Annotated in this window: 75 protein-coding genes, 3 tRNA genes and 1 pseudogene (1 of these 79 only partly in view); 32 read left to right on the top strand and 47 right to left on the bottom strand. The window is 60.8% G+C overall.

The annotated features are described in order from the left end of the window. The 7 genes from AB5Y81_RS13150 to AB5Y81_RS13120 all read right to left on the bottom strand — a co-directional run. On the bottom strand, positions 1–1,745 hold a 1,745-nt coding region (locus AB5Y81_RS13150; RefSeq protein WP_368146685.1), incomplete at its 3' end, for a retention module-containing protein. Positions 1,746–2,010: 265 nt separating this feature from the next. Then, complete coding sequence (locus AB5Y81_RS13145; RefSeq protein ID WP_279484158.1) at positions 2,011–3,936, bottom strand: LapD/MoxY N-terminal periplasmic domain-containing protein; 1,926 nt, start codon at positions 3,934–3,936, stop codon at positions 2,011–2,013. A 3-nt stretch (positions 3,937–3,939) separates the two neighbouring features. Beyond that, positions 3,940–4,662, bottom strand: coding sequence for a transglutaminase-like cysteine peptidase (locus AB5Y81_RS13140; protein ID WP_017766671.1), 723 nt, complete (start codon positions 4,660–4,662; stop codon positions 3,940–3,942). A 158-nt stretch (positions 4,663–4,820) separates the two neighbouring features. Then, positions 4,821–6,149, bottom strand: a complete 1,329-nt coding sequence (locus AB5Y81_RS13135) for a TolC family outer membrane protein (protein WP_017780771.1) — start codon at positions 6,147–6,149, stop codon at positions 4,821–4,823. A gap of 35 nt (positions 6,150–6,184) precedes the next feature. Next, entirely contained in the window at positions 6,185–7,603 is a 1,419-nt protein-coding gene (locus AB5Y81_RS13130) for an HlyD family type I secretion periplasmic adaptor subunit (protein ID WP_005302548.1), read from the bottom strand. Further along, positions 7,596–9,740 carry a type I secretion system permease/ATPase gene (locus AB5Y81_RS13125; RefSeq protein WP_279484157.1) on the bottom strand — a complete coding sequence of 715 codons (2,145 nt, stop codon included), beginning with the start codon at positions 9,738–9,740 and terminating at the stop codon, positions 7,596–7,598. The genes AB5Y81_RS13130 and AB5Y81_RS13125 overlap by 8 nt, the downstream gene beginning before the upstream one ends. A 404-nt stretch (positions 9,741–10,144) precedes the next feature. Further along, the gene (locus AB5Y81_RS13120; protein WP_043171943.1) at positions 10,145–11,080 is read right to left on the bottom strand and encodes a TIGR01212 family radical SAM protein; all 936 of its coding nucleotides are present in this window, start codon (positions 11,078–11,080) and stop codon (positions 10,145–10,147) included. Positions 11,081–11,692: 612 nt separating this feature from the next. Here AB5Y81_RS13120 and gltB point away from each other — a divergent pair. Then, on the top strand, positions 11,693–16,150 hold the full coding sequence (gltB, locus tag AB5Y81_RS13115) for a glutamate synthase large subunit (protein WP_268037120.1): 4,458 nt from the start codon (positions 11,693–11,695) through the stop codon (positions 16,148–16,150). 12 nt (positions 16,151–16,162) lie between these two features. Then, positions 16,163–17,578 carry an FAD-dependent oxidoreductase gene (locus tag AB5Y81_RS13110; RefSeq protein ID WP_368146682.1) on the top strand — a complete coding sequence of 472 codons (1,416 nt, stop codon included), beginning with the start codon at positions 16,163–16,165 and terminating at the stop codon, positions 17,576–17,578. A gap of 221 nt (positions 17,579–17,799) precedes the next feature. Here AB5Y81_RS13110 and AB5Y81_RS13105 read toward each other — a convergent pair whose 3' ends face one another. The 3 genes from AB5Y81_RS13105 to soxR form a co-directional block, all read right to left on the bottom strand. Next, a complete protein-coding gene (locus AB5Y81_RS13105) occupies positions 17,800–18,210 on the bottom strand; it encodes a nuclear transport factor 2 family protein (protein WP_017766677.1) in 411 nt (136 codons plus the stop codon). Positions 18,211–18,220: 10 nt separating this feature from the next. Beyond that, positions 18,221–18,799 carry an O-methyltransferase gene (locus AB5Y81_RS13100; RefSeq protein WP_279484155.1) on the bottom strand — a complete coding sequence of 193 codons (579 nt, stop codon included), beginning with the start codon at positions 18,797–18,799 and terminating at the stop codon, positions 18,221–18,223. A 68-nt stretch (positions 18,800–18,867) separates the two neighbouring features. Beyond that, a complete protein-coding gene (gene soxR / locus AB5Y81_RS13095) occupies positions 18,868–19,338 on the bottom strand; it encodes a redox-sensitive transcriptional activator SoxR (RefSeq protein ID WP_005302563.1) in 471 nt (156 codons plus the stop codon). A gap of 66 nt (positions 19,339–19,404) precedes the next feature. Between soxR and AB5Y81_RS13090 the strand changes: the two genes are divergently transcribed. Then, positions 19,405–20,403 (top strand): questin oxidase family protein, encoded by a 999-nt coding sequence (locus tag AB5Y81_RS13090; RefSeq protein WP_279484154.1) that lies wholly within the window; start codon positions 19,405–19,407, stop codon positions 20,401–20,403. Between the two features lie 29 nt (positions 20,404–20,432). On the opposite strand, the gene AB5Y81_RS13085 is transcribed toward AB5Y81_RS13090, so the two are convergent. The 7 genes from AB5Y81_RS13085 to AB5Y81_RS13055 form a co-directional block, all read right to left on the bottom strand. Then, on the bottom strand, positions 20,433–20,867 hold the full coding sequence (locus AB5Y81_RS13085) for a hypothetical protein (RefSeq protein WP_017783095.1): 435 nt from the start codon (positions 20,865–20,867) through the stop codon (positions 20,433–20,435). Between the two features lie 64 nt (positions 20,868–20,931). Continuing rightward, positions 20,932–21,975: a M35 family metallo-endopeptidase gene (locus AB5Y81_RS13080; RefSeq protein ID WP_024943437.1), complete on the bottom strand. Its 1,044-nt coding sequence runs from the start codon at positions 21,973–21,975 to the stop codon at positions 20,932–20,934. Positions 21,976–22,232: 257 nt separating this feature from the next. Next, a complete protein-coding gene (locus tag AB5Y81_RS13075) occupies positions 22,233–22,880 on the bottom strand; it encodes a DUF2913 family protein (protein ID WP_017780762.1) in 648 nt (215 codons plus the stop codon). A 95-nt stretch (positions 22,881–22,975) separates the two neighbouring features. Beyond that, the gene (locus tag AB5Y81_RS13070) at positions 22,976–24,271 is read right to left on the bottom strand and encodes a DEAD/DEAH box helicase (protein ID WP_005302574.1); all 1,296 of its coding nucleotides are present in this window, start codon (positions 24,269–24,271) and stop codon (positions 22,976–22,978) included. A gap of 227 nt (positions 24,272–24,498) precedes the next feature. Continuing rightward, positions 24,499–25,032, bottom strand: coding sequence for a spermidine N1-acetyltransferase (gene speG / locus AB5Y81_RS13065; protein WP_279484153.1), 534 nt, complete (start codon positions 25,030–25,032; stop codon positions 24,499–24,501). A 98-nt stretch (positions 25,033–25,130) separates the two neighbouring features. Further along, a complete protein-coding gene (locus AB5Y81_RS13060) occupies positions 25,131–25,781 on the bottom strand; it encodes a DedA family protein (RefSeq protein WP_010633561.1) in 651 nt (216 codons plus the stop codon). Positions 25,782–25,999: 218 nt separating this feature from the next. Further along, on the bottom strand, positions 26,000–27,583 hold the full coding sequence (locus tag AB5Y81_RS13055; protein WP_279484152.1) for a CHASE4 domain-containing protein: 1,584 nt from the start codon (positions 27,581–27,583) through the stop codon (positions 26,000–26,002). 222 nt (positions 27,584–27,805) lie between these two features. On the opposite strand from AB5Y81_RS13055, the gene AB5Y81_RS13050 reads away from it, so the two are divergent. Next, the gene (locus tag AB5Y81_RS13050) at positions 27,806–28,768 is read left to right on the top strand and encodes an autotransporter domain-containing protein (RefSeq protein WP_010633558.1); all 963 of its coding nucleotides are present in this window, start codon (positions 27,806–27,808) and stop codon (positions 28,766–28,768) included. A gap of 111 nt (positions 28,769–28,879) precedes the next feature. Beyond that, on the top strand, positions 28,880–29,878 hold the full coding sequence (locus tag AB5Y81_RS13045) for a DUF1176 domain-containing protein (RefSeq protein ID WP_279484151.1): 999 nt from the start codon (positions 28,880–28,882) through the stop codon (positions 29,876–29,878). Between the two features lie 40 nt (positions 29,879–29,918). Here AB5Y81_RS13045 and AB5Y81_RS13040 read toward each other — a convergent pair whose 3' ends face one another. Then, positions 29,919–31,091 carry a DUF1615 domain-containing protein gene (locus AB5Y81_RS13040; protein WP_368146680.1) on the bottom strand — a complete coding sequence of 391 codons (1,173 nt, stop codon included), beginning with the start codon at positions 31,089–31,091 and terminating at the stop codon, positions 29,919–29,921. 235 nt (positions 31,092–31,326) lie between these two features. Between AB5Y81_RS13040 and AB5Y81_RS13035 the strand changes: the two genes are divergently transcribed. Beyond that, a complete protein-coding gene (locus tag AB5Y81_RS13035) occupies positions 31,327–32,355 on the top strand; it encodes a sterol desaturase family protein (RefSeq protein ID WP_279484149.1) in 1,029 nt (342 codons plus the stop codon). A gap of 65 nt (positions 32,356–32,420) precedes the next feature. Here AB5Y81_RS13035 and leuA read toward each other — a convergent pair whose 3' ends face one another. The 4 genes from leuA to dapB all read right to left on the bottom strand — a co-directional run bounded on the left by leuA (position 32,421) and on the right by dapB (position 40,451). Further along, on the bottom strand, positions 32,421–34,079 hold the full coding sequence (gene leuA / locus AB5Y81_RS13030) for a 2-isopropylmalate synthase (RefSeq protein ID WP_279484148.1): 1,659 nt from the start codon (positions 34,077–34,079) through the stop codon (positions 32,421–32,423). 481 nt (positions 34,080–34,560) lie between these two features. Then, the gene (gene carB, locus AB5Y81_RS13025; protein ID WP_279484147.1) at positions 34,561–37,797 is read right to left on the bottom strand and encodes a carbamoyl-phosphate synthase large subunit; all 3,237 of its coding nucleotides are present in this window, start codon (positions 37,795–37,797) and stop codon (positions 34,561–34,563) included. 16 nt (positions 37,798–37,813) lie between these two features. Next, on the bottom strand, positions 37,814–38,950 hold the full coding sequence (gene carA / locus AB5Y81_RS13020) for a glutamine-hydrolyzing carbamoyl-phosphate synthase small subunit (protein ID WP_117403064.1): 1,137 nt from the start codon (positions 38,948–38,950) through the stop codon (positions 37,814–37,816). Between the two features lie 688 nt (positions 38,951–39,638). Continuing rightward, on the bottom strand, positions 39,639–40,451 hold the full coding sequence (gene dapB, locus AB5Y81_RS13015; RefSeq protein ID WP_017766694.1) for a 4-hydroxy-tetrahydrodipicolinate reductase: 813 nt from the start codon (positions 40,449–40,451) through the stop codon (positions 39,639–39,641). 310 nt (positions 40,452–40,761) lie between these two features. Between dapB and AB5Y81_RS13010 the strand changes: the two genes are divergently transcribed. The 4 genes from AB5Y81_RS13010 (at position 40,762) to serA (ending at position 45,255) form a co-directional block, all read left to right on the top strand. After that, on the top strand, positions 40,762–42,096 hold the full coding sequence (locus AB5Y81_RS13010) for a Na+/H+ antiporter NhaC family protein (protein WP_005302609.1): 1,335 nt from the start codon (positions 40,762–40,764) through the stop codon (positions 42,094–42,096). A 128-nt stretch (positions 42,097–42,224) separates the two neighbouring features. Beyond that, positions 42,225–42,824: a 5-formyltetrahydrofolate cyclo-ligase gene (locus AB5Y81_RS13005; RefSeq protein WP_279484146.1), complete on the top strand. Its 600-nt coding sequence runs from the start codon at positions 42,225–42,227 to the stop codon at positions 42,822–42,824. Between the two features lie 184 nt (positions 42,825–43,008). Next, on the top strand, positions 43,009–43,662 hold the full coding sequence (gene rpiA / locus AB5Y81_RS13000) for a ribose-5-phosphate isomerase RpiA (RefSeq protein ID WP_017766696.1): 654 nt from the start codon (positions 43,009–43,011) through the stop codon (positions 43,660–43,662). A 360-nt stretch (positions 43,663–44,022) separates the two neighbouring features. Next, a complete protein-coding gene (gene serA, locus AB5Y81_RS12995) occupies positions 44,023–45,255 on the top strand; it encodes a phosphoglycerate dehydrogenase (RefSeq protein ID WP_005302616.1) in 1,233 nt (410 codons plus the stop codon). A gap of 207 nt (positions 45,256–45,462) precedes the next feature. Here the strand turns inward: serA and AB5Y81_RS12990 are convergent, their stop codons facing one another. Next, complete coding sequence (locus tag AB5Y81_RS12990) at positions 45,463–45,843, bottom strand: diacylglycerol kinase (protein WP_005302618.1); 381 nt, start codon at positions 45,841–45,843, stop codon at positions 45,463–45,465. A gap of 156 nt (positions 45,844–45,999) precedes the next feature. Between AB5Y81_RS12990 and AB5Y81_RS12985 the strand changes: the two genes are divergently transcribed. Beyond that, positions 46,000–47,061, top strand: coding sequence for a 3-deoxy-7-phosphoheptulonate synthase (locus AB5Y81_RS12985; protein WP_017766699.1), 1,062 nt, complete (start codon positions 46,000–46,002; stop codon positions 47,059–47,061). A gap of 79 nt (positions 47,062–47,140) precedes the next feature. On the opposite strand, the gene AB5Y81_RS12980 is transcribed toward AB5Y81_RS12985, so the two are convergent. The 3 genes from AB5Y81_RS12980 to AB5Y81_RS12970 form a co-directional block, all read right to left on the bottom strand. Then, a complete protein-coding gene (locus AB5Y81_RS12980) occupies positions 47,141–47,926 on the bottom strand; it encodes an ATP-binding cassette domain-containing protein (RefSeq protein WP_211049889.1) in 786 nt (261 codons plus the stop codon). After that, a complete protein-coding gene (gene btuC / locus AB5Y81_RS12975) occupies positions 47,913–48,920 on the bottom strand; it encodes a vitamin B12 ABC transporter permease BtuC (RefSeq protein ID WP_242763491.1) in 1,008 nt (335 codons plus the stop codon). The genes AB5Y81_RS12980 and btuC overlap by 14 nt, the downstream gene beginning before the upstream one ends. Before the next feature lie 99 nt (positions 48,921–49,019). Next, positions 49,020–49,751 (bottom strand): ABC transporter substrate-binding protein, encoded by a 732-nt coding sequence (locus AB5Y81_RS12970; protein WP_024942579.1) that lies wholly within the window; start codon positions 49,749–49,751, stop codon positions 49,020–49,022. 113 nt (positions 49,752–49,864) lie between these two features. Between AB5Y81_RS12970 and AB5Y81_RS12965 the strand changes: the two genes are divergently transcribed. From AB5Y81_RS12965 to AB5Y81_RS12950, 4 genes are all read left to right on the top strand, one after another. Continuing rightward, the gene (locus tag AB5Y81_RS12965; RefSeq protein WP_005302630.1) at positions 49,865–50,221 is read left to right on the top strand and encodes a DMT family protein; all 357 of its coding nucleotides are present in this window, start codon (positions 49,865–49,867) and stop codon (positions 50,219–50,221) included. Between the two features lie 59 nt (positions 50,222–50,280). Continuing rightward, entirely contained in the window at positions 50,281–51,420 is a 1,140-nt protein-coding gene (gene tapW, locus AB5Y81_RS12960) for a type IVa pilus ATPase TapW (protein ID WP_026141098.1), read from the top strand. 258 nt (positions 51,421–51,678) lie between these two features. Next, positions 51,679–52,950, top strand: coding sequence for a glucose-1-phosphate adenylyltransferase (gene glgC, locus AB5Y81_RS12955; RefSeq protein WP_252600990.1), 1,272 nt, complete (start codon positions 51,679–51,681; stop codon positions 52,948–52,950). A gap of 135 nt (positions 52,951–53,085) precedes the next feature. Further along, on the top strand, positions 53,086–53,565 hold the full coding sequence (locus tag AB5Y81_RS12950) for a WbuC family cupin fold metalloprotein (protein ID WP_279484145.1): 480 nt from the start codon (positions 53,086–53,088) through the stop codon (positions 53,563–53,565). A 111-nt stretch (positions 53,566–53,676) separates the two neighbouring features. On the opposite strand, the gene AB5Y81_RS12945 is transcribed toward AB5Y81_RS12950, so the two are convergent. From AB5Y81_RS12945 to AB5Y81_RS12935, 3 genes are read right to left on the bottom strand one after another with little or no spacing between them, the layout of a single operon-like run. Continuing rightward, positions 53,677–53,919 carry a FeoC-like transcriptional regulator gene (locus AB5Y81_RS12945; RefSeq protein WP_279484144.1) on the bottom strand — a complete coding sequence of 81 codons (243 nt, stop codon included), beginning with the start codon at positions 53,917–53,919 and terminating at the stop codon, positions 53,677–53,679. Then, positions 53,916–56,189: a Fe(2+) transporter permease subunit FeoB gene (gene feoB / locus AB5Y81_RS12940; protein ID WP_279484143.1), complete on the bottom strand. Its 2,274-nt coding sequence runs from the start codon at positions 56,187–56,189 to the stop codon at positions 53,916–53,918. The genes AB5Y81_RS12945 and feoB overlap by 4 nt, the downstream gene beginning before the upstream one ends. 55 nt (positions 56,190–56,244) lie before the next feature. Next, entirely contained in the window at positions 56,245–56,472 is a 228-nt protein-coding gene (locus AB5Y81_RS12935; protein ID WP_005302641.1) for a FeoA family protein, read from the bottom strand. A 120-nt stretch (positions 56,473–56,592) separates the two neighbouring features. Here AB5Y81_RS12935 and AB5Y81_RS12930 point away from each other — a divergent pair, with 120 nt between their 5' ends. The 7 genes from AB5Y81_RS12930 to AB5Y81_RS12900 all read left to right on the top strand — a co-directional run bounded on the left by AB5Y81_RS12930 (position 56,593) and on the right by AB5Y81_RS12900 (position 62,007). After that, positions 56,593–56,922, top strand: a complete 330-nt coding sequence (locus tag AB5Y81_RS12930) for a stress response translation initiation inhibitor YciH (protein ID WP_279484142.1) — start codon at positions 56,593–56,595, stop codon at positions 56,920–56,922. Positions 56,923–57,178: 256 nt separating this feature from the next. Then, positions 57,179–57,736, top strand: coding sequence for a TMEM165/GDT1 family protein (locus AB5Y81_RS12925; RefSeq protein WP_010633534.1), 558 nt, complete (start codon positions 57,179–57,181; stop codon positions 57,734–57,736). Positions 57,737–57,938: 202 nt separating this feature from the next. Then, complete coding sequence (locus AB5Y81_RS12920; protein ID WP_279484141.1) at positions 57,939–58,877, top strand: DUF2157 domain-containing protein; 939 nt, start codon at positions 57,939–57,941, stop codon at positions 58,875–58,877. Continuing rightward, entirely contained in the window at positions 58,870–59,877 is a 1,008-nt protein-coding gene (locus AB5Y81_RS12915; protein WP_279484140.1) for a DUF4401 domain-containing protein, read from the top strand. Before AB5Y81_RS12920 ends, AB5Y81_RS12915 begins: the two co-directional genes overlap by 8 nt. Continuing rightward, positions 59,874–60,371 carry a GDYXXLXY domain-containing protein gene (locus tag AB5Y81_RS12910; RefSeq protein ID WP_279484139.1) on the top strand — a complete coding sequence of 166 codons (498 nt, stop codon included), beginning with the start codon at positions 59,874–59,876 and terminating at the stop codon, positions 60,369–60,371. The genes AB5Y81_RS12915 and AB5Y81_RS12910 overlap by 4 nt, the downstream gene beginning before the upstream one ends. 72 nt (positions 60,372–60,443) lie before the next feature. Next, positions 60,444–61,184 carry an ABC transporter substrate-binding protein gene (locus AB5Y81_RS12905; RefSeq protein ID WP_208201297.1) on the top strand — a complete coding sequence of 247 codons (741 nt, stop codon included), beginning with the start codon at positions 60,444–60,446 and terminating at the stop codon, positions 61,182–61,184. Positions 61,185–61,260: 76 nt separating this feature from the next. Then, positions 61,261–62,007 (top strand): ABC transporter substrate-binding protein, encoded by a 747-nt coding sequence (locus tag AB5Y81_RS12900; protein ID WP_005302657.1) that lies wholly within the window; start codon positions 61,261–61,263, stop codon positions 62,005–62,007. Positions 62,008–62,067: 60 nt separating this feature from the next. Here AB5Y81_RS12900 and AB5Y81_RS12895 read toward each other — a convergent pair whose 3' ends face one another. Continuing rightward, a complete protein-coding gene (locus AB5Y81_RS12895) occupies positions 62,068–63,081 on the bottom strand; it encodes a diguanylate cyclase (RefSeq protein ID WP_041207215.1) in 1,014 nt (337 codons plus the stop codon). A 1,617-nt stretch (positions 63,082–64,698) separates the two neighbouring features. On the opposite strand from AB5Y81_RS12895, the gene AB5Y81_RS12890 reads away from it, so the two are divergent. Both AB5Y81_RS12890 and AB5Y81_RS12885 read left to right on the top strand, forming a co-directional pair. Then, positions 64,699–65,877 carry an SIR2 family protein gene (locus AB5Y81_RS12890; RefSeq protein WP_279484138.1) on the top strand — a complete coding sequence of 393 codons (1,179 nt, stop codon included), beginning with the start codon at positions 64,699–64,701 and terminating at the stop codon, positions 65,875–65,877. 3 nt (positions 65,878–65,880) lie between these two features. Then, positions 65,881–67,716 carry an ATP-binding protein gene (locus tag AB5Y81_RS12885; protein WP_279484137.1) on the top strand — a complete coding sequence of 612 codons (1,836 nt, stop codon included), beginning with the start codon at positions 65,881–65,883 and terminating at the stop codon, positions 67,714–67,716. A 759-nt stretch (positions 67,717–68,475) separates the two neighbouring features. Here AB5Y81_RS12885 and cysS read toward each other — a convergent pair. Continuing rightward, positions 68,476–69,852, bottom strand: coding sequence for a cysteine--tRNA ligase (gene cysS, locus AB5Y81_RS12880; RefSeq protein ID WP_201882370.1), 1,377 nt, complete (start codon positions 69,850–69,852; stop codon positions 68,476–68,478). A gap of 190 nt (positions 69,853–70,042) precedes the next feature. Between cysS and AB5Y81_RS12875 the strand changes: the two genes are divergently transcribed. The 3 genes from AB5Y81_RS12875 to lpxH are packed head-to-tail and all read left to right on the top strand — an operon-like array spanning position 70,043 to position 71,947. Then, positions 70,043–70,540 (top strand): peptidylprolyl isomerase, encoded by a 498-nt coding sequence (locus AB5Y81_RS12875; RefSeq protein ID WP_005302674.1) that lies wholly within the window; start codon positions 70,043–70,045, stop codon positions 70,538–70,540. Then, on the top strand, positions 70,530–71,225 hold the full coding sequence (locus tag AB5Y81_RS12870) for a DUF4269 domain-containing protein (protein ID WP_201882371.1): 696 nt from the start codon (positions 70,530–70,532) through the stop codon (positions 71,223–71,225). The genes AB5Y81_RS12875 and AB5Y81_RS12870 overlap by 11 nt, the downstream gene beginning before the upstream one ends. Continuing rightward, positions 71,222–71,947: a UDP-2,3-diacylglucosamine diphosphatase gene (lpxH, locus tag AB5Y81_RS12865; RefSeq protein ID WP_017778663.1), complete on the top strand. Its 726-nt coding sequence runs from the start codon at positions 71,222–71,224 to the stop codon at positions 71,945–71,947. Before AB5Y81_RS12870 ends, lpxH begins: the two co-directional genes overlap by 4 nt. A gap of 76 nt (positions 71,948–72,023) precedes the next feature. Here lpxH and nrfD read toward each other — a convergent pair whose 3' ends face one another. The 4 genes from nrfD to AB5Y81_RS12845 all read right to left on the bottom strand — a co-directional run bounded on the left by nrfD (position 72,024) and on the right by AB5Y81_RS12845 (position 75,054). Then, positions 72,024–72,977 carry a cytochrome c nitrite reductase subunit NrfD gene (gene nrfD, locus AB5Y81_RS12860; RefSeq protein ID WP_201882372.1) on the bottom strand — a complete coding sequence of 318 codons (954 nt, stop codon included), beginning with the start codon at positions 72,975–72,977 and terminating at the stop codon, positions 72,024–72,026. Positions 72,978–73,025: 48 nt separating this feature from the next. Next, complete coding sequence (locus tag AB5Y81_RS12855) at positions 73,026–73,694, bottom strand: 4Fe-4S dicluster domain-containing protein (protein ID WP_011706569.1); 669 nt, start codon at positions 73,692–73,694, stop codon at positions 73,026–73,028. Then, the gene (nrfB, locus tag AB5Y81_RS12850) at positions 73,691–74,305 is read right to left on the bottom strand and encodes a cytochrome c nitrite reductase pentaheme subunit (RefSeq protein ID WP_201882373.1); all 615 of its coding nucleotides are present in this window, start codon (positions 74,303–74,305) and stop codon (positions 73,691–73,693) included. The genes AB5Y81_RS12855 and nrfB overlap by 4 nt, the downstream gene beginning before the upstream one ends. A gap of 149 nt (positions 74,306–74,454) precedes the next feature. After that, entirely contained in the window at positions 74,455–75,054 is a 600-nt protein-coding gene (locus AB5Y81_RS12845) for a c-type cytochrome (RefSeq protein ID WP_226008718.1), read from the bottom strand. Positions 75,055–75,313: 259 nt separating this feature from the next. Between AB5Y81_RS12845 and AB5Y81_RS12840 the strand changes: the two genes are divergently transcribed. Genes AB5Y81_RS12840 through AB5Y81_RS12830 form a run of 3 tightly spaced genes read left to right on the top strand, consistent with a single transcriptional unit; the run spans position 75,314 to position 80,459 of the window. Next, positions 75,314–77,428: an OmcA/MtrC family decaheme c-type cytochrome gene (locus tag AB5Y81_RS12840; protein WP_201882374.1), complete on the top strand. Its 2,115-nt coding sequence runs from the start codon at positions 75,314–75,316 to the stop codon at positions 77,426–77,428. Positions 77,429–77,484: 56 nt separating this feature from the next. Beyond that, on the top strand, positions 77,485–78,456 hold the full coding sequence (locus tag AB5Y81_RS12835) for a DmsE family decaheme c-type cytochrome (RefSeq protein WP_201882376.1): 972 nt from the start codon (positions 77,485–77,487) through the stop codon (positions 78,454–78,456). A gap of 11 nt (positions 78,457–78,467) precedes the next feature. Then, positions 78,468–80,459 (top strand): MtrB/PioB family decaheme-associated outer membrane protein, encoded by a 1,992-nt coding sequence (locus AB5Y81_RS12830; RefSeq protein ID WP_279484136.1) that lies wholly within the window; start codon positions 78,468–78,470, stop codon positions 80,457–80,459. Positions 80,460–80,747: 288 nt separating this feature from the next. On the opposite strand, the gene AB5Y81_RS12825 is transcribed toward AB5Y81_RS12830, so the two are convergent. Beyond that, positions 80,748–81,110 (bottom strand): hypothetical protein, encoded by a 363-nt coding sequence (locus tag AB5Y81_RS12825; protein WP_279484135.1) that lies wholly within the window; start codon positions 81,108–81,110, stop codon positions 80,748–80,750. Between the two features lie 108 nt (positions 81,111–81,218). On the opposite strand from AB5Y81_RS12825, the pseudogene AB5Y81_RS12820 reads away from it, so the two are divergent. After that, positions 81,219–81,528, top strand: a pseudogene (locus tag AB5Y81_RS12820) (hypothetical protein); the annotation flags it as partial. A 25-nt stretch (positions 81,529–81,553) separates the two neighbouring features. On the opposite strand, the gene AB5Y81_RS12815 reads toward AB5Y81_RS12820, so the two are convergent. Next, entirely contained in the window at positions 81,554–82,087 is a 534-nt protein-coding gene (locus AB5Y81_RS12815; RefSeq protein ID WP_095592432.1) for a hypothetical protein, read from the bottom strand. A 340-nt stretch (positions 82,088–82,427) separates the two neighbouring features. On the opposite strand from AB5Y81_RS12815, the gene AB5Y81_RS12810 reads away from it, so the two are divergent. Then, positions 82,428–83,228 carry a hypothetical protein gene (locus tag AB5Y81_RS12810; RefSeq protein WP_147323350.1) on the top strand — a complete coding sequence of 267 codons (801 nt, stop codon included), beginning with the start codon at positions 82,428–82,430 and terminating at the stop codon, positions 83,226–83,228. A gap of 189 nt (positions 83,229–83,417) precedes the next feature. Here AB5Y81_RS12810 and AB5Y81_RS12805 read toward each other — a convergent pair. The 10 genes from AB5Y81_RS12805 to msbA form a co-directional block, all read right to left on the bottom strand. Beyond that, positions 83,418–83,504: transfer RNA gene (locus AB5Y81_RS12805), tRNA-Leu, on the bottom strand. Positions 83,505–83,545: 41 nt separating this feature from the next. Continuing rightward, positions 83,546–83,619, bottom strand: a tRNA-Cys gene (locus AB5Y81_RS12800). Between the two features lie 34 nt (positions 83,620–83,653). After that, positions 83,654–83,729: transfer RNA gene (locus AB5Y81_RS12795), tRNA-Gly, on the bottom strand. A gap of 179 nt (positions 83,730–83,908) precedes the next feature. Further along, positions 83,909–84,463, bottom strand: a complete 555-nt coding sequence (gene pgsA / locus AB5Y81_RS12790) for a CDP-diacylglycerol--glycerol-3-phosphate 3-phosphatidyltransferase (protein ID WP_010633516.1) — start codon at positions 84,461–84,463, stop codon at positions 83,909–83,911. Positions 84,464–84,765: 302 nt separating this feature from the next. Further along, positions 84,766–86,616, bottom strand: coding sequence for an excinuclease ABC subunit UvrC (uvrC, locus tag AB5Y81_RS12785; RefSeq protein ID WP_126881514.1), 1,851 nt, complete (start codon positions 86,614–86,616; stop codon positions 84,766–84,768). A gap of 188 nt (positions 86,617–86,804) precedes the next feature. Continuing rightward, positions 86,805–87,449, bottom strand: coding sequence for a UvrY/SirA/GacA family response regulator transcription factor (uvrY, locus tag AB5Y81_RS12780; protein ID WP_005302696.1), 645 nt, complete (start codon positions 87,447–87,449; stop codon positions 86,805–86,807). 212 nt (positions 87,450–87,661) lie between these two features. Beyond that, positions 87,662–88,414, bottom strand: a complete 753-nt coding sequence (kdsB, locus tag AB5Y81_RS12775; RefSeq protein ID WP_010633514.1) for a 3-deoxy-manno-octulosonate cytidylyltransferase — start codon at positions 88,412–88,414, stop codon at positions 87,662–87,664. After that, positions 88,411–88,599: a Trm112 family protein gene (locus tag AB5Y81_RS12770; protein ID WP_005302702.1), complete on the bottom strand. Its 189-nt coding sequence runs from the start codon at positions 88,597–88,599 to the stop codon at positions 88,411–88,413. The genes kdsB and AB5Y81_RS12770 overlap by 4 nt, the downstream gene beginning before the upstream one ends. Positions 88,600–88,722: 123 nt before the next feature. Beyond that, entirely contained in the window at positions 88,723–89,724 is a 1,002-nt protein-coding gene (lpxK, locus tag AB5Y81_RS12765; protein WP_279484134.1) for a tetraacyldisaccharide 4'-kinase, read from the bottom strand. Continuing rightward, positions 89,724–89,774 carry the final stretch of a lipid A ABC transporter ATP-binding protein/permease MsbA gene (gene msbA, locus AB5Y81_RS12760; protein ID WP_005302704.1) on the bottom strand. 1,719 nt of this gene lie beyond the right edge of the window, so only the last 51 of its 1,770 coding nucleotides appear in the window; its start codon lies beyond the right edge, outside the window; the stop codon is at positions 89,724–89,726. The genes lpxK and msbA overlap by 1 nt, the downstream gene beginning before the upstream one ends.

Here is an 89,774-nt window from a genome sequence, read left to right as displayed (position 1 = left end):
GCCGGGTTGAACTGGGCCTGCACGTCGGCCGCGCTCAGGCTGGCACTGGCCACCCCGTCGCCGCCCACCCCGCCCAGGCTGACCAGGCTCTCGTCGACGGAGACAGTCCCCAGCCCTTCCGTATTGGAGCTCAGGGTAACACTGGGAACATCATCCAGAATGACGACATCCAGACTGCCATTGGCCGTGTCACCATCCGGATCGACCAGCACAACATTGAAACTCTCCACCAGTGATGCATCGTTAGCTGGTTGAGTGTGTGTCTCGCTGTCGTTCAGCGTATAGCTGTAACTCACGCTCCCCGTTCCAGTTGCAGGGTTGTAATTGATCCCAGTAACAGTCAACTGATTGCCCAACGGGCTGGCGATGGTTTGCGGGAACGAAGTGATGGTTTGTCCATTGGTGATCAGTGCAACACCACCCAGGGTCAAGCTCTGGACACCATCGGCCGCATTGAAGGTAAAAATACCGCTCTGGGTCAAGGCTGCTGCATTGGGATTACTGCCATCTGCCAAAGAGGCTTCATTGAGCGTCAGCTCTCCCCCTTCCACCTGCAAACCAGCCAGTTCGACCGGTTCATCAACCGGCGTGATAGTGATGGTCAAAGTGGATTGGACGGTATCTACACCATCGGTGACGGTGTAGCTGACGGCGGGAACGGGACCATCATAATTGGGAGCCGGCGTGAACTGATAGCTACCATCCGCATTGATCAGCAGAGTACCGATCCCTGCCAGGCTGACAGGTGTACCCAAGGTGGCATTGGCAACCCCACCCCAGCTAAATCCAGACACGGAAGCCGCCTGCGGACCATCATTGTCGATGGTGTTGGCAAGCAGATTGCCCGATACGGCTACATCTTCCGTCACCACCACACTCTCTCCCTCATCGGCGAGATCATTGATGGGGGTGATCGTCAACTCCAAGGTGGATTGCACCGTGTCGGTGCCATCAGTCACGGTATATATCACTGGTGGAACGGCGCCATCGTAGTTGGGGGCCGGTGTGAATGTGAAGCTGCCATCCGTATTGACGATGAGCGTGCCTACCCCATCGATGGTCACGCTGGTACCGGCAGCTATATTGGCATTGTCCCCCCAGGTGAAGATCAGTACTGACGCAGCCTGCGGCCCATCGGTATTCACCGTGTTATCCAGCAGATTACCATTCAGAGATCCGTCTTCAGCAACGGTCAGTTGCTCTCCCTGATCCGTCAGCTCATTGACCAGCAAGGGCTCCGCTATCTGCTGGGTATCCACCACCGGCTCAGCTTGGTAGGTAGTGTCAAACCCGGCGGCGGCGATAGTGGCATCGCCAATCCTGTCGATGGTTACAAAACCACCGTTACCGCTGGCTCCAGCAACCCCACCGATCCCACCGCCACCACCTGCAGCCGGAGCACCACCCGCAGCTGACGCTTCAAAGTTTTGCGTCGGGTCAACCCCTTGCAAAATCGACTTTTGCAAGGCGGCTATATCAGGAGAGGCCGCATTTCCGGCATCCGGAGCCGGTGGCTGGCCGGTAGCAGGCGCATCATGGGCAGGAGCATCCGGTGTGGCAGCCGCCGGTGAATCATCGTAGGGCGCCAATAACAATTTGGCATCATCTGCAATGTTGAGCTTTGCCCCGGGTTGCAGGATCTCTCCTTTTTGCAGAGGGCGGCTGCTTCCATCAGCCAGCACGATTTGCACATTGCCTTCAACTGCAGAAACCACAACGGTTTTGTCGATAATTTGGGTACGCATGTCCATTGCTCCAACGTGACGGATCTCGATGTCTACACCATAGATGTCCGTGCTTCTTGCATCCGTTGCAAAAATGTATGGAATTCGTGTCAAAACTGGGGAGGGGAAATGTACGAAATCGAATGTTCTTTTTTATATCGTCAAATCAATCAGTTGCTCGATACCAAATGAAGCCATCTAGTCTAATTAAACTGAGAATAAGCATGCTTATTAATTTTTCGAATAAAAAAGGGCCCTTGTGGGCCCCTGAAATACTTGGTCATGCTCACGGCAACGGAAATGCCGGGTGTACAAAGCCCTGGTAACCATCGATATGAAGCTTTGAGAGCAACTCGACCTGGTGTTGATCTTCCACTCTGGTCGCAATAGTTATAACGCCGGCATTGTGGGCGGCACGACATACCGCAGCCAAGAAGGAAGTATCAGCCCCAGGCTCCATGACCTGGCTGGTATAGCCGTGGTCAACCTTGACATAGGAAGGCGCAAGCTCCTCCAGATACCCCAGTGACTGGAAGTGGCGTCCATAATGATCCACCCCCCACTGAAAGTCATGCTCTTGCAAAGCATGAACCAGGGCTGTCACATGCTCCTTGTGCTTCATGATGGCGGCTTCTGGGATCTCGAACAGCAAGCGATCTTTCAATCCGGCATTGTCGCTCAGATAACCGGTCAGCCAAGTACGGAATTCATCTGAACAGAGCGAGCCGGCCGTAATATTGACCGCCAGGACCAAGTCTGGTTGCTGTTGCAACAATGAAACTGACGCATCCAGTATCGCCTGGTCAAACTCACCGCCCAGCTTGAACTGCTCGATGGCAGGCAGGAACTGGCCTGCGAAATAATCGGTACCATCGCGAGAGATGGAGGCAAACAGCTCTGCATGCATGCGCAGACCATTATCAAATCGGCAGGCTGGCTGCGCCTTGAAACGCCACAAATGCCGTGCAATCGCATCCTGAACCAGATCACGCCAGGCCAGGCGTCCCATCAACCCCTGATCTGTGCCCCCTTCCATCACCACGGCACCACGACGTTCATTGCGGGCCCTGCCCAGCGCATTGTCAGCCTTGGTCAGCAGAGCCGACAAATCATCGTTGCCATCACGGCCAGCAATACCAATGACGGACAAGGCTCCGCCCTCGCCCATGGGATTCACCACCAGATCGGCGATACGACTGTTGATCACTTCTGCCAAATCCTTCAATTGGGAAAGGTCATCAGTCGGACACAACAAGGCATATTCCGTTGCCGAGATCCGCGCCACAGCAGAGCCATCCCACCCTTTAAGTTGTTCTTTCAAGGCCTGGGCTATCGACTTGACCATGTTGTCACGCGCAGCAAATCCCTCTTCGCGGTACAGATCGTCCAGCATGTCGACGGCAACCAACATGACCCCCCCTTGACCGGCCTCTGCAATCCAGGCATTGACCTGACCCACGAAATAAGCCCGGTTGCCCAAGCCGGAGACGGCGTCCACGTAGACCCGCTCCCGCAGTTTTTCTGCCTCATCGGCCTGTTCTTTGAACTGCACGGCCAACTTGCTGGAGAGGGTATTGATGGCCTGGACCACCTGCTTCAATTCATGGGTCTTGGGCTCGGGAATGGCATGGCCAAAGTGATGCAACTCTATCTCGACGGCCTGCTCACAAATCTGCTTGAGCGGCTTGAGCAGGTAGTTGAGTGCTCGCATGAGCAAGATGGTGGTGATGAGAAAACCTATCAGGAACCAGCTGGCAAGCTCACTCATTCCACGCCACAACTCGTAATAGGCCTGGCCGGGATGACCAACGACCTTCAATTTACCCAGTTGCAGCCAGCCCGACGTCAGGATCGACTCATTGGATACCTCGGGAAACAACCCAAGATTGATGAACCATTGGGGAACACCTTGAATGTTATTGGTATTTTCCTGCTCGATGACATCCTTGGAAGCCAGCAAGTCCAGACGGACCAGACGATAATATCCCCCGTCAAATATCGCCTGAATGACGGACTCAGCCCCCACCTTGTCACCATTTTCCAAATAAGGGGTCAGTGCCAGCCCCAGAGATGTGGCTGTATTGATGACGGTGGTTTCCTGCTGTTGGGCCAGATAGGTACGAGTCGAGTTGAATTGCACCCAATAGGTAGCTGCAAACAACAACCCGAACAGGATCAACATGGTTGCCAATAATTGTCTGTAGAGCGTCATAGGTTAATCATCCAAATTCAACACAGGCTGAGCCAATCGCCCCGACGTCATGCGATTGCGTAAATCATTCCATAATCCCAGGCGTGAGGACTGTCCAGCCAGTTCCCCTTGACCACGCGCCTTCATCAACCACAAGTGACTACCGTTAAAGCTGTATATCGGCACCAGATCCCTACGTTGACTGGCAGGCCGGATCGACCCTATCAAATTATCCAAAATGACGGGCACCGCAGACGGTGTTTCATAGTAAGCGACGACCATATGAAACTGGTTGTAATCCAATGCCTTGACATAGACCATCCGCATCTTCTCATCCGGAACACCCAGCTCCAGCAGGGTAAAGTATTTTGAAATGCTGAAGTCTTCACAATCGCCACCAGCCGCTCCCAAAAACTCCAGCGGGGTTGCCCAGTAGTCTTTTTTTCGCCACAACTTGATGTCGTCGATAAACCGCATCTGGTTGAAAAACTGGTTAACCTTCTCCAGTTTCTGACGGTCGGTCAGGCCGGCAGCCCGATTTTGCATTACCAGCGTGCGCCAGGTGGTGACCCGTTTGCCGGCTCTGACGCCGTAGGTCTCCTGAGCCCGTTGTACCAGTTTGAGATCTTCAGGGGTAAGAGGCTGGCTGGCGGAGAGCAGTAGCGGCAGAGATATCAGCAGCAGCCAAAGTGACCAGCGTAACCAGCGAGCGCGCAGCAACTGGGTCAAACCGGAGGTTGACGCCATGCCGATACTGCTTGCTCTATCCCATCCGGTCACATGCATCTTCGACAGATCCAATGGTACTCACTGCATTGGCCAGAGATGGCCGTCAGAGACAAGGGATGGCGGCAGCCCGGCTGCAACCATCCCTTTCACTCGCATCAAACCTGATGCGCACTCCATTACTGTTTGGCTTGCCAATCGGCCGGCTGCTTCACATTGAATGCGTTGAGCAGGCTGCCAGTGGCATTGAGGATCCGATAATCCGCCAGCAGGGAGTCATACTCGGCTGTAATGTAGCTGCGGCGCGCTTCAAACAGTTCGTTTTCGGTGTTCAATACGTCCAACAAGGTACGTTGACCGAGACCAAACTGCTTCTTGTACGCCTGCACAGTGTCATAGCTTGCATCCACGTGTTCTTTCAGGAAGGTCTTCTGTTTAGCCAGAGACTCTTTTGCGTTCCAGGCCAGGCGGGTTCCTTCCTCTACCTGACGGAAGGCATTCATGTGAATATCCTTGGCCTGGGAATAGAGTGCGGAAGTGGCCTTGCTCTGGGCCAGATCGGAACCACCGCGGAACAAGTTGTAGCGCATCCGAACCATGGCGGTCAGGTCATCGTTGCGCCCCTTGACGGCATCGATATCCTCATTCCAGTTTTGATCCACTTCAAAGGTGACGTTGGGATAAAAACCGGATTTGGAACCCTCATGCTGGTACTTGGCGGCTTCGATATCCTGCAGGGAGGAGAGCAGCGTCGGGTGAACTTCGGTTGCCGTCTTCAGTGCAGCATCCAGGCTGCTAGGAATGAGCTGAGCATCCGGAACCGGCTGTACCAAATCTTTTGGCATCTCGTTGACCACCCGGATGAACTCACTTTCGGCATCGCGATAGTTGTTCTCGGCGGCAGCCTGGTTGGCATAGGCTCTGGCTACCCGACCATCGATCTGGGTCTGGTCAGCGGTTGAACCCAACCCCGAATCGGTCCGCTTGCTGATGTCGCTGCGGATCTGTTCGTGGGTTTCCAGGTTCTGCTTGGACAGCTCCAGGATCTCCTGCTGGCGCAGCATGTTGAGGTAGACCTCGGCCACCCGCAGTGCCGTGTTCTCCGCCTCGGAGATCATGGCCAGGCGCTGGGCATTGGCTTCGGCATCGGTACGAGCCACGTTGCTGCTGACGTTGAAGCCGTCGAACAACATCTGGCGCAGGCTGATACCGGCTTCTTTACGGGTCATGGAGTCATCGATGGTGGTCGAGTTTGCGCCGGCCGCACGGGTGGTCGGGCTGTCAGTCTTCTCGTAGCCGACACCGCCACGCAGATCGATGGTGGGGTAGTAACCCCCTTTGGCCCCGTCATGCTGATACAGTCGCGCCTGATAGAGATCAAAAGCTTCCTTGATTTTGGGATGGGTAGCCAATGACTGTGCCACTGACTCCTCCAGTGTTTGTGCCTGGCTTAGGCCCGGGAACAGCACGACGCCACTTACTAACATGGCAACAATCGTCTTCTTCATGGTATCTCCAGTCATGTTGTTTTTAGATTGTTGGCTTATCGTTCTCTCAGTGCCGACTGCTTTGCCCGTAATATCGGCTTAAGCAAATAGTCTAGGACACTTTTTTTACCAGTAATAATATCTGTACTGGCTAACATACCGGGGATGATGGGAAGTGCGTTAAGCTCATCGCCCAAGTAACTCTTCTCGGTGCGTACTCGAACCAGGTAGAAGGAATTGCCATCTTCATCCTGAATTGAGTCGGCACTTATCTGCTCAACCTTGCCATGCAATCCACCATAAATGGTGAAGTCATAGGCAGTGATCTTGACCACGGCTTCCAGCCCCGGTCGCAGGAATGCGATATCTTTCGGCGACACTTTGGCTTCGACCAGCAGGGTGTCTTCCAGCGGTACTATCTCCATCAGATCCATGCCGGGCTGGACGACGCCACCCAGGGTATTGATCTTGAGCTTCTTGATAGTGCCTTTGAGCGGGGCGATGACGCTGGTGCGATCCACCCGGTCACGCAATCCTACCTGCCCCTCGGACAACTGGCTCAGTTTGCCCTGCCGCTCATTGAGTTCGGTTTGCGAATCGGCCCGAAACTTCAGCGCAATATCGTTGCGCTTGGAAATGGTTTCCCGCAATACGGAGTCAAGCTTGGGGATCAGCAGCCTATTGCTCTCAAGCTCCCCCTGCATCTCGTTGACCTGGCGCTCCAGCTTGATCAACTCAACCTGGGGCACGATCCCCTCTTTGGCCAGGGGACGGCTGATATTGAGCTCCTGGCGCGCCAGATCCACACTGCGTGCCACCGTCCTTATCTTGGCATTGAGCTCTATGGTCTCCTGCTCTTTCTGCTCGATCTGCTGACCCAGAATATAGAGCTGGTTGCTCAGGTTGTTGAGGCGCTCATTCTGCACCGACTTTTCCCGTGTCGCATATTCGGCAAACACGTTCTCATAACCGTCCGGAAAAACGATGGGCTGCTTTTCAACCACCACCTGTTCACGCCAACCCAGATTGGGGCCGGTCTTGACCACCACGCTCTGGATCTCCGCCCGCAATCTGGCGATGTCCCCCTTGAGGGTCACCAGCTCCTGCTCGCGCTCCCGAAAGTCGGAACGGAAACGGGTATCATCGATGCGCAGCAGTGGCTGCCCTTTCTCGACGATATCCCCTTCCTTCACGAAGATCTCCTTGACGATCCCCCCCTCCAGGTTCTGGATCACCTGCAGTTGACGTGACGGGATCACCTTGCCCTGGCCGACGGTCACCTCATCAAGCTCGGCCCAAGCCGCCCAGATGATGGCACTCATGAAAAACAGGAAGCAGGCCCACAGCAGGGCACGTGCCCGCGTCGGGGTACTCAGCAGGACGGCGGCCGCACCGTCATCCACAAACTCAAGGTGTTCCGGAGCCGGCAACACAGTATCGGAAGGCGCCTTCTTAAACAGGCCAAACTTAGCCATTGGAGGCCTCCTGTACGCGCACCTTGCCCTCTTTCAGCTGTTGCAACACCATTGCCTTCGGACCATCGGCCACCACCTGGCCCTGCTCGATCACGATGACCCGTGAGGCTACGTCAAGCATGGTGGTTTTGTGGGTGATGACGATCAGGGTCGTTTCCGGCCCAAGTCTGGCCAGCTCATGCTTGACCTGCATCTCCGACTGGTTATCCATGTTGGAGGTCGGTTCGTCCATCACCAGTATGGGGGGATCATTGAGCAAGGCCCGGGCCAGCAAGATGGCCTGACGCTGGCCACCGGAGAGCTGACGCCCCCCTTCCCCTATCTGTCTATCCAGCCCATTGGGATCCCGGTTGGTGAAGTTGGTCACACCGGCCCGCTTGGCAGCCCGCATGACTCGTACATCATCCACCAGCGGATTGCCCAGCATGATGTTGTCGCGTACCGAGCCAAAAAACAGGGTCACATCCTGTGGCACACAGCCTATATTGCGGCGGATCACCGAGGCCGGCAGCTGATCGAGTTCAAAACCATCGAGCCGTACCGAGCCGTCGGTGGGCCGATAGAGGCCCATCAAAATCTTCTCGAGCGTCGTCTTGCCCGCCCCGATCCGGCCAATGATGGCCACCTTCTCACCCGGCTCGATGCGCAGGTTGATATTGTGCAGGGTGCTGGTTTCCATCCCGGGATACTTGAACGACACCTTGTCAAACTCGATCCGACCGGAGATCACAGGATGGTGGATGTACTGCTTGCCCTCCTCCTGCTCGCCCGGCGTGATCATGATCTTCTCCAGGATTTCCAATGCGGACTTGGCCTGGTTGTAGCGGGTCGAGAGAACCGACAGCTGTACCATGGGCGCGATGGCGCGGCTCGACAGCATGACGGCGGCAATCATGCCCCCCATGGTGACCAGTCCTTCCGAGATCTGGTAAACCCCGACAATCACCAGTGCCACCGTCACCACCTGCTGGATGTAGCTGGCCAGCGATGACATGGAGTTGGTGATGCGGCGGGTCTGTACGCCCCAGGTCGAAATGTGGGATACGGCCTGCTCCCAGCGGTGCTGGAACATGCTCTCGGCACCAAAGATCTTCACGGTTTCGAGGCCCGAGATGCTCTCGATAAGGTTGGCGTTTTTCTGGGAAGCCAGCCGTGAGCCCTCTTCAATGGACTGCTTGAGCGGCGCCTGGATATAGAAGCTGTAAATGATGAGGATCACCATGGCCACGATGGGCACCACCACCATGACGCCGGCAAAGATCCAGATGATGAACAGGAAGAAGATGGCAAAGGGCAGATCGATGAGGGTCGATACCGTCGCGGAAGTGAAAAACTCCCGCACCGATTCAAACTCCTGCAGATGCTTGGCAAAGGCACCGGTCGATGCAGGGCGCGACTCCATCCGCATGCCCATCACCTTGGCAAAGATCTTGGCAGACAGCAGCACATCGGACTTTTTGCCGGCGATGTCGATGAAGTAGCTGCGCAGCTGGCGCATCACGAAGTCGAAGGTGAACACCACCATGGCGCCGACCGCCAGCACCCAGAGCGAATCAAACGCCAGGTTTGGCACTATCTTGTCGTAGACGTTCATGGTGAACAGAGGGCTCGCGACGGCAAACAGGTTGATGAGGATGGAGGCGACCAGCACATCCCGATAGATGCCGCGAGATTCGAGCAGGGTGCTCCAGAACCAGTGACCATCGCGGGTCTCCAGCACCTTGGGTGAACGCTCATCGAACTTGAACTGCTTTTTGACAAAAAACAGCCGCCCCAGATACTCATCACCCAGTTGAGATGCACTCAGCCACTGGGCCGCATCCCCCGCCTGAGGAAAGATCACCTTGCCCTGGGTTCTGTCTTCGTTCCACTCCAGCAGAATGCAGGCGCCGCCGTTGCGCATCTGCAGCACGCAGGGCAGCAACAGGGGGGAGATCTCGTCGAGAGACTGGATGACTTCCCGGGCGGACAAGCCGCCCCGCTCGGCGGCACGGCCGAACAGATTGGGCGTCAGCAGACCGGATACCAGCGGCAGGCCGGTGGTGAGAGCGTCCTTGCTGTTGGGTACCCCATAAAAGCGGGTCAGAAAGACCAGGCACTCCAACAACTCGTCAATACGGTTAGTTTCTGCTTGCATAGCATCCTGTCACTGCATGATTGGGCCGGCTGTCTCGCCATACCGATATTCAAGCCTCACGGGCGTTGTTGGCGCAGACATGCCCGTGACATAAAGAACAGCGCTCCCCAAAAAAGGAGCTACAGCCTGATACACACTAAAAGCACAGGTACATGACACTGGATGTCATCGACAGACCTGAACGGCATTATGCCCAAAGCGGGGACGGCAGGTCAGGCTGTTGATCGCGACACAGGGTGGCGCCATGCCCGATATATCCCGTCCAAATTGGAAATAATACAAGCTTATTGATAATGATATCTTTTTCAAGCCAAGTACTATATCAAGACAATTTTACCGAAACTATACCGCAAAGACTGAATTTCATCTAATAACCCACTGTTTTTTTAATGAAATCTGACGACCTAATCAATATTGCCCACAAGGGAAAACGGGCGTTCCAACGCCTGCCCCTGAGGACCGGTGCGGGCCAGCGCACTAGCAATATCAGCCATCGCTGTCCAGCGGTTCTCGCACCAGGCAGGGGCCAACAGGGTTGGCCGGCGCGCTGAAGCCGAGATGCGGTGATAGACCACTTCGGGTGGGGTGTGCTGGATCATGGCGACTGCCGCCTCGACATACTGCTCCAGACTCAAGACATCGAGCCTCCCCGCCTGCCAGGCCTTACCGAGGGTGCTGCCCTCCACCACATGCAGAGGGTGAAGCTTGATCCCCTCCACGCCGGTATCCACGATACGGTGCAGGGTATCCAGGCTGTCCATCGGCACCTCGCCGGGCAAACCCACGATGAGGTGGGCACACACCTTGATGCCCCGCTGATGGGCCCGGGTCACCGCATCCACATAGGCGGCATAGCCGTGGCCCCGGTTGATGCGCTGCAGCGTCTTGTCGTTGGCGCTCTGCAGCCCCAGTTCCAGCCACACCTCGTAACCCCGGGCCTGATAACCGGCCAGCAGGTCCAGCACCGCATCCGGCACACAATCTGGGCGCGTCCCCACACACAAGCCCACCATGTCGCTCACCGACAACGCCTCTTCATACATGCGCTGCAGGTACTCCACTTCGGCATAGGTGCTGGTATAGGCCTGAAAATAGGCGAGATAGCGCTTGGCGCGGGTCACTTCGTCCCGACGGGCCAGCAGTTGCTGCACCACGGAGAGCTGCTGGGCCGATTCGTCGGCAAAGGAGGAAACATTGCAGAAGGTGCAGCCACCACGCCCCAGGGTGCCATCACGATTGGGGCAGGTGAAGGCGCCGTGAATGGAGAGCTTGTGGATCTTCTGGCCATGGCGCTGCTTGAGATCCTGGCCGAATGTATTGACGAGTTCGTGTAACTGCATGACACCTCCAGTAAAGGAGCGTCATTGTACGAGCTTGCCCGTACGGGGTGCTGCGCTGGATCAAGGGATACGAGAGTCAGAAAACATATAAATATTCACCAATAACAGGATAAATATCAGTTAACCGGACATTCTCGACGCTTTCGAGACCCATCCCCCTTCTGACCAGCCTTCAGCATGGCTGCATAATTGTTAGCTAACATTCTGTTGAATAATGAAAATTTTTCTTTAGACGGGGATTTGGCAAATGCAAGTCATTCACATCAGTAATGTGATCTCAACCAGCCACTCCGGCAGTGAATTGGTAAATTTACTACAAACACCCACACCCACCGAGTCAACCAACAAAACCCGACACATCAGGATTTAATCTCGCAAAAATAAAAAACACCAGAGCAATAGCCAATTACCACCCCATTTATCCTCGCGCATCGAGATTTTGTTATGACATTGTAATAATGAAAACAGCCGGGATGTCCAATTGACCTTGCCGAAAAATCCCATTAGTTTGGAGATTCGCCACCTCAGGCGGACGGAACCACAAGAGCCAATCGCAATTTATGCAGTCTGTTGACGACAGCGCGATGCAAGGCCGAGCAAGGGAGAAATGCAATGTCACTATATGATCCAAAGCTGGAGAGGGATAACTGTGGCTTCGGCCTGTTGGCCCACATGGAAGGTGAAGCCAGCCACAAGCTTGTCCGTCTCGCGATGTCAGCATTGGCTCGCATGCAGCACCGCGGCGGTATCTCCGCCGATGGCAAGACCGGCGACGGCTGCGGTCTGTTGCTGCAAAAACCCGACAGCTTCTTTAGAGCGGTCGCCGAAGAGAAGGGATGGCACCTGGGCCGCAACTACGCGGTCGGCATGCTGTTCCTCAACCCCGATCCCATCCTGGCCCAGGCCACGCGCGACATCATCGACGAGGAGCTGGAAAAGGAGACCCTGAGTCTGGTCGGCTGGCGCAAGGTGCCCATCGATACCAATGTACTCGGTTCCATCGCCAAGGCGTCCCTGCCCAGCATCGAACAGGTCTTTGTCAACGCCCCGCCCGGCTGGGTCGACAAGGACCTCGAGCGCCGCCTCTATATCGTGCGCCGCCGCATCGAGAAGCGCATCAGCGACGACTACTTCTATGTGGTCAGCCTCTCCAACCTGGTCACCGTCTATAAAGGGCTGTGCATGCCGGTGGACCTGCCGCGCTTCTATCTGGATCTCGCCGACATCCGCATGCAGGCGGCCATCTGCGTGTTCCACCAGCGCTTCTCCACCAACACCAGCCCACGCTGGCCGCTGGCGCAACCGTTCCGCTATCTGGCCCACAACGGCGAGATCAACACCATCGCCGGCAACCGCCAATGGGCCAAAGCGCGCAGCTACAAGTTTGCCACCCCGCTCATTCCGGATCTGCAAGAGGCCGCCCCCTTCGTCAACACCACGGGGTCGGATTCCTCCAGCCTCGACAACATGCTGGATCTCTTCCTCGCCGGCGGCATGGACCTGTTCCGCGCCATGCGCCTGCTGATCCCGCCTGCGTGGCAGAAGCACCCGAACATGGATGACGACCTGCGCGCCTTCTACGACTTCAACTCCATGCACATGGAGCCCTGGGACGGCCCGGCCGGCATCGTCATGACCGACGGTCGCTACGCCACCTGCGCGCTCGACAGAAACGGCCTGCGCCCGGCCCGCTACGTCATCACCAAGGACAAATTCATCACGCTCGCCTCCGAAGTGGGCACCTGGGACTACACCCCGGACGAAGTGCTGGAGAAGGGCCGGGTCGGCCCGGGCGAGCTGTTCGTGGTGGATACCAGCAACGGCAAGATCTGGACCAGCTTCGAGATCGACGACGACCTCAAGAGCCGCCACACCTACAAGCAGTGGATGGACAAGCACTGCAAGCGGCTGGTGCCGTTCGAGCAGATGGATGACGCCAGCACCGGCGCCCGCGAGTTCTCCGACGATCAGCTGAAAACCTATCAGAAGCTGTTCGGCTACTCCTATGAGGAGCTGGATCAGATCATCCGGGTACTGGGTGAAAACGGCCAGGAAGCGGTGGGCTCCATGGGGGATGACACCCCGATGGCGGTGCTCTCCTCCAGCCAGCGCACCCTGTACGACTACTTCCGCCAGATGTTCGCCCAGGTCACCAACCCGCCCATCGATCCGCTGCGGGAGAACCACGTGATGTCGCTGGCCACCTGTATCGGCCGCGAGCAGAACGTATTCAACGAGACCTTCGGCCACGCCCACCGGGTGTTGTTCCAGTCGCCTATCCTGCTCTACTCCGACTTCCACCAGCTGTTGGCCCTGGAAGGGGAGCACTATCGCCATCAGGTGATCAGCCTCAACTTCAGACCCGAAGAGGGGCTGGAAGCGGCCATTCTGCGCGTCTGTGAAGAGGCCAAGGCGGCCGCCAAGGCTGGTACCGTGCTGCTGGTGCTCTCGGATCGGGACGTCACTGCCGACACCCTGCCCATCCCGGCCGCCATGGCGGTGGGGGCGGTACAGCGTACCCTGGTGGACAACAACCTGCGCTGCGACGCCAACATCCTGGTGGAGACCGCCAGCGTGCGCGACCCGCACCACTTCTCGGTGTTGCTGGGCTTTGGCGCCACCGCCATCTACCCCTACCTCGCCTACGAGACCCTCGCCAAGCAGGTAGAAGAGGGCGTGCTCAAGATGAGCCTGCGCCAGGCCATGCTCAACTACCGCAACGGCATCAACAAGGGCCTCTACAAGGTGATGTCCAAGATGGGCATCAGCACGGTGGCCAGCTACCGTTGCTCCCAGTTGTTCGAAGCGGTGGGCCTCTCCAAAGCCGTGGTCGAGATGTGTTTTCGCGGCGTATCGAGCCGCATCCAGGGTGCCGATTTTGTCGACATCCAGCAGGATCAGTTCAATCTGGCCCGTCAGGCCTGGCTAGCCCGCAAGGCCCTCACTCAGGGCGGCTTGCTCAAATTCGTCCACGGCGGCGAGTACCACACCTACAACCCGGACGTGGTGCAGACCCTGCAAGTGGCGGTGCGCTCCGGCAACTATGCCGATTACAAGGAGTACGCCCGCCTGGTAAACGAGCGGCCGATCGCTACCCTGCGAGATCTGCTCACCCTCAAGAAGGTCGACAACCCGGTGGCGCTGGAACAGGTGGAGCCTGCGGCCAAGCTGTTCCCCCGCTTCGACTCCGCCGCCATGTCCATCGGCGCGCTGGGCCCGGAGGCCCACGAGGCGCTGGCGGTGGCCATGAACCGCCTCGGCGGTCAGAGCAACTCAGGCGAAGGCGGTGAAGATCCCAAGCGCTTCGGTACCGAGAAGAATTCGCGCATCAAGCAGGTGGCCTCGGGGCGCTTTGGCGTCACCCCCCACTACCTGATGAACGCCGATGTGGTGCAGATCAAAGTGGCCCAGGGCGCCAAGCCCGGCGAAGGGGGCCAGCTGCCCGGTGACAAGGTGACGGCCCAGATCGCCAAGCTGCGTTACTCGGTGCCCGGCGTGACCCTGATCTCGCCGCCGCCCCACCACGACATCTACTCCATCGAGGATCTGGCCCAGCTCATCTTCGACATCAAGCAGATCAACCCGAACTGCCTGGTGTCGGTGAAACTGGTCTCCGAGCCCGGTGTTGGCACCATCGCCTGCGGCGTGGCCAAGGCCTATGCGGACTTCATCACCGTCTCCGGCTACGACGGCGGCACAGGTGCGAGCCCCCTCACCTCGGTCAAGTACGCCGGCTCCCCCTGGGAGTTGGGGCTGGCCGAAACCCAGCAGGCCCTGGTCGCCAACGGCCTGCGCCACAAGGTGCGCCTGCAGGTGGACGGTGGCCTCAAGACGGGTCTGGACATCATCAAGGCGGCCATCCTCGGCGCCGAGAGCTTCGGCTTCGGCACCGGCCCCATGGTGGCGCTCGGCTGCAAATACCTGCGCATCTGTCACCTGAACAACTGCGCCACCGGCGTCGCCACCCAGGATGAGAAGCTGCGCCGCGAGCACTTCACCGGTCTGCCGGAGATGGTGATGAACTACTTCAAGTTCATCGCCGAGGAGACTCGCGAGCTGATGGCCCAGCTTGGTGTCACCCAGCTCACCGACCTCATCGGTCGCACCGACTTGCTGGAGGCCCTGCCCGGCCTCACCGCCCGTCAGGCCAAGCTGGACTTGTCCGGCGTGCTGGCCCGTCCGGTAGCACCGGAAGGCTCCAGCCTGTTCAGCCAGCAGCACAACCCCACCTTCGACAAGGGGCCGCTCAACCTCAAGATGGTGGAAGACCTGCTGGAGGCCGTCGAGAACATGAGTGGCGGCGAGTTCCGCTACGACATCCGCAACACTGACCGCTCGGTGGGGGCGCGCCTCTCCGGCGAGATTGTCAAGCGCCACGGCAACCAGGGGATGGCGGCCGATCCGGTCAAGGTACACTTCAACGGTACCGCCGGCCAAAGCTTCGGCGTCTGGAACGCGGGTGGCCTTGAGATGATCCTCACCGGGGATGCCAACGACTACGTGGGCAAGGGGATGACCGGCGGCAAGCTGGTGATCAAACCCCACGTCGGCGTGGCGTTCAAATCCCATGAGGCGGCCATCATCGGCAACACCTGCCTCTACGGCGCCACCGGCGGCAAGCTCTATGCCGCAGGCACCGCCGGCGAGCGCTTCGCGGTGCGCAACTCAGGGGCACTGGCGGTGGTCGAGGGCATTGGCGACAACGGCTGTGAATACATGACAGGTGGCATCGTCACCGTGCTTGGCGAGACGGGCGTCAACTTCGCGGCGGGCATGACAGGCGGCTTTGCCTACGTGCTCGACGAGTGCGGCAGCTTCGCCAAGCGCACCAACCCCGAGCTGGTGGAGCTGCTGGACGTGGCGGATCTGGCTATCCACCAGGAGCACCTGCGCGGCATCATCACGGCGCACCTCAACGAAACCGGCAGCTCGCGCGCCGAGGAGATCCTGGCCAATTTCGACTCCTATGTGCCCAAGTTCAGGCTGATCAAACCCAAGTCCAGCGACGTCAAGTCCCTGTTGGGTCACACCAGCCGTTCCAGTGCAGAACTCAGAATCCAGGCGCAATAAGGAGGGAACCCTATGAGCCAGAACGTATTCCAGTTTATCGACGTCCAGCGGGTCGACCCGCCCAAGAAGCCGCTCAAGATCCGCAAGATCCAGTTCGTGGAGATCTACGAGTCCTTCAACCAGGCCCAGGTCGGCATGCAGGCGGATCGCTGCCTCGACTGCGGCAACCCCTATTGCGAGTGGAAATGCCCGGTGCACAACTACATCCCCAACTGGCTGAAGCTGGCCAACGAGGGGCGCATTCTGGAGGCGGTGGAGCTCTCCCACCAGACCAACAGCCTGCCGGAGGTGTGCGGCCGGGTCTGCCCGCAGGATCGTCTGTGCGAGGGTGCCTGCACCCTCAACGACAGATTCGGTGCCGTGACCATCGGCAACATCGAAAAATACATCACCGACAAGGCGTTCGAGATGGGCTGGCGCCCTGATCTCTCCAAGGTGGTCAAGACCGGCAAGCGGGTCGCCGTCATCGGCGCCGGTCCCGCAGGCCTTGCCTGTGCCGACGTGCTGGCGCGCAATGGCGTGACGCCTGTGGTGTTCGACAAGTACCCGGAGATAGGTGGCCTGCTCACCTTCGGCATCCCCTCCTTCAAGCTGGAAAAAGAAGTGATGCAGCGCCGGCGCGAGATCTTCGAGGGGATGGGCGTGGAGTTTCGCCTCGAGACCGAAGTGGGCCGTGACGTCACCTTCGCAGATCTCTTGGGTGAGTTCGATGCGATCTTCCTCGGGGTCGGTACCTACAAGTACATGAAGGGCGGGTTCGAGAACGAGTCTGCGCCGGGGGTCTACGACGCTCTGCCCTACCTCATCTCCAACGCCAACCGCTTGCTGGGCTTCGAGAAGGCGCAAGCCGACTACATCGACTTCGCCGGCAAGCAGGTGGTGGTGCTGGGCGGTGGTGACACCGCCATGGACTGCGTGCGCACCGCCATCCGCCAGGGTGCCGATCGGGTGATCTGTGCCTACCGCCGCGATGCCGAGAACATGCCGGGCTCCAAGCGGGAGGTGAAGAACGCCCAGGAGGAGGGGGTGGAATTCATGTTCAACCTCCAGCCCATCGGCGTGGAGCTGGACGCCCACGGCCGCACCTGCGGCATCAAGGTGGTGAGCACCGCGCTCGGTGAGCCCGATGCCAACGGCCGCCGCAATCCGGTAGTCATTGAAGGCTCCGAGCAGGTGCTGGCTGCCGATGCGGTGGTGATGGCGTTCGGCTTCCAGCCCAACCCCCAGCCCTGGATGGCGGAGTACGGCATCGAGCTCGACGGCCGGGATCGCATCAAGGCGCCGGAGCAGGCCGAGTATGCCTTCCAGACCAGCAACCCCAAGGTGTTCGCCGGTGGTGACGCGGTGCGCGGCTCGGATCTGGTGGTCACCGCCATCTACGAGGGTCGCAAGGCCGCCGAAGGGATCATGGACTATCTGGCCGTATAACCCGCCATCCCTGACCTGTACCAACTAACAAACAGCCCCGTTTATGCGGGGCTGTTGTTTTATGTTTGCCGCTAACCGCGATGCAATAGCGGGCACACCCTAGCCAGGTCATGTCGGGGAGGCGCTTGGAGATCATGAAAAAGGGGACATGAGGCAGGCGGCGGGATGGTCACGGCACATCATGAACGACTCCGCTGGCGGTAGCGCGCCAGCGGAGGGGATCAGGCGGGTTGCGGCTCCCGCGGAATGGTGGTGACCCAGTGGCGACGCCAGTGCGGCGCCTCGTAGAGATCGGGCCAGAACTCGGTCTGGTGCCAGATGGCATTGCCGCGCACCGTGTGAAAGGTGATGGCACGGGCCTCCACCTCGCCATCGGTGATCAGCACCTCGGTCACCACTTCCCGCCCCTGCTCCAGCAGGCGGACGACGTCGAAGTTCCAGGGGCCGGCCGCCGGATAGCGCCGGTTGATCTCGACGAAGTTGCTACGCCCTTCTATTCGCTCCCCCGACTGGGGCCAGTCGCAGATGAAATCTTCGCACAGCCAGCGGGCTGCCTTGGCAAAATCATTGCTCTGCATGGCTTGCCAGTAGGCCTCCACCACCGCTCTTGGTTCCATGGTCTTGTTTTCCATGCCAGCCCTCCTACAGACGCACCACCAGCCACTCCCCCTTGCCCACCGGCACCAGCGAGGTCGCGAAGGCCGGATCCTGCTCCACCTCTGCCATCCACTCGGCCAGCTCCTCCCGATGGGAGACGGCATTGTCCACCACCAGCAGGCCACGGGGGGCCAGCAGGCGCTGGATCTCGGGCCACCAGGCCTGGTAATGGCGGCGATCGGAGTCGAGGAAGATGAGCTGATAAGCGGCCCTCGGCAGGGTGGGCAGCAGCGTGCCTGCGTCCCCTGCCAGCTGCTCAATCCAGGGGTCGAGCCCGGCGCGCTCAAAGTTGGCGGCCGCCATGGCCCGTTTGCCCTCGTCCAGCTCTATGGTGGTGACCCGGCCCCCCAGCCGTTTCACTGCTTCAGCCAGCCAGAGGGTGGAGTAGCCGTTGGAGGTGCCTATCTCCAGCACAGCCTGCGCCCCTCTCGTCTGGACCAGCACCGCCAGCAGTTCGCCGGTGTCGCGGGTAATGTTGAGCATCTTGCTGCCACGGGAGTGTTGTGCGCCGTCGTGCCGCTCGCCAAACAGCTCCAGCTCCCGTTTCAGTTGTTCCAGTGCCATGTCTCCTCCTTGACGGTGTAAACGAGTCGGCCCGGTGCATGGCATGGCTGGGCCGACCCCGATGTTCATCATGTGGCTGCCTGTTCGTCATCCGGGGGCGTATCCCCCAGCAGGTAGCGAGGGCCGCTGCCAAGGGCGGCGGCCTGATCATCCGGATTGTAAAGTGCGCAGTGCTCGAGGGAGAGGCAGCCACAGCCGACACAGGCGCCGAGCTTCTCCTTGAGCTGCTGCAGGGCCGCGATGCGCCGATCGAGCAGCCCCTGCCACTGACCGGCAATCCCGACCCAGTCGCTGCGATCCGGGGTGCGCCCCTCGGGCAGGCCGGCCAGGGCCTCGCCTATCTCGCCCAGGCTCAGCCCCATGCCCTGCGCCACCCGGATGAAGGCGATGCGACGCAGCACATCCTGCGGATAGAGCCGCTGTCCCCCGTCGCTGCGCACGCTGCGGATCAGCCCCTTCTGCTCGTAAAAGCGCAGGGCGCTGGCCTTGACGCCGGAGCGTTTGGCTATCTGGCCGATGGCCAGCCATTTGCGTTCCATCGCCACGCTTGACCTCAAGTTAGCTTTAACTTGCACAATCCTGTCTCCCCTCATGAAAGGAGTCAAATGATTATGCATCATCTTCATCAACTGCTCGATGCCAACCAGGCATTTGCCCTCAATGGTCGCGGCACCACCAACCACTGCCCGATGGCGCTGCACGCCCTGCATGAGATGGGCGCAAGCCCAGCGCGGCTGCAGCGTTTCTTTGCCCACTGGCAGGCCAACCATGCCCTGCCGGGGGGTGAACAACAACAGGGGGATGAAAAGGAGATGCAGTTTGTCCGGCTGCGTCAGCAGTTGGCAGCACGGCTGGCTGACGAGGGTTGGCTGCCCGCCTTTGGCGACCTGCTGGAGCAGGGGCTCTCGCCGGCGGGCGGCGCCTTTCATCCGCTGATCCGCCTGGCCTGCGCGCTGGAAAATGGTCACCTGGGAGAGCAGGCTGCCGCCCTGGCTGCATGGCAATGCAGCCCCTTGCGGGTGCCGGCCGGGCAGGGAGCACCGGTGCAGGATATCGACGACCTGCTGAGCGTACTGGCGCAGCAGTGGGAAGGGTCGCGCTGGCAGGGCGACGGGATCACCGAGCGACTGCGGCAGGTGACAGATGCGCCGACCTGGGCGGCGAGATTGCCGGGCGGGCTCCCGTCATCCTCGGATCTGCTGGTGCAGCTGGCCGACGCAGCCCTCGCCCTCTACTGGCAGACCGGCAACTTTACCGTGCTGCACATGGTGACCGGCAGTCGCGCCGGCGCCATCGTCGCCCGCCATTTGCCCGCGTCATGGCAAGGGTGCTGGCAGACCCTGATGTGGCAGGCGGTGGCGGCCGCCTATGTCACGGTCGGCGCACCGTCACTGCAAAGGCAGGTCTGGCCCGATACCGGCAAGCTGGTGTGGCAAAACGTGCTGGCCAGCGCGGTGGAGAGCCTCGACGATCATGTGATCAAGCTGGTGCATTGCTGCTGGCGGGAGGGGCTCGCCAGGCCTTTGCTGGCGGAGCGTTATCTGGCGGTGGCTGCCCGCGCAGCGGGTCTGCTGGCGCCCCTTACCAAGCCGGATGCCATCTAAGGGCTGGGTTCCACAGGATGGGACCGCCCCTAGGAGGCGGGCAGCCGGGTGAAGTGAATGACGGGGCAGCGGGGGGCCACGCCCCGGGTCAGGGTCAACGGCTGGGCACGGTAGCTCAGCCGGTAGCTGCCGGGCCGGGAGAGATCGTAGACCAGGGTCAGCTCCGCGTCGGCCTGACTCTGCTGACCAGCCCCCAGCAGGAAGAAATCCTCGGCGCCCGGGTTGCCCCGCTTGGCCAGCGGGCCCTTGTAGGGCAGCGGCTGTTCATCGAGGGTGAGATCGATGGCATCGGCAAACCAGCCTTCGAACGGCGTGAACCAGCTCAGCACCTCGAGCGGCCCCTCCCCCCGGTTGGTCAGGGTCATCACCAGCGGCAACGGCTCGTTGACCCGGCTTTGTGCCTTGACCGACAGCTCGCACTGCAGGGGGGCCAGCGCCAGGGTGGTGAGCAAGAGTGTCATCATGGTCGCTCCTTCCTGTGACAAACGACATGGACAAAAAGGGGCCTTGCGGCCCCCGGTCGGCAAATCAGTTTTCGCTCGGCGTGTTTTCGGCGAAGTACTCGTGGTTGTCGGCGTTGTTGAGCGCCTTGACCGGATCCGTCTTCGCCAGGTTGCGGGCATTGGCCTGACCGTAACCCAGATCGTCGGTGCCCGCCACCACATTGAAGTGGCTCAGCTCGTGGACAATGGTGCCGGCACGGGAGTCAGTCCCGCTGACCGGTGCAGTCCAGAAGCTCTTGCACAGGTAGACCTTGTAGGGCTGATCCGGATAGACATAGGCAAAGTAGCTCTGCTTGCAACCACAGTCGAAGGTGAGCGGCTTGTTATCGATGGCATCCTTGATCTTGCTGAAGTGGGTCTCGGCCTGATCCCAGCGCGACGCATCATAGGCGCCAAACCAGCTGCGGTAACGCTGGCCATCCGGCTTGTCCACCGCCAGGTAGCTGCTGGAGTTGTTGGTGATGCCGCTGGCGGCATCGAGCGCCGCCAGGATGTCGCTCTTCTGGGTGTTGGTGCAGCGGCCGCTGAAACTGACCGAGGCGGTCACCGCCTGCGGCTCGACCAGGGGAGCGGCCTTGGCCAGCACCCGCTCGTCGCTCACCCCTTCCACCCACAGGGTCACGGCATTGGACTCGCTCGCCTGGGCCTGCTTGGCCTTGGCGGCTTTCGTCTCTTGTGGCAGCGTCGGCAGCAGGTAGCGGATGCTGTACTGGCCCTGGGCGCTCATGTCGTAAAGACCGGAGACTTCAGCCTGCACCGTCAGGCTCTGGCCGGCCTTGAGCAGCTGGAAGTCCTTGTCGGTCGGGGCAGCCCGCTTGATCAGGGCCCCCTCATAGCTGACCTGCTGGCCGTCCCGCTCCACCAGGAACAGGGGGGCATCCTCGCTGCCCGGCAGTTGCCATTTGAGCAGGCGAACCGGCTTGTCCCCGGTGTTGGTCAGGGTCAGGTTGACGCGCACGTCGTCGCTGCTGCCATCCACCAGGGTGAGCTTGGCATCGAGCCCGGCGGCGCAGAGCGGAGAGGCCAGCACGCCGGCCAGCAACAGGGCAATGGGAGTCGCTTTCATCATGTTTCCTCATTCATTGAGTGTCGCCTTGTCAGGCGGTTTGCTTCCTTCAAGGCCCTCTTTGGGGCTCAACCACCCTAGAGCAGTTTTTTTCTGCGACCATCCCACCATATGGGTGACGCCCCCCAGGATAGGGGGAACGCCAGGCATCCCTCGCTGCTGCGACAACAATCGCGGCCCCTCCCCCTTGCCCCTTGTCTGCGGCGGATTGCGTCCATAAAAAACCCCGGCACCGAGCCGGGGTCTTAGACAAATGGCACTCACTCTTTGCAGGGGCCCGCCAGCAGGGCCAGCGCTGGCAGCGCATTGCCCGGCACCAACCGGTAGGCCTTGTGGTGCTTGACCAGGGTGGTCTTCTTGTTGCCCTGGCTCAGCAGCAGGCCGTGGGTGAAGGCGCCTTGCGCCAATCGGGCCTCGTCGCCGCGCACATAGAGGGTGAGCGGCTTGACCAGCTCACCCGCCTCGATATGGCCCTGATATTCGCTGGCACTGATGATGAGGCTCGGCTGGCCGCCCGACTGCAGGCGCAGCTTGGCGCTCACCTCGCTGTCGGTGATCACTAACCAACCCTCGGCCGCGAGCTCGGCCAGCAGGGCCGCCAGCTTGCTCCCCAGCTGCAGCGGTTCGCATGTGGCCCGCTCATACTGGCGAATGATCCGCTCAAGCAGCCCCTTGAGATCGGCGCCGGCCCCCAGGGTGCGGCCCAGCTGCACCCACTCTTTCAAATCTTCCATCACCAGGCGGGAGAAGCGCTTCTCCTTGAGGGATTCCGCCATCCAGCTGCAGAGAAAGTGGCTCTCTTGCGCCGGGGTGCGCTTGCCAGCCTTCTGCTCGGCGGTACGGGCCAGTTCGGCCAGGCTCTGGCCGGCCATCTCGAGCAGGGCCTGATTGTAGGTGGGAGAGGTCATAAGCAATCCTTCAGTTGACCGCGACGGGTCAACACCGATGACAGAGAAGGCAAAGGCGCCAGTGGCGCCTTTGCGGTTCAATAGAGCGTGCGCCCTTATTTAGGCTGACGCGGCTTCTTGGCGGCCGCCAGGCGCTTGAGGCGCTGGCCCTGCAACTTGGACTCCGCCATGGCCTGGGCGGCGGCGTTGTCTTCACGCTGGGGGCGCTTGCCGAAGCGGCGGCGCTCCTGCAGCTGCTTGATCAGCTCGTCGCGGCTGCTCACCTCGTAGCCCGGCACCATGATGCGGCGGATCTTCTGGCCGATCAGCGCCTCGATCTCCAGCAGGGTGCGCTCTTCTTCGCGGCTGACGAAGGAGATGGCCATGCCGCTCTTGCCGGCGCGACCGGTACGGCCGATGCGGTGCACATAGTCTTCGGCGAGGAACGGCAGATCATAGTTGACCACGTATTCGAGGTTCGGGATGTCCAGCCCGCGCGCGGCCACTTCGGTGGCTACCAGCACCCGCAGCTTGCCTTCGCTGAACTCGCGCAGGGCGCGGCGACGGCTGCCCTGGGCCTTGTCACCGTGCACCACGGCGGACTTGATGCCATCCAGGTTCAGCTCCTCCACCAGCTCGTCGCAGCTCTCGCGGGTGCTGGCGAACACCAGTACCTGCTGCCAGTTCTGCTTGCCGATGAGCTCGGAGAGCAGCTCGCGCTTGCGCTTCTGCTCCACCGGGTAGACGGTGTGACTGACGGTGTCGGCAGTGGAGTTCTGCTTGTTGACCGCCACCACCTGCGGCTTGTCCAGCATCAGGTTGGCCAGCTTTTTCACCGCCTCGGAGAAGGTGGCGGAGAACAGCAGGTTCTGGCGGGTCTTGTTGACCGCCTGCAGGATCTTCTGCACATCGGCGCTAAAGCCCATGTCGAGGATGCGGTCCGCTTCGTCCAGCACCAGGGTCTCGACCCCGGAGAGGCTCAGGTTGCAGGCGGTGAGGTGTTCGAGCAGACGGCCCGGGGTCGCCACGATAATGTGAGCGCCCGCTTTCAACCGCTTGGCCTGCACGTCCTGCTTGCCGCCACCCACGATGGTGAGGGTGGTGATATCCAGATACTTGGCGAAGTCATTGATGTTGCTCGCCACCTGGGCCGCCAGCTCGCGGGTCGGGGTCAGGATCAGCACCCGGGCGTTGGAAGGCTGCACCGGCGCCGGATTGTCCACCAGTCGCTGCAGGATCGGCAGGGCGAAGGCGGCGGTCTTGCCGGTGCCGGTCTGGGCGCTGGCCAGCAGGTCGCGGCCACGGCGCACGGCCGGAATGGCCTGGCTCTGCACAGGGGTCATCTCCTGATAACCGCACTCTGAGATGGCGCGCAAAATCTCGGGGGCAAAATCGAACGATTCAAATCTCATAATGGGTTCCTGTGTTCCAGCGGGACTGTGGCTGGCCTGGTTGGCTCGGCATGAGCAAGAAGTCGGCTATGACCACCGACGGCTGTGCCTGACATCAAGTCAGAGAGTGGCCGGAAAATGGCGGGCGCGAAGTGTAACAGATAGACGGCGCAAATTCTGCCTCAAAAACGCCCCTTTTCACGGCGTCCCGGATCGCCCCCCATGGGCCTGGCTGGGCTGGCTCCAGCTTAGCCTTCCCGCCCGTTTCTGACCTGGAAATCGCGCTGGAACAGGCACATGCGGATGGCGGTGCGGTAGTGGCCATCGATGAAGAACTCCTCTTTGAGCTCCCCTTCCGGCTCGAACCCCAGCGCCTGATAGATGTGGATGGCCCGGGCGTTGTCCCGATCGACGATGAGATAGAGCTTGTGCAGGTTAAGCACGTTGAAGGCGTACGTCATCGCCTTGAGGGTTGCGCTCCTGGCATACCCCTTCCCCTGATGGGCGGGGGCGATGATGATCTGGAATTCGGCGCGGCGATGGATGCTGCGAATGTCCACCAGCTCCACCAGCCCCACCTGGCTGCCCGCCACCTCGAGGATGAAGCGGCGCTCATGCTGGTCGTGGATGTGCTTGTCATAGAGCTGAGCCAGCTCCATGTAAGCCTCGTAAGGCTCCTCAAACCAGTAGCGCATGATGCTGGCGTTGTTGTTGAGCTGATGAACGAACTTGAGATCCTCGCGCTCGAGGGGACGAAGGGTCAAGGTGTCGGGGGATGACATAAGGTACCTGCTTGCAGATTGGAAGGGCGCCGGCCAGCCAAAGGGGGCGGCGCCATGACATGAAGAGGGGGAGAAACGGGGGCAAGGCCCCAGCCCCCTTAGCGGATGCGGTTGGTCGGTCGCTTGAGCAGACGGATGGCGATGGCCGCCATGGCGATAACGAAGAGGCCGAGCGAGGTCACCAGCAGGCACTTGGTCAGCAGCTCGTGGTGCTGGGCGAACACCGGGGTCGCCATCACGAACTTGCCCACCAGGCTCAATACCAGGGCCCAGAGGAAGGCGCTGGCGAAGCTGGCGATCATCACCCGTGGCAGATGCAGGCGCGAGACCCCCATCAGCATGGGCGTCAACACCCGCACGAACGGCACGAAGCGGGAGGAGAACATGGCCCAGAAGCCGTAGTTGTGCAGCAGGCGCGAGGCCCGCGGCAGGCTGCCATCCGGGATCATCCGCTCCACGTGGCCCATGAAGGAGGTACCGTGCAGCGCCTGGCCCTGCACGTAGGCGATGAGGCTGCCAAGCCCGGCGGCAAGCGGCATGTAGAGCAGCGTCACCTCGGGGCCGAGCACCCCCATGCCCACCAGGCCGCCGGCCAGCAGCACCAGGCTGTCGCCGGGCAGGGGCAGGAACACGAAACTCGATTCGAGAAACAGGATCACCACCAGGCAGGTGACGAGCAGACCCACGGCCTGCATCTGGATCAATTGGTCAAAGTCCTGTTGCCATATGGCAAGCAGCATCTCCTGCATCTGGTGACTCCCATCAACTTCATGAGGTGGCCCGACGGCCTCCGGTGCGGCAGACCCTCCCCTGTCGCCAACCCCTCTCTTCCCTGAGGGAGGCCCGTTATACACCCGGCCAAGTGAACAAGAAATTAATACAGGTCACGGATAGGCGAGATAATCGCCTGCGGGCCCTAAAAAAATGAGGCCCGCATCTGTCGTGCGGGCCCCGGCTATCCAGCCACTCAGCTGTATTTGAGCCGCCGCAGCTTGGTGAGGGTGAGCAGGGTCTGGGCCGAGAGATCGCACACCGACAGCACGAAGGCGAGCTCGTCCGGGTGCCAGACCTCCTCCAGCCGGGCCCGCTCGGCGATGATGAAACCGAGCAGCTCATCCCCGTGCTTGAGGGGGGCCATCAGAATGGTGCCGGAGAGCCCCTCCAGCCCGAGCTGGGCCAGCATGGCGCCAAAGCGGGTCAGATCGTAGGGCTCGCGCAGGATGAGGCAGGGTTCGTGCTCGGGCTTGGAGGATTCGTAGCGCCCCTGGATCAGCGCATAGGGCAGGTGAAACCCCTGCTGATGGTGGAGCTTGGGCAGGAAGAAGAGATCCTGGCAGTACATGGATTGCCTGTCTTCGGCGCAGAACCAGACGCTGGCCCGCGCCGCCCCGGTGCCGGCGCAGATCGCCTCGTTGATGTGACGGGCGGCCTGGCCCGGATCCTCGCCGGTCAGCAAATCGCTCTTGGCCAGGTGAATGAGGGCGCCGTGCTGCAACTTCTGGCGGGCTTCGCTGTCGGCCTGCTGCTGGCGCAGACTGTCGAGATGATCGAGCATCCGATTGCAGTCGACGGCCACCTGGGAGATCTCGTCACTGCCCTCCACCAGCAGGCGGCGCACCGCGCCGTCCTCGGCGATGAGCCGCAGATTGGCACTCAACCGTTGCAGGCGGGCGGCGATATAGCCGTTGAGGATCAGCAGCACCAGGCCACCAAACAGCAGTACCCCCAGGCTCAGCAGCCAGAAGATGCGCCGCTCTACGGCCTTGCCCTCCAGCATCAGATCCCGTGGCAGGGTGAAGCGAAAGATCAGGGGATCTTCCTCTCGCAGGGTATCGATCTGGGCCAGGGTGAGCAGCCGCTCCTCCTGCGGCAGGATCAGGCTGTCATTGGCCCTGAGCCTGGCCAGGGTGGTGACCCCCAGGCTGGTGGCCAGCTGCTGCGGACTGAGAAACGAGAGCGACAGATTGGTGCGCTTTTGCAGCTGATGAACCAGCCGGGTATTGAAAGCCTTGAGCAGCAGCAGGGTGCCGCGGCTCGGCCCCTCCCCCTCGCTGGTCAGGATCTGGGTGGCGGCCAGCAGGTAGTAGCGCTCCCCGTCGAACCAGATGCCGCCATTGGGTTTGAGGCTGCCGTAGCGCACCAGATAGTCGGTGAGCGGCGCGAGCTCGTCCGGTGTCTGCGCCAGCAACTTGCCGCCGTGATAGGCAAAGGCCACCTGCGGCTGCTTGTCGGCGTCATAAAGAGCCACCAGATCCACCGCCAGGGTCTCGAAGGTGCGGGCGTTGAGGTTGGCCGCCAGATAGGCGGGATCCCGGCTCGCCATGTAGGCGTAGGTGTCATCCCACTCGGACCAGTCCTGCCCCAGGATGGTGAGCTGATCCAGTTCGGCCTGCACCACGGCCCTGACCCGCTCGCGGTTGCGCTCCACGCTCAGGCGCTCCAGCTCGCCGAACTTGTTGCCCACCACATAATGGAGGCCGACATAGCCGACCCCCAGCAACAGCAGCAGCGTCAGCACTATGGTCAGCGTAATCTTGCGGCTGATCTTCATCTTTACCCACACTCCCGAACAGGTGACCCATTGAGTTTAATGGATTTTGCCTCGCCATCCGCCTTGTGTGCGAAAAACCTCGCCAGGGTGCTCAACCCTTCGCCGCGGGGATAAAACGTCGCCTGGAAAGGTTCATTCGACTCGGCATATGAGCTGCCAAGCCAGCCAAAAATCGCTACAGTGTAACCGTGCCTCAGCGCAAGAGGCGTCACGGAGCCCGCCATGCTCATACCACTCGTTCACCCGCTGCGCAGCGCCCTGCTGCTCACCCCGCTGCTTGGCCTCGGCCAGCCGGCCATGGCCGAGGAGGAGTCGCGGGTGCAACAGCGCGCCAATGCGGTGGTCTCCCTGATGACCTTTACCGTGGTGCCCGACATCACCGCCAGCAACATCAACATCGGCAGCGGCACCAATCAATCCTCGGCCCTCAACATGACCCAGGTCGGCGGCGGCGCCACCATGAGCGAGAGCGTGCCGGTTTATCTGGAAGGGACCCTGGGATTCAGCCGCTACGATCCCCAGTTCGTGATCAGCAACGGCAGCGAGAGCCGCACCCTCCCCACCAAGTGGAACAGCCTGACGGCCACCGGCGGGATCGGCTGGGACATAGGGCTGCACCGGGACAGACACGGCGGCAACCTGGTGCTGCGCCCCATCGGCAACGTCACCCTCGGCACGGTGGCGAGCGATCTGCGCATCGGCAACTGGCTGCTGGGTCAGTACACCGGCAAGAACCTCGACTTTCTCGATGGCGGCCGGCTCGACGTCTATGGCCTCGGCGGCGCCATGATGCTGGACTACGAGCTCTTCTCCCCCGCTCAGGACATCGACGCCGAGCTGCGCTACTCCTATCAGCACCTGCAGAGTTTTGGCGGCACCGCCGCCAGCGTGACCGGCCAGGCCAACGCCGAGAATCTCGGTCTCTATCTGCGCCGCCGCGCCCCCATCGGCAGTCTGACGCTGCTGGGCAAACCCGTGCGCTACGTGCTGGAGGGGGCCCGCACCGAATACCTGGGCGAGCAGCGCGGCCTGCTCGGCTTCAACTCCCTCAACTCCCTCGGCCTCGGGCTGGAACTCGACAGCAGCAAGTACGATATCTTCGTCACCCGCACCCGGCTGGTGGCCCGCTATATGTTCAGCCACAACACCAGCGGCTACGGCGTCGGGCTGGCGATGAGCTTCTAATCGGATCGAAAGGCTATATCCCTTTGCACTGTTCCATCAACCCACAACAAGATTCAATTTGAACCGTCCAGAATGCTATCCTGACCGCCCCAATGCTTCTGGAACCATCCCATGCTCATTACAACACTGTTGGCATCCGCTCTCGGCTCCTCTATTGAAGGGCTCTCTTTTCAACACAAGGACTGGGAGCTGGTCTGTGACAACACACGCACATGCCGAGCCGCAGGTTATAGCGCAGAATCAGGGGGACTCTCGGTTTTGCTCACCCGAGAAGCGGGCGCCAAAGGCACACTGCATGCAGAACTTGCCATCGCAGAGGTTGATGAACAGGCACAGGGAGCCCCCGCCGATGGTTTGATCACACTGCTCATCAATGGTGAAGAGATGGGCACCGTAAAAGAGCGGACTCCGTTCAGCCAGCCCCAAATCGCAGCACTCGTCCAAGCGATCAAAGGGACTGGCAAAGTGGTATTTGAATGGAGCAAACATCAGGAACCGCTATCCGGCGCCGGAGCCTATGCCATTTTTCTCAAAATGGATGAGTTCCAAGGCCGTCTCAATACCAGTACAGCCCTGACCAAACAGGGCCCATTACCCACCACATCCATTCCTCCTGCCTTGGCGGCTCCCGTCATCCACGCAGGCGCCGTAACCTCAGACAACCTCTCCCGCCCGCTCACCAAGCCGGAACAACAGAGCATTGGCAAGTGGCTGAAACGGCATACCGATAAAGACACCTGTCCCATGGTCGATGAAAATTCAGAGGGTGGCATACTCTATCCCCTGAACCAAAAGCGAGCCTTGGTTCAGCTACCCTGCTGGCTCGCAGCTTACAACGACGGTTCGGCCTTCATTGTGCTTGATACAAACCTTGATACCGCCAGTGCGACTCTCATCAGCACTGATGCAAACGGCTATGGAATGGGTGAACTGAGTGCCTCACACAAAGGCAGAGGGATAGGAGATTGTTTTTCTTTCGAAAGCTGGGTGTGGGATGGCAAAAACTTCGTGCAGAGTGAGCAAAGCACTACCGGAAGCTGCCGCATGATTGCACTGGGGGGAACATGGCATCTGCCGACCTTGACCAGCAAGGTAGTCAAAGCACAGTAAACAAAGGCGGCCAATTGGCCGCCTTTGTTGTTGAAAGGTATCAACGGATCGTCGCCATCTTCTGCACGCAGCGCTGCTCGCGCTCATCCACCCGCTTGGCAAACCAGGCGGTGGTGAGGTTGCGGATGATCTTGGGGCTTTTCAGCTGGATGCCGGGCAGAATGGCGCGCGGCAGCCGTTTGCCCGCTTTCTGGTCTGCCAGCGTGAACACGCGATGATAGAGGTCGCTCTGGCCAAATTCGGCAGTATCGCCGAGCTTGAGGCTCTGGTGGATGGCCTGCTTGCTCATGCTGAGCTGGCCGGCAATGGCATGAACCGCGAGCTCGGTCTTGCCCGGCAGCTCGGAGTCGTAGCGAATGAGATCCCCGTCCAGCGCCAGGGTCTTGCCGCTCAGCCGGCTCACCGCGGCCTGGAAGGCGGCATTGCGGCTCGCATACCAGCCCGCATTGAAGTCGGCGAAGCGATAGAGGGTATCGGGGTAGTCGGCCGGGTAGCCGAAGATGTGCTTGGTACCAAACCAGATGCCACCGCGGCGGGTAAACACCTCGTGGCGAATGGAATCCTTGACCGGATAGGGGTAGCCGCGGGTGTTGGCCTCGGCAAAGGCGACGCTCACCTGCATGGGGCCGCCGGTACGCACCGGGTTCATGTTGCCAAAGAGCTGCTTGCCCATCGGCACCTCCCCGATCATGTCTTCAAAGATCTCGCTCATCTCCCGCTCGGTACGCAACTTGTCGATGCGCTCGGCGTAGGTTTTGCCGGTGGGGGATTTGATGGAGAGCGCGGTGCGCACCATGAATTCGGGAATGAGCAGCTTGCCGGCGCGGGCATTGATCTCCTTCCAGGCTATCTTGCCAAGACCCGGCACCACGGGGTCGGCCTGGTAGGTGGCCTCCTGCTCGGCCACCGCCAGCACGGTACAGACGTTGTGATCGCTCACCGTCAGCCCCTGACTGGTGAGCGCCGTCACCACGTCGTTGGCCCAGCCCGGCTTGTCCACCACGTTGCGCGGCAAGAAGGTGACGATGCGGCTCTTCATGTCGGCCGGCTTTTGCGGCTGCATCGCCTTGGGAATGGGGCGCCCCGCCGGGGTCCCCGAGGTCGACGGCGTGGCCGGTGCGGGCGGCTCGCTGGCACAACCGGCGAGCAGCAAGGTGACGAGCAGCGGCAACCCGCGCACGACCACAGAAGGAGAGAATAGAGACATGATCATCAAGGCATCCGGTACAGAGACTGTGCCCGACCTGTATCAGGCGAGCAAATGGTCGCTCATTGTAGAGGATTGATCCACAAGGCTAAAGCCTGATGGCCGCGGCGTTCTATTGTGCCTGACAGCCCCTGCCGTCATCCCCTCGCAAACCAGGATGACAAAGGCCCATTGATAAGCTTTTATCGAGAGTGATTTACATTTAGAATGCCGCCGCCCGGACGCTCACGGTATGGACCCCATGGACAGACTGACCCTTCTTTTTGACCCCGTGCAGCGGTGGCTGATCACGCCGCTCTGGCACTGCCTCACCGGATTGCTCGATTTCAATGGGCGCCTGGGTGTCCCCTTCTTGCTGATCTCGGGCACGATCGCCTACCTGCTCTATCGCTATCGACGCCGCCAGGGAGATCCCGGCGCCCGCAGCTTTAGCAGTTTCCTCGGGGGCCGGGCCGTCTGGCTGCCCCCCTCGGCTCTGCTCGACTACCAATACTATCTGGTGCGGGCGCTGCTCCATGTGGCGCTGATCCTGCCGATCCTGGCCCTGCTCCACCCCTGGCTGCTGCAGGCTGAGGATGTCCAGTCTGCCCTGACCCGGCTGTGGGGGGAGCGTCCCCGGCTGGCCGAGGCGAGCTGGCTGATGATGCTCTACGGTCTGGGCGTCTTTCTCATCAGCGATCTGGTGCATTACTGGCTGCACCGCGCCTTCCACAGTCGCTGGCTCTGGGAGTTTCACAAGGTACACCACAGCGCGACCGTCATGGTGCCGCCGACAGCGAGCCGCATCCATCTGGTGGAGAAGCTGTGCGAGATGCTGGCCAAGGGGAGCTGTCTTGCCCTCTACGCCGGCGCCTTCCACTGGCTGTGTGGCGGCACAGTGCGCCCCTACACCCTGTTCGGGGTGAGCTACCTGGTGCTGCTGTTTAACTCCTTGGCTGCCAACCTGCGCCACACCCATGTCTGGCTCTCGTTTGGCCCGCGGCTCGAACATGTCTTCAACAGCCCGGCCCAGCACCAGATCCACCACAGCCGTGATCCCCGCCACTTCAACCACAACTTCGGCACCAACCTCTCGCTCTGGGACTGGTGGTTCGGCACCCTCTATGTGACCAACAGCCAACCCGAGCCACTCTCTTTCGGGGTCGGTCCCAGGGACAACGAGCGCTACAGCCACCTGAGCGCGCTCATCCTGCGCCCCTTCCTAGTCACCGCACTCAAGCTGTGGCGCACCCTGCCGCGCCCGCGCGGGCGTAATGCGATGGCCGATTGAGCCTGGCAGCCATAAAAAACGCCACCTTGCAGTGGCGTTTTTTATTGGCGAAGAAGCGTGCTGGCTCAGGCGCTCTGGCGCAGCGCCTCTATCTGGGCGGCCCCGTTGATCACCGCCTGCAGGGAGGCGCTGACCACGTCGCGGCCGATGGCCACCCCGCAGGTGCGGGTCCCGTCGACGCTCAGCAGCACATAGGCCGCCGCGCGGGACTCGGTACCGGCGGTGAGGGCGTGCTCGGAGTAGTCGAGCACGTCGATGTGCATCCCGGTCTGGCGCTGCCAGCCGTTGACCAGGGCCGTGATGGCCCCCTCCCCTTCACCACTCAATTGCAGCGAGCCGGTCGGGGTCTGCAGCTCGAGGCGCAAACTCTCCTGGCTGTCGCGACCGAGCTGGAAGCGACCGATGCGATAGCCGTGGGCGGGTTCGAGATAGTGGCGCTCGAACAGGGTGCGGATCTGCTCCGGACTGATTTCGCTGCTGCTGGCCTCAGCCTCGGCCTGAACCCGGCGGCTGAAGTCAATTTGCAACCAGCGCGGCAACTGCAGACCAAGGTCGCGCTCCAGCAGGTAGGTGACGCCCCCCTTGCCGGACTGGCTGTTGATGCGGATCACCGCCTCGTAACTGCGACCGAGATCGGCAGGATCGATGGGCAGGTAAGCCACGTCCCAGTAGTGATCCGGTTTTTCTGCCGCCAGGGATTTGCGGATGGCGTCCTGGTGGCTGCCGGAAAACGCGGTGTAGACCAGCTCGCCGGCATAGGGGTGGCGCGGGTGCAGGGCAATCTGGGTGCAGGCCCCGACGGTGGCGACGATGGCATCCATGTCCGCCAGGTTGAGCTCGGGATCGATCCCCTGGCTATAGAGGTTCATGGCCATGGTGACGATATCCATGTTGCCGGTGCGCTCACCGTTGCCGAGCAGGGTACCCTCGATACGATCCGCCCCCGCCAGCACCGCCAGCTCGGCGGCAGCCACCCCGCAACCCCGATCGTTGTGGGTGTGGATGGAGATGCTCACCTCGGGCCGCGCCTTCAAATTGCGGCAGAACCACTCCACCTGATCCGCAAACACGTTGGGGGTGCTCACCTCCACCGTGGCGGGCAGGTTCAGGATCATGGGGCGGGCTGCGCTGCGCCACTCATCGATAACGGCGTCGCACACCTCGACGGCAAACTCCACCTCAGTACTGCTGAAACTCTCCGGCGAGTACTGAAAGCTCCACTCGGTGCCCGGATTGCGGGCCGCATACTCGCGCACCCAGCGCGCCCCCTGCACCGCGATGGCCTTGACCCCTTCTCGCCCTGAGTTGAACACATAGTTGCGCTGGGTCGGGTTGACCGAGTTGTAGACGTGGACGATGGCCCGCTTCGCCCCCTTGAGGGCCTCAAAGGTGCGGGCAATCAGATCTTCGCGCGCCTGCACCAGCACCTGGATGGTGACGTCGTCCGGAATCAGGTTGCGGTCAATAAGTTCGCGTACGAAGTCGAAATCGGGCTGGGAGGCGGCCGGGAAGCCCACCTCGATGTGCTTGAAGCCGATGTGCACCATCAGCGCCCACATCTGCAGCTTCTGGGCCACCGTCATGGGCTCGACCAGCGCCTGGTTGCCGTCGCGCAGATCCACGGCGCACCAGAGCGGCGCCCGCTCCAGCACCCGGTTGGGCCACTGGCGATCCGCCAGATTGATGACGGGGGCACGGCGGTATTTGCGATGATCGAAGCTCATATTCTGATTCCCTTGGCTGATAGACGAACGGCTGACTGGCGGCTGACAGAGGGACGAAGAGAGGGAAGCGGGGCGGCGCGGTAACGCCGGCCCTGACGAGTCGCGAGGCGGTAACCCCACGCCCGGTATCCTGTGGCCCTTCCCGGTAAGAAGGGTCGGCCGCACAACCCGATAAGGCTGCGGGCCCGATCTGTTCACCCCTGCATCGGCAGGCGCAGACGATCTGATCCGTTGACTCCTGTGACGAGAACCCAGTATAGAGAGGCGACGCGGGTGAGAGATTGCAAAGAGCGCTGTCAAATACATCTATTGCACAATCATTGTGATGTTTTATCTGATTATTGAGTGACTATCTCCCTCAGGTTCCCTGACCAGGCATTTTCCCCTCTGCCCCGCAGCCTTCGGCCAATAAAAAACCCCGCCATCGCTGGCGGGGTTTTATCGGGTCACGAAGGAGGCGTCCCTCCTTCATCACGCGCTCTTAGCGGCTCTTCAGCTGGCTCTCGACCTTCTGGTGCAGCTCCTGCACCGAGCTCACGTTGGCGGTAGCATCGACTGTGATGGCCATGCAGGTGGCGAAGGCCGCGTGCAGCGTGGTGGTGTATGCAACCTTGTGCTGCAGGGCGCCACGGCGCAGCTGCTTGGAGTCCTCGATAGCGCGGCGGCCTTCGGCGGTGTTGACGATGTAGGTGTACTCGCCATTCTTGATGCGATCCAGAATGTGCGGACGGCCCTCGTGCACCTTGTTGACCAGGCGCGGGTTGATGCTCGCCTCACCCAGGGTCACCGCAGTGCCGTGAGTGGCGTCGAGGTCATAGCCCAGCTCCAGCAGCTTGGCGGCCAGGTTCACCACCCGCTCCTTGTCGCTGTGGCGCACGGAGAGCAGGGCGCGACCTTCGCGCGGCACCTGGTGACCGGCGCCCAGCTGCGCCTTGGCATACGCCTCGGCAAAGCTGCTGCCCACCCCCATCACTTCACCGGTAGAGCGCATCTCCGGGCCCAGCAGAGGGTCGACACCCGGGAACTTAGCAAACGGCAGCACCACTTCCTTCACCGAGTAGTAGGGCGGGATGATCTCGCTGGTGAAGCCCTGTTCTTGCAGCGATTGGCCGGCCATGACGCGGGCGGCAATCTTGGCCAGCGGCGCACCGGTGGCCTTGGAGACGAACGGCACGGTCCGGGCGGCACGGGGGTTCACCTCGATGAGGTAGATCTCGTTGTCTTTCACCGCGAACTGCACGTTCATCAGACCGACCACGCCAAGCTCCAGCGCCAGTTTGCGCACCTGCTCGCGCATCTCGTCCTGAATGGCCTTGGACAAGGTGTAGGGCGGCAGGGAACAGGCGGAATCACCGGAGTGGATACCGGCCTGTTCGATGTGCTCCATGATGCCGCCGATGACTACGTCGGTGCCGTCGCAGATGGCGTCCACGTCCACCTCGGTGGCGTCGTCCAGGAAGCGGTCCAGCAGCACCGGCGATTCGTTGGAGACGCTCACCGCCTCGGCGAAGTAGCGGCGCAGGTCCTGCTCGTCATAGACGATCTCCATGGCACGGCCACCCAGCACGTAGGAGGGGCGAACCACCAGCGGGTAGGTGATGCGCTCGGCGGTCAGCACCGCCTGCTCCAGCGCGGTGACGGTGCCGTTCTCCGGCTGCTTGAGGCCGAGGCGCTCAACGGCGGACTGGAAGCGCTCGCGGTCTTCCGCGCGGTCGATGGCATCGGGGCTGGTGCCAATCACCGGCACGCCGTTGGCTTCCAGGGCACGAGCCAGTTTCAGCGGGGTCTGGCCGCCGTACTGGACGATGACGCCCTTGGGCTGCTCGACCCGCACGATTTCCAGCACGTCTTCCAGGGTGACCGGTTCGAAGTAGAGGCGGTCCGAGGTGTCGTAGTCGGTGGAGACAGTTTCCGGGTTGCAGTTGACCATGATGGTCTCGTAACCGTCTTCGCGCAGGGCCAGCGCCGCGTGCACGCAGCAGTAGTCAAACTCGATGCCCTGACCGATACGGTTCGGGCCGCCACCGATGACCATGATCTTGTCGCGGTTGGTGGGGTTGGCCTCGCACTCCTCGTCATAGCTGGAGTACATGTAGGCGGTGTTGGTGGCGAACTCGGCCGCGCAGGTATCGACCCGCTTGTAGACCGGGAAGATGTTGTGGCGGGCACGCAATTTACGCACTTCACCTTCGGCCACGCCGAGGATCTTGGCCAGACGCGCATCGGCGAAGCCCTTGCGCTTGAGGCTGCGCAGGAAGTCGGCATCCAGACCCGCCATGCCGCGCTCTTTCACCTGCTCTTCTAGCTTCACCAGCTCTTCAATTTGCACCAGGAACCAGGGGTCAATCTTGGTCAGGCGGAATACGCCGTCCATGGAGAGACCGGCGCGGAAGGCGTCGGCGATGTAGAAGATGCGATCGCTGCCGGCATCCTGCAGCTCGTGGCGGATGCGGGTCAGGGCGTCAGGGGCATTGAGATCCAGCATGGGGTCGAAGCCGGTCTTGCCGGTCTCGAGGCCACGCAGGGCCTTGTGCAGGGACTCCTGGAAGTTGCGGCCGATGGCCATCACTTCACCGACGGACTTCATCTGGGTGGTCAGACGGTCGTTGGCGCCGGCGAACTTCTCGAAGTTGAAGCGCGGTACCTTGGTGACCACGTAGTCGATGGCCGGCTCGAAGGAGGCCGGAGTGCGACCGCCGGTGATGTCGTTCATCAGCTCGTCCAGGGTGTAACCGATGGCGAGCTTGGCGGCGATCTTGGCGATGGGGAAGCCGGTCGCCTTGGAGGCGAGCGCGGAGGAGCGAGAGACCCGCGGGTTCATCTCGATGATGACCATGCGGCCATCTTTGGGGTTGATGCCGAACTGGACGTTGGAGCCGCCGGTCTCGACGCCGATCTCGCGCAGCACCGCCATGGAGGCGTTGCGCATGATCTGGTACTCCTTGTCGGTCAGCGTCTGGGCTGGCGCGACCGTGATGGAGTCACCGGTGTGGATGCCCATGGGGTCGAAGTTCTCGATGGCGCAGACGATGATGCAGTTGTCGTTGCGATCCCGCACTACTTCCATCTCGTACTCTTTCCAGCCGATCAGCGACTCGTCGATGAGCAGCTCTTTGGTCGGCGACAGATCCAGACCGCGCTCGCAGATCTCGACGAACTCTTCGGTGTTGTAGGCGATGCCGCCACCGGAGCCACCCATGGTGAAGGAGGGGCGGATGATGCAGGGGAAGCCCACTTCGGCCTGCACTTTCCAGGCTTCTTCCATGTTGTGGGCGATACCGGCCCGCGGGCACTCCAGGCCGATGCTGCGCATCGCCTTGTCAAAGCGGGAGCGGTCTTCGGCCTTGTCGATGGCGTCGGCGGTGGCACCGATCATCTCGACGCCGAATTCGGCCAGCACGCCGTGCTTCTCCAGATCCAGCGCACAGTTCAGTGCGGTCTGGCCGCCCATGGTGGGCAGGATGGCGTCCGGGCGCTCTTTCTTGATGATCTCGCGCACCACTTCCCAGGTGATGGGCTCGATGTAGGTGGCGTCGGCCATCTCCGGGTCGGTCATGATGGTGGCCGGGTTGGAGTTCACCAGGATGACGCGGTAGCCCTCCTCGCGCAGGGCCTTGCACGCCTGGGCGCCGGAGTAGTCGAATTCGCAGGCCTGGCCGATGACGATGGGGCCGGCGCCGAGGATCAGGATGCTCTGAAGGTCGTTACGTTTTGGCATGGCTCTCTTTATCCTCTTAGGCGCGATACTGCTTAATCAATTCAATAAAGTGGTCGAACAGACCGGCACAGTCGTGCGGGCCCGGGCTCGCTTCGGGGTGCCCCTGGAAGCTGAAGGCCGGACGGTCGGTGCGATGGATGCCCTGCAGGGACCCATCGAACAGGGAGACGTGGGTGGCGCGCAGGCACTCCGGCAAGCTGTTCTCGTCCACCGCGAAGCCGTGGTTCTGGGCGGTGATCATCACTGTGTTGTCGTCCAGGCTCTTCACTGGGTGGTTGGCACCGTGGTGGCCGAACTTCATCTTGACGGTCTTGGCACCGGAGGCGAGACCCAGCAGCTGGTGACCCAAGCAGATGCCAAACACCGGGGTGGTGGTATCAAGGAAGGTCTTGATGGCCTCGATGGCGTAGTCGCACGGCTCGGGGTCACCTGGGCCGTTGGAGAGGAAGATGCCATCCGGGTTCAGCGCCAGTACCTCGGCAGCCGGGGTCTTGGCCGGCACCACGGTCAGGCGGCAGCCGCGGTCCACCAGCATGCGCAGGATGTTGCGCTTGACGCCAAAATCGTAGGCCACCACGTGGTATTTGAGCTGGTCGGCATCCGGGGTGACGTGCCCCTTGCCAAGCTGCCAGCTGCCTTCGGTCCAGTTGTACGCCTCGCCAACCGTGACCTCTTTGGCCAGGTCCATCCCCTTCAGACCGGGGAAGGCGCGCGCCTGTTCGAGGGCATAGGCTTCATCAACCTGTTTCCCGGCCAGAATGCAGCCGGCCTGGGCGCCTTTCTCGCGCAGGATGCGGGTCAGTTTGCGGGTGTCGATGTCGGCGATGCCAACGATGTTGTGGGACTTGAGATAATCGGAGAGGGATTGCTGATTGCGGAAATTGGAGGCAAGTATCGGAAGGTCCCGGATGATCAATCCCTGAGCGTGGATTTGACTGGACTCTTCATCTTCGCTGTTGGTGCCGGTGTTGCCTATATGGGGGTAAGTGAGGGTGACTATCTGACGGGAATAAGAGGGATCGGTGAGGATTTCCTGATAGCCCGTCATCGACGTATTGAAAACCACTTCACCAACGGAACATCCCTCGGCGCCTATCGACACGCCTTTGAACACAGTTCCATCTTCCAGCACTAGCAATGCAGTGTGATTCAAGACAACCTCCAGTTATTTAGCTTTAAATTCAGCAATTTACCTGGGTGTTGCGGGCTCGGTTCCGGCCTTGGACAGGACTCGAACCCGGCAGATTTCTGGCAAATTGGGCGCATTCTACTTAAAAACGATCGCATTTCAACGTCTTTTCTCATTCGAAATGCATCTAAATTCAATAAACAAGCAACATTACCCATTATCTATGCACTTCATTGCTTTGCAACCCCCTCCCTGAAAAGAAAAGGCAAAAGTTGCTACCAATCCAGACCAAGAGACCATCATTGATACAAAAACCAATTTTAAATCCTTAAAAAACAATGCAATGAAGTTTCATATAAAAAATCTCAACGCCTGCAATCAGCTTTTTTATGGAGGATGAGTGGCCTTGGAAAATGGAAAACGTTTTTCTGCGTTTGAATTTTTAGTCTGTTTTGGTGGATGTAAAAAAATGCCCTGACAGGGGCTATTGAGGCCCATTTCCGTTACCAGCCGATGACATTCATGCAATGCAGGATCCGGTAAAACAGCAGAGAGGGGAGATTTATCTCGTTTCGTGCAAAAATCATCGTGTAAGCGGCATTTATACAAAATCACCAATAAAAAACCCCGCATGAGCGGGGTTTTGAGCAGACAAGCGGGCCGGGCAGCCCCTTCGTGCACACCACGGGTGCCGTGATGTCAGTGGATGTGGTTACTTGAGGCCGAGTACGTCCTGCATGTCATAGAGGCCGGCGCCCTGCCCCTTGAGCCACTTGCCGGCGCGCACCGCACCGTTGGCGAAGGTGAGACGACTGGAGGCCTTGTGGCTGATCTCCACCCGCTCGCCGATGTCGGCAAACATGACGGTGTGCTCCCCCACCAGATCGCCGGCGCGAATGGTGGCAAAGCCGATGGTGTTGCGATCCCGCTCGCCGGTGATCCCCTCGCGGCCGTAGACGGCGCACTCTTTCAAATCGCGTCCCAGCGTCTTGGCCACCACCTCGCCCATGGAGAGAGCGGTGCCGGACGGTGCATCCACCTTGTGTCTGTGGTGCCCCTCGATGATCTCGATGTCGGTGTAATCCCCCATCACCTTGGCAGCCTGCTCCAGCAGCTTGAACACCAAGTTGACGCCCACCGAGTAGTTGGAGGCGAAGACGATGCCGATCTCGCCGGCGGCGGCCCTGAGCGCCGCCTTGCCCGCGTCGTCAAAGCCGGTGGTGCCGATCACCATCTGCTTGTGGTGGGCCCGGGCGAAAGCCAGGTTGGCCAGGGTCACCTCGGGGCGGGTGAAGTCGATGATGAGATCAAACTCGTCCCGTACCTTGTCCAGGCTGTCGCTGATGATGACGCCGAGCCGACCCAGCCCGTTGAGTTCGCCGGCATCCAGCCCGATCACGGCGGAGCCAGGTCGCTCCAGCGCCGCCCCGACCACCACGCCCTCGGCATGGCTGATCGCCTCCAGCAGCACCTTGCCCATACGACCATTACAGCCCATCACGGCCACACGGATCGGATTGTCCATCTCCACCCTCTCATCTCTATTAAGGAAAGAGACCGTTTTACCAGCCTGCGCCCGCTTTGAAAAGCCCGCCGTGGCCGTCGTTGGCCACCCGAAAAATCAACAGCATATTTACTAAAATCCGAATATTTCACGGATTTAATCAATTCAACAAAATCACAAGACAAAAAGCAGCATCCATCTGGACGTCTATCTTGACCGGACGGGCGCGACTCACTACTGTAGGCACCCCATAGCGGCAGGATGCCCGCCACGCTCACCCCACTGCGGGCTGGCTGAGACAGGGAGGTCATGTACAACCATCGAGGAACACATGATCCAGACTCAACCCAGCGCCAGAGCCCTGCTGCCTCTGCTGGTCTTTCTTGCTCTCTTTATCGGTACCGGCACCTGGCTGACCCTGCAGGGGGTCGAGTTCGCCTTCTATCAGCTGCCCGCCCCCGTCGCCGCCCTCCCCGCCGTCATGCTGGCGCTGGTGCTGGGCAAGGAGGGGTTCAACAAGAACCTCGAGACCTTCTTCAAGGGGGTTGGTGACAGCAACATCATGGCGATGTGCCTCATCTATCTGCTGGCGGGCGCCTTCGCCACCGTAGCCAAGGCCACCGGCGGGGTAGATGCCACGGTCGCACTCGGCCTCTCCCTCATCCCCGGCTGGTTCCTGCTGCCTGGACTGTTCCTCATCTCCGCCTTCATCGCCACCGCCATGGGCACCTCCATGGGCACCATAGGCGCCGTGGCACCGGTGGCGCTGGGCGTGGCCCAGGCCGCCGGCATCGATCCTGTGCTGATGGCGGGCACCATCCTCTCCGGCGCCATGTTTGGCGACAACCTCTCCATCATCTCCGACACCACCATTGCGGCCACCCGCAGCCAGGGCTGCGAGATGAAGGACAAGTTTCGCGAGAACTTCAAGATTGCCGCCCCGGCCGCCATCGGGGTGATCCTGCTCTATCTGACCCTGGGGTCGGTCGGGGATGCCCCCGCCACCGAGGCCCATATCGAGCTGCTCAAGGTGATGCCCTACCTGCTGATCCTGGTGCTGGCCCTCTCTGGCATGAACGTCTTCATGGTGCTGGGGCTCGGCATTGTGGCCGCTGGCGGGGTCGGTCTGCTGGGGGATTACCCCCTCGGCCAGTTCAGCAAGGACATCTATCAGGGCTTCACCGGCATGCAAGAGATCTTCCTGCTCTCCATGCTGATCGGCGGCCTCGGCGCCCTGATGGAGCGCCAGGGGGGACTGGCCTGGATCAGCACCCGCATCAGCGCCCTCATCGCCCGCTTCACCCGTCAGCACGACGGCGAGCAGAACGAGAAGGCGGCCGAGCTCGGCATCGCCGGGGTGGTGGGCCTCACCAACCTCTGCACCGCCAACAACACGGTGGCCATTATCGTCGCCAGCAAGGTGGCCAAGGATCTGGCGGATCACCACGGGGTCACCCCACGCCGCGCCGCCTCCATGCTCGACATCTTCTCCTGCGTGGTGCAGGGGCTCATACCCTGGGGCGCCCAGGCGCTGCTGCTGGGCTCCATCTTCGCCCTCTCGCCGCTGGCGGTGGTGAGCATGAGTTTCTACCCCATGGCGCTGGCGCTGGCCGCCCTGGTGGCGGTGTTCGTCAAACACCAGATGCGCAAAGCCGCCCACGCCTGATAGTGCGGTCGCCGGGTCCCACCCGGCGGCCGAGCCGCGCTGTTCAACCTGGCGCGGCCTTGTTAAGGTGATCGCCTGCCAGTGCGATCCGCTTATCGCCCCGTCGCCCGTTCATCAGAGGAGCCCCCATGCCGGATACCCAGCCTGAAAGACAATCCCTGCGCCAGCTCATCCGCCAGCGCAGAAAGAGCCTGACCCAGGCCGAACAGCAGCAGGCGGCCCAGCAGCTGGTTGCCCAGTTCAAGCAGCATCCCGAGATCCTGGCGGCCAAACGCATCGCCCTCTATCTGGCCAACGACGGCGAGCTCAACCCCCTGCCCGCCATCCACTGGCTGTGGGCCCAGCAAAAAGAGGTCTACCTGCCGGTGCTGCACCCCTTCACCCCGGGCCACCTGCTCTTCTTGCGCTACACCGCCACCAGCCCCATGACCCGCAACCGTTACGGCATCGCCGAACCTGAGCTCGACATGCAACAGGTGGTGCCCCACAGCACCCTCGATCTGATTTGCACGCCGCTGGTGGCGTTCGACGCGGCAGGCAACCGGCTCGGCATGGGTGGCGGCTACTATGATCGCACCCTCGCCTGCTGGCACGAGCACAGGCTCGGCCCCAAACCGCTGGGGATTGCCCACGACTGCCAGCAGGTAGACGCGGTGCCGCAAGAGGAGTGGGACGTGCCGCTGCCCCAGATCATCACCCCCAGCCACTGCTGGCACTTTCCCGACTGAGGCCAGAAGCGGCCTTGCCGCACTGATCCGCTCTTGCTGACACAGCCATGGTGCAATGACATGGCGCAATAAACAGGCAAACGATTTACATCTTGCGGGTTTTTGGCTCGGAACGTGAGCTGGGTGGTCGCTCTGGGGTGGCGCCTTGGATATAATGCGGCCGCTTTTTTCCAAAGGATCGATCATGACTCAAGATGAAATGAAGAAGGCGGCCGGTTGGGCTGCGCTCAAGTATGTGGTTCCCGGCACCATCGTCGGGGTAGGCACCGGCTCTACCGTCAACCACTTCATCGATGCACTGGCGACCATGAAGGACGAGATCAAGGGGGCGGTATCCAGCTCCGTGGCCTCCACCGAACGCCTCAAGGGTTTCGGCATCCCCGTGTATGACCTCAACGAGATCGACGCCCTCTCCGTCTACGTGGACGGTGCCGACGAGATCAACGGCACCCGCGACATGATCAAGGGCGGCGGCGCGGCCCTGACCCGCGAGAAGATCGTCGCCGCCGTGGCCGACAAGTTCATCTGCATCATCGACAACACCAAGACGGTCGACGTGCTGGGTACCTTCCCGCTGCCGGTGGAAGTGATCCCCATGGCCCGCGAATACGTGGCCCGCGAGATCAAGAAGCTGGGCGGCAACCCGGTCTGGCGTGAAGGGGTGGTCACCGACAACGGCAACCACATCCTGGACGTGAAAGGCATGGCCATCACCGATGCCAAGGGGCTGGAAGTGCAGCTCAATGCCATTGTCGGCACCGTCACCAACGGCCTGTTCGCCCACCGCGGGGCAGACGTGGTGGTGATTGGTACTCCCGACGGGGTCATCACCCAATAAGGTTGTCTGCCAAAACGCAGCTCAACGGCATCATGGTCGGCACCGTCACCAACGGTCTGTTTGCCCACCGCGGGGCAGACGTGGTGGTGATCGGCACCCCGGACGGCGTGATCATCAGCTGACCTCCGATGGACAGGATCAGGTCACCCATGATCCCTTCGCAATGCAAGACGGCGCCCCATGGCGCCGTTTTTATTTGTTGCTCAATGAGTTGCAAACCCTCGTTTACAACTATCGTTGAAAACTTCAAAGAATTTGACTTTCGTCACAAATATTCCCTCTCCCCAACGTTTTTGCTACTTTACGGTTTTCTTCACACACCATATCTGCACTCACTTTTGCAAACATAGAGGGATCGTCATGACCGCCAAGTTTTCACTGGACAAGGATAAAATCAAGGTGCTGCTGCTGGAGGGGGTTCACCCCAATACAGTGGAAACCTTTCGTGCCGCAGGTTACACCAGTGTGGAGTATCTGAAGACCTCTCTCTCCGAAGAAGAGCTGATCGAGCGTATTCGTGACGTGCATTTCGTAGGGCTGCGCTCGCGCACCCAGATCACCGAGAAGGTGCTGGATGCCGCCAACAAGCTGGTGGCCATCGGCTGCTTCTGCATCGGCACCAACCAGGTCTCCCTGGATGCCGCCCACCTGCGCGGCATCCCGGTGTTCAACGCCCCCTTCTCCAACACCCGCTCGGTGGCCGAACTGGTGCTGGGGGAGATCCTGCTGCTGCTGCGCGGCATCCCGGAGAAGAACGCCAAGTGCCATCGCGGTGTGTGGGAAAAGCTGGCCAACCGTTCGGTGGAAGCCCGTGGCAAGAAGCTCGGCATCATCGGCTACGGCCACATCGGCACCCAGCTTGGAATCATCGCCGAGAGCATCGGCATGAAGGTCTACTACTACGACATCGAGAACAAGCTCTCGCTCGGCAACGCCATCCAGGTGCCGAGCATGGTCGAGCTGCTCAACATGTCCGACGTCATCAGCCTGCACGTGCCTGAGACCGCCTCCACCAAGGATCTCATCGGTGCCGAGCAACTGCGCATGATGAAACCGGGCGCCATCTTCATCAACGCCTCCCGCGGCACAGTGGTGGACATCGATGCCCTGGCCGACGTCATCAAGAGCGGCCACCTCGCCGGCGCAGCCATCGACGTTTTCCCGGTCGAGCCCAAGTCCAACGACGAGGAGTTCCTCACCCCGCTGCGCGGCCTGGACAACGTGATCCTGACCCCGCACATCGGCGGCTCCACCCAGGAGGCCCAGGAGAACATCGGCCTGGAAGTGGCCAACAAGCTGGTCAAATACTCCGACAACGGCTCCACCCTCTCCGCCGTCAACTTCCCCGAGGTCTCCCTGCCGGGTCACAAGGGCTCCAGCCGCCTGCTGCACATTCACCGCAACCAGCCCGGCGTGATGAACCAGATCAACCAGATCTTCGCCGACGAGGGGATCAACATCGCCGGTCAATACCTGCAGACCAGCAGCCACATCGGCTACGTGGTGATCGACGTGGAGACCGAGCACAGCGAGAAGGCGCTGGCCAAGCTCAAGGAGATCGGCGGCACCATCCGTGCCCGCATCCTCCACTGATAGACCCGTTTTTCAGAACAGCAAAAAGCCCGTCGCAACGACGGGCTTTTTTATGCTGCGATGCGCAGCGCAGATCCGCATCCTTGCGCCTTTGCCCCCTTCTCCCCTCGCGGGAGAAGGGTTGGGGATGAGGGGGAGATGAAACCTCCCTCATCCTCCCTCTTGCAAAGAGAGCGGGAAAAAACGCGACAGACAATGAGGCCCGGCTTACCACCAACCCAGCAGGTTGCGGCCCACCAAAGCGCCCCACACCAGGGCGTTGAGGGCCAGCGCGATGAAGACGGCGGCGGAGCCCAGATCCTTGGCGCGACCGGAGAGCTCGTGATGTTCGGAGCCGATGCGATCCACCACCGCCTCGACCGCGGAGTTGAGCACCTCGACGATCACCACCAGCCAGCTGATGCAGATGAGCAGCAGGATTTGATCGAGGGTATCGCCGATCCAGAACGCCAGCGGCATCAGCAGCAGGATCAGCATCAGCTCCTGCCGGAAGGCGGCCTCGTTGATCCAGGCTGACTTGAGCCCCTTCATGCTGTAACCGGTTGCATTGATGATGCGGGTGACCCCGGTTGCCCCTGGCTTTGCCACGCTATCTACCTCATTTGGAATCGTTTTGGGGCTCACATCCTATCAGAGCCCCTCGAGGTTTCCATCAGGGGTTTTTTGCTTTATTTTATCCCTTTGCCTTTTCTGGCACTCAGTCATTGCTACTGCCCACGCCACCCATTTCGAGAATCGAGTCGTATGTCCATTCACACCGATGAATTGCGCACCCGTCGCCTGGAGTCCCTGATCACTCCCAGCGAGCTGGCGCACGCCTTCCCGTTAAGCGACACCGTAGCCCAGAACCTGCTGGATGCCCGCCGCGAAGTGGAAGCGATCCTGGCCGGTGAGGATCAGCGCCTGCTGGTCATCGTCGGCCCCTGTTCCATTCACGATCCGGCCGCCGCCCACGAGTATGCCCTGCGCCTCAATGCCCTGCGCGAGCAGTATAAAGAGAGCCTGTGCATCGTGATGCGCACCTATTTCGAGAAGCCGCGCACCATCGTCGGCTGGAAAGGCCTCATCAATGATCCGCGCCTCGATGGCAGCTTCGACGTCAACGAAGGGCTGAAACTGGCCCGCAAGCTGCTGGTGGACATCAACGCCCTCGGCATGCCCACCGCCACCGAGTTCCTCGACATGGTGACCGGCCAGTACATCAGCGACCTCATCACCTGGGGTGCCATCGGCGCGCGCACCACCGAATCCCAGGTGCACCGCGAGATGGCCTCCGCCCTCTCCTGCCCGGTCGGCTTCAAGAACGGCACCGACGGCAATACCCGCATCGCCATCGATGCGGTGCGCGCCGCCCGTCACAGCCACATCTTCTATTCCCCGGACAAGGACGGCAAGATGACCATCTACCGCACCGCCGGCAACCCCTATGGCCACGTGATCCTGCGCGGCGGCCACAGACCCAACTACGACACCGCCAGCATCGATGAAGCGTGCGAAGCACTGGCCGACGTCGGCCTGCCGGAGCGGCTGGTGGTGGATTTCAGCCACGGCAACAGCATGAAGGATCACCGTCGCCAGCTGCTGGTGGCGCAGGACATCTGCGATCAGCTGCGCCGTGGTCGCACCGGCATCGCCGGCATCATGGCCGAGAGCTTCCTGGTGGAAGGGCGGCAGGACGTGGAGAACGGCTGCGCCGCCACCTTCGGCCAGAGCATCACGGATGCCTGCCTCTCCTGGAGCGACACCGAAACCCTGCTGGCCATGCTGGCCGAGGCCGCCCAGGTGCGCCTGCACAAGCTGGGCTGAACAGCCAACAAGCAAAGGGGCCAGTATGTTCGATACTGGCCCCTTTTTCTTGGGCGGCCGACTAGGCCACGCCCCGCTCCTACAAACTGGGCATAAACCAGACCCGGCCGCCCGCCTCGATGCGCTCGGTCTTGATCTGGAATACCTGTGCCAGCAGCGCCTCGTCCACCAGCTCGACGCCCCCCTCCCGTACCACCCGGCCCTGTTGCAGACAGAGCAGGCGATCGGCCCAGTCGATGGCCAGGTTGATGTCGTGGATGGCGAGCACCACCAGCAACCCCTGCCCGGCCAGCTGCTTGAGCAGCCGCAGCAGCGCCAGTTGATGGTGCAGATCGAGCCCGGCCAGCGGCTCATCCAGCAGCAGTATCCGTTCGCCCGGGTTGAGGCTCGGCCACACCTGCAGCAGGGTGCGGGCGATCAGCACCCGCTGCTGCTCTCCGCCAGACAGCCGGCTGAAGTCCCGCGCCAGCAAGGCTTCCAGCTCCAGCGCCTGACACAGCGCCTGGATCGCCTCGTTCTGCCTGGCCGCAGGTTGAGCCTCATCGAGCCCCAGGCTCAGCACCTGAAATACCGGGATATGGAACAGCTGGGGCTGGCGCTGAGGCAGCATGGCGCGCCGCTGCGCCAGTTCCGGCCAGCTCAATTCCGCCAGCGACTCGCCGCCGATGCGCACCTCCCCTTGCCCCGACAAGAGGCCGGCCAAGGCGCCGAGCAGGGTCGACTTGCCGCTGCCGTTGGGGCCGAGCAGTGCCACCAGCTGGCCCCCCTGCCAGGCAAGGTCGAGGGGCGCGAGCCGGTTGGCGACGGCGAGGGCGCGGGCAGCCAGCAAGGGAGGCTGGCCCCCGAGGTGATCAGGTGCTGGCATGGGCATCTTGCCTCAACAACAGATAGATGAAGAGCGGGGCACCGACCGAGGCGGTGATGACCCCGATGGGCAGCTCCCCCGCCCGCAGGGCGGAGCGGGCGATGAGATCGGCCGCCAGCAGCAGGGCACCGCCCCCCAGCGCCGAGGCGGGCAGCAGGAAGCGCTGATCGCTGCCGCCACACAGGCGCAGCAGATGGGGCACCACCAGCCCGACGAAGCCGATGACGCCGCACAGCGCCACCGCCATCCCGGTGAGCAGGCAGACCGCCAGCACCAGCCGTACCCGCATTTTGTCCACATCGAGCCCCATCAGGCGGGCCTGGGTCTCTCCCAGCAGCAGTTGCTGCAGCGCCTTGCCCTGCCAGCCGAGCCAACCGAGAGCGAGCGGGAACAGCAGCCACCACCAGGCCAGTTGCTGGCTGCCATAGGCGAGGCTCCCCATCATCCAGAACATGAATTCACGCAAGGAGCCGTCATCGGCAAAGTACATCAGCCAGGTCATGGCGGCGTTGCTGAGGATGCCGATGGCGACCCCAAACAGCAGCAGCCTGGCATGACCGAGCCGGGCCCGGCGCGCCAGCCGGATAAGCAGCATGGTCACCAGCAGGGCGCCGCCAAAGGCCGCCAGCGACAACCCCCAGCCCGGCAGATAGACGCCGAGGGCCTTGGCCACCGCCATCGCCACCATGGCGGCCAATCCCGCCCCGCTCGAGACGCCGAGCAGGCCGGGTTCGGCCACCGGGTTGTGCAACATCACCTGCAGCACGGCGCCACCGCAGGCGAGCGCAGCCCCCGCCAGCAGGGCCAGCAGGGCGCGCGGCAGGCGCAGCTCCAGCAGAATGCGCTGCTCGAGCTCCCCCAAGGGGTGCCAGGGCAACAGCAGGAATTCGCCCCAGATCAGGGAGAAGAGGAACAGCGCCAGGGTCAGCAGCAGCAGGCCGAGCAACCAGCGCCGCTGCCAGCGCTGCTGGCGGGCGAGCAAAGAGAGATACACAGAGGCTCCCCGAAGGTGAGAGTGACCCGTGCCCGGGCGGCGTCAGCCACCGGGCATCAGCATGAAAAGGTCATGATAACAGCGTGTTACCACCCAAGGTCAAGGCTGGTAAGGCTTGGCGAGGGTGGCGATGTCACCGCTTGCCACCAGCTCCTGCAGGGCCAGTGCCAGCGGTTGCTGCAGCGCCTGATGGGGAGAGCGCTTGCTCATGCCCAGATAGAGCACCACGGGCTGGGATGGCTGGTAGGCCGCCTTGCGCAGCCCCGCCTCCTTGCCCCGACTCAAGGCATAGTCCACCTGGCAGTCGGTGCCGATCATCAACGGCAGATGGCCACGCTGCACCATGCGCAGCAGTTGCTCCTCGGTGGGCACCCCGTGCTTGTCGAGCCGGCTGTCGGAATCGAACGGTTCGAAATAGGCCGAATTGAGCACGTAACCCACCCTGTGCCCCTGCAGATCGGCATAGCTGCGCAGGGTCGAGACCTCAGTTCCCTTGCCATAGAAGGCGGGCCGGCACTGGTAATAGGCAGGCTGCAGATAGTCGATGAAGGTCGCCCGCTCCGCCGTCATGGCCAGCCCGATCATCAGATCCACCTGACCGGTCTGCATCTGTTTGAGCGCCCGCCCCCAGGGGACCTGCTTCACTTCGAAGCGGATGCCGCTGCGTCGCTGCAACTGCTGCAAGATATCCATGTCCAGTCCGCCCAGCCGACCGTCCGGCATTTCAATTCGAAACGGTGGCCAGACATCGGTGGCTACCGTCAGGGTCGGCGCACCGTGCACCTGGCAGGCAAACAGCAGACCAAGCACACCCCAGCTTGTCTTGCCCATCTCGTACAACCCTCTGTCTCTTCATCCTTGATGGATTAAAAATACCCTGCCGCCCCACTTATGAGAACCCATGGTTAGGCGATAAAATGCGATTGATTTTAAAGGAGAACCTAATGAACCCTATCTTTACCAGCATCGGCCTGCTGCTGTGCAGCAACGTTTTTATGACCTTCGCCTGGTACGCCCACCTCAAGAGTATGAATCACAAACCCTGGATCATCGCCGCCCTGGTGAGCTGGGGAATAGCGCTGTTCGAATACCTGCTGCAGGTACCCGCCAACCGCATCGGCCACACCGTGCTCTCCGTCGGCCAGCTCAAGATCCTGCAGGAGGTGATCACCCTCACCGTGTTCGTCCCCTTCTCCATCTTCTATCTGAAAGAGGATCTGAAATGGGATTACCTGTGGGCTGGCCTCTGCATCCTGGGCGCGGTCTTTTTTGTCTTTCGCGAGAAACTCACCGGCGCCTGACGCTGTACACTCAATAACATCCCCAGCAAGGCATCTCCTTGATAGACGAGGCAAAAACCATGGAATTGCGAGACATGCTACAGATCCTGGCCAAGCAGGACGGCTCAGACCTCTATCTGTCGACCGGCGCGCCCCCCTGTGCCAAGTTCAACGGCGGCCTGCGCCCCTTGAGCGAGACGCCGCTCGAGCCCGGCGAGGTGGCCAGCATAGCCGACGCCATCATGGACGGCGAGCAGAAGCAGCAGTTTGAGAAGGAGCTGGAGATGAACCTCGCCATCTCCCTGCCCCAGATAGGGCGCTTTCGGATCAACATCTTCAAGCAGCGCAACGAAGTCTCCCTGGTGGCGCGCAACATCAAGACCGAGATCCCCCGCTTCGAGGATTTGAAACTGCCCACCGTGCTGCTCGACACCATCATGGAGAAACGGGGGCTGGTGCTGTTCGTCGGCGGCACCGGTTCGGGCAAATCCACCTCGCTCGCAGCCCTTATCGACCATCGCAACCGCAACAGCGGCGGCCACATCATCACCATCGAGGATCCGGTGGAGTTCGTGCACCGCCACCGCAAGAGCATCATCAACCAGCGGGAGGTGGGGGTGGACACCCGCAGCTTCCACGCCGCCCTGAAAAACACCCTGCGCCAGGCGCCGGACGTGATCCTTATCGGCGAAATTCGCGATCGCGAGACCATGGAGCACGCGCTGGCCTTCTCGGAAACCGGCCACCTGGCCATCTCCACCCTGCACGCCAACAACGCCAACCAGGCGCTGGACCGCATCATCAACTTCTTCCCGGAAGAGCGCCGGCCCCAGCTGCTCAACGACCTTGGCAACAACCTCAAGGCGTTTGTCTCCCAGCGGCTGGTGAAAACCACTGATGGCGGCCGCCGGGCTGCGGTGGAGATCATGCTGGGTACCCACACCATCCGCGACATGGTCAAGCGCGGCGAGTTTGGCGGCCTCAAGGAGGTGATGGAGAAGTCCAAGGCCCTCGGCATGGTCACCTTCGACAGTGCCCTGTTCGATCTGGTGGTGGAAGGGGTGATCGAGGAGGAGGAGGCGGTGAAGAACGCCGATTCGGCCAACAACCTGCGCCTCAAGATCAAGCTGTGGAAGGAGAAGGGCCAAATCGCCAGCAGCAGCGATGCCACCGGCTGGAGCCTGGAACCCACCAAGGACGAGAAGGACGATCTGTTCTGACCCACCTGCCCTCTTGAACCTGAAAACACCCGCCCCGGCGGGTGTTTTCATATCCCGGCAGCCTCCCCCCTCCTCGCTCGCCCGTAGCAGACAGTGACATCTGGTAAACGAACGGCCCATCTGCGACAAAATCTGTCACCAAAAATGATAAAACCATCACTTGACCGAAAAACCATACGAGAAGTGTGAGTGAAAGCTCTTTCATACCGGCTTCAAAGGAGGCACTATCAAAGAGTTCTATCAATAAAGGGGTATTAAATGTCGTTACAACCTGCCAATACAGCACAGTCAAGACAGTTGCTGAACGAGACCATGGCCTTGGTTCTCGCAGGAGGGCGGGGCAGTCGCCTCAAACAGTTGACGGACAACAGGGCGAAACCGGCAGTACACTTCGGCGGCAAGTTCCGCATCATCGACTTCGTACTCTCCAACTGCATCAACTCCGGCATTCGCCGGGTCGGAGTGGTGACCCAGTACAAATCCCACAGCCTGCTGCGCCACCTGCAGTCCGGCTGGTCCTTTTTGCGCTACCAGATGAACGAATTCATCGACCTGCTGCCCGCCCAGCAACGGGTGGACGAGGTCACCTGGTATCGCGGCACCGCCGATGCGGTCTACCAGAACCTGGACATCATTCGCGATCACGGCCCCAAGTATGTGGTGGTGCTGGCGGGGGATCACATCTACAAGATGGATTACGCCGCCATGCTGCTCGATCACGTCAACATGGGGGCCAGGGTGACGGTGGCCTGTATCGAGGTGCCGCGCCAGGAGGCGAGCGCCTTCGGGGTGATGGCGGTGGACGGGGATCGCAAGATCAACGCCTTCGTCGAGAAGCCCGCCAACCCACCCGCCATGCCGGGCAAGCCCGACACCGCGCTGGCCTCCATGGGGATCTACATCTTCGAGGCGGACTACCTCTACCAGCTGCTGGAAGAGGATCTCGCCAACCCGGCCTCCCACCACGATTTCGGCATGGACGTGATCCCGCGGGTGGTGCAAGAGGGCACCGCCTACGCCCACCCGTTCGGCATGTCCTGCGTCGGCTGCTGCCCGCAAAAGCGCCCCTACTGGCGCGACGTGGGCACGGTGGATTCGTTCTGGGAGGCCAACATGGATCTCGCCTCCGTCACCCCCGAGCTCGACATCTATGATCAGGACTGGCCCATCTGGACCAGCCAGAACATGACCCCGCCCGCCAAGTTCGTGCAGGACAGAAACGGCCAGCACGGCATGACCATCAACTCCATGTTTGCTGGCGGCACCATCGTCAGCGGCTCCTTCATCGTGAGCTCGGTGCTGTTTACCAACGTGCGGGTCGACTCCTTCTGCACCCTGGATCAGGCGGTGATCTTCCCCGGAGTCGAGATAGGCCCGGGCTGCCGGCTGCGCCGGGTGGTGATCGACAAGGGCTGCAAGCTGCCGGAAGGGCTGGTGGTGGGGGAAAACGCCAGCGAGGATGCCCGTCGCTTCTACCGCTCCGAACAGGGGATAGTGCTGGTCACCCAGGAGATGCTGGCCAGGCTGTGATGCCGCCGCGCCGGCAAGCGGGAGCTCTGTCGGCTCCCTTTTTACATTTGCTTACCGCTCGCGCCTTGTCCGGCCGCCCCCGGTGCATGCTACTCTGCCCTCGGCCCTTGCCTTCGTCTCACCATGGAATCGCATATGAAAAAACTGGATGTTGCCCGCCTTGCCAGCCTCGCCGACGAGGCCGCCCACTCCCCGCGCCTGCGCATGAACCACAACCTGCATCAGGAGCTGGCCGACCCCATCCAGCGCCTGGCCATCGCCATGGAGCCGGGTACCTATATCCGCCCCCATCGCCACCTGCAGACCTGGGAGCTGCTGACTTCACTACAAGGCCGCTTCGTGGTGCTCAACTTCGATGACGAGGGCACCGTCGTTGCCCGCGCCGTGCTGGGGGAAGAGACCTCGGTGCTGGAGACCCCGGTCGCCAGCTGGCATGCGGTGCTCTCTCTGGATCCCGGCGCCGTCATCTTCGAGGTGAAACACGGCCCCTACGCCCCCTTTCGGGAAGAGGACTTCGCCCCCTGGTCACCGGCGGTGGACGACGTCGCCGGCCAGCAGGCGCTGATGGCCTGGTATCGCCACGCCGAGGTGGGCCAGCGCTGGCCGGGGCGCTGATCTGCCCCCCTTCTACGCCAACCCAGCGAACAGGGCGAACACGCGCCAATAAAAAGACCCGCCAGCGGCGGGTCTTTTTTTATATTCGAATGCGGGCTATCGGGCGTGAGCTCAGCCCTTTTGCACCAGACCAATCTGACCCAGCTCGCACCACTCGAACATCACCTCCTGGCTCTTGCCACAGCAGGAGCCACCGCACACCTGGGTCTCCCGCTTGGCGACCCGCCCCTTGCGCATCCAGACGCCGAGCATGGCCTCCACCGCATCTTCCGAGGTGTGGAAGTGGCGGGCCAGCTCGCGCCGGCTCGCCTTCTGCTGCGCGGCGAGGTACTCCCCCAGCTCGCGCAGGATCATAGGGCCACCACCTTGCGGGCCACGATGTCGCCGTGGCGACGGCCCAGCCACCAGAGCAGCAGCAGGGAGAGGCCGTAGCTCGCCACCCAGAACAGGCTCTGCTCGGGGTGCGCGGCAAAGGTGGCCAGCTGATAGAAGACGGTGGCGCACATGAAGGCCATGTAGTTGCACCAGGCGGCGGTCAGCAGGGCCCACTGACGGCCGGTCTCCCGCACCAGGGCGCCCATGGCGGCGGCGCAGGGCATGTAGAGCAGCACGAACAACAGGTAGGCGAAGGCACCGGCAGCTCCGTCAAAGTGGCTCTGCATGTTGCCGTAGGTGGAGACGTCCACCTCCTGCGCCTCGGCGGCAGCTTTCTGGTCATCCAGGTTGCCCACCGCCAGCCCCATGGGGTCGGTCGGGTCGATGTCGGCCAGATTGGTGGCCACTGCGGCGATCGCTTCCTGGAAGCTGTTCACCAGGGAGAACTCGCTCGCCTCCTCTTCCCCGTCGCCGCTGCCGGCGTAGAGGCTGTTGAGAGTACCGACCACCGCCTCTTTGGCGAAGATGCCGGTGACGATGCCGACCGTGGCCTGCCAGTTGTCATCGCGCACGCCGATGGGGTGCAGCACCGGAGTCACCGCCTGGCTGATTTTGCTCAGCACCGAGCTCTCTTGATCCTGGTGGCCGAAGCTGCCGTCGGTGCCGAGCGAGTTGAGCACGCTCAGCACGGCGACCACCAGCACTATGGTTTTACCGGCGCCGAAGACGAAGGATTTGAGCTTCTGCCAGGTCTTGATGCCGACGTTGACCGGCCGCGGCCACTCGTAGTCCGGCATCTCCATCAGCATGGAGTCGCTCTTGCCCGGCAGCAGGGTGCTGCGCAGCAACAGGCCGGTGAGCACCGCCACCAGGATGCCGATGAGGTAGAGACCGAACACCAGGTTCTGGCCCGACTCGGGGAAGAAGGCCACCGCGAACAGGGCGTAGACCGGCAGACGGGCGCCACACGACATGAAGGGAGCCATGGCCGAGGTCATCAGCCGCTCGCGCTCGGAGTTGAGGGTGCGGGTCGCCATCACCGAGGGCACGGTGCAGCCAAAGCCCATCAGCATGGGCACGAACGCCTTGCCCGGCAGGCCGAGGCGGCGCATCAGGGCATCCACCACAAAAGCCGCGCGGGCCAGGTAGCCGGAGCTCTCCAGCACCGCCAGGAACAGATAGAGGCAGCCGATCACCGGGATGAAGGTGGCGACGGTCTGCAAGCCCACCCCGAAGCCGTCCGCCAGGATGGCCCCCAGCCAGTCCGGCGCATGGACGAGCCCCAGCAGGTGGTGCACTCCATCGACAAACAGGGCGCCGCCCATGATGTCGAAGAAGTCGATGAAGGCGCTGCCCACCTTGATGGCGAACATGAACATCAGGTACATCACCAGCAGGAAGAAGGGGATGCCGAACCAGCGGTTGAGCAGCACCCGATCGAGCCGCTCGCTCTGGGCCGCAGTGAGCTTGCCCTTCTGCTGGCACGCCTGGGCGGCCCACTGGTGGATGTGGCCGTAGCGGATATCCGCCAGTTGCAGGTCCACATCCTGCCCGTGGTGGGCGCGGGCCACCACGTTGGCGGCGGCGGCCTGCTGGCCGGGCAGCAGGGTCTCCTGCATCACCGCATCCTCTTCCAGCAGGCGCAGGGCGCGGCCACGGGTGGTGAGGTGGTGCGGGGCGAGCAGGGTCTCCAGCTCCGCCAGGTCTTTTTCCAGCTCGCTACCGTAGTCCAACAGCAGCGCCGGCTGCAGCTGGCCGATAAACTGCTGGATCTGGTTCTTGAAGGCGGCGACCTGCTGGCGGTTGTGGGCCGAGAGGGCCACCACCGGGCAGCCGAGGGTGCTGGCGAGCTTGCTCTCGTCGATGGTGATGCGCCGCTTTTGCAGGATGTCCATCTTGTTGAGCACCACCACCATGGGCAGCCCCAGCTCGCGCAGTTGCAGCGTGAGGTAGAGGGAGCGCTCCAGGTTGGCGGCATCAATGACGTTGAGCAGCAGATCCGGCTGCTGGCCCTCCACGAAGCGGCTGGCGATCTGCTCGTCCAGGCTCCCCTCCTGGTTGGCCAGGCTGTAGATGCCGGGCAGGTCCATCAGTTTGTAGTCGTGGCCCTGGGCACTGAATTCGCCCATTTTCTTGTCGACGGTGACGCCGCTCCAGTTGCCCACCTGCTGGCGGGCCCCGGTCAGGGCGTTGAACAGGGAGGTCTTGCCGCTATTGGGGTTGCCGACGGTTACCAGGGAGTAGTTCATACCGGTTCAACCTCGATAGTGCTTTGACCAAGACGATTGTGTTGTGAGGTGTGTTTCATACCGGCTCGACCTCGATTTGCTGGGCAAGGCTTTTTTGCATGGAGAGGCAGATCCCCTGACACTGGATCTGCAGCGGATCCCCGAGCGGGGCCGCGCGCAAATAGATGACTTCAGTCTGGGGCAGCAAGCCCATCACCATCAGCTTGCGCCGCAGGGGACGGGTCAATTGATTCATGTTCTTGATGCGAGCACTCTGTCCCGGTGACAACTGCGCGAGTACCATGACTGACTCCTGAAGTTAAACAATAATAATTCTCTTTTACTTGAGGGCATTATAATCCGTGTTTTCAACGCTTATTTGAGTAAAATCAAACTCCGCTTAGCTAACCCACAAATAACTGCCATGAGTCACGACAACAACAGCCGTCTGGTTTACAGCACGGACGGCGGCATCATCAAAGAACAGAGCCAGCCGCAATCCGCCTCCCCCTTCCCCACCGACGGTGTGGTGCGCATCCGCCGCGAAACCAAGGGGCGCAAGGGCGCCGGGGTCATCACCATCCACGGTGTGCCGGCCGACCAGCAAAAGAGCATCGCCACCCTGCTCAAGAAAAAGTGCGGCACCGGTGGCGGCCTCAAAGAGGGGGTGATCGAGATCCAGGGGGATAAACGGGATCAGATCAAGGCCGAGCTCGAGAAGGCCGGTTTCAGCGTCAAGCTGGTGGGCGGCTGATCCCCGTGCCGCCCGGCTTGCGTCACTTTCGCTTTTTCCCTAGAATGCCCGCTCCCATCGAGGGGGAGTAGTCTCGCCAGCCGGCCCCAAACCGGTTCGCGACCCTGATCAACATACTTGGTGCCAACTCACCATGGTCAGGGTGATCCACGCCAGCCGCGGATTTGACAAGACCTTTGACGGGCCAGTGCCAATACCGGGGACGGATGGCGCAGGCTTGTCTCAGGTATAACAATTCCGTCCCCCGGTCATTTTTATGGAAGCCTTGTTAACCTCAACCCTCAGCGTGGCCATCGCCGAAATCGGCGACAAGACCCAGCTGCTGGCGCTGTTGCTCATCTGTCGTTTTCGCAAGCCCTGGCCCATCATCGCCGGCATGCTGGCAGCCACCCTGCTCAACCACGCTGGCGCCGCCTGGCTTGGCGAGTTCATCAGCCGCTGGCTCGACCCCAAGGTGATGACCTATCTGGTGGCCGGCGCCTTCATCGCCATGGCCGCCTGGATCCTGGTGCCGGACAAGATGGACGACGAGGAGAGCCCGCTCGACAAGTACGGCCCCTTCATGGCCACCTTCGTGCTCTTCTTCATCGCCGAGATCGGCGACAAGACCCAGATCGCCACCGTGCTGCTGGCAGCCAAGTACGACTCCCTGACCCAGGTCATCACCGGCACCACCCTCGGCATGATGCTGGCCAACGTGCCTGTGGTACTGCTTGGCAAGCTGGGGGCCGATCGCCTGCCCCTCAAGGGGATCCGCATCGCCTGCGCCATCCTGTTCGTGGGCCTCGGGGTGAGCACCCTGCTGTTCGCCTGACCCGGCCGGATCAGAAGGTGGCGAGGCAAGGGTGAGCACTTGCCTACGCCACTCCCGCGCCCATGTCGTCTCTTTGCACGCAAGCCCCGCCCTCTGGCGGGGCTTTTTGCTGCCCGCGAGCCAGGCCGGCTTGCCCGCAGACGGGGGCTGCCAACCGGCGCCATGGCCGTGGCATAATGCGGCAAACCTGATGGAGCATCCCATGCACTTCACCTCAAGACAGACGCTGCTCGACTGGGTCAGGCGCGGGCGTCTCGACCGGGCCCAGTTGCCCGCCGCCCTCGCCCTGTGCGAGCTGCCCCCCGGCCCCGCCCGCTGGCAGTGGCTGTTCGATCGGCTGCTGCTCTGGCTCGGCAGCCTGTGCCTCGGCGCCGGTCTGGTGTTCTTCGTCGCCTTCAACTGGCAGGAGCTCGGCCGCCTCTCGCGCCTCGCGCTGCTGGAGCTGCCACTGCTCGCCATGCTGCTGTTGCTGTGGCGCAAACCCCTCGCCGACAGCCAGCGCCAGGCGCTGCTGCTCGCCATCGCCCTCAACATCGGCGCCCTGCTGGCGCTGGTGGGGCAGACCTACCAGACCGGCGCCGATCCCTGGCAGCTGTTCGCCACCTGGGCGCTGATGCTGCTGCCGCTGGCGGCGCTCGGCCAGAGCCCGCTGCTGTGGACCTTGAGCTGGCTGCTCGGCCAGCTGGCGCTGGCGCTCTACTGGCGGCTCGGCCTGTTCAACTTCTTCTTCGCCTTCAACGAGGAGGCCCTCGGCTGGTGCCTGACCCTGTTCAACGCCGCCCTCTGGGGCATACTGCTGCTGGCGCCCGCTCACTACCGGCTAATGCCCTCCTGGCTGGCGGGGCTGGCCGCCGGGTTCGGCGTCACCCTGCTCACCCTGCTGGCGCTGTTTGATGTCGCCTCCCCCTGGGTCTGGCCGGCCTGGCTCGGTTGGTTGGCGGCCGCCTACCTGCGCTGGCACCACAGATTCATCGCCGGGCTAGCCATGGGCTGCCTGAGCCTCATCGTGGTGCTGCTGACCGCGCTCGGCAAATGGATGGAGCCGGACGTGGACGGCTTCCTGCTGCTCTGCCTCATCGCCATCGGCCTGTCGGTGGCGGCCAGCCGCTGGCTGCAACAACAACGGAGGCTCCATGAGTGATCTGACCCCCTGGCAGCGACTGCAACGGGCCCATCTGGTGGAAGGGGATGCCCCCCGTGACGACCAGCCCCACTGGTCGAGCCGCTTTCTGCTCGGCATGGTGGGCTGGATTGCCGCCCTGTTCCTGCTGTTCTTCCTGTTCATGTCGTTCTCCCAGCTCACCCGGGATGCCGACAGCGCCCTGCTGATGGGCGTCGTGCTGATGGTCATCGCCTTTTGCCTCAACCGCTTCGCCACCCGCAGCGATTTGTGGGATCAGTTCGTGCTGGCGCTGGCGCTGGCCGGCGACGCCTGGCTGCTCTACGGCCTGCTCGATCGGCTGGATCTGCACTCGGCCCCGCTCTGGTTCGCCCTCGCCCTGCTGTCGCTGGCCATCGCCGCCCTGTTCGAGCACTGGCTGATCCGGCTGTTTCACAGCTTCGCCGCCGCCATCCTGCTCACCCTTGGCCTCGCCTGCCTCGGCCTGCAACTGCTGGCCCTGCCGTTGGTGATGACGGCGGTGGCCCTCTGCTGGCTGCAGGCCGAGCGCGATCCAGTGCGCCATCAGCTCTATGAATCCCTCACCCTGGGGCTGGCACTCTCCCTGCTGGTGCTGGGGCGCCTGCACCACCCGCTGTGGGACGGCGGCGCCAGCATGCTCGACGAGCTGGGCCACTCCCGCCTGCCACTCTGGCTCAACCCGCTGCTCTGCGCCGCCCTGCTGCTGGGGCTGATGGTCAGGCTGAAACTGCCGCTGCTGTACGGGCTGCCGCTGGTGCTGATCAGCGCCCTCATTCCCGGCATGGGGGCCGGCGCCCTAGTGCTGGTGCTCGGCTTCTATGCCGGCAGCGTCGGCCTGATGACCCTGGCCGGCCTGCTGCTGGTCGGCTTTGGCTCCCTCTATTACTACGATCTGGGGCTGACCCTGATGACCAAATCCTGGCTGCTGCTGGGCTCGGGCGCGCTGCTGCTCGGCGCCCGCCAGCTGCTCAAACGGCTGAGCCTGCGGAGCCCCTCATGAGACGACTCGCCCTGCTGCTGACCGGCCTCGCCATCCTGGCGGCCATCAATGTCACCGTCTGGCGCTACGAGCGCGCCATGAGCAGCGGCGAGGTGGTGCTGCTGCGCCTCGCCCCGGTCGACCCGCGCTCCCTGATGCAGGGGGATTACATGCGCCTCAACTACGAGCTGGCCCGCCAGCTCGGCAACCGGCGCCACGACGAGGCCCCCGCCGATACCCTGGTGATCCGCCTCGACGAGCAGCAGGTCGCCAGCTGGGTGGAAGGGGGCAAGCCGGAACAGCTGGCCCGGGATGAACGGCGGCTGCAGGTGCGCCAAAGCGATGGTCAGTGGCGCATCGGCCCCGATGCCTACTTCTTCGAGGAGGGCACCGGCGAGCAGTTCGAGGCGGCGCGCTACGGCGAATTTCGCCTGCAGGAGAGCGGCAAGGCCCTGCTGGTGGGGCTGCGCGATGAGCAGCTAAAACCGCTGGGCAACCCCAGAGCGCGCTGGTAACTGCTGGCAATATCAGGCTTTTTTGCCCACACTTGGGCAAGATGAACGCCCGCGCTACGCCAAGGATTGCCCATGAGGAGAGGTTTTTTCGGTTGTCTGCTGCTGTTGTCATGCCTTGGCACGGCGCAGGCCGAGCTCGGCAAGCTGGAGTACCTGACCGAGGAGTATCCCCCCTACAACTTCACCGATGCCACCGGCCAGCCCGGTGGTCTCGCGGTGGAGCTGCTGCAGCGCATCTGGCAAAACACCCAGACGCCCCCCCAGCCCATCCGCATCCTGCCCTGGGCGCGGGGTTACTACCTGCTGACCCAGAAACCCAACGTGGTGCTCTTCTCCACCGCCCGCACCGACACCCGCGATCCCCTGTTCAAGTGGGCCTGCCCCATCGGCCACGCCGAGTACGTGCTGCTGGCCTACAAGCGCCGCCCCATTACCCTGAGCGCCGTCGAGCAGATCAACGACTACCGCATCAGCGCCGTGCGCTCCGATGCCTCCGAGCAGTTGCTGCTCAACCGCGGCATGGACGAGAACCGCATCATCCCCGCCAACCGGCTGAGCCAGGGGCTGAAGATGCTGGTGTCGGGCCGCGCCGATCTGCTGGCGACCGGCAAGCTGGCGGGCTACGACGCCATCAAGGAGCTGCAGCTCGATGCCAAAGAGTTCACTGTGGCCTTCGTACTGGATGCCGAGGAGCTCTGCTACGCCTTCAGCCGCCAGGTGGATGACGGGGTGATCAAGCAGTTTCAGCGCGCCCTCAACCAGGCGCTCGCCTCGCCGGACTATCAGGCGCTGCGGCGCCAATACATGCCGTGAGCCGTGCCACGGCTGGCGATTTGGCCGGCTTTGATAACACTTGAGAGTGACGCAACACCCCACCAGGATGGCCAAAATGAAAAAATGGACCGGATTCGCCGCACTCGTGTTTGCCACCCTGGCCCAGGCCAGTCCCGAGCTTGGCAAGCTGCACTACCTCAGCGAAGAGTACAAACCCTACAACTTCTCCAACGAGGCGGGCGCCCCCACCGGGCTCGCCGTCGAGCTGCTGCAACAGGTGTGGAAGAAGACCAACACCCCGCCGCAGACCGTCACCATCATGCCCTGGGCGCGGGGCTACTACCTGCTGACCCAGAAACCCAACGTGGTGCTCTTCTCCACCGCCCGCACCGAGGCGCGGGATCCTCTGTTCAAGTGGGCCTGCCCCATCGGCTACGCCGAGATCGTGCTGATGGGACTGGCCAAGAACCCGGTCAAGATAGCCAGGCTGGAAGATGCCCAGCAGTACAACATAGGGGCGGTGCGGGCCGACGTGGGGGAGCAGCTGCTGCTCAACAACGGCTTCGACGAGCAGAAGATCCTGCCGGCCAACCGCCTGCCCCAGGCGCTCAAGATGCTCACCTCGGGCCGGGTCGATCTCATCTCCACCAACAAGACCACCATGCTGGATCTGATCGCCTCCCAGCAGCTGGATCCCGCCCAGTTCAAGGTATTTTGGATGTTGAGCTCGGAGCAGTTCTGCTTCGCTTTCAGCCACCCGGTGAGCGACGAGCTGGTCAAGGAGTTCCAGAGCGGCCTGACCCAGGTGCTGGCCAGCAGCGAATTCCAGCAGATCCAGAGCAAGTACTTCCCCGCCCGCTGAGGGGCGGCATGAAGAAGGGGCCCAGCGGGGCCCCTTTTGTTTTCCTGTCTCACCTGCGCGTCAGCTCGGCCGGCGACGCTGGCGCTTGACCTCGTACATGCAGGCATCGGCCAGCCTCAGCGCCTCGTCCACCGTGCTGAGGGCCGGATCGGTGGCCACCACCCCCACGCTGGCACCGGCATAATGGAGCACTCCGGTGGGCAGCTCGAGCGACACCAGGCTCGCCTCGAACAGCCGGCGCTGGAAGCCCTGTACCGCCGCCTCCCGCGTCTCGTCGCCGCACTGCGGCCCCATCCCCACCGCCACGAACTCGTCGCCCCCCACCCGCGCCAGCAGATCGCCGCCGCGCAGCACGCAGGAGAGCGCCGCCGCCACCCGTTGCAACAGCAGGTCACCCGCATCGTGGCCGTGGGTGTCGTTGATGGCCTTGAAGCCATCGAGATCGATAAAACCTATCAACAGCGGATGTTCGACCCGCTCTGCCAGCGAAAAGAGGCGGTTGAGCTCGTGCATCAGTGCCCGCCGATTGGGCAGCCCGGTCAGCGGGTCGCTCAGCGCCTGGCGCGACAGCTCGTTGTTGGCCTGCTGCAGCTGCTGCAGCAGTTGTTCGCGCTCCACCTGCTCGGCGATGAGCCGGGCGAAGAAGGCGATCAGGTGATCCGAGCCCGCCAGCAGCGGCTTGTGTTCGGCGCTGGCGGCGCACAGGGTGCCATAGAGGGAGCCGGAGGGGGTGCGCACCGGGCAACTCAGATAGGTGCGAATGCCAAGGGCCTGCGCCGCCTGGGAATCCCCCCAGCAGAGCGCCACATCGTCGGTGTAGAAGCGCCCCTCATCGAGGGCCCGCCGGCAGAGGGTATCGCCCCAGGCCACCGAGGCCCCCTCGGGGATCTGCAGGTCGGCGGCGTTGCGGGCATAGCGGATATGTTGGGTGTCGTGACCAAAATCGATTTCGGTCAGATAGGTGGATTCGAGCCCGGTGACCGTTTCGAGCATCTCCAGCAGCGGGCGGGTCAGGCTCTCCAGATCCCGCGCCCCGGTCACTTGCAACGACAACGCCTGCAATATTCTGTCCATGCACACCTCCCTGCTTGCATGTCTATTCCTGAAACCATAGCCCCTTCACCCGTCGCCCGCCCCCATCGCGGCGCTATCTCTGCGCTTTTGCCGCCCTTTGTCGCCGAACGACCCTGGATTGTCTAGCAACACGCTCCGTTTGCAGCCAACGAGAGATAACCCGATCGGAGGGGTAACCAGCGCCCACTGCCGAAGCAAGCGGTGCCTGTCGTGCGAAGCCATTGGCTGCGGCAACTTGCCGGTGGCGCTCAAGCGAGCTCGGTATCCTGATGGCCCCAGTCGCTGACCACCTTTATTCGTGGCGCTCCCCTGCCATTCCCCTCACTCGGCTCGCCACTCGATTCAGCTCTCGGCCTGCCACTCTCCCCTGTCTCTACTCGGCTACCAGATCAGCTCGGGGCTCGGGGCTCGGGGCTCGGGGCTCGGGGCTCGGGGCTCGGGGCTCATCTTCCATCACACCCCGGCCACGGGTCAACCGCCGGTTGCCACTCTGCAGCAAAGGAGAAAAACCATTTAATTCTGATGGTTGCATCACTAATTTCATGGATTTGGATGGCCCCTCTGAGGCGGGTTCCGTAAGATGACCATCGGCCCCCGTTGGGCCCCGCATATTCATGGATGGTCAAGGGCGCAAGGTGGCGGCGACAGTCAGGGGCGGCAGCGTCTTTGGCGGAGACCAGCCGGTCTCCCGCGCCTGCGGCAAGGTGCGAGGGTTGCACCCTCGACCGGCGCACCCGTCAGCCCCCGGGGCTGTGCCGATTACCCCATGCGCGGGGGACGCTTGGGGCAATGTGTAAGGTCGAATCGGGTCGAGTAGGGTCGATTAGCGAAGCGTAATCGTCCGCGGTAACCATTCCCTCTCCCCTTGCGGGAGAGGCGTAGGGTGCAATAAGCGGAGCGCATTGCACCGGGGTAAATGATCCCCTCGCCCCTTGGGGGATAGGGCTTGGGATCAATGGATGGGGTCGAGTAGGGTCGATTAGCGGAGCGTAATCGTCCGCGGTAACCGTCCCCTCTCCCCTTGTGGGAGAGGGTTAGGGTGAGGGGTTGGGTAACGTCTTTATCCGACAACACGTTATTGGCACGGCTTCGCCATGCAGGACACGAGGACTCCGTCCTCGACAGGGTTTCGCCGCCGCTGCGCGGCTTGGCGAGTGACTTTGGAAAGACCCAAAGTCACCAAAGGTCTAATCCCCCGCTTGTTCGCCCTCCTGCGTCGGGTTCCCTCGGTTCACCCGTTTGTCCGACGGCACGCGTCGATGGGCCATCCATGGCCCAGCGGCGCTCGCTCGGCGTCCTGCCTCGCGGCCTGGACAAACGGCCTCACATCGGCGAACAACAGGGGGACAAAATCCAACCCGCCACCCCGTGGCTCGACCAGATTATCGCACCTTTGAAACAGAAATTATCAACAGGGTTTCATTGGTGAAAAAAATCATTGTGAGTACAACGGCAAGCCGCACATATCCCTATCGGGAAACGGTTGTATATATAAGGCCCGATAAGAAGTGTTTAACCGAAATAACACTTTATATCCGAATAGGCCGACTCTATTCATTTAATTTTTGAAGTTATAAAAAATCACAAACACTCTAATTCATAAAATAGGAAATAAAAATGGAAAAAGATATTGGTAGCGATATTTTCACTCAGTTGGAAGAACATTTAAAATGCAGCGAACAAAACTGGCTTATGGGAGCTGGGATAAGTTATGATGCCAAGCTCCCATTAATGTACCCACTAACAAATAAAGTTAAAAAGGATTTACAAAAAAGCAACCAAACTATCTATGATGAGATAATAACACCTTTATTAAATGAGCTTCCTGATACATGTCACATAGAGCATGTACTTAGTCATTTAGGTGATTATGCTGCATTAGCAGAGAGAACAAAAGAGAAAAAGACTAAAATAAATAATAAGGATTTTGAGCTCTCAACTTTAGAAAGTGCACATCATGTGATAATTGAATCTATTTCAAACACAATTAGATGCGGTTATATAGAAAATTCAACCGGGGAAACAGTTGAGGAAGGGACGTTAACCAAACCTATTGTTTGCATTAAAGAACATTTAAATTTCATAGATATCCTATTTAATTATGCATCAGCAGGTATATATGAACGGAGAAAACCCGTAAACATATTCACCACCAACTATGACACGTTATTAGAAGATGCTCTGGCATTAAATAAAGTACCATATTGGGATGGATTTTCTGGTGGTGCCGTCGCACATAGAACATTAAATTATGGCGACTCATTGCCTACAAGTTCGGATGGCTTTCGTGCTAATCTAATCAAAATGCATGGTTCTATAGATTGGTATTTATGTGATAAGGGATATGTCTGGAGAGTTCGTGAAAACGATCAATACCCCGAAACTACACGCCGAGTACTAATATACCCACAAGCGACAAAATATATTGCAACACAGCAAGATCCCTTCTCCACTCAATTTGATTTATTTAGAAAATCACTAAATTCTCAAAGCAGTAATATCCTTGCTGTATGTGGATATAGCTTTGGCGATGATCACATCAATAATGAAATCGAGTTTGCATTATCAAAAGCTGATAATAAAACTGTTCTAATAGCATTTATAGAATGCAAGCATAATATACCTGCATGTCTAGAAAAATGGCGCAACTCTAATTTTGGGAAACGGGTCATTATAGCCTCCATCCATGGCATGTATGTAGGTAATAGAGGCCCCTTCAAAAGGAAGCCATCGGATGATTATTGGTGGACATTTAAGGGTGTATCTTCAATATTAAAATATGGATGTGGGGTGTAATGTATGTTTATACAAGCTGATGAGTTAAGAATTGGTCAAGTTGTAGAAGTAGCCGGCACGAGTATTAAAGTAGAGATTTCTGAAAAAATATCAGAGCTAACCAGAACACATAATGGAAGAGTATACCCCATTGGACAAATTGGTAGCATGGTGAAAATTCATTACGGCCGAAAAATTATATTCGGTTTGGTCACTATGCTGAGAATGCGCTCTGAAGAGCTATTAGATGCCGGAGTACCTATTAATGCTGATTCAGACCAAAGGCTGATGGAAGTCCAGCTCTTAGCTGAAGGCAGTTGGCTCAATCTAGAGGAACGGTTGCTTTTTAGACGAGGAATTAAAACCTACCCGCTACCTCAACAAGGTGTATATCTGCTTACAAATGAAGAGATATCACATGTATATCGTTCTGCGGAAGGTGAAAGTGATGAGGAGTTTGATCCTCTAGTGCCGTTTGCCGTGTACAGCACATCAGAAGCTACTCCATGCAGAGCAAATATAAACAAGATGTTTGGTATGCACTGTGCTGTGTTGGGTTCAACAGGTTCAGGAAAGTCAGGAACAGTAGCGGCAATTATTCATAGCGTTCTTTCACATCAACACTCAGGAAAGAACATCGCCCCTCAAATAATCATTATTGACCCTCATGGAGAGTACAGTGTAGCGTTCAGAGACCGCGCTATTTCATACAGGGCATATGATCTTATTTCAGAGAATGATCAACAAGAGAAAATTTCCCTACCTTATTGGCTAATGTCTAGCGATGAGTTTACAAGCTTAGTAATAGGTAAAACTGAATATAGTGCAACAAGTCAAAATAATATAGTTCAAAAAGCACTAACTCACTCAAGGATGGTTGCCGCAGGCATAGTAGAACCATGTCCTAATAAATTTGGGCATAACTTTTCCACAAATATAACTGATATAGAGCAAGCAGTGTTATGTGAAGGGCATGACATCAGTGAAATACTATCATTTGATCGCGACAAACCCAGACCATTTTGCTTAACCGAATTTGAAAACCACATACGATTCATACAAGGTGGACGACTTAAGGGAACGTCTCATGAGAGTTTACCAAGTTCAGAACTAGCAAAATCATCTATTCCAGATGTTCTAGATAAATTAAAAGTATTAAAACAAGATGTAAGACTGTCATTCATGATGACAAATTGGGATGCACACACTAACAATATAAAACTCCATGATGTATTAAGTCAGTTTGTTGGTGCACCTAAAACAGAACAAAAAGACATAAAAATAATAGACATTTCTGGATTACCAAATGAGGTTGCAGGTCCTCTTACAGCATTAATTTCTCGTTTGCTTTTTCAATATAAGGTTTTTCAAAATCAGAGCGAGAAGGAACGAGATCCAATACTACTAGTTTGTGAAGAAGCCCATAGATATGTACCTGACAAAGGTGAGGCACAATATGCTGCTGCTCAAGGCGCAGTAAGAAGAATTGCTAGAGAAGGTAGAAAATATGGTATTGGTTTAATGTTAGTCAGTCAAAGACCCGCGGATGTAGATAGCACAGTTATTTCTCAATGTGGAACGTGGGTTGTATTGAGATTAACAAATGCTGCTGACCAACAACACGTCGCGCGCTTTTTACCTGACGGGCTATCAGGTATGGTTGGTACACTATCAGTTCTATCTCAACAGGAAGCAATTTTTGTAGGAGAAGGTGCCGCACTTCCATCAAGAGTGAGGATTAATGACCTTCAAAAAGATCAATTACCTAGATCTCATACAATACCGTTTGTTAAAGGATGGGCGACTAAACGACTCGATATAAATGAGCTTGAAGCAATCTCAAAACGAATGACAGATTAATGTTTAAAAAACCGCAGCCTTGAGCTGCGGTTTTCATTTCTATTCCACAAACATTTTTTACTCAAGCCAAAACCCTATTTCCCCCCCCTTGCACAGCTCTCCCCTTTCAGCGGAAAAGGCGGTCAACATGCATGCTAAAGCCACGAGCGGGCACGGTATTGGTTCCCCCTGCAAACCGCCGAGTCAAGTTCAACGGGTCAGGAGCGCCATCAGGGATGATGGCGCAGCCGGCACAGGGGCCAAATCGGATCAGGGCGAGCACTGCTCGACCCGATTTGGCGCGAGAACAAGGATGTTCGAAGCGGGCTTTGGCCGAAGCCAGGGATGGCGTAGGCCAAAGTGCCGTCTGCGGCGCTCCGTCCGACCCGTTGGACGAGACGAGGGAACCCGCGAAGCGGGCGGATTGCCGGGGGAGAAGACTTTTGGTGTTATTTGCCAAAGAGAGCGGTCTTTCAAAAGTCACTCGCCCCAGCCCGAAGGGCGGGCGAAACCCTGTCGAGGGCAAGGCCCTCGCGTCCTGCATGGCGAAGCCATGCCATTCAGGCGTTGGACGGCATTCCGCTGAGGAATGACGTTAGCCCCCCTCACCCTAACCCTCTCCCGCAAGGGGAGAGGGGATCAGAGCGCAGGCCACCGAGGCTTAAACAGAGCGCAGAGGCTTAAGAGGTGTCGAGGGAAGAGGCACAAACAAAAACCGCAGCCCAAGGGCTGCGGTTTTTTTATTGGCTCAACCTGTTGCCAGCAACAGGGCCACCGGTCTTAGGCACGGCGCCAGCTGGTCTTGCCGGCGCTGTCTTCCAGCACGATACCCATCTCGGTGAGACGGTTACGGGCGGCATCCGCCGCGGCCCAGTTCTTGTCGGCACGGGCCTGATTGCGCTCGGCGATCAGACGCTCAATCTCGGCAACCTCTTCATCCGCTTCGTCCCCTTTCAGGAAGGCATCCGGATCCTGCTGCAGGATGCCGAGCACGGCGCCCAGTTCGCGCAGACGGGCACCCAGCGCGGCAGCAACGGCCATGTCTTCACCCTTCTGGCGGTTGATCTCGCGCACCAGGTCGAACAGGGCAGAGTAGGCTTCCGGGGTGTTGAAGTCGTCGTCCATGGCTTCCTTGAAGCGAGCCACCTGCTCGTCGCCACCGGCAGCAGCGGCTACCGGCAGATCGCGCAGGGCGGTGTACATGCGCTCCAGCGCGGCGCGGGCTTGCTTCAAGTTATCTTCCGAGTAGTTGAGCTGGCTGCGGTAGTGGCCAGACATCAGGAAGTAACGGACGGTTTCGGCGTCGTAGTGCGCCAAGACGTCGCGGATGGTGAAGAAGTTGCCAAGGGATTTGGACATCTTCTCTTTATCCACCATCACCATGCCGCTGTGCATCCAGGTGTTGACGTAGTCGCCACCGTGGGCGCAGCAGGACTGGGCGATCTCGTTCTCGTGGTGCGGGAACTGCAGATCGGAGCCGCCGCCGTGGATGTCGAAGTGGTTGCCAAGGTGCTTGGAGTTCATGGCGGAGCACTCGATGTGCCAGCCAGGACGGCCCGGGCCCCAGGGGCTGTCCCAGGTCGGCTCGCCCGGTTTGGACATCTTCCACAGCACGAAGTCGAGCGGATTGCGCTTGGCATCCACCACGTCGACCCGGGCGCCGGCCTGCAGCTGCTCCAGATCCTGGCCGGAGAGCTTGCCGTAGTCGGCGTAGGAGTCGACGATGAACATCACATCGCCGTTGTCGGCCACGTAGGCGTGCTCTTTATCCAGCAGGGATTGCACCAGCTCGATGATCTCGCCGATGTGCTGGGTGGCGCGCGGCTCGACGTCCGGGCGCACCATGCCGAGGGCATCGAAGTCGGCGTGCATGTCGCCGATCAGGCGCTCGGTCAGGTCGTCACAGGTGACGCCGGTTTCGGCGGCGCGTTTGATGATCTTGTCGTCCACGTCGGTGACGTTGCGCACGTAGTTGAGCTGATAGCCGCTGTAGCGCAGGTAACGGGCCACCACGTCGAAGGCGACGAAGGTGCGGCCGTGGCCGATATGACAGTGATCGTAGATAGTGACGCCACACACATACATGCCCACCTTGCCCGGGTGGATAGGTTTGAATTCTTCTTTTTGACGAGTGAGTGTGTTGTATATCTTCAGCATCTTATGACCACTGCCTGTGAGTAAAATGGCCTGCCATTCTACCCGCATCGCGCGTAGAAAACGAGGCAGAAAACGTGCCGGATCAGGCGCACCATCTATGCCGCAGGGCCCTGATGGGCTAGAATTGCCACCACTTTATGCCATACACCTGCGGGCACCTGGTCGCCCGCATCAAATGAAAGGACATATCATGGTCACTCTGCACACCAATCACGGCGACATCACCCTCACCCTGAACGCTGAAAAAGCCCCGGAAACCGTGGCCAACTTCCTGCAATACTGCCGTGACGGTCACTACGACAACACCATCTTCCACCGCGTCATCGACGGCTTCATGATCCAGGGCGGCGGCTATGCCCCGGGCTTCGAAGAGAAAGACACCCGCGCCCCCATCAAGAACGAAGCGGCCAACGGCCTGTCCAACAAGGTCGGCACCATCGCCATGGCCCGCACCATGGAGCCGCACTCTGCCAGCGCCCAGTTCTTCATCAACGTGAACAACAACGACTTCCTCGACTTCAAATCCGCCACCACCCAGGGCTTCGGCTACTGCGTGTTCGGTGAAGTGACCGCCGGCATGGACGTGGTCAACAAGATCAAGGGCGTCAAGACCGGCAACTACGGCCGCATCCACCAGGACGTGCCGACCGAAGACGTCGTGATCACCAAGGTGACCCTTGCCGAGTGATCTCTGCCTTCTGCGAGATGAACTGACTGCGGCCCCGGCCGCAGTTTTTCCATCTGCGAAGGCCGGCCCCATCGACTGGCGCCGTCTTGACTACCTGGCCCACGGCAACCCGCGCCAACGCTCGGCCCATGCCCTGCTCACAATCGGGATGTGGGATAAGCTGGCAGCGCAGTGCAGCGATCTGGCGCTGGTGAGCACGGTCGCCATCGGGCTCGACCGCCCCGGCAGCGATCTCGACATCGTCTGCCAGCATCCGGAGCCGGCCGCGTTTGCCGCAGCGCTGGCAAACCAAGGCTGGCAGGTTGCGCAAAAGGGCGCTGCCATCTGGCTGGCTGAGCAGAGCGTCACCGGCGCCGATGGTCACCCTTGGCCCCTTGAGCTCTACCTCACCCCGGATCCCCTCGAGCGCCTCAACGGCTGGCGCCACCTCAGCCTGATGGCCGCCCTGCTTGAGCAGTTCGGCGCGGCGTTTTATCACGAGGTGCTGCGCCTGCGCCTCGAGGAAGGGCTCAAAGGAGAGGCCGCCATCTGCCACTTGCTGGGCCTTGCCGGCGACCCGTATGCCGCGCTGCTCACCCTGGAGGGCGGCGAGCTTGCCCGATTGACGTGGCAACCGGGGACGACAAGCCCCCTTTCTACCTCCACTTCCAGCCACCTCAACAGGGCCCAGCGCACTTTCTCATGAGCACCCTCTTTATCAGCGACATTCACCTGTGTGCCCAACGGCCCGACATGACCGCCGCCCTGGTACGCTTTCTGGCGCACGATGCCCCCGGCGCCGATGCCCTCTACGTGTTGGGCGATCTGTTTGAATTCTGGATTGGCGACGACGATCCCAATCCCCTCCACGGCGAGGTGGCTGACGCCTTTGCGGCCCTGAGCCAGCAGGGGGTGCCCCTCTACTTCATTCACGGCAACCGCGACTTCTTGCTGGGCCAGGCCTTTGCCAAGCGCGCCGGCATGACATTGCTGGGGGATCCCTGCGTCATCGAGCTCTATGGCGAGCGGGTGGTGCTGAGCCACGGCGATCTGCTCTGCACCCTGGATGAGGGCTACCAGAAGTTTCGCCGCATCACCCAGCTCAAGTGGCTGCGCTGGCTCTTTTTGCGGCTGCCGCTCGCGCGCCGCCAGGCCATCGCCCACAAGATGCGCGGCCAGAGCCAGATGGAAAATGCCCACAAGAGCCAGACCATCATGGACGTGACCCCGGCGGCAGTGGATGAGATGCTGCGCCAGCACGACTGCCGGATGATGATCCACGGCCACACCCACAGACCCGCCATCCACGACTTCCAACTCGACGGCGCGCCTGCCCGGCGCATCGTGCTGGGGGACTGGTTCGAGCAGGGCTCGGTACTGGTCTGCCGCCCCGGCGAGCAGCGCCTCGAGCAGCGCGCGCTGATCTGACCAGGCCAGCTGGCGGCAATAAAAAAAGGCGGGAAGATCCCGCCTTTTGTTTGCCTGCGATCTACCTCTATAACGGCTACATCACCGTCATCTGCCCCGCGTAGAGGATGAAGTAGCGCAGCAGCAATATCCCCACCAGGCTCAGGCTGCAGATAAGCGCCAGCCGGGCCGGTTGATGAGCCTTGGCCGGACTGCACACCAGCCCCAGCAGCTGGGGCAGCAGGATCCCCAGCCCGATGACCCCGAACCAGAACACCTGGGACCAGAAGCCGCCGCCGATGGCCGCCCACATGGCCGCTTCCCGCTGGCCGCCACCAAAGTAGAGGCCAGTGAAGAAACAGAGCAGCAGGAACAGCTCGATGGCGACAATGGGCCGCTCGAAGCGGTGCACGAAGCTCACCCCGCGGCTGTGGCCATCCTCCCGAAACAGGGTGACCGCCAGCAAGATGGTGGAGGCCACCCCCGAGCTGATGCCTGAGACCAGAAACAGCGCCGGCAGGATCGGGTTGTTGAGCATGGGGTAGGTCTTGAGGGCGGAGAGCAGAAAGCCGGTGTAGGCCCCGAGCAGCACGGCAAGCAGCAACAACAGCGGCGCCAGCAGCCGCTCGAGGCGGGCGACCCAACCAATCAGGCCGTCTACAAAGGCGAGCTTGTCCACCAGCAGGCGTCGGCGCAGGGCCTCGATCTCGGCTCTGAACACCACCGCCAGCCAGGCAAACAGCACCGCCATGTAGACCTGAAACAGCATGACCCCCATCGACATCACGGAGTCGAACTGGTAGTGGAACATCAGCTTCCAGAAGGTCCAGGGACGGGCCAGGTGGAAGATGAGGATAAGCAGCCCCAGGATCACCGAAACGGGCGCCAGAATGGCGGTCGCCTTGATGATGCCGCTCTCGCTGCCGGCCCCCTGGCGGCGCAGCAGCACCGAGAGGGTGGCCGAGCCTGCCGAGATACCGAGCAGGAACAGGTAGATGGCGATGGGGCCATCCCACACCAGCGAGTCGAAGTGAAACGCATCATGCCACATGGTGCTTCCCTCCCGTCAGCCGGTCTGCGTCATACAGATGAGATGGAGTCATGACTTCACCTCCCCTTTGGGCACCCGGTACATCTTGGGCGAAGTACCGAGGAACTGCTTGTAGCGATAGGTGGTCTCCTGCACCAGCCGTTTGGCGATGGGGCTGTTGGGATCGTCCAGATTGCCGAACACCAGCGCCTTGGTCGGGCAGGCTTCCACGCAGGCCGGTTGCTTGCCCGCCGCCAGATTGGTCTTGCGGCAGAAGTCGCACTTGTCGGCAACCCGGGTGACCGGGTTGATGAAGCGCACCTGATAGGGGCAGGCGGCCAGGCAATAGCGACAGCCGACGCAGAGGTCGGGGTTGATGTCGACGATGCCATCCTCCGCCCGGATGTGGGAGGCGCCGGTCGGGCAGACGTGCACGCAGGGGGCGTTGTCGCAGTGCTGGCAGGATTTGCGAAAGAAGCGGTACTCCTGCGCCGGATACTCCCCCACCGGGCCGCTGCGCAGGATCTGCAGGCGGGCCACCCCTGCCGGCACCTGGTTCACCTCGCGGCAGGCGTCCATGCAGGCGGTGCAGCCGATGCAGGCCGTCTCGTCGTGGATCATGCCGTAGCGCACGCCCTTGATGGTCATGCTGTTGGCCAGGGCACGCGGGGCACCCGTCAGCAGGATCAGGGCGCCGGCGCTCATGCCCACCATGAAGTCGCGGCGGGTCGTGCTCATGAGCCCTCCTTGACGGCGCCGCCGAGGCTGGCCTCGTGCTGCTTGCGGTGGCAGTCGACGCACAGCTTGATGCGCGACTTCTCGGGGATCCCCACCATGGGCTCCTTGGCCGGGTGCAGCTGGTGACAGCTGGTGCAACTGATCCGGGTGGCGTGCACGTCGTGGGCCCAGAGGGCCTTGCGCAAATCGTCCGGCTCATGGCAGCTCATGCAGACGCCGTTCTGCTGGCTCAGCGGGAAGGCGTCGTCGCCAAAGCGCATCACATCGACGATGCCGCCGCGCTGTTTACGGTGATCGGCCGACGCATTGCCGTGGCAGTTGGTGCAGGTAACCGCCTCCCCCGTGTTGGGGTTGGTGACCTGGCCATGCTTGCCGTGCATCCCCTCAGCCCCGTCGTGGCACTTCTCACACTTGGCAAAACGGGCCGCGGCCTTTTTGGCGGCCGCCTTCTTCTTCTGCGCCTTGGCCTGCTTTTCGGCCAAAGTGGGTTGCTGCGCCTGCTCGCTCTGGGCTGCGGGGGCAGCCTCGCTTGCTGTCGTCGCGGCCAGGGCAAGCTGGTTCATCCCCAGGCTCAGGGAGGCGAGCAGCAGCCACTTGATGATCTTTTTCATAGGAAACTCCGAAACGGTGGCACCCGAAGGGTGCCGTCTGCCCGCCTGGCAACAAAAAGGAGCTGGTGACAGCTCCTTTGACGGTCATGAACACGAGACCACACCCCGCCAGAAGCGGGGTGGCTGCGTCAACGGGAGGGGCAGCGACGTTACTGCTGGCTTGCGTAGTACTCGGCCAGCGCCTTGAGGTCGGCATCGCTCATGGCGATGATGGCCTTGTTCATCTTCTCGTCGTTGCTGCGCTTGCCGGCCTTGAACTCCTGCAGGGAGGTCAGCAGGTAACCCTTGGGCTGGCCGGCGAGGATGGAGGCCTCGTCTTCGGCCACCGAGCCCCCTTCGGAGTGGCACTTCTTGCAGCCGGAGTCGTCGTGCAGTTTTTGCCCCGCCTTGGCCAGCGCCGCATCGAACGGCTGCTTCATCGGCTGGTAGGGCAGCTCGGCATAATGTGCCGCCAACTCGTCGATCTGCTCGTCGCTAAGGCCCTTAACAATGTCGGTCATGTTCCCCTTCTTGCTGGTATCACCGGTGACATGATTAACGGTCTTGGCTGGCCGGCCGTCGAGGTAGGTGCGCAACTGCTCGGCAAGATTTGATTCTGCCAATCCTGCGATAGTTGGAATATCGTTCTGGGTGCTGATCCCCTGATTTCCATGACATGAGTTACATGTATCCACCAATGAGTCCAGACTGGCATGTGCTGTGCCAATAGAGCCCAAAAGCAGCGACAGTCCCACTATTTCCAGCTTCATACTGCGTTTCATTTCTCATCCCTCTTCCAGAAAAGGTCTATAAACCCCAGTTAAAAAAGACATTTTTATAATCCAGGTTGATTTTCGATCCGTTTTTGAGACTTAGATCAACGCTCTCTAATATATAAACCTTACAATTAAGATGGAAATGATTTATACCGTATTCAGTCCTCTTTTGACCCTTAAGTAGTATCTTTTTGGGAATTTTTTGAGCTGGCTCATATATGGAACAATAAGTCCGATAAAAAAGGATAAAAGAATGAAATACTGGAAAGTATTGGTGGCTGCAGCAATGGTGTTCACCCTCTCCTCCTGCGGGGGCGGCGGTGATGGCAACGACAAAACGGACCCACCGCCCCCTCCGCCGGGCACCCCGGATTCGCTGGTGATCTCGGCCTCCACCCCGCAACTTGGCGAAAGCGGTCAGCTCTCGGTGCAGTTCAAGGTCACCGACAAGCAAGGCAAGGGCTATGACCTGGGGACCACCCTCCCCTCCTTCACCCTGGCCAAGGTGATCCCCGGCCGTGACGCCACGCGGGAAGACCCCGTGATCTGGAAGAGCTTCATCTACAGCACCAAGAACAACCGCCCCACCGGCGAGAACGGCGGCAAGCTCGAAGCCCTCGGCAATGGCCAGTACCGCTACACCTTCTCCTTCAATGCCACCACGGTGCGCGACCCTTATCCGAGCGATTCGCAGGACAACAACGGTTTGATCCGCTGGGATGAGGCAGCGACGCACCGCCTCGGCATCTACTTTGGCGGCAGCAACGACATTCCGGTCACCGACTACGTGCTGGACTGGGTGCCGGCCGGCACGCCGCCGCTGCTGACCCGCGACATCCTGGAGCAGCAGAGCTGCAACAGCTGCCACATGAAGCAGCCGATTCACCACAGCAACCGGGCCGATCCCAAGCTCTGCGTCACCTGCCACAACGAGAGCGTGCCCGGCAGCGGACGGGGCGATCTGACCACCCTGGTGCACAAGCTGCACGGCAACCTGGATGCCACCGCCACCAAGCTGGTGAGCCACTTCCCGCAGGATCCGCGCAACTGCGACACCTGCCACAAGGGCGTCACCCCCACCACCCCGGATGCCAACAACTGGCAGCACGCCCAGGAGAAACCCTGCGGCGCCTGCCACGCGGACTCCACTACGGCGACCGGCTACGTCAGCCACATCAACGGCAAGATCAGCAGCGGCACCCTCTGTACCCAGTGCCACGCCGAGACGCCCGGCAACACCAAGTCCCCCAGCAGCGTGCACATGGGCTACCTCGCCAACGAGGCCACCGGTCGCGACAAGCTGGTGTTCAAGTTTGACGACGTGCGCTACGCGGCGCCCAACATCGAGGTCGAGCTGACCGTGACCGCCAACGGCACACCGGTCGAGACCATGGACGGGGTGCTCAAGTACATCAAGTACGGCGATCTGGCCAAGGCTCCCTACGTGCTGGTCAACTGGGATCAGGGCAGCGGCTTCGAGCTGGGCTACACCAACCCGCAAACCTTCGTCGCCGGCAACAAGATTGACTTCACCAGATGCGACAGCCAGGGCGGCGGCAGCTTCCTGTGCCGCAAAGAGGTGGGTAACGAGGTGAGCGGCACCCTGGCGGCCACGGTTGCCGAACTGCAGGTGTGCGTGGCCCGCAAGGCGGATCGCAACGGTGCCTTCGCCGCCGGGGATCTGCTCCCCTGCAGCAGCACAGCCAGCGCCCTCTCCTACGTGCCTATCAATCCGGTCAAGGCCTACTTCCGGGCCGAAGGCGGGGTGGACGGCAACTATGTGCTCAAGGCAGGGGCGGATCTGGCCTCCTGCAACGGCTGTCACAAGGATCTGGCCGTCCACACCGAGGGCAACGCGGGCTCGGCCCACGCCTCCAAGGACTTCGCCCAGTGCACCAGCTGTCACAACGCCACCCGCACCTCCTTCTATGCGGCTGTGCCGGGGGATCTGAAGTACCACGTGCACTCCTTCCACGCCTTCGGCTCCCATCGCAGCGGTGATGCCACCTTCCCGGGCAAGCTGAACAACTGCGAGTCCTGCCACACCAAGGGTCAGTACAACCTGCCCAACCAGCAGAACGAACGACCCTCGCTGGTGGCGACCACGGCGGACAACAAGCAGCCCAAGTTCTTCAGTCCGACCCTGGTGGTCTGCGCCAGCTGCCACCTCAAGTCGCCGCTGGGACTGGTCAAGCCGGACAGCCCGGTCGCGGGGGATGAGTGGGCCACCCACATGAAGAACAACGGCGCCATCTTTGGTGCAGAGACGATAGAGGCCGCCACCGGGGTTGAACAGTGCGCGTCCTGCCATGCCGTCGGGCAGGAGCAGGGCGTCGACAAGGTTCACAAGGTGTATGACTTCCGTTGAGACCACCAGGCCGGGGGGATGCCTCTCCCCGGCCCTTTGCCGTTGAAGGACACGATATGAAAAGAATCACCCCGCAGTGGCTCCTGGCGGGTTTGCTGGCACTCGGTTGCCTGCCGGTCTGGGCCAAGAGCGATGCCCAGCCGGCGGCCGATGCCGATCCGCGCCTGCAGGTCGAGGCCACCCTCGACCAGAAATTCGACCAGGGCAAATACTCCCCCAAGGGGGCCGATACCTGCCTCAAGTGCCACGATGCCGACTCGCGCAAACCCGCCACCGGCATCTTCCACAATGTGCACGGCAACCTCGGCAACCAGAACGGGCCGATGGCCGACAAACAGTGTGAAGCCTGCCACGGCCCCGCCGGCAACCACCCGCGCAATCCCCGCAAGGGACAGCAGCGGGAACCCATGATCACCTTCGGCCCCGACTCGCCGGTACCGGTGGAGAAACAGAACAGCGTCTGCCTCTCCTGCCACACCGATACCCAGCGGATGGGCTGGCATGCCAGCGCTCACGCGGTGGAGGATCTCTCCTGCACCAGCTGCCACAGCCTGCACCAGGCCAAGGATCCGGTGATGGACAGCAAGAAACAGGTGGAGACCTGTACCAGCTGCCACGCCCAGCAAAAAGCCGATCTGCACAAGCGCACCAGCCACCCCATTCTCAATGGTGAGCTGCCCTGCTCCAGCTGCCACAACCCGCACCAGTCGCAGAACGAGGCCAGCCTCAAGCAGCCCAGCCTCAATGAGAGCTGCTACGAATGTCACGCCGAGAGACGGGGCCCCTTCCTGTGGGAACACGAACCGGTGACCGAGGATTGCTCCCTCTGCCACAGCCCGCACGGCTCCATCAACCAGGCGCTGCTCAACAAGCGGGTGCCCCAGCTGTGCCAGGAGTGCCACAGCGTGCCCCATGCCAACGTCTCCATCCCCGAGGGGGATCTCAAGGTGCGTGGCGGCAGTTGCCTGAACTGTCATAACCAGATCCACGGGACCAACCATCCCAACGGTCAATCACTGCGGCGCTGAGGAGAGAAGTCATGAAATACTCAACACTTTGGCTCTCCCTGCTGGCGGTCTGCTCGGCCCAGGCGGCCGAGGAGCCGCTGGCAGTCGGGGATTACGCCCTGCAGCAGAGCAAACCGGCCAAGACCGAACGCTGGAGCTGCAAATCCTGCGAGCGCGATGAGGGCTGGTTTGGCGAAGTGGGGCTGGGTGCCGGCTATGCCAACGACGATGGCGCCACCCGCTTTCGCAACTGGGTTCCCAGCCAGCAGGACAGCGGCATGCTCGGCATCTTCAACGCCGACCTGCAATACCGGGGAGAAGGCTCCCGCTATGGCAGCCTGGAGGTGAAGAACCTCGGCATGGAGCGCTTCAGCCTGACAACCGAACAGGGCCACTACGACGGCATGCGCGCCCGAGTGGGCTACTCGGAGTCCCCCTTCTACTGGAACAGCCACGGCCGCAGCGTCTATCAGCCGGGCGAGAGCCCGCTGACCCAGGGGTCGCTGGCCGAGTTCGACAAGGAGGTGGTGCGCAAGAAGCTGACCGCCGGACTCGCCTATACCCCGAAGAGCCCGTGGCGCCCCTACGCCGATTTTTCTCATGAGAAAAAAGAGGCCACCCTCGCCTACTACCAGTCGAGCGTGCCCGGCATCGGCAGCGGGCCAGGCCTCTTGCCCAAGCCCGTCGACGGCAGCTCGACCACCCAGGTCAAGAGCGGCGTCAGCTACCTGGGAGAAGGCTGGCTGGTCGATCTCGCCTACAACGGCTCCCTCTACCGTACCGATGACACGGCGCTCTACTATGGCAGCGTCGCCGACCCTTACGCCAACGAGCGCGCCTACGAGCCGGACAACAACTTCCACCAGCTGAGCCTATCCGGCCAGTACAACTGGAACCGGCAGAGCCTGACCGGCCGCGTGCTCACCAGCCAGGCCACCTCCAACGGCAGCCTGACCGCGTTTCGCAACGCCCCCATCACCCAGGATGACTTCCACGGCGAGGTCAGCACCCTGCAGGCCGACGCCAAGTGGGTAGGCCGCTTTGGCCGGGATCTCACCCTGCGCGCCGGCGGCGAGTATCGGGACCGCAAGGACAAGTCCGATGAATACGCGGTGGTCGGCAAGCAGCGCGGCAAGAGCGATCGCACCCGCAGCAAGGCGGATCTGGCGGCCGACTACCGGCTCAGCCGCTCGGTCAAGCTCACTACCGGCTATCAGTACAAGGCCGATCAGCGCGAGCAGGCCGACCGGCAGGATACCGACGAGCACACCCTGTTCCTCAAGGGGCGCTACCGCCCGGCCGGGGTGCTGCAACTGGGCGGCAAGCTCGCCTGGAGCACCCGCGACGGCTCGGACTGGCGCCACGACAGCGCCGCTGGCAACGGCAGCCCGACCCTGCGCCAGTTCTATCTGGCGGACAGGGACAGGGTCGAACTAAGGGGAGATCTTGGCTATCAGTTCAGCGAGGGGATGGATGCCCGCCTCGAAGGGTGGTGGGCCAGGGATGACTACAAGGAGCCGGACATAGGGCGCAGCGAGGGCAAGGATTATGGCATCGACCTGACCCTCAACCAGCAGTTCGACGACAACCTGAGCGGCCACCTGTTCAGCAACCTGCAGTGGATCACCTCCAGCCAGAACCACGCCTACACAGGCGCACCGGACTGGGATCCCTACAGCACGGCGGTGCGTGACGAGATCACCACCCTCGGGCTCGGGCTCACCCAGAAGAAGGCGTTTGACCGGGATCTCGAGCTCGGGCTCGATTACAGCTTCGCCTATGGCCGCGGCAAGACCGACGCCAGCAAGGGCTATGACTACCCGGATCTCACCAGCAAGCAGCACCGGCTGGAAGGCTACGCCCTCTATCAGCTCACCAAGCAGCATTCGCTGCGCTGGGATGTGCGCTACGAATACTTCCAGGACGTGGATTACCTCTACACCGGCGAAGAGCGCAACCTCGGCAACCTGAACCAGGACTACAACGGCTACTTCACCGCCGTCTCCTGGCTCTACAAGTTCTAAAGGCACGGCCGCGCGTCAGGTAAGGGCAGACAGGCTGTGTTGTCAGCCCAACAATAAAGAGGGGAGCCCAGGCTCCCCTCTTTGATTGTCAAACCCGCCAGCCTGCGTGACAGGCCATCAATGACATGATGTGAACACCAATACCATGTCAACACTTCCCCAGCCAAGCCAAATCACATGTGAGCATTGATGAAAAAACATTTATATAAATATCAACTAGTTAAAAACGGCCAGTAGCGTCCAATGACCATAAATTGAAATTTTTATCGCCACTCTCCGTCATTACTTTTATTCCTTTTCGACCAGCAGCACCGACAGCCTGCGCCACTCTTCGGCAAACCGTTGCCTCAGATAAAACTGCCTGAGCATGATGGACAGTTTCTTGGCAAACCCGGCCTTGGCCTCTCTTGTCAGCAAGCACTGGATCTCCGCCCAAAGTGAATCACGTTCAAAGCCGGTCCAGATCGGTGGCACAGGTGCCAGGGTGTTGATGTAACAAACCGGCGCCACCCATTCGAACAAGACCATCTCGACGTGGGCAACGGGAAAGCCCCGTGCCACCTGAGCGATCCGCTCGAAATCGACCTCATTATCGACAAAGAGATCGGACAGCGCTTCACACAGGTCAATGTCTGCCAATGAGTGGACCACTCGCCACACCTCCCAAGACGGTATAGCGTCAGTTACACCACAGACACCAAGCAGGTTCAAGCTAATCGATGCACCGGGTCATCCACTGCCCCCCTAACCGGTGGCGCTCTCCCCCTGGCAAGTCGGGGTAACATGAGCCAAACCAAGACGAGGGCTCTGGTCGAGGGAGGCCGACTGCGCCGGGCGGTTGCCGGCGAGCTGCAACACCTGGAGGCACCCCGTTCGTGGATGGGGACCGAGAGCGCGAACATCTTCCGGCCTGCAGCTGCAGTTAATGAACGTGGTGGAACCCTTGGCCGCTTTCACTGCCAGACACCCCCACGGCAGTGGGCCGGCCCCAGGTAACAGCGGGACCATCACGGGACATGGGCAACAGGCCAAACAGTTGGCCGGCCAGCTATCCCCCATCATCGAATAAAACAAAGGGCCTTTAAGGCCCTCTTTCATTTTTGCTCAAACATCTCTTTGTTTAACTTCTCTTTCAGTGCTTCCAAAGAGAGTCTGTCTAACGCATGGTCCAGTTTCATAAGTCCATGTGCTTCACAATTTTGAGAATAGATCTCCTTGCCAAATCGCCAGCTCGTCTGTTTGACGTAGCACTGCTCCCATCCCAAACGTTCAATATTCGACATGCTGACTTTTTGTGTCAGCAGTCCCAAACCAGCAGCTATAACAATCAAGGAGACGACGAAGATCACCCGCCTCTTAACCGCTTTTGAGGAAAGGTCTGGCTCAGGCATATCCCGAGAAAGTATCAGCTTTCCACCGGCATATAGCATGAAAGGGGCCGCTAGTAGGCTAACGAAGATAGCGAACCATCCCCGCCAGTCATTCATTCGCAACGGATCTGCCGGTGTAAGTGCTTGCAGGTCCATGAATTCAGAACCAAACACCATGGCCATCCAAAGGCCACCTATTCCGAGTAATGCGACAACCAATCCACTGGCTCGCATCTGCCATGAGATCTGCCCAGTCATTCAAACTTTGCCTTAACCGCTTGTTTCATCATTTCTGAAAGCTCGGCGTTTTCATTGGTCAAGTCGATAAGTTTACCAGCAACCATCGTTACCAAAACGAGTTGCAGTAACGGAAAAGCTCATAATTTTTTGTCTCAGACGATTAGCGTAATGAGGGTAGATTTGATAACTGAAACCAAAAAAGATCCTAATGAGTTTCAACACTCTCCCCCTCCTACGATCGTGGGCTCTGTTCGTCCAAATGGTACCGACTCGAACACCCCCCAAAATATTGTTACAGTGCCAGCCTGCATAAAAACCTCAACCACCAATATGCTTCTTTAGCGGGGAGAAAGTGATAGTGAGAACAAAATCACTCGCGTGGAAAGTGAGTGCATCAATATCCACGCTGTTGCTACAAGGGATTAGTTTTGGCACATGGGCTGACGGAGAACAAGTTTGCTCTTCAGAACAACTAGCAGCTATCAAGGCAAGTTTGCCTTCAGGCACCGAACTGACTGCCGGCGCATGTAAGACGTTACCAAACCAGCCAGAAGTGACATTGACTTCCTACATTTTCCCAGATAGTGCAGATCACCATGATGAAATGTCTCTACCTACGAGTATCTGGCGAGTAGAACTAATTTCCCAAGGGAAAGTACAACAGCGGTTTGAGGAGACTATTGAAGAAGATGCCAGTATAAGAATTGGAAGCGCCAGTATATGGCTCGACACAGCTCCTTACCTACTGGCCAAAGGAGAACGGGCCTTTGGCGTAAGATTGGATATCGGCTATGGCCCCTCCTGTGCTGACGGTTTTAGCTCCAGATTCTTACATCTATTCAGACTACATAATGGAACTCTTCTACGCGTAATTAACGGCGCCCCTATGCTGCACACCTACATCCGAAAAGGCGTGCCTTGCTCACCAGGAAAAATTGACTTAGAACGAGGAATTTCCTACATCCAAGTCCTGCCAGGGATGTCTAACGGGCTGCACGATCTGAGAGTAGTAACCAAAGCGAAAACAGAGACCATAGAGCAGGATGGTACCTCTCAAACCTCCAGTCAGAGAACATTGAGCACCACGCTGCGCTTCAATGGCCATGAATACCCGGTTGGAGAATGGAATAACTTACCAAGCAAGGAGTGGTGGAAGTAATCGGCCATCCCCTGCCCCACATGGTAAATTCCTCGGGTATATACAGAGCCCTATAAAAGCCTGCCTCCAGCAGGCTTTGTTGTTATGGCGCTATAGACTCGACACAATCGCTGTCGCCACTTTGGCGACATTTTGCCAAAAACAAAAAGGCCGCTATTGCTAGCGGCCTTAGTAAGTCTTTGATTTTAATGGTGCCCGAGGCCGGAATCGAACCGGCACGACGCGAACGTCGAGGGATTTTAAATCCCTTGTGTCTACCGATTTCACCACTCGGGCACCGCAATCGGTATCAAGCTCGCGTGGCGGGCTTGTCAATATGGAGGCACGTTCCGGAGTCGAACCGGACTAAACGGATTTGCAATCCGCTGCATAACCGCTTTGCTAACGCGCCATGCAAAAGAGAGAAACTCTCTATTGTCTGAATTTGGAGCGGGAAACGAGACTCGAACTCGCGACCCCGACCTTGGCAAGGTCGTGCTCTACCAACTGAGCTATTCCCGCATTGGTCTGGCTGACTGCCTGACTACGAGGACGCATTCTAGCGATGTTCCTCGCCCAGTCAACCAAAAATGTTTAATACCCTGATCGTTCGAGTGTTTTTTGCCCTTTTCCTGCCTTTTCAGCGCTCACGACCGTTTCCCAGTCCCAAGAACGGGGAAACGGTCCTTTGTGTCGGCAGCTCAGAACCGGGAGTGATAGCTGAGATCGCCCCAGGCGGCCTTCATGTACTGGAACATGGACCAGAAGGTGAGCACGGTCGCCACGTAGAGCAGCACATAGGCGAGCCACACCATCCAGATGTCGTACTGCCAGATGAGGCCGGTCAGCGAGACCATCTGGATCATGGTCTTCCATTTGCCAATCCAGCTGACCGCCACCGAGGAGCGCTTGCCCAGCTCAGCCATCCACTCACGCAGGGCGGAGATGATGATCTCGCGGCCAATCATGGTCATGGCAGGAATGGTCACCCAGATGGTGTTGTAGTGCTCGACGATCACCACCAGCGCCGCCGCCACCATGATCTTGTCGGCGACCGGATCGAGGAAGGCACCGAAGGCGGTGGATTGATTCAGCTTGCGGGCCAGGTAGCCGTCAAACCAGTCGGTCGCCGCCGCCAGGATGAAGACGATGGCCGCCGCCAGATAGGACCACTGGTAGGGAAGGTAGAACAGGATGACGAAGACGGGGATGAGCAAGATCCGAAAAAACGTCAGCAGATTAGGAATATTTGTCATTATTTTCAGCCACTTCTTGTATGCCGCTACATGGTAGCCCCAAGCCGATCACGGATGCAACCGGACAGGCGCCCGCCTTGGTCTATTAATCCATCAACAACCTCAGGATGCGGGCCATTATGGCATTTGCGGCCCCCCGGCGTCACGGCTCTTGTGTGTCTGGATCCTGAAGGGGATGAACCCGGGGTGAATGGTGTGACTCACCTCGCCTCTTGTCGATACCCGGGGCGACAGCCCCTGCTCGTCGTCTGGACAAACAGGGGCTGCATGGAGGGGTATTCCCCCTTCTCGGCTACCAATGGCTAGAGAGAGTGCAGGGCATCGTGGATGGACTGGGCCAGCTCCTGGCTGATGCCGGGCACCTTGGCAAGCTCCTCCACCCCGGCTTTTTTCACCTCCTGCAGACCGCCCAGGTACTTGAGCAGCGCCTGCCGCCGTTTCGGCCCCACCCCCGGAATATCCTCCAAAGTACTGGTGGTGCGGGCCTTCGCCCGTCTGGCGCGGTGGCCAGTGATAGCAAAACGGTGGGATTCATCGCGAATGTGCTGAATGAGGTGCAGGGCGGGCATATCTGCCGGTAAATGCAGCTCTTCGTGACTCTCCCCCAGGATCAGGGTCTCCAGCCCCGCCTTGCGGGTCACCCCCTTGGCGATGCCTACCAGCAGCGGATATTTTCCCCCCAGAAACTCCAGCTGACGGGCCAGGATCTCCTCGGCGCGGCGCAGCTGGCCGAGGCCGCCGTCGATAAACAGCACGTCAGGCACCTTGTCCGGCTCCTGCTGCTTGCCAAAGCGCCGCTCCAGCGCCTGCTCCATGGCGGCGTAGTCATCGCCGCCGGTGATGCCGTCGATGTTGAAGCGACGATATTCCGATGAGAGCGGCCCCTCACGGTTGAACACCACGCAGGAGGCCACGGTGCGCTCCCCCATGGTGTGGGAGATATCGAAGCACTCCATGCGGGCGATGGGGCGCTCCAGCTCCAGCAGCTCCTCCAGCTGATCGTAGCGGGCGGTGATGGTGCTCTTGTGGGCAAGGCGCGAGCGCAGCGCGGTCTGGGCGTTGATGGAGGCAAGCTTGATGAAGCGGGCCCGCTCGGCGCGGGTACGGCTCACCACCCGCACCTTGTAGCCGGCGGTCTGGCTCAGGGTCTCGGCAATGACGTTCTCGTCTTCGAGCGCCACATCGAGCAGCACCTCGCTCGGGATCTGCCGCCCCCCCTGCCCCGACAGATAGAACTGCAGCAGGAAGGATTGCACCACCTCGTCGAGCTGGGTATCGGCCGGCACTTTCGGGAAGTAGCTGCGCGAGCCCAGCACCTTGCCCTGGCGGATGAAGAGCACGTGAATGCAGGCGGTCCCCTGCTCGAAGGCCACCCCCACCACGTCGAGCTCGTCCAACACGTTGCCGCTCACCGACTGCTGTTCGGTCACCCGGCGCAACGCCTGGATCTGATCCCGATAGCGGGCCGCCTCCTCGAAGCGCAGATCGCCGCTGGCGGATTCCATCTTGCCCACCAGCTCGCCTATCACCTGCTGGTTCTTGCCCGCGAGGAACAGCTTGGCCAGCTCCACCTGCTGGGCATACTCGGCCTCGCTCACCAGCCCGGCCACGCAGGGGCCGGCGCAGCGCTTGAGCTGGTAGAGCAGGCAGGGGCGGGTGCGGTTGGCATAGACTGCATCCTCACACTGGCGTACCGGGAAGATCTTCTGCATCAGGTGCAGGCTCTCGCGCACCGCACCGCCGGAGGGGTACGGGCCGAAGTACTCCCCCTTCACCTTGCGGGCACCGCGATGGACGCCGATACGCGGGTGCTGATGGGCGGTGATGATGATCCAGGGGTAGGACTTGTCATCCCGCAGCAGCACGTTGTAGCGGGGCTGGTACTGCTTGATCAGGTTGTGCTCGAGGATCAGCGCCTCGGTCTCGGTGTGGGTGACCGTCACCTGCACGTCGGCGATCTGGCGCACCAGGGTGCGGGTCTTGATGCTGTCGACGTTGGCCCGAAAGTAGGAGGCGAGCCGTTTCTTCAGATCCTTGGCCTTGCCCACGTAGATGACGGTGCCGCCGCTGTCGTACATGCGATAGACACCGCTCTGGTGGGTGACGGCACTGAGAAACGCCTTGCTGTCGAAGAGAGGTTCAGAGGAGGTCATGCTGGCTCCGGCAACGGGGATCGAAGTGTTGGGTCTGGGATATCGCGGCAAGCGGAAGATCGAAAGAGAGGCTCATCGGCAACTCGGTTCAACGGATGAAAGCAGAAGACGGCACAGAGCATACTGCGTCAGACCGGCAAAAAGCAAAAAGGCGGCACAGGCCGCCTTTGATGGCTACACGCCGCCCGTTACAGGGTGTCGGCATCCAGCATGCCATAGCGAATGGCCAGATGGGTCAGCTCCACATCGCCATTGATGTTGAGCTTGCTGAACAGCCGGTAGCGGTAGCTGTTGACCGTCTTCGGGCTCAGGTTGAGCTGCTCGGAAATATCGGTCACCTTCTGCCCCTTGGTGATCATCATCATGATCTGCAGCTCGCGCTCGGAGAGGGACTTGAAAGGGTTCTCGTCGGCCGAGGCAAACTGGCTCAGGGCCATCTGCTGGGCGATCTCCGGGGAGATGTAACGCTGACCGGAGTGGACCAGGCGAATGGCGTGGATCATCTCGTCCGGTGCGGCCCCCTTGGTGAGATAGCCGGCGGCACCCGCCTGCATCACCTTGGTCGGGAACGGATTTTCTGAATGAATGGTCAGCACTATGATGCGCACATCGGGCCGGATCCGCAGGATCTTGCGGGTTGCCTCCAGGCCGCCGATGCCAGGCATGTTCATGTCCATCAGGATCACGTCGGGATGGTTCTGACGACAGAAAGTGACTGCGGTTTCCCCGCTCTGCGCCTCGCCCACCACCTTGATCCCGCGGACATCTTCCAGAATGCGTCTTATCCCTGTACGCACCAACTCATGATCATCGACCAGGAATACATTAATCACCCAAACACCCCGTTTTTTATCTCGTTATATGCCAGTTAGGGTTAACACGGCGTCTTGCATCATAACCAAACTCGTCGATTTGGCAAACCATGGCCGGGAAAAGTTTGAAAGTGCTCATAAATGACGTTTGTAATCAAATAATTATGTAAAGATTAAACACAAAAAACGGCGCCCGCAGGCACCGTTCAGAGTCATTTTTGCTGTTGTCGGCATCAGTTCGCCAGCAGTGCGCGCACCTTGTCCAGATCGGCCTGGGTATCCACCCCGACCGGCGGCGCCTCGAGGGCCTGGGCCACGTGGATCTTCTCCCCGTACCAGAGCACCCGCAGCTGCTCCAGCGCCTCTACTTGCTCGAGCGCGCTCGGCGCCCAGTCCACATAACGCTGGATGAAACCGGCGCGATAGGCGTAGATGCCGATGTGACGCTGGTAGTGATCGCCAATCTGCTCGCGGCTTGCGGCAAAACGATCACGATCCCACGGAATGGAGGCACGGCTGAAGTAGAGGGCGTAGCCATCCTGGTCGGTCACCACCTTGACGGCGTTCGGGTTGAACGCCTCTTCGGCGTCCTGAATTGGCACAGACAGAGTCGCCATGGGCGCGCTGGCGGCGGCCAGGTTGTCCGCCACCTGACGGATGATGACCGGCGGAATGAGCGGCTCGTCCCCCTGCACGTTGACCACTATGGTGTCGGCGGCAAAACCATAGTGACGGCACACCTCGGCCAGCCGCTCGGTACCGGACTGGTGATCCTTCGAGGTCATGCACACTTCGAACCCGGTCTGGCCGGCCAGCGCCTGCTGCACCCGCTCATCGTCGGTGGCGACGATCACCCGATCGGCGCCCGACTGCAGGGCCTTTTCCACCACGTGCTGTACCATGGGCTTGCCATGGATGTCGGCCAGCGGCTTGCCCGGCAGCCGGGTGGAGGCGTAGCGGGCCGGAATGACGACGACGAAGCTCATGACGACAGCTCGTCGCTATTGAGCGGACGGGCGCGGTTCTCCAGCAGCACCGGGATCCCCTCCTCCAGCGGATAAGCCAGCTTGTCGAAACGGCAGACCAGCTCATGCACGGACTTGTTATAGTGCAGCTTGCCCTTGCAGACCGGGCAGGCAATGATGTCGAGCAACTTGATGTCCAAAGCCAAAACGATACTCCTTCAACGATGTCGCGCCGGCGGTTTCATCACGCCGGCGATGGGTGTCGAACCAACCAGATGTTTCATGCGGGGCATGACAAGCCCCCTTCTCTCCCGCGCTGGCGAGCGAGATTAATCTTGTGCCTTGGTTGCGCCTTGCCCCTTCCCGCTCGCGCCCAGCTTGTGCAGCAGGGTATCGAGCAGGGAGGCGGGCAACTCGGCGCTGACCGGCAGATACCACCAGTTGTCGAGGGCAAAGGGGCGGCACTTGACCGCATCCTTCTCGGTCATCAGCAGCGGCTTGCCGGCAAAGCGGCCCACCAGCTCGTCCCGATCGAAGGGGTGGTGATCCCCGTAGGCCACCCGCTGATCCAGCTGGTAACCGAGCCCCTCGAGAGTGGCGAAGAAACGGGGCGGATGACCAATGCCCGCCAGCGTGTCTACCGGACCGGCCAGCGGCGTGGTCAGCGGGGCCTCGTCGCGTACCCGACGGGGGGAATCGGCCACCAACCTCATGGGATACTCTCCCCGCCCCGGCTCGCCGCCGTTGCAGATGATGGCGTCCACCCGCTTGAGCCGGGTGACCGGCTCGCGCAGCGGCCCCATGGGCAGCAGGCAGGCGTTGCCGAAACGGCGCGCCCCGTCCACCACCACCAGCTCGATGTCACGGGCCAGCGCATAGTGCTGCAGGCCGTCGTCGGTGATGATGATGTCCACTTCGCCGCTCTGCTCCAGCAGACGCACCGCATCGGCCCGCCTGGGCGCCACCACCACAGGGCAGCCACAGCGCCTAGCGATCAGTACTGGTTCATCCCCCGCCTGCGCCGTGGTGCTGGCGGCATCGAGCCGGTACGGGTAATGGGGCGCCTTGCCGCCATAACCGCGGCTCACCACCCCGGGGCGATAGCCGCGGGCCTGCAACTGCTCCACCAGCCAGACCACGACCGGGGTCTTGCCGTTGCCACCCACCGAGATGTTGCCCACGACGATGACCGGCACAGAGGCACGATAGCCCTTGCGCCAGCCGTGACGATAGGCGTAGCGGCGGGTGCCGCTGACAACGGCAAACAGCAGGGCAAAGGGGGCCAGCAACCAGCGCCAGCCACTCTTTGCATACCAGAGCCGCTCCAGCATCAGGCGTTGCCACCTGCGGTGGCATGGCCGAACTGGATGGCGCGCAGCTG

Origin of the sequence: Aeromonas sp. s2 (assembly GCF_040907935.1) — a bacterium.
GTDB lineage: Bacteria > Pseudomonadota > Gammaproteobacteria > Enterobacterales > Aeromonadaceae > Aeromonas > Aeromonas dhakensis.
The sequence above is the reverse complement of the archived record's forward strand: the minus strand, read 5'-3'. Positions and strand labels throughout refer to the sequence as shown.

Bases quoted from the DNA above. Each gene is read 5' to 3' on its own strand.
- AB5Y81_RS13145 (WP_279484158.1), bottom strand. From the start codon at position 3,936: ATGACGCTCTACAGACAATTATTGGCAACCATGTTGATCCTGTTCGGG.
- AB5Y81_RS13140 (WP_017766671.1), bottom strand. From the start codon at position 4,662: ATGGCGTCAACCTCCGGTTTGACCCAGTTGCTGCGCGCTCGCTGGTTA.
- AB5Y81_RS13135 (WP_017780771.1), bottom strand. From the start codon at position 6,149: ATGAAGAAGACGATTGTTGCCATGTTAGTAAGTGGCGTCGTGCTGTTC.
- AB5Y81_RS13130 (WP_005302548.1), bottom strand. From the start codon at position 7,603: ATGGCTAAGTTTGGCCTGTTTAAGAAGGCGCCTTCCGATACTGTGTTG.
- AB5Y81_RS13125 (WP_279484157.1), bottom strand. From the start codon at position 9,740: ATGCAAGCAGAAACTAACCGTATTGACGAGTTGTTGGAGTGCCTGGTC.
- AB5Y81_RS13120 (WP_043171943.1), bottom strand. From the start codon at position 11,080: ATGCAGTTACACGAACTCGTCAATACATTCGGCCAGGATCTCAAGCAG.
- gltB (WP_268037120.1), top strand. From the start codon at position 11,693: ATGTCACTATATGATCCAAAGCTGGAGAGGGATAACTGTGGCTTCGGC.
- AB5Y81_RS13110 (WP_368146682.1), top strand. From the start codon at position 16,163: ATGAGCCAGAACGTATTCCAGTTTATCGACGTCCAGCGGGTCGACCCG.
- AB5Y81_RS13105 (WP_017766677.1), bottom strand. From the start codon at position 18,210: ATGGAAAACAAGACCATGGAACCAAGAGCGGTGGTGGAGGCCTACTGG.
- AB5Y81_RS13100 (WP_279484155.1), bottom strand. From the start codon at position 18,799: ATGGCACTGGAACAACTGAAACGGGAGCTGGAGCTGTTTGGCGAGCGG.
- soxR (WP_005302563.1), bottom strand. From the start codon at position 19,338: ATGGAACGCAAATGGCTGGCCATCGGCCAGATAGCCAAACGCTCCGGC.
- AB5Y81_RS13090 (WP_279484154.1), top strand. From the start codon at position 19,405: ATGATTATGCATCATCTTCATCAACTGCTCGATGCCAACCAGGCATTT.
- AB5Y81_RS13085 (WP_017783095.1), bottom strand. From the start codon at position 20,867: ATGATGACACTCTTGCTCACCACCCTGGCGCTGGCCCCCCTGCAGTGC.
- AB5Y81_RS13080 (WP_024943437.1), bottom strand. From the start codon at position 21,975: ATGATGAAAGCGACTCCCATTGCCCTGTTGCTGGCCGGCGTGCTGGCC.
- AB5Y81_RS13075 (WP_017780762.1), bottom strand. From the start codon at position 22,880: ATGACCTCTCCCACCTACAATCAGGCCCTGCTCGAGATGGCCGGCCAG.
- AB5Y81_RS13070 (WP_005302574.1), bottom strand. From the start codon at position 24,271: ATGAGATTTGAATCGTTCGATTTTGCCCCCGAGATTTTGCGCGCCATC.
- speG (WP_279484153.1), bottom strand. From the start codon at position 25,032: ATGTCATCCCCCGACACCTTGACCCTTCGTCCCCTCGAGCGCGAGGAT.
- AB5Y81_RS13060 (WP_010633561.1), bottom strand. From the start codon at position 25,781: ATGCAGGAGATGCTGCTTGCCATATGGCAACAGGACTTTGACCAATTG.
- AB5Y81_RS13055 (WP_279484152.1), bottom strand. From the start codon at position 27,583: ATGAAGATCAGCCGCAAGATTACGCTGACCATAGTGCTGACGCTGCTG.
- AB5Y81_RS13050 (WP_010633558.1), top strand. From the start codon at position 27,806: ATGCTCATACCACTCGTTCACCCGCTGCGCAGCGCCCTGCTGCTCACC.
- AB5Y81_RS13045 (WP_279484151.1), top strand. From the start codon at position 28,880: ATGCTCATTACAACACTGTTGGCATCCGCTCTCGGCTCCTCTATTGAA.
- AB5Y81_RS13040 (WP_368146680.1), bottom strand. From the start codon at position 31,091: ATGATCATGTCTCTATTCTCTCCTTCTGTGGTCGTGCGCGGGTTGCCG.
- AB5Y81_RS13035 (WP_279484149.1), top strand. From the start codon at position 31,327: ATGGACAGACTGACCCTTCTTTTTGACCCCGTGCAGCGGTGGCTGATC.
- leuA (WP_279484148.1), bottom strand. From the start codon at position 34,079: ATGAGCTTCGATCATCGCAAATACCGCCGTGCCCCCGTCATCAATCTG.
- carB (WP_279484147.1), bottom strand. From the start codon at position 37,797: ATGCCAAAACGTAACGACCTTCAGAGCATCCTGATCCTCGGCGCCGGC.
- dapB (WP_017766694.1), bottom strand. From the start codon at position 40,451: ATGGACAATCCGATCCGTGTGGCCGTGATGGGCTGTAATGGTCGTATG.
- AB5Y81_RS13010 (WP_005302609.1), top strand. From the start codon at position 40,762: ATGATCCAGACTCAACCCAGCGCCAGAGCCCTGCTGCCTCTGCTGGTC.
- AB5Y81_RS13005 (WP_279484146.1), top strand. From the start codon at position 42,225: ATGCCGGATACCCAGCCTGAAAGACAATCCCTGCGCCAGCTCATCCGC.
- rpiA (WP_017766696.1), top strand. From the start codon at position 43,009: ATGACTCAAGATGAAATGAAGAAGGCGGCCGGTTGGGCTGCGCTCAAG.
- serA (WP_005302616.1), top strand. From the start codon at position 44,023: ATGACCGCCAAGTTTTCACTGGACAAGGATAAAATCAAGGTGCTGCTG.
- AB5Y81_RS12985 (WP_017766699.1), top strand. From the start codon at position 46,000: ATGTCCATTCACACCGATGAATTGCGCACCCGTCGCCTGGAGTCCCTG.
- AB5Y81_RS12980 (WP_211049889.1), bottom strand. From the start codon at position 47,926: ATGCCAGCACCTGATCACCTCGGGGGCCAGCCTCCCTTGCTGGCTGCC.
- AB5Y81_RS12970 (WP_024942579.1), bottom strand. From the start codon at position 49,751: ATGGGCAAGACAAGCTGGGGTGTGCTTGGTCTGCTGTTTGCCTGCCAG.
- AB5Y81_RS12965 (WP_005302630.1), top strand. From the start codon at position 49,865: ATGAACCCTATCTTTACCAGCATCGGCCTGCTGCTGTGCAGCAACGTT.
- tapW (WP_026141098.1), top strand. From the start codon at position 50,281: ATGGAATTGCGAGACATGCTACAGATCCTGGCCAAGCAGGACGGCTCA.
- glgC (WP_252600990.1), top strand. From the start codon at position 51,679: ATGTCGTTACAACCTGCCAATACAGCACAGTCAAGACAGTTGCTGAAC.
- AB5Y81_RS12950 (WP_279484145.1), top strand. From the start codon at position 53,086: ATGAAAAAACTGGATGTTGCCCGCCTTGCCAGCCTCGCCGACGAGGCC.
- AB5Y81_RS12945 (WP_279484144.1), bottom strand. From the start codon at position 53,919: ATGATCCTGCGCGAGCTGGGGGAGTACCTCGCCGCGCAGCAGAAGGCG.
- feoB (WP_279484143.1), bottom strand. From the start codon at position 56,189: ATGAACTACTCCCTGGTAACCGTCGGCAACCCCAATAGCGGCAAGACC.
- AB5Y81_RS12935 (WP_005302641.1), bottom strand. From the start codon at position 56,472: ATGGTACTCGCGCAGTTGTCACCGGGACAGAGTGCTCGCATCAAGAAC.
- AB5Y81_RS12930 (WP_279484142.1), top strand. From the start codon at position 56,593: ATGAGTCACGACAACAACAGCCGTCTGGTTTACAGCACGGACGGCGGC.
- AB5Y81_RS12925 (WP_010633534.1), top strand. From the start codon at position 57,179: ATGGAAGCCTTGTTAACCTCAACCCTCAGCGTGGCCATCGCCGAAATC.
- AB5Y81_RS12920 (WP_279484141.1), top strand. From the start codon at position 57,939: ATGCACTTCACCTCAAGACAGACGCTGCTCGACTGGGTCAGGCGCGGG.
- AB5Y81_RS12915 (WP_279484140.1), top strand. From the start codon at position 58,870: ATGAGTGATCTGACCCCCTGGCAGCGACTGCAACGGGCCCATCTGGTG.
- AB5Y81_RS12910 (WP_279484139.1), top strand. From the start codon at position 59,874: ATGAGACGACTCGCCCTGCTGCTGACCGGCCTCGCCATCCTGGCGGCC.
- AB5Y81_RS12905 (WP_208201297.1), top strand. From the start codon at position 60,444: ATGAGGAGAGGTTTTTTCGGTTGTCTGCTGCTGTTGTCATGCCTTGGC.
- AB5Y81_RS12900 (WP_005302657.1), top strand. From the start codon at position 61,261: ATGAAAAAATGGACCGGATTCGCCGCACTCGTGTTTGCCACCCTGGCC.
- AB5Y81_RS12895 (WP_041207215.1), bottom strand. From the start codon at position 63,081: ATGGACAGAATATTGCAGGCGTTGTCGTTGCAAGTGACCGGGGCGCGG.
- AB5Y81_RS12890 (WP_279484138.1), top strand. From the start codon at position 64,699: ATGGAAAAAGATATTGGTAGCGATATTTTCACTCAGTTGGAAGAACAT.
- AB5Y81_RS12885 (WP_279484137.1), top strand. From the start codon at position 65,881: ATGTTTATACAAGCTGATGAGTTAAGAATTGGTCAAGTTGTAGAAGTA.
- cysS (WP_201882370.1), bottom strand. From the start codon at position 69,852: ATGCTGAAGATATACAACACACTCACTCGTCAAAAAGAAGAATTCAAA.
- AB5Y81_RS12875 (WP_005302674.1), top strand. From the start codon at position 70,043: ATGGTCACTCTGCACACCAATCACGGCGACATCACCCTCACCCTGAAC.
- lpxH (WP_017778663.1), top strand. From the start codon at position 71,222: ATGAGCACCCTCTTTATCAGCGACATTCACCTGTGTGCCCAACGGCCC.
- nrfD (WP_201882372.1), bottom strand. From the start codon at position 72,977: ATGTGGCATGATGCGTTTCACTTCGACTCGCTGGTGTGGGATGGCCCC.
- AB5Y81_RS12855 (WP_011706569.1), bottom strand. From the start codon at position 73,694: ATGAGCACGACCCGCCGCGACTTCATGGTGGGCATGAGCGCCGGCGCC.
- nrfB (WP_201882373.1), bottom strand. From the start codon at position 74,305: ATGAAAAAGATCATCAAGTGGCTGCTGCTCGCCTCCCTGAGCCTGGGG.
- AB5Y81_RS12845 (WP_226008718.1), bottom strand. From the start codon at position 75,054: ATGAAGCTGGAAATAGTGGGACTGTCGCTGCTTTTGGGCTCTATTGGC.
- AB5Y81_RS12840 (WP_201882374.1), top strand. From the start codon at position 75,314: ATGAAATACTGGAAAGTATTGGTGGCTGCAGCAATGGTGTTCACCCTC.
- AB5Y81_RS12835 (WP_201882376.1), top strand. From the start codon at position 77,485: ATGAAAAGAATCACCCCGCAGTGGCTCCTGGCGGGTTTGCTGGCACTC.
- AB5Y81_RS12830 (WP_279484136.1), top strand. From the start codon at position 78,468: ATGAAATACTCAACACTTTGGCTCTCCCTGCTGGCGGTCTGCTCGGCC.
- AB5Y81_RS12815 (WP_095592432.1), bottom strand. From the start codon at position 82,087: ATGACTGGGCAGATCTCATGGCAGATGCGAGCCAGTGGATTGGTTGTC.
- pgsA (WP_010633516.1), bottom strand. From the start codon at position 84,463: ATGACAAATATTCCTAATCTGCTGACGTTTTTTCGGATCTTGCTCATC.
- uvrC (WP_126881514.1), bottom strand. From the start codon at position 86,616: ATGACCTCCTCTGAACCTCTCTTCGACAGCAAGGCGTTTCTCAGTGCC.
- kdsB (WP_010633514.1), bottom strand. From the start codon at position 88,414: ATGAGCTTCGTCGTCGTCATTCCGGCCCGCTACGCCTCCACCCGGCTG.
- lpxK (WP_279484134.1), bottom strand. From the start codon at position 89,724: ATGCTGGAGCGGCTCTGGTATGCAAAGAGTGGCTGGCGCTGGTTGCTG.